This window comes from Streptosporangium pseudovulgare, assembly GCF_014648055.1.
Lineage (GTDB): Bacteria > Actinomycetota > Actinomycetes > Streptosporangiales > Streptosporangiaceae > Streptosporangium > Streptosporangium pseudovulgare.
Genome location: NZ_BMQJ01000018.1, coordinates 57,672 through 169,370, shown reverse-complemented (window position 1 = coordinate 169,370; position 111,699 = coordinate 57,672). Strand labels below are relative to the sequence as shown.

Sequence of the window (111,699 nt, the reverse complement as noted above, 5' to 3'; positions counted from 1 at the left end):
CGGCTTGGTACCGCTGCTCGACCACGCTCAACTCCGCCAGCACTCGGCGAAGTGTCACACAGGTCCTGAGCACGATCTGTCACGCAGATCATGAGACCCGACACACGCGTTGGCCAACGTGCGGATGAGAACTTTCTCTCCGGTTTCAAGGCGGCCCACCCCTGGCGGGCCGCTGGTGTTCGCGGGCCGGGCTGCGGCTCTCCGGCCGGTCCCGGCCCGCGACGCTCAGACCCCCGACCGGCGTTGCCGAAAGAGTAGACCGTGTTTCCGGAAGCGGAGACGCTACCGACTTCCGGGAACGCAGGTGATTCCGACGTGAAATCCCAGTTCTGCGTTTCCGAGAACAGGACCTCACTGCTCTACATGGCGGCTGAGGTCACGTTCGGGAGAAGAACGCCGGGAGGTCCACCCAGCCGCAGATCATCTTGTCCGTTCACAGCCTCCACGGTCGCGCCGATTCTCCTGTGGCGATCGCAGCGTGCGTCAGGAGACCGGCTTGATCACCCGGTCCAGGCTCCGGCCCGAGACCGCCACCGCCAGTGTCGTTAGCGCGAGGACACCTGCGCCGCCCGCCAGCGAGAGCCCGGCCGTCGAGTGCTGGATGACCAGGCCCGCCAGCATGGCGCCGAAGGAGACGCCGAGGTTGGCGGCCGTGGTCACCCAGGCGTTGGCCTCCAGGCGGGCTGTCTCCGGTGCCAGCTCGTCTGCGGCCAGCCAGGCCACGACCAGCGCGGGAGCGCTGGCCAGGCCCAAGGCGGCCAGCACCACACCGAGCGCGGGCAGGGAGGGCACAAAGGAGGCGACCGTGACGCTGGTGGTCAGCACGGTCAAGAGCAGGGCCAAGATGACCGAGGTGCGGCGGCCGTGTTTGACCCGTCCCCACACCAGCCCGCCGATCGCGCTGCCCACCGCCATGGCCGCCAGCAGGTAACCTGCGGCGGCGGGCTGGCCCGCGACCTCGGCCTTGGCGGCCACGGCCACCTCGACCGGTCCGCAGCCCAGACCGACGGCGAACTCAACCGCGACCAGGACGCGGAAGCCACGCCCACGCAGCGGTCCGGCCCAGTGTGAATCTCGCTTGACGGTAACGGGTTTGGGGACCGCCGACGAGGTGACCAGGGTCCCGGTGCCCACGACCATCAACCCTGCGCAGAGGACCAGGGCGGTGTCGGGCGTGGACCACAGCACGATCACGCCTACCAGTAGTGGCCCGGCGGCGAAGAGGACCTCTTCGACCACCGCGTCGAGGCTGTAGGCGCGCTGCCGGTCGGCCGGGTCCGGCAGCAGCTGCGCCCAGACCGCGCGCATGGTGGAACCGAGTGGCGGAGCCGTGAGTCCCGCAACGGCCGCGGCGGGCACGTGCAGCCCGTCGAAATAGCAGGTCAGCAGGAGCGCCGCAGCGTAGCCCGCGGCGAGCAGCGGCAGCATGCGCCTGGCTCCCAGGCGGTCGATGAGACGGGCCTTGACCGGCGCGGCGACGCTCGCCACGCCGAACACCCCGAGGGCCAGGCCCGCTACGGCGAAGGAGCCAGTGGCCTGTTCGGTGGCGAGCAGCAGGGCAAGGCCGATGGTGGAAAAGGACAGGCGGCCGACACCGGCCGCGACGAAAGCGTGCAGAACGGCACGATTGTTGAACATGGAAGCTCCACAAAAAGCCCGACCGGCGGCCGGTCGGGAGATGGGTCAGGACACCGAGAGCGGTGGCACCGACTAATCCGGGAGCTTGCACATAGGAGAAACATAACTGTCCGCACGACGTGGCAGTGAGGGGGTCGGCCCACATATGCCCAAAACCCACATTGGGATGGTCTTGGAGCGGGTAGAGGGAGGTGTTCGCGATGGTTGAGGTCGGGTGTTGCCACGGATGACGCCCTATTATCTGGGGCGTCGTTGATCGCGACCTGCGGCGACGGTTCCAGGCCACTACGCGAAGCGGCCCTGTTATCTGTGGCAAGGGGGAAGCGGTGGCCACCGTCGCGCAGCTGCCCGCCGGGAAAGCGCTCACCGTCCGCGGCGCCGCGGACGCCTTCCTCGACGCGCTCGGCAACCCGAACACGGTGCGGAACTACGCGATCGGGGTCGGCAAGACCGCCGAACGGGTCGGCGCGCGCCGACCGCTCGGGCAGGTCGCGGACGACGAGATCAGCGAGGCCCTCGAAGCACTGTGGGGCTCGATGGCGGTGAACACCTGGAACGCCCGCCGGGCGGCGGTGCCGTCCTGGCTCGCCTGGTGCGCCGAGCGCGGCTTCGACGGCCCGGAGGTGCCGACCTGGGCCAAGCGCTTGACCCCGCCAGACTCCGAGACGCCGGCGCGCCCGAAGATGGCGATCGACCGACTGATCGCCCGCCGCGATGTGCACCTGCGGGGGAAGTGCTTCTACCGGATGCTGTACGAGACCGTGGCGCGGGCGGAGGAGACCCTGCCGCTTGAACATCGAGGACCTGGACTTCACTGGCCGCCACGCGCCGGTGAGGGCCGAAGGCGCGCAGTCCAAGGCCCGCCGCCGCGGCCAGGCCCGCGCCCTGCTGAACGAGCACACCGCGCTGCACGGGGCGGGCACAGGCTGGGATCTGCACGAGTTCCGGCACTCCGGTCTGACCCACCTCGGGGAGCAGGGGGCGAGCCTGCTGATGTCGATGGCCGAGTCGCGGCACAAGAAGGCGGAGAACGTCCGCCGCTACTTCAAGCCGTCGCCGGACGCCGTCGCCGAACTCACCAGTCTGCCCGCACCCGGCGACACACGCCGAGGCGGCGGCACGTGACCGAGCCGGCCGACCTGTCGATCCTGATCATCCCGACCGACCCGAAACCACCGAGCCCTGGAGTTGACATGGCTGACATGATCGTGCCCGACCCCGCCACGCGGGACATTCTCGCGATCTTCGAAAACGTGCGATACCGGTTGTTCGAGCGCCTGAAGGATCTGACCGACGCCGAGTACCACTGGGAGCCGGTCAGCGACTGCATCAGCATCCGCCCCGGCGACGACGGCGTCTTCCGCGTCGCCACGCTATTTCCGGAATCGGCTCCGGAGGAACCGGACCCCGTCACGACGATCGCCTGGCGCATCTGGCACATCGGCAACCTCTGTCTGCGCGGCTACGTGATCTACTGCTTCGAGGACGTTCCCGAGTTCGGCGACCGCCACGAGTGGCCGGGCACCGCCAAAGAGGGCATCCAGGCGCTCGCCGAGGACTGGGAGCACTTCATCTCCCGTATCGCAGCCCTCGGCGACAAGCGCCTGTTGGCGCCGATAGGCATGGGCCCCGGCGGTTGGGCCGACGAGACGTATCTGAAGCTCGCGCTGCACGCTCTGAAGGAGGTCGCGCATCACGGCGGCGAGATCGGCCTGCTGCGCGACCTGTACCTGCGCGAAGACGTCTGATCTCGGCGGTGGGCGACCTTGTCCGGCGGCTGTGTGCCGCCGGACAACGGCCGGGGCCGGCGGCCATTTCCTTCCTCCCGGTCCACTCATCGGCCGTGTCTGGGTCACGCAGGGGCCTCATACCGCCGGGCGGATCGGGCAGCCGGAAGGAGTAGCGGCCCGGCACGTTGACATGGTGGCGCACGAACGGCGAGAGTCGCCATGCTCACCACCAGGTCTGACGCGATCGCGTGTACCTGGTGACACGAGTCTTGGCGGCGCCCCGAGTACCGCGCGGGTTTACCTTTCGGTCACGGCTACCGCTGTCGTTGCAGCCGAAGATCAATCGGGTGCCGAATGGTCCTCTGCTTCCTTGCCGCCTACTTTCTGATCATCAAGTGGGTGAGGGGAACGAGGTCGTGATGCTGGTGGTGTTCGGCGGCAGAAGCAGGGGCCGATTAAGGCGCGCGTTCGCACCTTGCGTGGCGCTCACCGCCGTGCTGACCTGCCTGGTCGCCGGCTCGCTTGAGACGGCGGCGGCCTCGGTCACCGAGCCGCCCGCGGGTCTGGCCGTGAGCCCGCCCGCCGACGCCGCGGCGTCCGAGGGCGACGCCGCGGCGCTGGCGCGCTCGTCGCGGCGGCCCGTGGAGGTGCTGTCGCAGCGGGGCGAGCATCGCACGGTCAGGGTTCTGCCCAACGGGCGGTTCGAGGTGACCGAGCACCTGCGGCCGGTGCGCACCCGCCGGGACGGCCAGTGGGCAGACATCGACACCACGCTGCGGCGTGACGGATCCGGCGTCGTCCCGGTCGCAACGGCGGTCGGGCTGCGTCTGTCCGGCGGCGGCCAGGAGCCGCTGGTACGGATGTCGCGGGCAGGCCGCGAGCTGTCGTTGTCGTGGCCGGAAGCGCTGCCCGAGCCCGTTCTGGAGGGCGACAGCGCCGTCTACCGGGACATCCTCGGCGGTGGTGTCGACCTGCGCGTACGAGCGCTTGCGGACGGCTTCTCGCACACCCTCGTGATCAAGACACCCGCCGCGGCTCGGAACCCGCGGCTGGCTCGGCTGGCGTTCACCCTGAACACCACGCGACTGTCGGTGGCCCAGGATTCCGCCGGGGTGTTGCAGGCCACGGACAGCGGCACCGGCGAGGCCCTGTTCGAAGCGCCCTCCCCGATCATGTGGGACTCCTCGTTGCCGGCCGACGGCACGGGGCCCCACACGGCGGCCGCGCGTGAGCCTGACCTGAGCAAAGGGCCCGGCGAGGGCTCGCGCACCGCGAAGGTGCCGGTCGGCCTCGGAGCCCGGCAACTCGCGCTGACCCCCGATCAGCAGCTGCTGACCTCGCCCGACACCATCTTCCCCGTCTACATCGACCCGGTCTGGCAGACCAGCGCGGCCTACTACTGGGGTATGGTCTCCTCCGGCTATCCGGACGAGAACTACCCCAAGTTCAACGGCAACGCCACCGAAGGCATGGGCCGCTGTGAGGTCGCCAAGGACGGCCGCTGCGTGAAGAACCAGACCAAGCGGCTCTTCTACCGGATGAAACTGCCCTCCATCAAGGGCAAGTACATCGAGTCGGCCGAGTTCGTGGCCTATGAGACCGCGGCCTACGACTGCGACAACGGCACCTCGGTGCAGTTGTGGCGGGCCAGTGCGCTGACCTCGGCGGCGACGTGGAACAACACCAAGGACGCCTGGCTGGAACATCTCACCTCGCGTGATGTGGCCTACTGCTCACGCGCGCCGGTCGAGTTCGGCGGGGCCAAGCTCCGCTCCCATGTGCAAAGCGCGGTGGACAAGGGATACTCGACCATCACGTTCGGGCTGAAGGCCTACAGCGAGAGCTCGATGGCGTGGTGGAAGCGGTTCGCCGACGACGCCTACCTGCGCATCCAGTACAACCGGCCGCCGTACCAGCCCAACACCGGGTCGATGTTCGCCAGCCCCGGTACCAAGTGCGTGCCTGGGAACGAGGCCCAATGGGTGAACGATCTGTCCACCCTGTACGCCTATCTGGGGGACCCGGACACCGAGGATGCCAAGAAGGTGCAGGGCCAGTTCACGCTGCACTGGGCCAACAAGGCCGACGGCTCGGACTGGGGTGCCAAATGGACCTCGGCACTGACGCCCGCGCTGACCTCGGGCAGCCGGCACCAGATCAAACTTCCCTCCACCATTCCCCAGAAGAAGATCATCGGATGGGGTGTACGGGCCTGGGACGGCGCCCAGTGGGGTCCGTGGAGTTACGATGGCGCGCAGACCGGCTGCTACTTCTACTACGACCCGTCGGTACCGGCCGCGCCCGTCGTGTCCTCGTCCGAATACCCCGGCGATCAGAGCTGGCACGGTGGCGTCGGCGACGAGGGCACCTTCACCGTCAGCGACCCGGCCAAGGCCGCGGCCCGCTATGAGCTGAAGCTGAACGGCGCCGCCCTCACCACCGTCGCCACGACCGGCGGCGCCGCGCGCCAGATCGCCTTGGCGCCGAGCCGTTCCGGCCCCAACCTGCTGACGGTCCAGGCGTTCACCCAGGCCGACCAGAACAGCGCCCCGACCACCTACGAGTTCTGGGCCCGTGCGGGCGCGGACGCGACGGCCCGGTTCACGCTGGATGAGAGCTCCGGCGCGACGACCGTGACGGCCCAGACCCCGGGCATGGCGGCTTACGTGCGGGGCGGGGCCGCTCTGGGCGAGCCGGGACAGGCGGGCACAGCGCTCACCCTCGACGGGACCAGCGGATACGCCCAGACGAACCTGCCGGTGCTACGCACGCGGGAAAGCTTCACCGTCTCCGCGTGGGTCAAACCGAAAGCTCTTGGGACGTTCAACGCGCTGGCCCAGGACGGAGCGCACCAGAGCGGATTCCAGCTCGGCATCAACCCGTCCGGGCAACCGGAGTTCAAGATGCCCAGCACGGACACCGCGGGGGACGGTGGCGGCGTCTGGCGTTCCGCCAGAGGGAGCAGCCCTCTCCCGCTGGGAGCGTGGACCCACCTCACCGGCGTCTACGACCAGCCCACCGGTCAGCTGCGCCTCTACGTGGGCGGGCAGCTCGCGGGCACGGTGAGCGGGGTGAGCGCGTGGCAGGCCTCGGGCGCCCTGCAGATCGGCCGCAGCAAGTACAACGACGCCCAGGTCAACCGGTGGCCCGGCGGCATCGACGAGGTCAGGCTGCACCAGCGGGCGCTGTCGGACCAGGAGGTCCCGCAACTCACATCGGGCGGGAACCCGTCCGGCCTCGTGGCGTACTGGCCGATGGATGAGGAGGCCGGACTCGGCCGGATCTACAGCATTCCCGCCGCGGCCGTCCAGGCCGCGCTGAAGGGCGGTGCCGCCCTCGGGCAGGACGGACAGGACGGTACGGCGCTGCGGCTGGACGGTGCCACCGGGTACGCGGCCACGGCCGGTCCTGTCGTGGACACCGCCAAGAGCTTCGCGGTGTCGGCATGGGTGCGCCTGGAGACGAGCCAGCTCGACAAGCACTACTCGGTCGTGTCGCAGGACGGTTCGCGCAAGAGCGGCTTCTACCTCAAGTATGAGGGCGGCATCAAGAAATGGGTGTTCGCCAAGTCCAAGACCGACACCGACGAGAGCGGCTGGTACCAGGCGGTTTCCAAGGCGACGCCGTCCGCCGGTTCCTGGACGCATCTGGTCGGCGTCTACGACGCGGTGACCAGGAAACTGCGCATCTACGTCAACGGTGAGCAGGGCACCGACAGCGGACCGCTCGACGCGGTCTGGCACGCCGGCGGCGGGCTGCAGATCGGCCGCAGCAAGTGGCTGGGCGCCTACGTGGACCAATGGCCCGGTCTGATCGACGACGTGCGGATCTACGACCGGTCCGTGGGCGCGGTCGAGGCCGAGGAACTCGTCACCCAGCACCCCGTGGTGAAGGGACGCTGGAAGCTCAACACCGACGGAAGGGGTGAACCCGCCGGCTCCCAGAGCCTCACGCTCAAGGGCGGTGCGCTCATCGACCCCGCCGCGGGTTTCCGGTACGTCTCCAGCGCCGGGCTGCTGCTCAACGGCACCACCGCCTACGCCGAGACGGCCGCCCCGCCGGTGCAGGCCGACGACAGCTTCACGGTGGCCGGCTGGGTGCGCAACATGGGCCGTCCGCAGACGGCCAGGACGGTGTTCGCCCAGGCCGGGGTGAACGCCAACGCCTTCGCTCTGCGTTATGTGCCGGATCCGGCCGACCCCGACACCGGCGGCTGGCAGCTGCAGATGCGCAACGCCGACACCACCCTCGCCGGCGACCTGCGCCAGACCGGGCACTCGGCGTTCACCGAGTGGGACTGGGACCACGTCGCGATCGTCTACGACGCGCTGCGCGACCGGATGAGCCTGTACGTCAACGGCCAGCTTGAGGAGACCTCCCTCGGTGTCTCCCAGGAGGACCAGGTGTTCGGGTTCAACGCCGCCAACGGCGGGCTGCAGGTCGGCCGCAGCAGGTTCGGCGGCGAGTTCTGGCCTGACGCCATCGACGATGTGTGGGCCTACCAAGGCGCGCTCACCCAGGAGCAGGTCCAGATGCTGGCCATCGGCGGTGAGCTGGACACCGCTGCCGGTCCCTGACGTCCCGTCGGCCGCCCGGCTCCCTGTGCGGGGGCCGGGCTGAATCCCCCTGTCGGCTGCCCCGGCCCGTGGAGATCGTGATGAAGGTAAGCCTGAAGCGTGCGGTACTGCGCGGGTCCGTGCTGAGCACGGCGGTGGTGTGCTTGACCGGGGTCCTGCCCGGCGTTCCGGCGTTGGCCGACCCGTTGCCTGTCAACGAACGCCCCGAATCGGCTCGCACTGAACGTCCCGTTCAGGGGAGAGGCCTGACGGCTCTTCCTCGCGCGGCCGATCCGGCGGCCCGGCCGGCATCGCCGCCCAAGGCCGCCTGGCCCGCGGCGGGCAGCGCCGAGGTGGATGTGCCGGGCACGGGCGAGCCGGTGCGGGCGGGCCGGCTGCCCGTGTGGGTCCTGCCGGCGCGCGACCTTCCGGCGCAGGCCCGGCGCGCGGCGCAACGCCCCGCGGGCAGGGTGCGCGTATCGGTGCTCGACCGGGCCGCCGCCGCCGGGGCGGGCCTGGACGGGCTCGTGCTCACCGTGGCCGCCACAGACACCACAGACACCACAGACACCACAGACACCACAGGCGCCGCGGACGCCGCCGGGGCGGGCCGCGTCGGTGTGCGCCTCGACTACTCCTCCTTCGCCCAGGCCTATGGCGGCGCGTACGGCAGCAGGCTGCGCCTGGTACGGCTGCCGGCCTGCGTGCTGACGACCCCGCGTCTTCCGGGTTGCCGCGTGGCTGAACCGCTGCCCGCCGCGAACGACGGGGCGGCCGCCACCTTGACGGCCGAGGTCGAGGCGGGGTCCGGGGCGGTGCTGATGGCCGCCGCCGGCGAGGCGGGGTCGCAGGGCGATTACAAGGCCAGTTCGCTGTCGCCGTCGGCCACCTGGGAGGCCGGCGGCAACGCCGGGGAGTTCACCTGGACCTATCCGATGCGGGTGCCGCCGGTGCCGGGGGACCTGAAGCCGGAGGTCGCGCTGACGTACTCCTCGGGCAGCGTGGACGGCAGGACCGGCAACACCAACGGCCAGCCGTCCTGGGCGGGTCAGGGTTTCGAGCTGTCGCCCGGCTTCATCGAACGCCGCTACACCTCCTGTGAGGACGACGGCGCCCCCAAGGACTCCTGGGGCAACCACCCGGGCGACCAGTGCTGGGGATACGACAACGCCACCGTCTCCTGGAACGGCAGGGCCGGTGAGCTGGTCAAGGCCACGGACGGGACCTGGCGGCTGAAGAACGACGACGGCACCAGGTTCGAGAAGCTCACCGGCGCGGTCAACGGCGACGACGACGGCGAGTACTGGCGGGTCACCGGCACCGACGGCGTGCAGTACTTCTTCGGCCGCAACCGGCTGCCGGGCTGGGCCGACGGCAGACCCGAGACCGCCTCGGCCTGGACCGTCCCGGTGTTCGGCGACGACGACGGCGAGCCCTGCCACAAGTCCTCCGGATTCGCCGCCTCCTGGTGTCAGCAGGCCTACCGCTGGAATCTGGACCACGTCGTCGACCGTGACGGCAACGCCATCACCTACGCCTACGCCAAGGAGACCAACCACTACGGCCGCAACCTCAAGGCCGGCGACGAAACCCCCTACGTCCGTGGCGGCTACCTCAAGTCCATCTCCTACGGGCTGCGCTCGGACGCCCTGTTCGCCACCGCGCCGGCCCGGGTGGTCTTCGGCACCGCCGAACGCTGCCTGCCCGATGAGTCGTTCGACTGCGCCGCCTCGAAGATCGGCGACAATCCGCAGCGCTGGTGGGACGTGCCGTGGGATCTGAACTGCGCCTCCGGCCAGGAGTGCAAGGACGGTCACGGCGCGGTGGCGCCCACATTCTGGTCGCGTAAGCGGCTGACGAAAGTCACCACCCAGGTCATCAAGGGTGACGGATCGGGTTACCGCGACGTGGAGTCCTGGTCGATGGACCACACCTGGGGGCTGGCGGACGTCGAGCGGGACCTGCTGCTGGCCTCGATCCAGCACACCGGGCATGCCGCCTCCGAGGGCGAGAAGCCGGTGACCCTGCCGAAGGTGACCTTCACGCACGTGCAACTGCCCAACCGGCTGGACAAGTCCGGCGATGACATCCTGGCCTACATCCGCTACCGGCTCGGCGCCATCTACGACGAGTCCGGTGGGCAGATCGACATCAAGTACAGCGACCCGGACTGCACGCTCGGCGCGCTGCCGACGCCGGAGACCAACACCAGGCGGTGCTTCCCGGTGATCTGGCAGCCGCCGGGCCGGGAGGACCCGATCACCGACTGGTTCCACAAGTACGTCGTCACGAGCGTGACCCAGGTCGACCGTACCGGCCTGGCCCCCAACATGGTCACCAAGTACGAGTACCTGGGCGGCGCCGCCTGGCATTTCGACGACGACGACGGGCTCACCAAGGAGAAGCACAAGACCTGGTCGCAGTGGCGCGGCTACGGCCAGGTGCGAACCCTGACCGGCGACCACAGCACCCCCGCCACCCAGAGCGACGTCTTCTACCTGCGCGGCATGGACGGCGACCGGCTCAACAAGTCGGGCGGCGAGAAGTCGGTGACGGTGTCCGACGGGGAAGGCGGCACGCATGCCGACCACGACGCGCTGGCCGGATTCGAGCTGCGCAAGGTCGACTACACCGGGCCCGGCGGCCAGGTCCACGCCAGGACCGTCAAGACCCCGTGGCGGGCGCAGACCGCCTCGCGGACCCGTTCCTGGGGCACGGTGACGGCCAACGTGGTCAACACCGACATCACCCGCACCTGGACCGCCAAGGACGGCGGCGGCTGGACCGAGACCAGGACCGACGCCGACTACGCCCCGTCCGGCCCGGGTGTCGGCCGCGGCACCACGGTCAACGACCTCGGCGACGTCACCACCGCCGACGACGACAAGTGCACCCGCACCAGCTACGCCGACAACATCACCGCGCACATGGTGACCTTCCCCATCCGGGTGGAAACCGTCGCGGTGGCCTGCACCGCCACCCCTGACCGGTCCCGCCAGGTCATCTCCGACGTGCGCACCTACTACGACAACGGCGCCTACGGCGCCGCCCCGAGCCGGGGCAACGTGACCAAGACCGACGCGCTGGCCGCCCACGACGGCACCACGGCCACCTACCTCACCGACAAGCAGACCACCTACGACTCCTACGGCCGCCCCACCGCGGTCAAGGACGCGCTCGGCCAGACCTCGACCACCGTCTACACCGACACGCGCGGGCTGACGACCAAGGTCGCCAAGACACCGCCGACGGTGCCCGGCCTCGAAGCCACCCCGCTGACGACGACCGAGGAACTCGACCCGGCCTGGGGCGAACCCACCGCCAAAACCGACGAAGCGAACCGGCTCCGCACCGACCTGGCCTACGACGGGCTGGGCCGGCTCAGCAAGGTCTGGCAGCCCAACCGTTCCAAAGCCTCCGGCCAGCAGCCCAACTTCGCCTTCGGCTACCGGGTGGAAGAGCGGAAGATCGTCGCGATCACCACGACCGAGCTGACCGCCACCGGCGACGAGCGCGTCTCGGAGATCGAACTGCTGGACGGCTGGCTGCGCTCCCGGCAGACCCAGGTGCCCGGCCCCGGCGGCCGCCTGATCACCGACACCTTCTACGACGAACGCGGCCAGGTGGTCAAGAGCTACGCCCCGTACCCGGCGGCCGGAGCTCCGCAACCGGAGCTGTTCGGCGTCCTGACACCCGGAAACGTCGAAGCGCAGACACGTACCCAGTACGACGGACTGGGCCGCAAGACCGCCGAGATCCTCATGGTGGGCAACGGCTCCCAGCCCGAGCAGGAGAAGTGGCGTACGGTCACCGGCTACGGCGGCGGCAACCGCGTCTCGGTCACCCCGCCCGCGGGCGGCATCCCCACCACCGAGATCACCAACGCCCGCGGTCAGGTCATCGAACGCCGCCAGTACCGCGGCTCCACCCCCACCGGCGACTACGACGCCACCCGCTACACCTATACGCCCGCCGGGGAACAGGCGAGCGTGACGGGCCCGGCCGGCGCCGTCTGGACCACCACCTACGACCAGCGCGGCCGCAAGATCAGGACGACCGACCCGGACAAGGGGCAGAGCAGCTTCACCTACGACGATCTCGACCGGGAGACCTCGGCCACCGACGCCCGCGGCAAGAAGATCTTCACCACCTATGACGCGCTCGGCCGCAAGACCGCCACCCGCGAGGGCTCGGCGACGGGTCCCCTGTTGACCTCCTACACCTACGACACCGCACCCTTCGGCAAGGGAAAGCTCGCCACCTCGACCACGCACACGGCCGGCGGCGACTACAGCACCCAGATCCGCCACTACGACCAGCTCGGCCGTGCCGACACCACCGCGATCAGCGTTCCCGCCGCCGAAGGCCCCCTCGCCGGCACCTACGTCTTCACCACCTCCTACGGCCTGGACGAGACGGTCACCGGCCAGAGCCTGCCCGCCGCCGGGGGCCTGCCCGCCGAGTCGGTGGTGCGCGGCTACGACTCCTACCTGCGCCCCACCCGTCTGACCAGCAATCTCGGCACCTACGTGGCCGCCACCGACTACTCTCCCACCGGCAAGCCGTTGCTGTACGAGCTGGGCGTCACCGGCAAACGCGTCTGGCAGACCTTCACCTACGAGTGGGGGACCCAGCGTCTGGCGACCGCCCGCCTGCTGCGTGAGAACCAGACCGGCGCCGACCGCGACGCCACCTATCGTTACAACGACGCCGGAGTGATCACCGCGATCTCCGACACCTCGCGAGGCGGCACCGACAACCAGTGCTTCCGCTACGACCATCTGCAGCGCCTCACCGGGGCCTGGACCGAAGGCGACGCCTCCTGCGAAGGCGCCCCCACCGCCGCCGTCGTCGGCGGGCCGGCCCCCTACTGGCAGTCGTTCGGCTATGACACGGCCAGCAACCGCACCTCCGAGGTCCGGCACGGCAGCGGCGGCGCGGCCGACACCGTCCGCACCTACACCTACGCCCCGTCCGGGCAGGGCCACCACCTCGACCGCGTCACCCAGACCGGCGGCGACGGCGCCCGGACCGACACCTACACCTACGACGCAGGCGGCAACACCCTCACCCGTGCCGTCGGCGGCGCCGTCCAGACCCTCGGCTGGGGTGCCGCGGGCGAGCTGACCCAGATCACCGAGAACGGCAAGACAACCAGCTTCGTCTACGACACCGAAGGCAACCGGCTGCTGCGCAAGGACCCGGGCGGCACCACGCTCTACCTGCCGAACACCGAGTTACGGCTGAACGCCGGAGCGAGTGCCCCGGTCGCCACCCGCTACTACAGCCACGGCGACGAGACCGTCGCCATGCGCACCACGGCCGGCGTCACCTTCCTGACACTCGACCACCAGGACACCGCCCAGGTCGCCGTGAACGCCGCCACCCAGCAGACGACCGTGCGCCGCTTCACCCCGTTCGGCGGACGGCGCGGCTCAGCCGTGGCCTGGCCGGGCGAAAGGGGCTTCGTCGGCGGCACCCAGGACCCGACCGGCCTCACCCAGCTCGGCGCACGCCTCTACGACCCCGACACCGGCCGGTTCATCTCCGTGGATCCGATCTTCAACGACGACCACCCGCAGAGCTGGAACGGCTACGTCTACGCCAACAACACGCCGGTCACCCAGAGTGACCCCTCCGGCCTCGACGGCCCGCTGCGCGGCAACACCGAGTGCTACTACTCCGGCAGGAACTGCGGCGGCGGAGGCTCCTCGCTGTGCCGGGCGCTGCCGCTGCTGTGCCAGATCCTCAACCCGCCACGGCCGAAGATCCCCAGGAAGGTGCGCAACAGCCTCGGCCCCATCGGCTGCGGCATCCTGTACTCCTGCTCCTCCGGCGGGGGAGGGGGAGGCGGCGGATACCGTCCCGCGCCGCGGGCCAGGATGGTGCCCCTGCTGCGCCCGGTCCAGCCGTACGAGACCCCGCCCGGCTACGGCCAGACCGCCGTCAGCAACCTCGATCCCCGGGCGTTCACCAATCTCGGACTGGGAAGCCTGGGCACCACCTTCCTCAGCACGATGCTGGACGGCGGGAAGACCATCCCCCTGATGAACTACGGTGACGAGTTACTGGAGCTGCAGCGGGGCAGGTTCGCCGCCGAACTGCAGGCCATCAAGAACGGCGGGAACCACCGCTACTGGTCCGCTTACTACCGCAGCGCCATGCTGAAGTCGATGACGCGGGCCCAGACCAAATCCCTGCGCCTGGCGAAGTTCGCCAAGGGCGCCAACTACGTGGGCGTGGCGCTGGCGGGCTGGGACAACTATCAGGCGCAGAGGACTGAGGACAAGGGCCGTACCGACCTGTCGGGATCCATGAAGACCGCGCGGGCCGTCGTCCGGGGTGTCGCCACGGCGGGAGGCGCGCTCGCCGGCGGGGCGGTGGGCGGCGCGCTGTGCGGGCCCGCGTGCGCCGGGGTCGGCGGTTACCTCGGGGCGGCGGCGGGCAGCACGGCCGGAGCCTGGGCCGCGCGGTCGCTGCCGAAGATCAGGAAATGGTTCGGCTGACAGGACGCGGCGCGGCACGGGGCCGGTGCATTCGTGCCCGGCCCCGTCGCGAGGAGCGTCATTCCGCCATGGACGGCCTCCCTGCAGTCCGGGGAGGTTTCGGTCGGATTTCGCTGAGTGGTCGAGGGCGGCCGGGCGAGCATGCTCTTCCTGGTGGCCTACGGCGGTCCCGGTCGTGCCGCGGCCATGGAAGTGGCCGCCTGCAGCCGGGCCTCGGCGGCCCAGTGGGGTGCGTTCCACCGGTCGGCGATGGTGGCGGCCTGGGTGAAGTGGGCGGCGGCCTCGGTGCGGCCCAGGAGGAGGGCCAGCTCGCCGAGGGTGTGGGCGACCGGGCGCAGCGCCACCGCCAGGCTCTCGGCGCCCGCCGGGGGGTCGTTGCGGTGCGGAAGCAGCGTCGCGTAGATCTCCTCGGCGGCGTCGCGGTCGTTCAGGGCGACGATGGCCATCGCGCGCAGCGTTGTGAGGAAGATGAAGAAGAAGTCGGGGCGGATCGGACCGGGTGACGCGCGGACCTCGCGGGCTTCGGCGTCCAGGCCGTTGGCGTGGAGGGCGAGCGCGAGCAGGTCGGAGGTCATGGCGCCGAGCACGGCGTGGAGGGCGCGCACGTCGTCCAGGTGCGCACCGAGCGTGCCGTCGTTCAGCCGGATCGTGGCCAGGGTGAGTTGGAGGAAGCCCGTGGCGTGCACCGATCCGGCGCGCCGCATGCCCTCGGCGGCCTCGGTGTAGAGCCGTTCGGCGTCGGCGAATCGGCCTTCGACGAGCGCCAGGGTCGCCAGCGTGGTCTCGGCGACGGCGATCGCCTCGCGCATTCGGTAGGTGCGCGCGAGGTCCAGGGCCTCGGTGGTCGCCTGGTGCACGGTCACCGGGTCGTTGGCGGCGGCGGCGACGGCGGCGTGGTTGATCAGCCCGGTGACGCGGTAGACGGGCAGGTCGTGCTCGGTGCCGATCGCCACGAGTTCTCGGCAGAGCTCGGCGTCGCCGTGGACTCGGGCCAGGCTCTGGAGTGCCGCGGCCCGCAGCCGGGGTCCGGTGGCGAGGTCGAGCGCCTCCCGTGCCGCCTCCAGAACGGTCGGGTCGTCCTCGCCGGCCAGTTCGTCCACGTACGCCGTCAGGAGCCGGGACCGTACCGAAGGGGCCAGGTCGGTGCGCTTGAGCAGGCGGCTCAGGCGGTCGACGATGGGCCGGTCCACCGTGCCGTACATACGAGCCTGCCAGGGGGTCGGCTCCGTCCAGGCGGTGAATGCGGCGATCATCAGGTCGTCGCGGCCCAGGGACTCGGCGTACTCCACGGCTTCACGGCGGGTCTCGCGGGCGGCTTCGACGGCTCCGGCCCGGATCTGCGCCCGCAGCAGCCTGCCGAGCAGTTCGACGCGTTCGTCCGGTCCGGTCGAGTTGGCGACCGCGTCGGTGAGGAGGGCGGCCGCGACGTCGTGGGCGTAGCGGGCCTCGGCGAGCTCGGCGGCCTGGACGCAGTAGCCGACGGCCTTGGGGGAGCCGGCGCGCGCGTAGTGGTGGGCCAGCGCCGGGATGTCGCCGGTGGCTTCGAGAGCGGCGGCGATCCGGGCGTGCATGCGGGCTGCGCGGAGGCGGCTGAGGTCGGCGATGAGGGTGTCGCGGACGAGGGCGTGGACGAAGCGGACGCGTCCGGGGGCGGGCTCGTTCAGCAGCCCGGCGATGACGCCCGCGTCCAGTGCGTTCAGCACGCCGTCCTCGTCGGTGTCGGCGGCCTTCACGAGGACGTCCACCGGGCTTTCCCGGCCTGCGACCGCGGCCAGCCGGAGGATGGCCACGCCTGCCTCGGGCAGCCGTGCGAGGCGGCGGCGCAGGACGTCCCGTACGCCTTCGGGGACCTCGGAGAGGGCGACCAGCGCGCCTTCGCCGTTCAGCAGCCGGGCGCTTTCGCGGACATAGAACGGGTTGCCGCCGGTGCGCTCGGCGATCCCGGCGATGGTCTCCTCGTCGGCCTCGCATTCGGTCCGTACGAGCTGCGCGACGGCCGCGTCGTCCAGCCCCGGCAGCGCCAGGCGGAGGGGCGTGGCGCGCGCCAGGGTGGCCAGCGTTTCGGTGAGGTGCCCGCTTTCGTCCGGGCGGTACGCGGCGACGACCAGAACCGGGGCCCGCATGCCGAGGCCACCGCCGAGCAGTTCCAGCGTGGCGGTGTCCGCCCAGTGCAGGTCGTCCAGCATGACGGCGACCGGGCGTTGCGCGGCGATGGCCGCGAGCCATTTCCACACGGCCTGGCGCAGGCGGAACCGTCCGGCGGTGGCGTCGGCGGTCACCGGCGCGGTGTCGGTGAGCAGCGGCGCAAGGTCGTCGGCGAACTCGCCCGGGGAGGTGGCCGCGGCGACGGCTCTCAGCGCCTCGGTCCAGGCCCACGCGGGCGGCGCGCTGTCGACCTCGGGGCAGTGGCCGGCGGCGACCAGCCATCCGTCATGTTCGAGCCGCCTGCCCAGGTGTTCCAGCAGCGTCGACTTGCCGAGCCCGGCCTCGCCGGTGACAAGGGCGATGCGGGCGCCGTCGGTGGCGGCTTCGGAGGCGGCCGTGACCAGTGCCGACAGTTCCGCCTGGCGTCCGACGAACGGCGCCTCGGTGATCGGAGCCGGCCGCGTCGGCGGTGCGGCCGGCGGCAGCGGTGCGGCCGGCGGGGGCGGTGGCGGGGGCACGGACGCGTGGAGGATGTCCGTGCGCTGGGTGAGGATCGCCTCCTCCAACGCCGTCAGGTCCGGGCCGGGATCGAGTCCGAGTTCCTCGGCGAGGATGCCGCGGGCGCGGCGGAGCGTCGCCAGCGCGTCGGCTTGGCGGCCGCTGCTCCACAGTGCCAGGGCGTGCAGCCGCCAGCCCTCCTCGCGCAGCGGCTCGTCGCGGGTGAGCCGCTCGGCCTCGGGGATCACCGCGGCGGGGTCGCCGATGCGCAGACCCGCCGCGGCGTGCAGTTCGGTGGCGGTCAGGCGCAGCTCGTTCAGCCGGGCGGTCTCGGCGGCGGCCCACGGCTCGTCGGCGGCCTCGGCGAACGCCGGTCCCTGCCACAGCCGCAGCGCCTCGGCGAGCCGGGACCGGGCGGCGCGGGGGTCGGGGACCGCCCGGGCCTGGTCGAGCAGGTCCTCGAACCGCCACGCGTCCACCGCATCCGGCGGCAGCCGCAGCGCATAACCGGGTGGCGCGCTCACCAGCAGCCGGGCCGGCGTGCGCGGCGGGCGTCCGGGCTCCAGCAACCGGCGCAGGTTGGACACGTACGCCTGCAGGGACATCAGCGCCCGCGCGGGCGGCTCCCCGCGCCACAGATCCTCGATCATCCGGTCGACCGGCACGACCTGCCCGCGCGCCGCCACCAGCAACGCCAGCACGCCCCGCTGGCGCGGCCCGCCCAGGGGAACGGGCTCGCCGCCGACCTCGGCCACGAACGAGCCCAGCACCCGGATGAAAACCATGATCCGCACATCGTACGTGGACGTTCCAAATCAGCTCCAAATGCCCTCCAAATGCCCTCCAAACACCCAGGAGCAGCCTGAACACATCACCACCGATGAAGGGCAGGAACAGATGAGCGTCGACACCCAGGACATGGAGATCATCCACCGCGTCCTCCGCCGGGAGTCCCGGCTGCTGGTGGAGCTCGTCACGGCCGTCGCCCCGGGTGACACCGCTCGCGCCAAGGTGATCGCCGGCCACTTCCGCGTCTACCGGCTGGGCCTGCACAACCATCACGAGGGCGAGGACGAGCTGCTGTGGCCGCCGCTGCTGTCCCGGGTGGACCTGGAGGCCGACATCGTGCTGCGCATGCAGGCCCAGCACGAGCGCGTCGCGGCCACCCTGAGCAGGCTGGACGCCGCGGTCCCGGCCTGGGAGGCCACCGCGGGCGCCGACGAACGCGACACCCTCGTGGCCGCCCTCTGCGAGCACCGCGCGGTCCTGCTGGAACACCTCGACGACGAGGAGGCCACCCTCCTCCCGCTCGCCGCCGAGCACATCACCGAGCAGGAGTGGGCCTCCCTGGGCGACCACCTGGTGGCCAACACGCCCAAGCTCACCCTGCTCACCCTCTTCGGCGCCGTCCTGGAGGACGCGAACCCGGCCGAGCGCGCCATCGTCCTCAGCGGCCTTCCCGCCCCGGTCCGCGTCATCTGGCACGTCATCGGCCGCCCCCGCTACGCCCGCCACATCCGCCGTGTCCGCGGCTGAACCCTGCCCGTCCGTACATACAAGGAGAACGACCATGTCGCTGAAGAAGCTCAACACCGTCCTGGCCGCCGTCGTCGTCCTGTTCACCCTCTACCTCGGGTTGTCCTTCGTCCTGCCCCTCGGGACCACCTTCCCGGGGCTGGCGAACTGGCCCTCTGACGGCAGCGGCTTCTCCATCGTGAAGGGCAGCCGCGAGATCGCGATGGGCCTGGCCATGGGCATCCTGCTGGTGACAGGCCACCGCCGCCCGTTGGGCTGGGTCCTGCTGATGACGGCCGTCGCCCCGTTCGGCGACATGGTCAACGTCCTGGCCCACCACGGATCCACGGCCGCCGCGCTCGGCATCCACGGCCTGACCGCGGCGCTGATCGCGGTCACGGGGTTGCTGATCCTCCGCGAGACTAGCACCACCCCGGCGACCGCCGCGCAGCCCGCCTGACGTCCGCATTCTCTGACAACTCGAAAAGGGAGACGACTATGACGATCAATGATCTGCGCGGTGTCCTGAAGGGGCGCGTGCTCCTGCCCGGTGACGACGGCTTCGAACAGGCGGCCACCGCGTGGAATCTGACCGTCAGGCAGCCGGTGGCGGCCGTGGCGGAGGCCGCGGATGCCGATGACGTGGCGGCGCTCGTGCGTTACGCGCGGCGGGCGGGTATGACGGTGACCGCGCAGCCGAGCGGGCACGGCGCCTCCGGTGATGTGGAAGGCCTGATCCTGTTGCGTACCGGCCGGTTGAACGAGGTGGAGGTACGCGCACAGGAGCGCGTGGTCCGGGTGGGCGCGGGTGTGAAGTGGGGGCAGGTGCTGGCGGCGGCCGGTCCGCTGGGTCTGACCGGCCTGGCCGGCAGCGCGCCGGGGGTCAGCGTGACCGGCTACACCCTGGGCGGCGGGGTCGGCTGGTTCAGCCGCGAGTACGGCTTGGCCTCCGGCAGCGTGCGGGCCATCGACATCGTGGACGCCGACGGCGAGCCGGGCCGGGTGACCGCCGAGTCCGACCCCGACCTGTTCTGGGCGCTGCGCGGCGGCGGCGGGGACTTCGCGATGGTGACCGCCCTCGAACTCGACCTGTATCCCGCGCCGGTCCTGTACGGCGGGCGGGTGATCTGGCCGGAGCACCGGACCAGGGAGGTGTTCGACGCGTTCCTGGAGATCACCGCCGAGGCGCCGCGGGAACTCAGCGTGTGGATCAACCGGTTCCAGCCGCCCGGCGCGCCGCCGATGGTGACGCTGGACCTGGTGTACCGGGGTGAGGCGGCGCGGGGCGAGGACCTGCTGGCGCGCGTCGACAAGATCGGGAGCGCAGTCTCCGACAGTCGCGGCGTCGTCCCGGTCGCCGATCTGGGCGGCATTACCGCGGAGCCCACCGATCCGGCGCCGTCCATCGCCCGTGGCGAGCTGCTCACCGGCCTGGACGCGGACGCGGTGGAGCTGCTGCTGGCCACGCCGGTCGAACCGCTCATCAACCTGCAGATCCGGCATCTGGGTGGTGCGCTCGCCGAGCCGGGTGGCGGGGCCGGTGCGAGCGGCGCGGTGGCTGAGCCGTACCTGCTCGGGCTGCTGGGGCTCGGGCTGCCGCACGCGGCCGACGCTACGCGCGCCAAGCAGGCCGAGGTCGTCGCCGACCTGGGGGCCTACGTCAGCGGGCGCAAGCCGTACACCCTGCTGTCCCCCGGAGAGACGGCGGCCGACGCCTTCTCCGACGGAACGCTCGCGCGGCTGCGAGAGATCAAGCGGGCCCGTGACCCGCACAACGTGTTCCGCGCGAACTACCCGGTGCTCGGATAGATCGGTTCCCAGCAGGTCACGGCCCCTCCGCCCGCCACGGCGGCGGGGCCGCACCACACCCGCGTGACAGATGTCGCCGCGAGCACTGTGAAGGGCGCATCCGCACAGGAAGGACTCGCACAATGAGGGATTTCCGGTGCACCGCCGACCACACCATCCGCGTGACCCGGTCCGATGCCGGGGCTCCATCCGCTCTTGGCGGCGGTGCCGCGGCAACTCCTCCCGCACCCGATCCGGCCGGCGTTCGGCGTGCGCCACCTCGGCCGCCAGCCGCCGCGTCAGCTTCTCGGGGCAGGAGCCGAAGGCTGACGCCGCGCGGCGCGAGCTGTCGATATGTCTGTGACCCTTCAGCGGGCGTGTCGGGTGCGGCGTTCGGCGGCGATGGCCATGCGCTGGTCGATCCTGTCGGCGGGGGAGCGGGTGAGGGTGTCGGGGTGGGCGTAGACCTGGGTGGTGTCGGGGCTGGCGTGGCCGAGCAGGGCCTGGACCACCGACAGGTCCTCGCCGGCGTCGAGCAGGGCGGTGGCCACGCTGTGGCGGATGCCGTGGATGGACAGCTGCCGGGCGTCGGGCACGCCGACGGCGGCGGCGAGGCGCTGGATGAGCTCGCGGATGTAGGTGCGCTGCAGCGGGCGGCCGGTGCGCGAGACGAACAGGGGGCCGGGGGCGGTGCCGCGTTCGGCGAGGTAGCCGTCGATCAGCTCACCCATGTACGAGCTGACCTTGACGGGGTGGATGCCGCCGCCCTTGACCGGTAGCTGCAGCACCCGGAACCGGCCCTGGTGGGTGAGCTGGTGCAGTTGCACGCCCAGCAGGGAGCTGACGCGGCAGGCGGTGCCGCGCAGCACCGCCATGATCGCCTGGGTGCGCGGGGATTCGCCGGCGACGGTTTCGGCGACCATCTCGTCGAGTTCGGGGCCGGTGATGTAGCGGGTGGGTGCCAGCAGCCGGCGTTTGGGCCGGTCCATGCCGTCGAAGGGGTTGGTCGTGGCGGCATTCGCGCGGCGCAGGTAGACGTACCAGGAGGAGGCGGCGCTGATGCGGGCGAGCCGGGTGTTGGCCGACAGGCCGGCGCCGCGCATGGCCGCGGCGTACAGGTCGGCCTCGAAGAACGGCGCGTCGCCCAGGTGCAGGCCGCGGGCCTGGACCCACCACAGCCACCAGGAGATGTCCCGCAGGTAGTTGCGCTGGGTGGCGGGTGAGGAGCGCCGGTCCGACAGCAGCCAGCCCGCCGTGGCGGCCAGTGCCTCCTCGGGGGCCTGGACCGCGCGCAGCAGCGTGGCCAGCTCCGCGGGAGTGCGGGCGGGCGGGGAGCTGCCCTTGGGCGGCAGCGCGATCGGGGCGGCGTTGTGTTCGTGCAGCCACACCAGCTCGGCTCCCTCCTCCTCCTCCTCCTCGGAGGGGGAGTCCAGCAGCAGGGCGCCGGAGGCCATCAGCGGCGCCAGCGCGCTCGACGCGGCCGAGGATCGCACCGGCGGTGAGACGGCATCCTTACCGCCGGCCTCCGCGTCGGCGCGGTCGGGTTCGGGGTCCGCAAGGCTCATACGGATGATTCTCTCGGATGGGGGCCGTTGAGTCAGTGGAGTGGCGGGCGGCGTATGTGCCGGGCGGCGAGTACGGCGAGGCCGGTCACCACCGGCACGGTGCGCGCCGCGTGCCCCGCCCCGGTGGAGACGGCAGCAGCGCACCGGCCTGCGCCCGGGGCGGCCGCGGGGGACGAGCGGCAGGCGAAGCCGTCCGGTTGACCACGGATACCTCACTTTCTTCACGGGACACAGGTCGCGGCCTACCGGGCGCGGCCGGCGGGCGAAACCTGAGGACACAGTGGAGCGGGAGAACCGGCAGGTCCAGTCGCAGAGTATGCCCGTCGGCATCATCTCCTCCCTTCGAGGAGGAGATGATGCCGACGGCTGACCGCCGAGCACGCCGACCTGGTCACGGGCCTCGTCGATGGCGCGGGTCTACATGGTCGTCCCGCCTGAGACGTCGAGCCGGTGTCCGGTGACGTAGCGGCTGTCGTCGGAGGCCAGGAAGGCGACGGTGTCGGCCACATCCTGCGGCGTGCCGAGCCGGCCGAGGGGCGTCTGTGACGACAGCCAGGCCAGGGCCTCGCCGACCAGGCGTCCTTGGTGCATGTCGGTGTCGATGACGCCGGGGGCCACGAGGTTGACTGTGATGCCGCGCTGCCCGAGCTGCTTGGCCAGGGCGACGGTCATGACGTCGAGTGCGGCCTTGGACATGGCGTAATCGATCGCCCTGGGCATGGCCGCCCCGCGGGTCAGCATGGTGCCCACGGTGATGATCCGCCCGCCGTCGCGCAGTCGTGGCAGGGCTTGCTGGGTGATGAGGAACGGGGCGGTGGTGTTGACCGCGAACAGGCGCTCAAGGCCCTCCCGGGTGACGCCGTCGATCTCGCTCTGGCCGCCGAGGATGCCCGCGTTGTTGACCAGGATGTCCAGCCCGGCGGCGTGCGCGTCGAAGGCCGCCCACAGGGCTTCGGCGTCGCCGGGCGCGCCCAGTTCGGCCTGGACGGCGAAGGCCCGCCCGCCGGACGCTTCGATGGCGGCGACGGTGTCCTTGGCGGCGGCGTGGTTGCCGCCGTAGTGCACGGCGACGCGGGCGCCTTCGCGGGCCAGCCGGGTGGCGATGGCGCGGCCGATGCCCCGGCTGGCGCCGGTCACCAGCGCGGTCTTGCCGGTCAATGTCGTCATGATCATGCCTTTCTGTTTTATGCGGTGTAGGGGGTGGTGGTCTTGGCGTCGCGCAGGATGCGCGCCCACCAGGTCACCTGGTCCAGCAGGGTCTTGGCGGCCGCGGCCGGGCCGGTCGGGTCCTTCGGTTGTCCGTTGCCGTCGAAGCACTCCCAGGCGCCGTGGAAGCTGACGGTGTCGCGGGTGGTGACGGCGTGCAGTTCGGCGAAGACGGCGCGCAGGTGCTCCACCGCGCGCAGGCCTCCGGAGATGCCGCCGTAGGAGACGAACGCCACCGGTTTGGCGTGGAACTGCTGGTTGTGCCAGTCGATGGCGTTCTTCAGCGCGGCCGGGTAGCTGTGGTTGTACTCGGGGGTGACCACCACGAACGCGTCGGCGGCCGTCAGCCGCGGGGTCAGCCCGCCCAGGGCCTTCAGCACCGGCGCGGGCGCGGACATCGACGGGGCCGCCCCGCCGATCGGCACCTGGGCCAGGTCGATCACGTCGACGTCGAGGTCCGGGCGGGACGCGGCCTGGCCGGCGAACCAGCCGGCCACGGTCGGGCCGAAGCGGCCTTCGCGGACGCTGCCGACGATGACGGCCAGCCTCAGCGGGTCAGTGGTCATGGTGTTCTCCGTTCGTGATGGCGGCCTGTCGCAGGGCCGCCGGCGATGTGGTCCCGGTCTGGGATCCGGTGAGCGGGGGCAGGTTCTCGATGAGGAAGACCGGCACGCCGGTGATGCCGAGTCGGCGCACGCGGTCGAGCCGGGCGCGCACTCCGGTGGACGGCACGTGGCCGGTGGTGACACCGGCCTCAGCGGCCAGCCGGGCGAGCGTGGCGGGGTCGCCGATGTGCAGCCCGTCGGTGAAATGGGCGCGGAACAGGTGTTCGGCCATGAGCTCGGCCTTGCCCTGTCGCGCGGCGTCGGCGATCAGGCGGTGGGCGTCGAAGGTGCCGGTGGCGATCGCCTTGCCGTACTCCAGCCGCAGGCCCTCACACGGCCGCGGTGGCGGGCTCGGCCGATGGGGCGCCATCACGCAGGGGGACCTCGCGGATGAACCAGGCCAGCGCGAAGGCGAGGGCGCCCAGCGCGGCGGCGCCGAGGGCCATGACGTGGATGCCGTCGGAGACGGCGAGGCGAACCGCCTCCCGGGCCGCGGGCGTGAGCCGCAGGAGCGCCTCGGGCGTCAAGGTGATCCGGCCGGCGCCCGCCGCGCCGAGGCGGTCGATGAGGGTGTCCTGCAGCCGGGCGGTGTACAGGGCGCCCAGGGCGGCCACGCCCAGCGAGGCGCCCATGGTGTGCCAGAGGGTGACCGAGCCGCTGGCCGACCCCATGTCGCGCGGCGCGGCGCTGTTGATGGTGATGATCGTGGTGGACTGCATCAGCAGGCCCACCCCGAGGCCGCCGATCAGCGTCAGGGCGGAGGCGAGCGCCAGATCGACGCCGGGGCGCAGGAGGAGCAGCGCGAGCATGCCGGCCGTCACGGTGGCGCCACCGAGGATCGGGTAGATCCGGTAGCGACCGGTGCGGCTGATCAGCCTGCCGGTGCCGATCAGCACGGCGACCATGCCGAGCATGGCAGGCAGGATCAGCAGGCCGCTGGTGATCGGTGAGGCGCCGTGGACGAGTTGCATGTACTGGGGAAGGAAGGTGGCGGCCACCACCATGCCGACGCCGCCGAGGAAGCGGATGACCTGGGCGAGGGTGAAGTTGCGGTCGGCGAACAGGTGCAGCGGGACGATCGGCTCGGCCGCGCGCCGTTCCACGACCAGCAGGACGCCCACCGCCGCCAGCCCGATCAGGACCAAGGCCAGGATCGCAGTCGAACTCCAGGCGTACCGGGTGCCGCCCCAACCGGCGACCAGGCTCAGCGCGACCAGTACCACCGTCAGCAGCAGCGCCCCGAGATAGTCGATCCGGGCCCTGATCCGGCGCCGCTCCAGCCGCACGGCAGCACCGATGAGCAGCAGGGCGACCGCACCGATCGGCAGGTTGACGAAGAACGCCCACCGCCAGCCCACATCGGCGAACAGGCCACCGAGCAGCGGCCCGGCGATGAACGCGATCGGCATCATCACCCCGAACAGCCCCATGATCCGGCCGCTGTGCCGGGGTGGCACCAGCTCGCCGATCAGCGCCAGAGCACCGGTCATCAGCCCGCCCGCGCCCAGCCCCTGCACCATCCGGAAGCCGACGAGCTGGATCATGTCCTGCGCCATCCCCGACAGTCCGGAGCCCAGCAGGAAGATCACGATCGCGGCCATGTAGACCGCCTTGCGGCCGTACAGGTCGCCGAGTTTCCCCCAGATCGGCGTCGAGGCGGCCATGCAGATCAGATAGGCCGTCGCCACCCAGGAGAAGTACTCCAGTCCGCCGAGCTCTTTCACGATCGCCGGCAACGCGGGCCCGAGCATCATGCCGTCCAACGGGGCTGTGATCATGCCGAGCATCACGCCGATCACGCCCGCACGAAGAGATCGATCCACACGTCCTCCATTTCGCGTACCTCGTACGTGAAATGGACCATAACCATTCAGGTACCATGTACGCAAATGGAGAGGGAGGGGTGTCCATGGCCGACGAGGGCGCGACCAGCATCTGGATGCAGCCGGAGGGGCACGAGCGCTCCGGACCGGGACGGCGCCCCGGCTACAGTCGCGAGCAGATCACCCGGACGGCCGTCCGGATCGCCGACGCCGAAGGGGTGGAGGCCGCGACCATGCGGCGGATCGCAGGCGAGTTGGGTACCGGCGCCATGTCGCTCTACCGCTACGTTCCCCGGCGCGACGACCTGTTCGACCTCATGATCGACTTGGCGATGAGCGGGATCGAGCTTCCCGACGGCCCGTCCGGTGACTGGCGCGGCGACCTGACGCTGCTGGGCCGGCGGATCCGCGCCGTCGGCCTGCGCCATCCCTGGCTGATCGCGCTGCTCACCAGCCGGCCCACGCTGGGCCCCAGCCTGCTGCGCGTGCACGAGTTCGCACTCGGCGCCTTCAGCGGGACCGGGCTCGACATCGACGACATCACCGGCTTCGTCGGCATGCTGAACGACTACGTGCACAGCGCGATCCGCCGCGAGATCGGCTGGCTGGAGGAGGCCCGCCGCACCGGCCTGGACCCCGAGCGCTGGAAGCGGGACTACATGGGACCGTACGTCCGCCAGGTCGTCGAATCCGGCGCCTTCCCCCTGTTCAACCGATCGGTTCTCGACTCCCGCACCGCCCACCTCGCCCCCGAGGAACGCTTCCGGCATGGACTCGATCGCATCCTCGACGCCATCGCCGCGCTCATCCCATCGCTCTGTTCTCCTTGATCGGGAAGATGGAACGCGGTGGACCAGAACGCCCAGGACCGCGGGACGGGCGCCCGCGCAGGGTCATCGTCGATGCGAACGTCGCGTGAGCTCGTCCCCGGTCAGGATGCGGGCCGGGACAGCGCATAGCCGAGCATCGGCCACACCTCGCCCTTCGCCTCCTGCGTCCTGTCGCACTGCGGATCCCGGCGAAACCCTGTGCGCGATGCCACCCGTTGTGAGGCGACGTTGTCGCGATGAGCTCGAAGCCACAGCTCGCTCAGGCCCACGTTCTGGAAGGTCCAGGCGCTGAACAGGGCCACGGCCCGGGTCGCCGCCCCGCGTCCGCGCGCCTCGGCGGCCACCCAGTAGGAGATCTCCCCGGTCTGACCGTCATGCCGCAGCGCGATGTTGCCCAGCCGCTGCCCGGTGACCGAGTCGCAGATGAGGAAGCCCTCCTCGTCGCCGGACTCCCGCAACCGGACGATCGCTGCCAGCACCTGCGCGGAATCCAGCGTCGGCGAGTCCGTCGTGAACCGCTGGATCAGCGGGTCGCGCGTGCTCTCGGCATACCAGCCGGCATCCTCATCGGCCCACTCGCGAAGCCGGACCACCCCGTCATCCAGTCCATGATCACCCATAGCCGAACCCTGCCAGACCGACTCCCTCTGCGTCCGGCGATGAGCGCTGCGTGTCTGCTCCCGCCGGCCGTACTCGGCGAGAACGGCCGGATCCACCCCCAGCCGGTCGGGCGGCCCGGTCGGCCAAGGACATCTCGCCCTCGGCGGCGGCCCGGTGGCGTTCAGCCCGGACGGCAAGACCTGGCCACCGGTGAGGACATGTCAGTGCGATTGCGGCGACCGCGAAGTGATTTCGATCAACTGCCTCTACCGGCTGGTCCTGCGCCAAAGGGTGACAACCGTCTTCATGGGTCCGCTTCCGATGTGGAAAGCACATGTGTCCCCAGCCGCTTTATTCAGTAGACAGCGTCATCTCCGGTCGGTATCTTCTCCGGGTTCCGCCCGTGCCTGTCCGAAGCCGGAACCCGCGCAGCCTTCGCCTCCGAAATCGGCGCCTGAGGCCGGGTGGCCGCGCCCCGCATCTAAGGAAGACGCTTCGTGACAGACATCGTCCCGCTGCGCAAGAACGTGCGTTTTCAGCTGTTGTGGATCGGCAGCGCGGTCTCCGAGCTGGGGTCGGAGCTCACCAGGCTCGCCATGCCGCTGCTGGTGCTGGCGCTCACCGGCTCGCCCGGGTTGGCGGGCACCGTCGCCGGCGCCCGCACCGTCGCTTTCCTCGCGGTCCAGATACCGGCCGGCGTCTGGGTGGACCGGTGGGACCGCCGCCGCACGCTCATCACGGCCCAGGGCTTCCAGGCGATCGCCTCCGCACTGCTGACGGCGCTCATCATCACCGGCCATGTGCAGGTCTGGCAGTTCATCACACTGGCAGTGCTGGACGGGCTGTGCGTCGCGTTCATCGGTCCCGTCCAGGAGACGGCGATCCGCGGCATCGTCCCCTCGGGCCAACTGCACAGTGCCTATGCGCAGGAGGAGGCCCGTACCCACGCGGCCGGGCTGATCGGCCCTCCGCTCGGCGGCCTGCTGTACGGCCTGGGGCGGGCGGTGCCCTTCGTCGTCGACACCATCACCTTCCTTGCCGCCACGCTCTTCTACGCTCTTGCCAAGGTGCCGCGCCGCCCGGCGGGCGAGCCGCAACCCTCCGCCCGAGATGACGGCGAGGAGCAGCGGCCGATCCGGCGTAGCATGCGCCGGGAAGCGGCTGAGGCCGTCGCCTGGCTGTGGCGCCGGCATGGCCTGCGGGAGGTCACCGCAGCGGTGATGATCCTCAACCTGCTGGGCGGAGCGTTCCTCATCCCGCTCATTGTGCTCGTCGGCGAACGCGGCGGTGATGCGCGCGTCACCGGCACGGTCCTGGCAGGCCTCGGAATCGGTGGACTGACCGGTGCGCTGCTGTCGGGCCGCATCAGCAGGCTCCTGCCTCCCGGCAGACTACTGCTGGCCGTCGTGACGGTCTTCGGTGCCGCGCTGGCGGCCACGGCACTGCCCTGGGGAGCGTGGTGGCCGATGATCCCGTTGGTGTTCATCACCTTGTCGACGCCCTCACTGAACGTGGTGATGAACGTGGTGGTCGCACGAATGGTGCCGGAAGCGATGCTCGGCCGGATGGGCGCGGTCCTGAGCATGGGCGCGATGGCGCTCAAGCCCCTCGGGCCCGTCCTCGGCGGGGCACTGGCTGCGACTCTGGGTGGCGCGGCGGCGCTCATCGTGCTGGGCGGACTGCTCGGTCTGACCGCCGCTGTAGCCGCGCTCAGCCCACAGTTGCGCCACTTCACCGGAGAAGCCTCCGCGGCCGGGGACGACACTTCAACCGATGACAAGGCCCCGCGCGCCCCCGCCTAAGGCGTGTCCGACAATTCGGCGCGGCGGCCTGGGCGGCGAGTCGGACTCGGCTACTGACCTGCTCCACGGTTCCCGCTCTTTCGGCGCCCCGGGCGTTCGAGGGTACGCCGGGGCAGGCCCTCCGCCCGGGTCCGTGCGATGAGCCTTGAAGCAGAGCGTTGCCGCAGGCCACGGAGCCGGTTATCCAGCCGAGACGGTGACGTCTCCGGAACCCGCGGTCAGCGACATCTTGTGCGGTGAGGAACTGTCTTTCCTGACCGAGATGTTCGCGTCACCGGATGTCGTCCTGGTGTTCACGTCATAGGCCTCATCGGGGACGGTGAGCACGACGTTGCCCGAGCCGACCGACAGTTCGACGCCGTCCGGTGCGGCCGTGTACTTCAGGGTGACGTCGCCGGACCCCGCTTCGGCGAGGAGCTTCTTTCCGCCCAGGCCGTCGCCCTCGATGTCGCCGGAGCCGACCTTGAGGTCCAGAGGGCCGGTGAGTGACCTGAGTGTCAGATCACCTGAGCCGGCATCCAGGTCGACCTGGACCCCCTTGGGGATCTCCACCTTGTACTCGACCCCGCAGGTGCCCCACGACTTCTGGCAGTCGTAGTAGACGGACAGCATGTCGCCCTCCACCTTGTGCCTGGCCTGCGGCTTGTCGTTGCTCCAGTAGAGCCTCTCGGCCACGCTGACGTACGTCGTGTCCGACTCGGTGACGGTCACGTTCCCGCTGCCGCTTCTGAGGTGAAGCTGCTGTACCTTCTCCTTGACCTGGTACGTGTTGGTTTCCTCATTCTTCGGTTTGCCGATGGCGTCCAGGCCGCACCCGGTCAGGAGCATCGCGGAGGCCAGCAGGCCGCCCGCGATCGCGGTGATCTTCATGTCGTCGATCCTGTCCGACATTCCCCCCGACCCGCATCAGGGATTCCCCCGACGGTTCCCGGGGAGAACCCCCATCCCGTGATCCGGCAGCGGGGCATGCCCTCGGCGCCGGCGACCCTGTCCGTTCGCGGTCAAGGGAGCCATTTCAGGGAATGGGCGAGACACCGGTACTCCGGAAGGTGCGCCGTATCAGTGGTGCCGAGTGCCGGACTCATCCTTGAACGCCCGGACCGGGACCCAGAGGCGCGCACCGCAGCAGTCACCCCCTGTGGCCTGCGGCAACGCTCTACCCGGCCCTGTTCTCGTATGACTACCGCCAGGTGGCGTGCAGCGCTGGGTAACTACTCGGTGTTGTGGTCGCGCTGCTGGAGGGCGGCGGGGTCGGCGGTATCGCCTACCACTACATCTCCGACACCTACGTCGCGCTCTTCTCCCGGTTCATCCCGTGCGGGGTGTGGGAGGCGGTGTGGCGGAGCCAGAGCAGCAGGGAAGCGATGGTGACACCCGCGAGGTAGCGGCCGGCGAGCTTGTCGTAGCAGGTGGTGACGGCTCGCCGCTGCTTGAGCTTGGCGAAACACCGTTCCACCACGTTGCGCCCCTTGCAGGCGCGATGCGGCTGGTCCGCCGGTCGGTGCAGCCCCATGAATCCGGTTGCGGCGGGACTGATGCGCCTGGTGAGGTGCCTGCATGGACGGTGCTACCGAGCAGGTACAACGCGCGAGGATCGGAGAAGACGGTGCGATCACGCGGCAACCGGCTCCCTGGCACAGGCTGGCGGTGCTCGGGGCCCTGATGCTGGCCGCTCTCACCTTCAACACCGCAGAGAACCTGCCGGTCGGCCTCCTGGAGCTCATCTCCGAAGACCTCCGGGTGTCCCTGTCGGCGGTCGGTCTGCTGGTCACCGGTTACGGCGTGACGGTGGCCATCGCGTCTGTGCCGCTTGCCCACGTCGTGCGGGCCGTGCCCCGGCGCTATGTGCTCACGGGACTGCTGGCCGCGCTCGTGGTGTCCAGTCTCGTTGCGGCGCTGGCCGTCTCCTACTGGCTGCTCCTCGTGGCGCGGCTGCTGACCGCGCTCGCCCAGGCGCTGTTCTGGGCCGTGATGGGACCGGTCGCGGTGGGTCTGTTCGCGTCCGAGGTGCGGGGGCGGGTGGTCGGGGCGCTGTCCGTCGCCGGTTCGCTCGCTCTCGTGCTGGGTGTTCCTGCCGGGACCTGGCTGGGCCAGCGGAGTGACTGGCAGGTACCCATCGCCACGCTGGCGGCTCTGGGGCTCGTCTCTCTGGTGACGATCGCCGTCCTGCTGCCGACTTCGCGCCCGGAAGAAGAGCCCGCCGCGTACGCGAGCAGTCCCGACGTGCGGCGGTTCGCGACGGTGCTGGCGGCCGGGGCCTTGTCCGCCACCGGGGCGTTCACGGGATACACCTACATCGTGACGTTCCTGGGCGACGTGAGCGGGTTTTCCCCGAGCGCGGTCAGCGTCCTGTTCGTGGTCTTCGGTGTCGCGTGTCTGGCCGGGGTAAGCATCACCGGAGTGTTTCTGGACCGCTTTCCGCAGTCCGCGTTGACCGTCGCCGTGGCCACGCAGGCGGTGGGCATGCTCGGCCTGTATGCGTTCGGCGCTCATCAGGTGGCGGCGGCGGTGTTCCTGATGCTGGTGGGCGGTGCACTCGGGCCGGTGTTCATGACCACGCAGAACGCGATGCTGCACTGCGCGCCGGGCCGTACGGACATCGCCCTCGCAGCGAACTCCGGCGCCTACAACGCCGGCATCGCGGCGGGTGCCGCGCTTGGCGGACTGGTCCTGCCGCTCGCCGATGTACGGGGCACCTTCCTCGCCGGCGGGCTGCTGACCGTCGGGTCCTGCGCGGTCCTGCTCGGCGGCCGGCTGCTACGTGAGCGCCGTCGTCCAGAACGCTCAACACGTCGATGAGGGACGCCGACGGGCGGGAATCAGGGTGGGATGGCTGCCGGTCGGCGTCGCACGAGTGCTGCGTAGGCGATGGATCGGCCGATCCCGAGGGTGCGGGCGGCCTCGGTGACCGAGGTGCCGGCGTCGGCCAGGCGGCGTAGTGCGGCCGGCTCGGCCGGGCCGACGGCGGGCGACGAAACGCGGCGTCACGAAGCCCTCTCGATGATGTGAGACCATCGCCGAGCTCGGGATGGTGAGTCCGGGGATCGGCCTGCCCGGTATGGTCGCCGCCATGGAGATCATCAAGGGCGCGGGGGAGTGGGCGCAGCCTGCTGCCGGAGCCGCCAATGACTGGGTCGAGCAGCTCAGGGTGCCGGATCTGTCGGTGGGGACGTACTGCATCCCGGCAGGCGGGGCCGACACCCAGAGCCCGCACACCGAGGACGAGATCTACGTGGTGACCGCAGGCCGGGCCCGCATCGTGACGCCGGGCGGTGAGGCGGAGGTCGGTCCCGGAGCGGTCGTCTTCGTCCCGGCGGGCGAGGAACACCGCTTCGTGGACGTCACCGAGGATCTGGCGTTGCTGGTCGTGTTCGGCCCGGCCTACGGCTCGCGTACGGACTCACGGCCCTGACGCGCATGCCGGAAGCCTGCGGGGTCTCCCACGACACCTCGGCATGGACGCAGGAGTGGTACGTGCGGGAGGAGACCCCGCGGGCGGCCGGCCCGGGCCTGGTCGACCACCACCGCGGCAGCGCCCCGACCCGGTCGCGACAACGATGCGCGGCCGTCGTCGGGCGGCCGGCCGTGTCCGTCGCGGCCGCGCGGCGATGAGGGCGCGGAGCGGATCGGGCGCACCCTGTGGCAGGCTCCCGGCTCGGCCGTCTAGGCGTTCTTCTCAAGCCAGGCGACGATGCTGCGCACGTATCCCTCGACGTTCGTCAGCGGGCGGCCGTCGAAGACTCCGACGAGATGCCCGACGCCGAACGGGGCGTCGTAGATGCGGGCGCGCCGGCAGGTCTCGGGGTCCACCGCCTTCTTGATGGTGTCCCAGCCGTGCCAGGCCATCAGGGCCGCGTCGATGGCGGGGTCGAACAGATGCGCCTGGTCCCAGTCCAGGACGCCGATCAGCTGGCCGTTGCGGCTCCAGTGCACGTTGGCGCCGCACAGATCGCCGTGAACCAGTGCGTCCGGTACGGCTTCCAGGTCCCGCGCCGCTTCCAGACGCGTGCGGCACTCGTCCCGCCATCTGTCCGGCAGACGCGGAATGACCTCCTCGGCCAGGAGTTCGGCCCAGCCCTTTTCTCCCGGGGCGTTGAGCAGCCGCCTCAGGCGCGGAGTGACGGTGACCTCTCGCACGGCGCGCAGCAGTTTCCCGATCTGGCCGGGGTCGCCCTGTCCCTCAGGCTGTGCCTCACCGTCGATCCAGGAGACGGCGACCGCCGTACGCTCGCCGAACCGCGTCACGGGCGTGAGCGGCTCCGGCACCGCGAAGGGCAGCCCGGCCTGGGAGATCTCCCGCTGCGCCTCCATGCGGCGCGGCATCTCCTGCGCCGACGACGGACGCTTGCTCACCCGTACGGCTGCCGTTCCTGGGAGGAGGACGACGTGGTGAAGATTGCCCTCCGTGATCCGGGCGTCGTCCAGGGAGCGGCCGGGGAGAAGGGCGTCGGCGATCTCCAGTAGTTCGCCGGTGGTCGGGGCGGCGGGCGTGGGGCTGTCGGTCATATCTTCTCTGGAATCCATGTCGTTGCGATGCTCGTGGTCTCCCGGCGCCGTCCGCCGGGGCCGCCTGGGGAAGGGGAAGGCTGGGTTCCGTCCGGCGGATCATGTGACCGTCTTGCTTTTGCCTTGAGGTCGTTGTTCCGGTCGTGGGGCGGGGCGATCTGACACATGACGGGTGGGCGCGACCTGCGTCGCGTCCGCCGAAGTCCGGGCACCGGGGTGGTCGTTGGAGCGACCACCGCGGGGTGGTCGACGGGATTCTATTCCGGATCCGTACGGGCCACCTCGGCAGCGCCGCTCCGGCGAAGGGCCCGGACGCTCCCGGGGTGGTCCGATCTGCGGGATCCACCTTTCCGGGGAGGGCCGTGCGGCATGACGAACGCGCTCACGTCTTCCATGACACCGTCACCGTGGCCTCGATCCGCCTCCGGCCCAAGCTATGATCAGCCCGTTTCCAGAGCGTCCGCCCGCCGCGTCAGGTCCGCTGCGATGCCGTCCCAGTCCGGTCCGTGCGACCACAGGCTCGCGGCGGCCTCCCGCATCAGCGCCGGCTCGTCCGGTCGCTGCAAGAGCACCAGCCGATAGGACAGGTTGCGGACCCAGACCGGCAGATGGCCGTCGGCCACGTGCGGGCAGAGCTCACGCAGCATGGCCAGGATCGAATCCGCGTCGGCGAAGGTCAGCTCCTCGAGGAAGTAGCGCTCCTGATGGTCGAGGCCGCACTCCGGCGTAGGTCGGTACTCGTCTCCGTAGAGACACCGGGCGTGCTCCGTCAGGGTGCTGTGCATGTTCTGGAGCGTACGACGCCTTGACCGGCCGGGCAGAACCCAGCCGGGTCGTGTCCTCACGCGTTCTTCCGCGGCCCCTTTGGTGCCCGCCGCGCCGCCCTCGATAGCGGTGAGCGCTCCGGGAAGGCGTGGAATGCCTCGATCACGAGCGCGGCGAAGCGCCGGGAAGCCATGACCCGAACGGCCGCCTGGTGGTCGTCGGTGCGGTCGGAGGCCACCCGCCGCCGGCCAGGCAGGTCAGGGCCGCCGGCGCCGCGGGGAAAGGCGGGAGGATCCGCTTCACGGAGACCCGTGGTCTCCGCCGGCCACGGGTCGATCACCGGCCGAGAATACGGTGACGGCCGGCTGAAGGGCCGTCGATCAGCGGGCCCCGGCGCTGACCGTGCCGTTCACCGCGATGCCAGGTCGACGGCGTGTTCGACGTGGATGCGGGTGGAGTCGAACACGGGAACGGCGCTGTCCTGGGGGCCGATGAGAAGGGTGATCTCGGTACAGCCCAGGATGACCCCCTGGGCGCCGCGTTCGGCCAGATCGGTGATGATCCGCCGGTAGGCCTCACGGGAGGAGTCCTCGACGCGGCCCTGGGTGAGTTCCCGGTAGATGACGTCGTGCACGAGCGTGCGGCCGGGCTCGTCGGGCACCAGGATCTCCAGCCCGTGCCCGAGCATCCGGGATCGGTAGAAGTCCATTTCCATGGTGAAGCGGGTGCCCAGCAGCCCTACGGTCGTGAGGCCGGCGCGGGTGATCCGTTCCGCCGTCGCGTCGACGATGTGGACGAAGGGAACACCGATCGCCGCCTCGACGGCCTCGGCGACCCGGTGCATGGTGTTGGTGCACAGCAGGACCATCTCCGCCCCGGCCTGCTCGAGGGTCTTGGCCGCCTGGGCGAGCCGCCGCCCGGCGGCCTCCCAGTCTCCCGCGCGCTGCATGGCCTCGATCTCGGCGAAGTCCAGGGTCAGCAGCAGGCTCCGGGCGCAGTGATGGCCGCCCAGCCGCCTGCGGGTCTCCTCGTTGAGCAGCCGGTAATACTCGGCGGAGGATTCCCAGCTCATGCCGCCGATAAGGCCGATGGTCCGTGTCATGGACCCATGGTGGCCCATGGGCGAAGCTCATAGGTAGGCCTGTGTTTCTTGGATGACCCCCAAGCGATACTTATGGCATGGATGCCCACCGCCTGCTCATCTTCCGGCAGATCGCGCATTCCGGTTCGATCGCGGGGGCGGCCCGCTCCCTCGGGTGGACGCAGCCGGCGGTCAGCCAGCATCTGCGCCATCTGGAGCGCCAGGTCGGGATGGCGCTCGTGCTGCGCCGCCCGCGCGGGATCCGGCTCACCGAAGCGGGCACGGTCCTGCTACGCCACGCCGACGCCATCGCCACACGGCTGCATGCCGCCGATGACGACCTCGACGCGCTGGCCCAGCTGCGGGAGGGCACCGTCCGGCTCGCCGCGTTCCCCTCGGCCAGCGCCGCGCTCGTTCCCGCCGCCATGAGCCTGCTGGCCCGGCGCCATCCCGGCATGGACGTACGGCTTCGCGAGGCGGAGCCCCCCGAGGCGCTGGACCTCCTCGCCACCGGTGAGGTGGATCTGGCCCTGACGTTCACTCACGCGGGGGAGCACCCGGCCGACCACCCCGGGCTGGTGCGGGCCGTGCTGGGGGAGGACCCGGTCCGGCTGGTTCTGCCGCGCTCCCACCCCCACGCGCACGCCGCACCGCCCGACCAGCCGGTCAACCTGCGGCTGCTGTCGGAGGAGAGGTGGATCGGGGGATGTGAACGGTGCACCGCGAACCTGCTTCAGACCTGCCAGGACGCGGGCTTCGTCCCGGACATCCGCCACAGCACCGACGACTATGTGGTCACCCAGGCGCTGATCGCCCGCGGTCTGGGGATCGGGCTGCTCCCGCAGCTTGCCCTCGACGCCTTCCGGGATCCCGGTGTCACCGTTCGCGTGGCCGCGCAGCTTCGTCCCCGGACCGTGCACCTGATCCATCCTCGCGAGGCGGACCACATCCCCGCGGTCCGCAGCGCCGTACGCGCCCTCCACGACACCGTCTCTCCCCGCCACTTCGACGACGGCGGAAAAGTACTCATTCGGTGAGCACTTTGTCTGGAAGCATCGTTCTCACAAGCCACCGAACGGAAGGCAGAAGAACGTGCTCCGCGGACTCACCACCATCAGCTTCTACGCCCATGACGTCGCCGCCGCCCGTGACTGGTACGCCGAGCTCCTCGGCGTGCGGGCCTACTTCCAGCGGCCCGAGCAGGGCGACCCGGCCTACGTGGAGTTCCGCGTCGGCGACTACCAGCACGAGCTCGGCATCATCGACGCGCGGTTCGCTCCGGACGGCTGGAGCACCGAGGACGGCGGAGCGATCGTCTACTGGGCCGTCGACGACCTGGAGGCGACCTGGGCGCGGCTGCTGGAGATGGGGGCCACCCCGTTCGAGAAGCCGACCGAGCGCGGCCCCGGGTTCGTCACCGCCTCGGTGCGCGACCCGTTCGGCAACATCCTCGGCGTCATGGTCAACCACCACTACATGGACGTCCTCGCGGGCCGGAAGGGCTGACCACGATGACCGACAACGCCCTGCTCCTGGACGACGCCGCCGCCTGGAGGGCATGGCTCACCGAGCACCACGAGACCGCCCGCGACGTCTGGCTGTTGATCGCCAAGAAGAACGGCGCCGCGAAGACCGTCACCCTCGACGAGGCCCTGGACGAGGCGCTGTGCCACGGCTGGATCGACAGCCACCGCAGGGCGTTCGACGGCGACTACTACCTGCAGCGTTACTCGCCGCGCACCCGCCGGAGCCCCTGGTCCAGCACCAACGTCGCGAAGGCCGAGGCGCTGACGGCCGCCGGCCGGATGCGCCCGGCAGGCCGCGCCGCGATCGAGACCGCCAAAACCTCGGGCCGCTGGCCCGCCCGGCACGCGCTTCGCGGACCGGCTGAGCCGGCGGCTCGCCGCGCCGCGGGCCTGGCGGGAGCCGGTGCGGTCGGAGCCGGGTCTGCCGATCCGCGAAGCCGATGCAGGAGCTCCGGCTGAGCCCGACCGCACGGTTCCGGCTCCGGTAAATACGTTGCGGAGTCCGAAACAGGCGGGGCATGCTGGATCGATCGAGCGGCGCAGAGCGCTGCCTGAACTAAGGAGGGCTGACGAATGGCCATCACCGCGCTGCGGCACGTCCGTATCAGTCCCACCTCTTTGTTCAGGAGCACACCCGTTGTCTTCCGAGTACGAACTCTCTGACACCTACTCCGACCTCGACTCCCGCCGGTCCGAATTCACCGGTGACGAGTCCCGACCAGATCCGGCGGCAGCCTTCGTCTTCGAGTTCCATTCGGTCGACGAGGAGCTGGGCCCGAATCAGCGGTGGTCCACCTGGCTGGAGGTCGAGCGCGGCTCTCGCGGCCCGGAACCACGCCCCTCGTGGGTCGTGACGGAACAGGCTGCGATCGACACCGAGCTCGGCGTCCTCAAAACCGGCAAGGAAGCCGACGTCTTCCTGCTCGAACGGGCCGTCGAAGCCATCGGCGGCAATCCGGCGAAGTCCTCGCTGCTGGCCGCGAAACGGTACCGCACCGAGGAGCACCGGTCCTTCCACCGCAGTACGTCGTACGTCGAAGGCCGCCGTACCCGCAACAGCCGCGACAGCCGGGCGATGGCGAAGAAGACCTCGCACGGCCGCAGTGTCGCGGCCGGTCAGTGGGCGTACGCCGAATGGGACGCCCTCAACCGGTTGTGGAAAGCCGGCGTCCCGGTGCCGTATCCCGTGCAGGTGGACGGCACCGAGCTGCTGATGGAGTTCATCGACGACGGCGAGGGCGGCGCCGCGCCCCGGCTCGCCCAGGTCCGGCCGTCGAAGGAACTGCTCGGTGTGTACTTCGAGCAGCTCCGCAACGGCATGCGTGAACTGGCCCGCGCGGGGCTCGCGCACGGCGACCTTTCGCCGTACAACGTCCTCGCGCAGGCCGAGCGGATCGTGATGATCGACCTGCCCCAGGTCGTCGACGTCGTCGGCAATCCGAAGGGCATGGACTTCCTGATGCGCGACTGCCACAACATGGCCACGTGGTTCACGAACCGCGGGCTTGAGATCGACGAACAGGAGTTGTTCGCCGACCTGCTCACCATGGTGTTCTGACCGCCTTCCGCACGACGACGCGCTCGGACACCGACAGGTCCATCCGGAACCCACAGCGGTGCGGTGAAGTGGGTGACGACCGGTCCTCCATGCCGTCCCGGTACGCCCGGTGGATGGTGCCGCGCTTGCCGTGGCACCATCCACCGGGCATCGACGCGTGCCAGAACCGCTGGTCGCCCAGGTCGCGGAAGCGCGGGGAGAAGGTGCAGCCCAGGACCTTGAACAGGCCGAACACCATGCCGGCGTAGGAGGCGTTGCCGGCGGCCACCATCTCCGGCTTCACGGGGATCGAGCGGCAAGGAACGGTCGGTGACGTTGACGAGGCGTCGGGGCGCGGCCCACCGGCCGCTGCCGTCGGTGGAGGTCTTCGGGCGAACGCCGGGTCCCGTCAGTGGAACAGCTTGAGACCGACGACCCCGGCGAGCACGAGGAGCAGGGACAGCAGGCGCATCACGTTCGCCGGCTCGCCGAGGTAGAGCATCCCGAAGATCGCCGTACCTGCGGCGCCGATGCCCACCCAGATCGCGTAGCCGGTGCCGACCGGAATGGTGCGCAGTGCGTAGCCCAGGCCGATCATGCTGAGGACCAGGGCGACGGCGAAGATCGACGAGGGAAGCAGACGGGTGAAACCGGCGGACTTGCTGAGCGCCACGGCCCACACCGATTCCAGCAGACCGGAGACGATCAGAACCAACCACGACATGATGACCGAGCCCTTCGACACGGTCGTCTTTGCAGGCCGGGTACGACACGCCCTCGTCCGGTATGCCGCTGGTGCGACATCAGCCTTCAGCCTACCCGGCACCGCCGGCCACGGCACCGCGAGTCGTCCTCGCCGTGCAGGCCGAGGCCGGAGGCGCCGATGGGCCCGGTTCCAGGTCGGAAGGGCTCCTCGTCGACCAGGTCATATATCGGCATCAGGGGCACGGGGGTTTCCCGTCGCACCGAGGGGCGGACTCGACGGGGCAAGGGCCAACGCCCGTGAAGCTCTGAGCGCGATGCTGGTCCGTCCTGTCTCATGGCACTACGGAAGGGGGTCCTACGTCAGGGGATCGTCTTCGGGGTCGCGGCCGTGACCTGGGATGAGGAATCTCACGTGGCGAAGCGCGCCGGTGAGGAGTGAGCACATGCCTATCGGACAGGGCGCGCTCCTCCTGGGATCTTGCTCGGTCGCGAGTTCGGCGATTCGGGCAGTAGCCGCCTGCGGTCAGTCGAAGAGCGCCCCGAGTAGCGCGCCCTGGCCGGACTGGAGGACATGGGCGGCTTCGAGTGGGATCCAGAAGCACTCGAAGTCGGTGGGCTCCCGTTCGCCGTCGTGGAGTTCCCGGCCGGCCCATCGCTCCGGGGTGGGCTCGGTGAGCTCCAGGTGGAAGACGTGGCGGTGCTGGATCTCGAATCGGTAGGGACTGATGTCGTAGGTGACCTCACCCAGCTTCCGGACGATCCTGAACCGGGTGAACCCCGTCTCCTCCCGTGCCTCGCGAAGGGCGGCGTGCTCCGGTGTCTCCTCCGGCCGGATGCTTCCGGCGGGGACTTGGATTCCGACCTCTTCGTAGCTGAAGCCGGTGTGCCGGAAGACCAGCAACCGTCCGTCACGAACGACATAGCACAGCACTTTGCCCTTAACGATCTTTTTCGTCATGGGTTCTTTTCCCTTCACTCGACAGCGGCGGGTCTCGGACCGGACACGGTGATGTGGCTCAGCGTCCGCCGGGACGACGGATTGCTCAGCAGGGAGTGGGAGCTCGGCTGCTTCGACGACGACATCCCCGACGACGCCTTCGGCGCTGGTAGTTCAGCCGGAGCTCGGTCGGTGTGCGGACCTCGTAGGTGCTCACCTCCTGGATTCCGCCGTCCAGCGGCCGGGGCGGTCCGCTCATCGCGGCCGGGTCCACCGCCACCCGCCGGAACGGCTCCGGCACGCCCCCCACGGTGAAGTCTCACGTCGGCACCCGCACGCCCCCCCCGGCTGCTGGGCACCGTGGCCTCGCCCCGCGCCACCGCGATCACGCGCAGCGGCCTGCAGCCTTCGGCCGGGCACTTCTCGTCGGCGAAGGACTTGGGCTTGCTGAGCCCGGCGTAGGCGGCGGCGGCCGTCAGGACCGGCACGCTCAGCGTGCCCCCGCCGGCCCAGCGCAGCTCGGCCGGGGCGGGCGCCTCGGCCGGGAGTTCGGTCTCCAGCTTCCAGGCGCTGTTGACCGCGCTCCGTCCGACCCGGCGGGGCGTGTGCTCCCAGTCGGGTTCCAGGGTCAGGTTCCGCAGCGGGACGAACCCCGCCTTCCAGGGCCCGCGCTCCGCCGAATCCCGCCAGTGTCCGGCGACCTCACGGGCGCGGTCGGTGAACTCCTCGGCGGTGACCGGTGTCCGGGCGGAACCACAGGCCGTCGCGAGCAGGAGAAGCATCGCGGCCGCACGCATCCTCATGATCGGTAGACGTGCCGGCGGGTGGCACGGTTCGCTCGGCCAGGGCCCCGAACACGACCGCGTTCGGGCTCGGCCCGATCCCGGTGAAGACGACGACGTTCGCGGCGAGCGAGGTCAGGAGCGCGGGAAGCGCGCCTGTCCTCTCGACGATGCGCGCACTGATCAGGCCGCCGAGCAGGCTGCCGATCGGTGGCCCCGCGAACTGCAGGCCGATCGTGGTGATCGCCTGCTAATGGCCGTTCGCCTTGTGCAGCAGCGGTTTCGCGACGATGTCGGGCAGCGCCGCCTGCGCCGCGTTGGCGAAAACGACCGTACACGCCCCCAGTCCGAAGGCCGTGGCAGCGAGCGCCGGGATGCCGATCTCGACGGCCACGAGTCCGGTGCGTGAACCCATCCAGGACCTGCGGGCAACAACGGGCCAGAAATCTTCCCGGCCCCGAGAGGCTCACGATGATCTTACGCAATGCGCTCATGGTCGCCTTGCTGGTGGGAGCGGCCGCTGCCACCCCCATGCCCCCATCCGCCGCGCCCGCCGGCACCGGTACCGGCACATCGAACAGTGTGACGCTGATCACCGGCGACCGGGTGATGGTCGCCGGCAACGGTTTCCGCGTCGTTCCCGGCCCCGGCCGGCAGGTGGACTTCACCAGCCAGATGCGCCAAGGGCATCTGTACGTGATTCTGTCCGACGCCCGGACGTTGGTGGCCGGAGGCATGCTCGACCGGCGGTTGTTCGATGTCACCCAGCTGCTGGCCTGGCGCTATGACGATGCCCGCAGATCCGACATCCCCCTGATCGCCCAGTCGGCGCAGGTGCCCACGGCCGCCCTCCAGGCCCGGCGGCTGGCCGGCGCCGGCATGACCACGCTGCGCGTGCCGAAGGAGAGCGCGGGCCGGACGTGGAAGGACCTGACCAGCGGCGCCCGCGCGCTGAGCGCGGGGAACACGAAACTCTGGCTGGACGGCCGCCGCTTCTTCGACCTGGACCAGAGCGTCAAGCAGATCGGAGCGAACACGGCTTGGGAGCGCGGCCTGACCGGCGAGGGCGTCACCGTGGCCGTACTCGACTCAGGTTACGACCCCGACCACCCGGACCTGAAGGAGCGGTGGCCTACGAACACAACTTCAGCGAAGACCCTGACATCCGCGACATCCTCGGCCATGGCACCCACGTCGCCTCGACCGTCGCCGGAGCCGGGGATAAATACCGGGGCGTGGCGCCCGACGCCAAGCTGGCCATTGGCAAGGTCGGCGGTGACGACGGCATCGCCGACTCCGCCGTCCTGGCGGGCATGGAATGGGCCGCCCTCAAGGTCAAGGCCAAGATCGTCAACATGAGTATCGGCGGGCCCGACACGCTGGAACTCGACCCCCTGGAAGGGGCGCGGACATCGTCGCCGCGGCACCCGGCGGCGCCTACCAGACGCTCAGCGGTACCTCGATGGCGGCGCCGCATGTGGCGGGAGCCGCCGCGATCCTGGCCCAGAAGCACCCCGAATGGAGCGGTCGGCAGCTCAAGGCGGCGCTCGTCGGCAGTGCCGCGCCCTCGGCCGGTGCGACGCCGTACCAGCAGGGCAGTGGCCGGGTGGACGTGGCCCGCGCCGTCGACCAGCGGATCGTGGCCCTGCCGGGCGATCTGTGGGCGGCCTTCCCCTGGAACGGCCAGGGCGAGCGGGTGGCCACCAGGACCCTCACCTACGCCAACACCGCGGACACCCCGGCCACCGTCGACGTGACCACCGAAGGGGAGACGCTGAAGCTGTCCACCCAGCGGCTGGAGGTGCCGTGGAATGTCTACGCGGAGTTCAGCGAGCGGGCGTACGGCAAGACCGTCGCGCACACCGCGGTGCGCATCGCCGATCGCGACCAGCAGGTGGTCGTGGACGCACGCAAGGGAAATCCGGTACGGGTCACGCTGGACGATCCGAGCGCGGCCCCCGGACGCGGCCACGAGCTGAGCCTGTCACACGGCGCCTGGGGCATCGCGAGCTTGTCGGGCGAGGACCCCAACACCAGGCTCTTCGTCGTCCCCGCACGCCAGGAGGGCCTGCGCTACCTGCTGCGGACCATCTGGTCCAGCAAGGACGCCGTGCCGAGCCCATACCTGTACGACCTGGCCGACCACCGCACCGGCGGTCTGCCTGAAGATCCCACCTACACCGCCAGGCAGAAGGACCTCGCCACGGTGAGCTCGACCTTCCGCGCGTCCGCCACGGCGGCCACCGGCCTGCCCCTCAGCGGGCCGCGCTTCCGCGACGACTGGCCGGTGTTCCTGGTCTCGCCGCCCCAGGACATGGACCTGCCCGGCACGCTCACCTACTACCGCACACCCGGCCTGACGTGGGACAGCATGCTCGAACTCGGCACACACACGCTCGCCGACGGCGGCCAGGCCATGAAGTCCGGACAGCGTACCCGGCAAACCTGGAACGCCGCGGTGACCGGTCCCGCGACCGCCGGGATCCGCGGCAGCCGTACCCGGGACACGCTGGCCTTCTCCACCGTCGGGCTGTTCACCGACCCCGCCCCTGGCAGGGTCGGAGCGGACACGGCGGCATCCGGCACCGCCACCCTCAGCCGGAACGGGAACGTGCTCGCCGAGGCATCCCTCACCGGCTGCGCGCTCAACCAGTGGGAAAGCCGCCGCTTCCAAGCCGCGCTGCCGGCGGAGTCGAGCGTCTACACGTTGCGGGAGTCCATGCGCAGGCAGGCGCCCTACTCCGCGCTGTCCACGGCGGTGGAAAGCGTGTGGACCTTCCGGTCGGCGCGTACAGAAACGGAGCGGCCGCTACCGCTGATGGCGGTGCGCTACGCGCCCAGCGGACTCGACGACCTCAACCGCGCCAGGCCCGGCTCACTGACCGAACTGCCCATCAGGGTCGAGGGCGCTCCCTCCACGCTCAAGCTGGAGCTCTTCTCCGACGACGGCACGAGCTGGCGTACCGTCCCGGCCCGGCGCACCGCCACGGGATGGACCGCCACGATACCGAACCCGCGCACGCCCGGATTCGCCTCGCTGAGGGCTACTGTCAACGGCACGTCCGGCACCACCCTGACCCAGACGATCATCCGGGCCTACGCCATCGGCCCGGGCTGATCTCGCAGGCCCGGCTCGTCCGCTGAACATACTGGGCCGAAAACGACCCTGGCGGGGGCGGACCGGATCTTTCTCCGGATCATTTTCGACGTGGAGAAGCAGCAGATCGGTAGGGACCGCGCGTTCATAGACATGGACCGTGAAATCCTGCGGCCGGCGGAGCCGGCACCGAAGGTGTCCGCTCCGCCGGCCGCATCCCCTGATGCTGACCTGGTCGCCTTCCATCGCCGGTATCGGCTCGGTCTTGTGTGGTTCGCTGTGCCGCTCGTCGGCGACCAAGGGACGGCCGAAGACGTGGTGCAGGACGTGTTCCCCCGGCTTCGGGGCGGCGTTTCCGACATCAGAACGGCCGGTCACGATAAGACGAGCCCGCCGGGCTCCTTGACGTGACCGGCCGTAGCGGCGATTACAGGAAATTACTTGGGGCTGGTTGCGCGAACCCGCGCGGGGGCCCCAGACCACGGTCCGCTGTCCCGCGCGGGGCGTCAGGGCATTGCGGACCGGTCGCCCGTGAGCGATCCGGCCGAGCCGCCGCACCACCTCGCCGTCCCCGTGCCGCAATGCGATCCCGCCGAGCACCCGGTCACCCTCGACGATCCACCGGTACGTGCACGCCACCCCACCGGCATCCGCCTGATCCGGCTCGCCGGCCAGCCGCGCCATCCAGGCCGCGAACCCGGCCGGTGAGCCGACCTCGTCGGCCGGCAGCAGCCCGAAACCGTCCTCATGGAGGCCGGGACCCCACTCGGCACGCGCCTCGAGCCAGGCGGTGTGGAGCCGGGTGGTGGGCGCGATCAGCTCGGGCGCACGACGACGTTACCGAGCCAGGTCGTGCAGTGACACGGCCGAGGGCAGACCGTCGATCTTCGGCTGACCGTTCGGAAGCAGCCGAACGAAGTGCCGTCAAAGGTGAACAACGCTCGGGCGCGCGTCGGCGCGGCCGTAGGCGAGGATGCGCCGCAGCGCGTTCCGGAACTGCTCGATCGCTTCGCCGTCCGCCTCAATGATCGCTTCGATCTCGGGGTCGGGCAGGCCCAGCGCGTCCAGGTCGTGCGGGTCGAGGACGATGCGCAGCATGTTGCCGTGCAGGGTGAGTTCACTGACGGCGCCGTAGGCGGTCCCCTGGTTCGCGGTGACCACGCAGTGGGTGTCCCAGCCCAGGGCGATGTCCTGCTCGTCGGGTTCGCACGTACTGCACTGGAAGTCGAACATCAGGCCGCCGCCGTCCTCGGCCTCGGCGATGCCGGCCGACAAGCACTCGTATTCGGGCTCTTCGGTGACTGCGACTGCTCGGGCGATGAACCTGATCGTCATATCGCGGGAGAGTAGTGGCAGACCGATCCAGCACATGAAGCAGGTGGCTGCAGGGCGCAGTGGCGGAGCCAGCGGAGCCTCCAGCCCTTCTCGCGGGGGTCGAGAGCACGGGTGGCCTGCTGGAAGAAGTCTTCGGCGCGCCGATACGGCAGCCGTTCGCGTCCGGTCACCGGCGACACGGCGACACGGCGACACGGCGACGCCGGCGCGGCTGCCCGAAGCGTGAGCCGCGATCGCGTCGGCGGGCAACCCCACGCGACTCCCGTCACCCGTTGCCGGTCCGGAGAACCGGGTCGGGCAGGGAGACGTCCAGCCGGCTGCGTCATACGCTGCAAGACGACGGCTTCGCGGCGCCGGCCTCTGCGGGGACCGGGACGGCCGTGTCACGCTGTCAGCCGTGGTGGCCGCGTTCCTCGGCGAGGCGGTGCGGCACCCTCGCCAGCCGCAGGAAGGTCACCAGCCCGACACCGCCGACGAGGTTGCCCAGGATGGCCCAGCCCAACGCCGCCAACCAGTCCAGGTAGCCGAACGGAGCCCGGCCGGTGATCAGGGCGGTGAACATCAGGATCGAGTCCAGCACACTGTGGAACAGCTGACCGCCGGCCAGCAGGGCGCCGAACAACACGGCCGGCACCAACCGGACTCCGAGGCTGTCGGTGGCGTGCTGCATCCGGGTCATCAACGTGATCACCATGCCGGCCAGCACCGCGAGAGAGAACGAATGCAGGTTCATCCCCAGATGCGCGAAGTGGGTGCCGGCCTCCACAGCGGTCGGATGCAGCCGGGGAAAGGCCTGCACGATCAACCAGGCGATTCCCCACCCACCGGCCAGGTTGGCCACCAGCGATACCGCCCACAACCTGGCCAGTCCACCCACGGATCCATGCCGGGCCGCGACCGCGGCCACCGGCACCAGGAAGTTTTCGGTGAACAACTCGCTACGGGCCATCACCAGCGCGACGAAACCGATGCCGAACGCCAGTCCGGCCAGGATCGTGGACCCGCTCGCCTCCTTGACCAGCAGGTACGCCAACACCCCGGTGCCGACATCGATCCCACCGAGCAGGCCGGTCACCACCAACGTCGACCACGGCCGCGCCAACCGCCCCGAACCCTCACTGACCAGACGGTCGAAGGCATCCTCAAGATCGGGCTCCGGCTCCACCGGAGGCTGCGTCAGCCCGTCACCATGACGGTAACCGGACTCCGAAGACTCACTCACTGAGACGTCATGCCCCTCGCGGCAGCCGCTACTCCTCGCGCACTCCCTGCGGTGGCCGCCACGCTCTGCGCGGCATTCTCGGCCGCGATGTGGTGGCTACCGGTGTGTTCTTGCACCGCCCGCCAGCCCACCGTCTCGGCCGCGGCAGATCGAACCCGAGGACGCGAGATCATCCGCCTGGTTCCGCCGGCGCCGGAAGGCTGATGGCCTCTCAAAGGCGGCGACACCGTAACCATGCACGGGGGAAGACCCGTGGGCGGAACCGCGACGATCATTGAGATCGAATGGCCCAGAACGTGACCTCGATGCGGCCCCGAATCGGTTCCGCCGCGCCGCTCTCCAGGCCACCTCGCCGCCCCGTCAACGACAGGTGAACCCCTGGTCCGGCACCGGGGGCCTTGGCCGACGAACAGGGCATCGGACACCATGACCAGATGATCGCCTTGCGGCGGACTTGCCCGGGACCCGGTTGAGGAATTCCTTCGAGCGGTCCCGCCGCTGACCTGGAACCGGCCGGAGCCGTTGCACGAAGCAGCGGCCCAGATGTCCTGCCACCTCGCCCGGCCCGCACAACCAGGGCCGGCTCATCACCCGGGGATTTCAGCCACCACCAAGAACAACAAGGCCGAGGCCAGGAATGGCTGAGAGCTGAGGTCGTCGATCCATCCTTCGGCGTCCGGCGTGAGATAACCGGCATCGACGGCCCGGGTGACGTTGCGGCGCAGCCCGAAGACGTGATCGGCGGTCGTGAAGTCGCGGAAGACCGGCGCGGCTGTCGCCACGGACCGCACCACGAGTCCTGCCTCCCCGCACACCCGCGCCAGGCTGCGGCCGATGGTCGCGTTACGGATGATCTCTGCGACCAGGAACCGAACCAGCGCGCGGCTCATGGCCGGCTGAGGGGAATCGATCAGCAGCCCCTCCCAGTCGGGTTCGGCCATGACGACCCGCCCTCCAGGGCGGGCCACCCGGCGAAACTCCGCCAGCACCTGCGCCGGATCCGCCACGTGCTGGAGCACACGGTCGGTGCGAGCTCGATCGACGCTCCCATCGTCCAACGGCAGCGCATGGACGTCTCCGGAACGGATCTCGACCAAGGGGTGTTCTGCCAGGCGGGCACGAGCCTCGGCGATCATCACGGGATCCCGGTCCACCCCGATGACCTGGCCGGCCGGTGCGACAGCGGCCGCCATCGCCGCCAAGTCGGTCCCCGGCCCGCACCCGATATCGAGCACGGCCTGCCCGGGGTGAAGATCCAGCAGTTCCAGCACCTGCTGCTTGTAGTCCCGGCCCGCTGTGCTTGCGGCGACGTGGTCGAGGTAGGCGATCGGATCCGGACGAGACCGGGAGTCGTTATTGATCACGCGCACAGCCAACCAGGCGCGGATGCAGTTCCCGAGGAAGAGATGTCGAGATCTCGTGCACCGTGCCCCCGTTCCTCCCGGTCCAAGGGCTTTCTGCCTTGTGATCATTGCCGCTCACTCGCCACTTCTTCTTCCGCGCGGGTATCGCTCTACCCCGACCTCGGCGGCCGAACTGACGACGGGAACCGGCCCGCCCGGTGGCGAGAGGTCGGCCGGCTCTCGGTCGGCATGGCGATGGGCCCCATCCCGGCGCGGCCACAGGCTACTCGGGGGCGCCGGGCGCCGGTCCGGAGCTGAGATCATGCCGCTGTGACCGAGCTCGTGGAACATGTCGACGATCAGGACCATGTGCTGGGCGTTGTCAGCCGGGACGATGCGATCCGTCATGGCCGGCTACACCGCATCGCCACCACTGTCTGCCGCGATGAGCTGGGAAGATTCCTGGTGTACCGACGGGCTGACGGACTGTCCAGATACCCCGGCCATTACGAGGTGACCTTCGGCGGGGCAGTCGACGTCGGGGAGTCCTACCAGGCAGCGGCCTCACGTGAGATCACAGAGGAATTAGGCGTCGAGGTACCGGTGCATGAAGTGGTCAGGTTCCTGTGCCACGGCGAGATCGGCTCGTACTGGCTCGGGGTGCACGAAGCGGTCATCACCGGCGACGTCTCGCCCGATCCCCATGCGGTGAGCTGGGTGGGCTGGCTGACGAGCGCCGAGTTGAGCGAGGCCGTGAGGCGGCACCGGTTCATTCCAGACGGGCAGGAGGCACTCCGCCGATACCGGTTCCGTAAGTCCGACATCGCAGAGCGTTGTCAACGCTCATGATCACACGGATTCGTCGTCAGGTACGGTTCCAGCCGGACGAGCCGTGTCCGTGAATCTTGTTACCAGGGCGTTCGGCCGGTGAGAAGATCGGGGGTGCTCCGAACAGCAAACGCAGTACTCGCAAGATTGCCAGAACCGCTGCACGCGCTTGCGCTGAAGCACCGTGAACCGCTGAAGTTCGCGGTGGTGGGTGGAGTAGCGTTCTTGGTGGACAACGCGGTGTTCTATGGGCTGAAGCTGACCGTTCTGGAACCGAAGCCGGTGACCGCGAAGATCATCGCGGTGCTCGTGGCGACGATCGTGTCCTACGTGTTGAACCGCGAATGGTCGTTCCGGGCCAGGGGCGGCCGCGAGCGCCGTCACGAGGCGGCGCTGTTCTTCCTGGTCAGTGGCGTCGGTCTGGTGCTCAGCTCCGCGCCGCTATGGATCTCCCGGTATGTGTTCCGTCTGGAGACCCCGGATGTGAGCCCGGTGACCCAGGAGATCGCCGACTTCATGAGCGCGCAGATCATCGGCACGCTGATCGCCATGGTCTTCCGCTTCCGGGCGCTCCGGAAGTGGGTCTTCCCCGAGGAGAAGGCCCGGTCCGGCGGCCTGCGACTGGCTCCCACTCCCGATTCCACGGACGAGGCGGCTTGATGACAGCGAACCCAGAAGCCGTTTCGGCGCCTGGACTGCCTCATGCCGCTGCCGCGCTCCACGAGCCCGGCCCCGCGATGATCGCCGAGGCGGCAAGTATGTGGCGGTGCCAACCGGTGTACGGCTCGGTGTCGTACAGCTCGTCGGCACACCCGGACACCACTGCCCTCGCACGGCAGGCGTGCAGTGCCTCGGCCAGCGCACGGTGTGCGTCGGGGCCGCCCATCTCGTGGCGGGGTCCGCTCCTGCGTGCTGCCGAGGTGCGGCGGATCCACCTACAGCAGGCTGCCCCGGAAGCGACCGTAGGCGGCGATGACCTCCAACGCGTCCCGGCGCTCCAGCGACACCGGGGCCAGGCGGTCGGCGAAGGCGTTGGACGGTTCGCGGTCATGACGAGGTCGGTGCTGTCCCGCGGGATGTCAGAGCCGCCTGCACGATGCGGATCGCCTCGCCCGCGTCGATGCCGACGCTGGCCACTACGGCCGCGTAGTCGGCGGCGGCCCTGTGCACCCGCTGCCGGCCCTCCTCGCCGGCGGCCGACACGTATGAGCCCGCCCGCCCGCGTGTCTCGATCAACCCCGCCTCCTCCAGTTCCCGGTAGGCCCGGCCGACCGTGTTGACGGCCAGGCCGAGGTCGGCCGCGAGGTGGCGGATGGTCGGCAGCCGGGCGCCCACGGCCAGCGTGCGGTCCTGGATCTGCCGGGCGAGCTGGGCCCGTAGCTGCTCGAATGGCGGCACCGGCGAGGCCGCGTCGATGACGATCACTGGTTGCTCATCGCCTGCCGGGCCACCGTCGCGCTCGACGGCGTCCTGGTTTGGAGCGCGATGAAGGCGGCCAGGCCCAGGATCAGGTAGGCGACCGAAGCGGCGCTCCACCAGCCGGGCGCGGTGCCGAAGAGCAGCACCATGGGCAGTGACCACTGCACGTTCGGCGTGGCGAGGACGCGGGCGTCTTCGACGCGCATGATGACGTCGGCGGTCAGCGACTCCTCGTCCTCCGCCACGACCGGGTGCCTGAGCAGATGGCGTAGCTGCAGGGCGAAAATGGCGGTCGCGCCGAGCAGGCCGATCAGCAGGACGACGGCCAGCCGCCGCACGGTGGGGCCGGGAACGGCCAGGGCGCTCCCGGCCAGCACCATCGCACCGGCGAAGGTGGCGACCGTGAAGACGGCGTACGGCCGGCCGAGCACGGCCCGCCAGCCGGGCTGGATCAGATGGGCGGCCCTGCGGGGCAGGGTCGCGCCCACCCGCTGGTCGACGCGTCGCACCCACCGGTCGAGCAGCAACTGCGCCAGCAGCAGGCCGGCTACGACGACGGCCAGGGCCAGCAGCTGCAGCGGGCGCTGCGGCTGGGTGCCGCCGAAGGTGACGCTGGCAAGCGCGCTTGCGATGATCAGCACCCCCAGGATGACGTGAGCGGCGAGGCGGGCCTGTCTCCGGACCGCCAGCCGGCTGGCCAGCAGCTGGGTGGGGCGAGCTCCGGCCAGGTCGTGCCGGGCCAGCCACTCACCCGCCAGTCGCAGGTCGGCCGCACGCGCCGGCGGACCGGCGTCCGGTGATGGTTCACGAGTCATGACGCCTCCTTTGTCGCAAGCTTTGTATCAACATGGTGCGTCATACCTTGCGACAAAGTCAACGCGCCGCCGCCACGTGTTCAGGCCCCACCCAGGCACGCGCGACCGGCCCCCAGGTGATTTCTGTGATCATGATCGCGGACTGTGTTTTCGAGGACCGTCCGCCCCGAGCTCGACAAGGCCGTCGCCTGGCCTGTGAGCTCCGCTCCGCGGGGTCGCGGTCACGCTCGTGGTGCACGAGCACAAGCGGCTCGGCCGCGGCCTCGACGTAACCCCCTGACGCAATCAATCCCTCGACCATCTCATCAGACAGGGTCACCCGGCAGCTCACGGTGCTCGGTCATGCCGCCCTCATCAAGGACGCGGGCCAGGCGGCGGATCCCGGTCTGCGGCCGGTCCACCGTTTTGGTCCGGCGCTCGGGAAAGCCTGTCGTCGGAGCCGGGGCGTTCTTCGCCGGCGCGGCGGTAGCGGTCTTGTCACCGTCGGCCGTGGCGTCCGGCGTCCTGCGGGGGCGTCGGCCTCGTCTGAGGTGAACGTGGCGGCCCGCGGCGGGCACGACGCGCCGGTCGGCGCCGCGTCCGTCAGGAAGTGTGTCGGGCGCGGCGTTCGGCGGCTGCGGCCTGATGACTTCGATCCCGACCTACTCCACATTGACTTCACCACCCTGGCCGAGGCGGCGTAGCGGGTCCCAGCCCCCTGCTGATTCGGGTGCGCAGGGAGTGCAGGGCTTGCCTGAGTTCGGCCGGTTCGATGTCTGCGATGTCGGCGTCGAAGGTGAGGAGCAGTCCGGCCAGTCCTGGCCACGACCATGCGCCGAGTGTGAGTCGGCACGTGGCTTCGGTGGCGTACTCGACTGTCGATCCGCCGGGGGCGAACCGGGCGACGGTGGAGGCGGGCAGGGCGAGGATGGCTGAGCCGCGGCATGGCCATTCGGCGGCGGCGTCTCCGCGGTCATGTGCGGTCATGACGAAGGCGACGGGATCGCGGTGCGGGATGTCACGTCGGTCGAAGGGGGTGTGCGTGGGCATGCGTGGTTTGACGTGGTCCATGCGCATCGCGCGCCATCGGTCCGCATCCGGGTCGAAGGCGACCAGGTACCAGCGTGCGGCCCAGACCACGAGGTCGTGCGGCTCCAGCGTGAGCGTGACGGGTTCGCCGTCACCGGTGTAGTCCACGCGAACGAGGTGCTGCCGGTTGATCGCGCTGCCAACGGCGCGGACGATCTCGGCGTCGATCGGTGGCGCGGGGAACTCCCAGTAGTTGCGGGCTGAGGAGACGGTGAACGCTTCGGCGTGCAGGCGGCTGCGTGCGGGCATCGCCTGGTACAGCGTGGCGAGAGCACGGGCCGCGTTCTCGCGGATGCCGGAGAGGACCGCCGGCACCGTCTGGAGCGCGACAGCGGTGGCGACGGCCTGGTCCTCATCGAACACGACCGGCGGCAAGCGGGTGGCACGACCGAGCCGATATCCTCCGCCTGCTCCGCGGACGGCCTCGATCTCGTATCCCAGGTCCCGGAGCGTATCGATATCGCGACGCACGGTTCTCACCGACGCTCCGAGCCGGGTGGCGAGTTCCTCGGCGGTCAGGGTCGCACCGATCCCGAAGATCGACAGCAGCTTGAGCGTCCGCGCTGAAGTAGCGGCCATGGTTCTCCGATTCTCTCACCGATAGCGGTCACTCGATGGCAACTATGCCGACGATGGTGGCCGACATGACCGATTCACCGAGCCCCCGAGAGGGCACCCGCACCACTGAGGCCTCTCCGACACTCATCGCCGACGCCGGCGCGACCGCGGCGCTGCTGGTGGTGCTCTTCGGTTCCTTCATGGACCTTCTCGACGCGACGATCGTCACCGTCGCGGCCCCGGCGATAGCCCAAGACCTGAGTGCCGGCGACGCTCAGATCCAGTGGACGATCGCCGCCTACACCCTCGCCCTGGGCGCGGGCCTGATCACCGGTGGACGGCTCGGTGATCGGTACGGCCGCAAGCGGCTGTTCATGATCGGGCTGGCCGGGTTCATGGCCACCTCGGCGCTGTGCGCGCTGGCCGTCGATCCGGGGATGCTCATCGGCATGCGGGCCGGGCAAGGACTGACCGCCGGGATCATGGTCCCGCAGGTGTTCGGGATCATCCGGGCATCATTCGCTCCGAGCGAGCGTGCCAAGGCGTTCGGTGCCTACGGAGCGGTCCAGGGCCTCGCCTCGGTCGCCGGCCCGCTGCTGGGCGGGCTGCTCGTCGACATCGACCTGTTCGGCCTGGGCTGGCGCACGATCTTCTGGATCAACGTGCCCGTCTCGATCCTGGCACTCATCCTCGGCGCGAAGGTCCTGCCGGAGTCCCGCTCCGCTTCGACCGCGCGACTGGACCTCCCCGGCGCGCTCCTCGCGGCCACGGGCATCCTTCTCCTGCTGCTGCCGATCATCCAGATCGAGACATGGGGATGGACCTGGGCCGGTTACGCCCTCCTCGCAGCCGGAATCATCGTTCTCGCGATCTTCCTCGCCCACGAGCGCCGCCTCACCGGACGCGGAGACGAACCTGTTTTCGACCCGGCTCTGCTGAGAATCCGCGCCTTCACGGTCGGCCTGAGCGCTTCGGTGCTCTTCTTCGGCGGCATCGGGTCGTACTTTCTCACCCTCTCGGTCTACCTCCAGAACGGAACCGGCCGAACCGCATGGGAGACCGGCCTGGTGATCCTCCCGTACGCGCTCGGCTCGATCATCACCTCCGGCCTCGGCGTCGCTCTCGCCGCCAAGGCGGGCAGAACGCTCCTGATCGCCGGCTCGCTCACCATCGCGGCATCTCAGCTCATCCTGTGGTCCATCGTCAAGGACGGCAACGATCCCGGATACCGGCTCCTCGCCCTCGCACTCTTCATCGGTGGCCTCGGGCTCGGTCTCGCCGCACCCGTCCTCGTCAACGTCGTCCTCGCAGGCGTTCCCGGACGCAACGCAGGTGCCGCAGGCGGGGTGCTCTCCACCGTCAACCAGATCGGCGGCGCCGTCGGCATCGCCGTTCTCGGCACGATCTTCTTCACCTCCGTCACCGGTTCAGCCGCCGGGGCACCGGTGCTGCCCGACTACGGTCACGCGCTCAGCATCGTCCTGATCGCTTCCGCCGCGCTCTACCTGATCACGGCACTCGTGATGCTCGCCCTCCCGAAAGCCGCAGTCGAGCACGCCGAATAGAGAACCCATGCCGCGCGCGGCTGACCGGTCGGCGAGCCCGTCCGCAGAATCCTCCTTGATGTACGTGATAAGGGACTGCTAACCCGTACATGGACGATCATGAGACGGCAGCGAGCAGGGCATCGGCCCGCCGGACCGCCGCGCGACTCCGGCACGTCATCCGGTACATCGCCGCGCCCGGTCTCGCACCGGCGCGGCGGCGCGGCGTGGCTCGACGCGGCCGAACCGGCCGGCGATCCTGGCCATCGGCTCGTTGAAGACGACCGCCCAGCCGTCAGGGTCTGCGCTATGGCTCGCGGCCACCGCCTGATGCTCCGTCTTCACAAACCCGAATGATCACGCGGTGGCCGTTGCCCTGTGGCCCCAGCGCTTAAAGATCGCGAAGTGTCACCGGAGTGCCGGCAGGCAGCCGGCGGGTTCTGTCACTGCGTGACGCTGTACCGGCTGGCGATGGCGTAGATGTAGGGCACTTCACAGTAGGCGTACGACGTCCTGCCGGGGACGGTTGCCCAGTTTCCCCAGAACCACTTCGTGCTTCCACCGCTGGTCCGGCACTGGACGCCGGCGGCGACGTACCCGACCCCGCTTGTGCACCAAGCCTGGGATGAGGCGGATGCGGTATAGAGCTTGTTGACGCAGCCTGACGGCAGAGGGTCGGCCCAGGCCGTACCCGGCGTCAGGGCCGGCAAGCAGAGCATCGCAGCACCGGCGAGGGCTAGGGACAGCTTTCGCAGTTTCATGCCGTCAAGGTAGAAGGGCTCTGTTTGGTTCACGTTGGTTCCCTGTTGGAACCGGGACGCCGCAGATGGCGGAGCACATCAGCCGCGTCCACGCCGGCAACTACGGCGTCTACGGGGTTCGTAAGGTCTGGCGGCGACTGCACGGTGAAGGCATCGAGGTGGCGTGCTGCGTCGTCGCCCGGCTGATGCGTGAGCTCGGCCTGGACGGCGCCCGCCGCGGTAAGACGATCCGTACCACGGTGCGCGACGACGGCCATGAACGTGCCGCCGACCAACCGGGCGGGTCAGCGCCTGCGCTGCGCCATGATCCCGCGCGGTTCGCCGACCGGAGATCAGCGAGGAGCACAGGCCCTTGCGGAGCATCAACGCCCGGCATCCAACGAAGACCCAGCGGCGACCCAACGGCCGGTCCCTAGTGTGCTTCACGATCAACGACCCGAGGGAGATCATCGTGAACGATCGCAAGACCCGCCGCCTGTGGATGTCGGCGTTCGGCATGGCCGCGGCTCTGACGAGTTTCACACTCATGACCCCGGCTCAGGCCCAGGCCACCACGCAGGCCACCACCATGATGGTCTTTTCCTGCAAGTACGACGCAAACGTGAGGACGACCCCATTCACCAACCAGGACAACATTGCGTACGTCTGCAAGAAGGGCACGACCATCTACCCGGAATGCTTTCTCCATGTCGGTTCCACGGTCAACGGCAGCAATCTGTGGTATTATCTTTCCAACCGGCATGACGGCACGTATTACTGGATCCACTCCAGCCAGGTCCAGACGTCGGGCAGCGGCGGTCTCGGCTTCTGCTGAGGCTGCGTGGACGTCGAGGGCCGTTTGGGCCCACTCTGACCCGGTGATCACGCTCCGGGTCTACGCTCACGTGATCAGCGAGCAGATGGCGAGCGCAGCCGACGTCTTCGCCGCCTCGATCAGGAATTCCGCCTGAGGCTCTGCCGCACCGACCAACACGGCTCCAGGGGGCCAAGACACGCGCGGGCCTCTCAAGCAGAGGCGTCATCGGATCCATTCGACCGCGACGTCAACGCACGGACGGGATCGGAGCCTGCCGGCGGCAGCCACCTCACCTTCCAAGCCTCCTCGACGAGGAGCCTGGACCACACCTGCTGCTCGCATAATGGTCGGCCTCTTCAGGACGGGATATGGATTGCCTGCTCGGGGAACCTCATAATCGGCTGAGTGGATTTCGGGGTTCTCGGGGCGGTAACGGTCGACGGCACGACAATTCCGGCCGGCAAGCAGCTGTCCTTGCTGGCGGTGCTGGCGTGCCACGCCAACCGGCCGGTGTCGGGCGACGCCTTGGCGCAGGCGGCATGGCCGTCCGCGGCACCTTCGCCGAGCACCTTCCGCTGGCATCTGCATCGATTACGCGCCATGGTCGGAGACAGGCTGGTGCGCCGCGGCGGCGGCTACATGCTGATCGTCGCCGATGACGAGCTGGACGCGCTCCAGTTCACACAGTTGATCCAGCGCGCCGCCGCCGAGCCGGCCGAGCGCGCCTTGCCCTTGCTGGATCAGGCATTGGCCCTGTGGCGGGGCGCGCCGTACGGCGGGGTGCACGATCTGGAGGAGATCAAAGTCGAGGCCGCCGTACTGCAGGAGGCACGGCTGGGGGCGATCGAGGCACGTGCGAAGGCTCTGATGCTGTTGGGGCGCTTCGCCGAATGCGCCGGTGACATGGCCACCGCGGTGGCCGAACAACCGCTGCGTGAATCGTTCATCGAGCTGTGGTTGCGTGCCCTGGCCGCGGCCGGTCGCCCCGCTGAAGCACTCCGGCTGTACGGGCAGACCCGCGCCAAGCTGGTGGAGGAACTCGGCGTCGAGCCGAGCGGCCCGCTGCGCCGCCTCCATGAGGAGCTGCTCCGCCACGATCCGGCCCCCCGCCTGCTGCCGCCCGACGTGCATGCCTTCACCGGCCGTACCAAGGAACTGGCCGTGCTGGATCGGCTCCTGCACGGCCCGGCGAACGTGGCCGTCATCAGCGGAGTCGGCGGCGTCGGCAAATCCGGGTTGGCGCTGCACTGGGCCCATCGTTCCAGCGGCCATTTCCCCGACGGGCAGCTCTATGCCGATCTCGGCCGGTACCCCGCAACCGATGTGTTGCCCCGCTTTCTGGCCGCGCTCGGCGTCATCCTCATCCCTGAGGACCACACCGCCCGCATCGTGCTGTACCGCCAGGTCCTGGCGGAGCGGCGGATGCTCATCATCGTCGACAACGCGCCCGGGTCCGTGCACGTGGAGCCGCTCCTTCCAGGAGCATCAGGCTGCGTGACGGTGGTCACCGGGCGCAGCAGATTCGAGAAGCTGGTCGCCGACTGCGGGGCGTTGCCGATCCGGCTTGATGTGCTGCCTCCCGCCGACGCCACGCTGCTGGTGAGCCGGATCGCCCGCATCGAGCCGGGCCATGCGGCCCCGCTGGTCGAGCTGTGCGCCAGGCTGCCGCTCGCCCTTCGCGTGGCCGGCGCCCGGCTGGTGACCCGGCCCGGCTGGACCCCGGAGATTTTGGCCGCGAGACTCACCGAGGAACGGCGGCTGGATGAGCTGCGCGTGGGTGAACTGGACGTGCGCGCCGGCCTGGAGGCCGGCTATCAGGACCTGCCCGACGTTGAGCGGGCCCTGTTCGAGCGGCTTGGTCTGGTGCCGGTGCCCACCTTCACCGCCTGGATGGCCGCCGCCCTGCTGGCGGTGCCTGTCAGCGCAGGCGGGGACCTGCTGGAACGGTTGGCCGAACGGCAACTCCTCCAACCTGAGGGCCTCGACGTCGCCGGACAGGAGCGATATCGCTTTCATGATCTGATCCGGCTGCTGGCCCGCGAGCGTGCCGGGAGCGGGCCGGTGCAGGACAGCGTTCGTGATCGCTTCCTGTCGTGCCTGCTGGCGCTCGCCAAAGACGCCTGTGAGCGTGAATACGGGGGCGGGTTCCGCCTTTTGGACAGCGGCGCCCCGCATTGGCGGCCGCGGGGTCGGGTGCTGCCCGATGAGCCGATGGCGTGGATGGCGGCCGAGCGCGAGACCCTGATCGCCGGCATTCGTCACGCCGCCGAACGCGGATACGCCGCCATGTGCTGGGACCTCGCGCTGGCCGGGGTTCGGCTGTTCGAGATCCACGGACAGTTCGTGGACTGGGAGCAGACCTCGCAGCTGGCTCTACGGGTGTGCCGCGACCACGACGAGATGCAAGGTGTGGGGGCGATGCTCGCCTCGTTGTGCGCGGTCGAGGCGTTTCAGTATCGGCACGAAAAGGTCCTCGCCCTGGCCGAGGAAGCGCTGCCGTTGCTGGGCGAGAGCTCCGTCAAGGCGCTGACGCTGGCCAACCTCAGCGCCGCGGAGCTGGCGCTGGGGGGCGCAGAAGCCGCCCTGGCGCACCTCACCCAGGCCGTGTCGATGGCCGCCGGGGTGGGTGACGCCCTCAGCGAGGCCGTCCTGCTCGCGCGCTTGGCCCCCCTCGATGGGGGCGACCCACGCCCGATGCTGGACAAGGCCATGAAGCTTGCGGCAGGCAACCCGCGCATGTCCTTGCTGATCTCGCTGTCCGACCTTCACACTGCGGTGAGAGCCGGTCGCCACGCTGACGCGGAGACGCTGTCGACACGGCTCCTCGATGACGCTCGCCGCTATGGCGACCGGGTGCTGGAACGAGTGGCACTGTGCCTGCGCGCCGACAGTCTCACCGCTCTGCGGCGCCCGGCCGAAGCGGATGCCTGCCTGCGCCGTGCTCACGAGTTGGCCGTGATCCAGAACGTGCCGATGGAGGCCCGGCGGATATCCGCCGTCCTTGAGGCCCAGCGCCCGCTCCCGGCCGAGGGCCTGTCCGCGCACGAGCCCCGGGTGGGAGCCTCACCTGACAGCAGTCGACTTCCGGGACCTGACGGAGACCTGACGCGAAGCTGACCGCACCAGCTCACGGAGCCGGGTGGCCGCCCTGCAGACAGGCCACCGTTCCGGCTTCCAGGGCGCTCAGGCACGCGATGACCCGCCGGGCCGGCACCTCAGGCAGCATCCTGGCGGACGGGTGAAACGCCTGCGGAGGGTCGGTGAGACCGGCCCCGGAGGCTTCCGGGGAGGCGCGGCCCGATGAAACAGGAACTCCTGCGGGTGACCGTGGGAATCTCCTCCCTTCAGGGGGAGAGGATGTCAACCGGACGGTGGTGGATCCGCCGGGGCTGACTCTGGCCGAGGGCGGGGTGACCGTGATCTCGCTGGGGGACAGGGAGGGGGAGGGGCCGGAAGGACTGGCAGGGCTGGGAGCAGCGGAAGGAGGAGGGGTGGGCAACGGGCAGGTCGGCTCGCCGGCCTGGGGAGCGACGCGGATGGCGGTCCACGCGGCCTTGGTCGCGTTCACCTCGGCGCAGCCGTAGAGGTTTTTGGCGGCCAGTACGGTGGCCAGGCGTGCCCTGGCGTACGACCAGCCAAGGGCCTTGCGCTGGAGCCCCTGGTAGAAGATCCGGGCGGCTTTCTGGATGCCGATGCCGGTCAGTGAGGACGGGCCCGCGCAGACCGGGCTGGCGGGTTCGCCCGGCGGGTTGGTGCCCTCGGCGAGCAGGTAGAACCAGTGATCCTGCGGTCCGCTGTCGGGGAGCGTGCCCTGGGGCAGAGGGTAACAGCTCCGATGATTCGTCAGTGAGGGGTCGTACATGTGCATCATCGGTCCCCCGCCGTCCACGTTCACCTCCTCGCCGATCAGGTAGTCCGGCTCGTCCAGGGCCAGGGGGTGGCCGACGTAGTGCTCGGTCAGGGTGCCGAAGATCTCGTTGGCCGACCGGTTGAGGGACTGCGCCTCCAGACCGTCGCCGCCGTAGGAACCGGTTTTCTCGTAGACGATGCCGCCGTACACGAAGCCGACCACGTCGAGGGAGGTGAGCTGCTTGGTGTGGGCGCTGTTGTAACCGAAGGCGGTGCGGACGCCGTTCCAGTAGGCCTCGACCTGGTTCAGGCCGACGGACGCCGGATAGGCGTGGCCGGCTCCGTCGACGCCGTTGCGTCCCAGCCAGTCGCGCAGCATGTCCCAGTGCTTCTGCGCGGCGAACATGACGTCGACGCAGGCGGTCTCCAGGCCGAGGGCCGTTCCGTCGCCCCAGGTGTCGGTCGGCTTGGTGAAGACGGGGCCGTTGAAACGGCCGCAGTTCAGGCCGGGGCGGGTGGGGTCGCTCAGGGAGTACAGGCCCCCGGAGTACGTGGTCTGGATGGTCACCGGGTTGCCGTTGAAGTGACTGTTGCCTGAGCCGAGAAGCGCCTGGCCGGGGGAGAGGTTCCCGTCCGTACCCGCACCGTGTGCCGTGGCGAGCCGGGACACCGTGCCCGTGGTCTGCGCGCCGCTCGCCGGCGCCGTCCCGCCCATGGCGACGACCGTCATGAGAGCGAACGCTCCCAGCGTGGTGTTGGGGTTCATACGCGATGACTCCTCATCCGCAAGCGCAAGGAGCGGTGGCCGGCCAGGGCTGCCCCAATGGTGACATCGACATGAGGGGCGGAGAACCCTGCATATCCTCATATTTCGGGCGTATGGCCTCTTGAGAGGGCCGGCCGGAACGCGCCAGAAACGGACCGCGGAGGTTCCCATGCCATGCCTGGCCTGCGGTGATGTTGGAGCCCCATGACGCAGCTGTCGGTTCGCTCACGGTGTTGATCACGAGCGACGACAACGTCGAATCGGGTAAGCAACGCTGTCACACGCCCCGAACGGGTTGATCTCGTTGATGCCGGCACGTCGCCGAATGCCAGGCCGCATGGGATGGGGCGGCGCACCTCGGGGGACCGGCTGTGGCCTGTCACAGGTCCTCATCCAGGGCCACTGGCGGGCGGAGCATCTTTCGTGAAGGGAGTTCGCCGCGATCAGGGTCTGCATCAGGCGGGGCCGAGCTGGGGGTGAGAGACGGCACGGAGCCGGTTACTTCACGGAAGGGCCGTTTCCTGAAGTGAAACGGTGGGCGGTGCGTTTCGTGGAAAGGCGGTCATGTGCTCCGCTGGACCACGGATCGGCCCGATGCCGATGCCCGAGGCATCGTTTGTGGAACCGCCCGCCCCATCGTGCTCACCGGACCGCATCACCCACCACGCCTCAAGTGGGTTGGCTGTTCGGTTCTCGTGCTCCGTTGAGGGCCTTGCGGAGCAGGGTGGCCAGCTGGTCCTGTTCGCAGGCACTCAGATTGGCGACGGCGGACCGGGCGAACTCGAAGGACTCCTCGAAGGCGGCGTAGAGGATGGTTCCGTTGGGGGTCCGGACGATCTGCCGGGAGCGGCGGTCGTCGGGGTGGGGGCGACGGCGGACGAGATCGCGCGCCTCGAGCCTGCTGATGATCTGAGTGATGTTGGACGCGTCGCAACCGAGTTCGTCGGCCAGTTCTCCCATCCCGATCTGCCGGGTCAGCCGCCCCAGCACGCAGGCCTGCGCCACGCTCAGCCCGTGCTCCAGGGCCGCGGTTTCATAGGCGCGGTCGTAGGCGTCAACGAAGTCGAACATCGCCCGTTCGGCATCGGTCGACGCGGTGACGGGCCCAGTCGGTACGGCCATGGGGCCACTCTACAAGAACTTGATGCACTCAAGTATGTACGCCAGGCTAGATGCTTGAGTGCATCAAGTATCTATGGAAGGGATGTCCCGACGACAGTCACCGGCAAGGGGCGGGCCCGGGAGTGGCACCTGACACGACGGCCGCCGGCGAAGGCGTCAGCCGACGACTTCGCGCTGGTCGAGGCCCGGATTCCCGAATTGCAGCCCGGTCAGGTCCTGGTTCGCAACACACAGCGGGTTCCTGGGTGTGCTCGGGCGAGATCCGCCACCGCCAGACGGTGCTGGACGACATCGAGCGGGTACCCGAAGCCCTGCTGGGCCTGCTGCACAGCGCAGCGCCCACGATCGGCAAGGCCATCGTCCGGCTCCGGGAGCACGCATGACCCGAACGGTGCCGGTGACCGGAGCACGAGGCAAGACAGGACGCGAGGCGACTGCCCGGGTGCCCTCCGGCCACGAAGGACTCCCATGGCCGAGTTGAGCCTGCACGCCGCCGCACCAAACCCCACCCCGCGGAAAGGACCACGATGATCTCGATCCGGCGTGCCACCCCCGAGGACGCCTCCACCGTGCACGGCCTCATCAGCGAACTGGCCAAGCACCAAGACCGGGCATGGGCCGTCACCGTCACCGTCGCCGACCTGCAGCGGCTGCTGGCCCGCCCGGAGGTCACCTACCTGCTCGCCGAACGGGACACCCAGGCGATCGGCTACGTCTCCTGGCTGGAGCGAATCAGCTTCTGGTCCGGCGAAAACTACCTCCATCTGGACGACCTGTACGTGACCGGCACCGAACGCGGCCGTGGCGCGGGAGAACAGCTGATGCGCGCGGCAGCCGAAGCCGCCGGCGGCAAGGTGATCCGCTGGGAGGTCGCCGAGACCAACGAGGCGGCGCAGCGGTTCTACACACGCATCGGCGCCACGCTCATCAGCAAGAAGATCGGTCGCTGGCAGCCGAGGTAACCCCCCCCACGACGCTGTCCGCGTCGGTTCCCGCCGCCCTACCTGTCCGGGGCGGGAGGCGGGAACACCGATGCTCGCCGCGCCCGGGCCGGCCGGGCCGCTGCCCAACCTGGCCGTCGCCGGTCCAGGCCACTACCGCCTCCGCGTCCACGCCCGCACGCTGCCGTGGGACGAGAACGACCCCGACGCGCCGCTGGAGGAGCACCTGCTCGTTGTCTATCCCGGCCGCTCGACGGACAAGGTCGTCCACCGCCCGCCCGGCTGACCCCGCCGAGCGCGCGCGTTCAGCTCGGTCACCGGCGGCCGGCCCTACGGCACCCCATGCCGGTACGAGCACGCCTGCTCATCCGAACTGATCTCGACCTCTCTGTTCAAGCTTGTCCCCGTGGCATCGTCACGCAGCGGGTTGGAAGGAGACGATGGTCTTATCGTTTCGGGCGTGTCGGGTATCGGTCATGGACTGCGGGGATGCGCCTGGTCGACACCGTGGTCGGCATGGACGACAGCGAGATTGATGGTGGGCAGGTATGCCGCAACCTGGTCGGGTGTCCATCCGGGGGAGCCGAATGCCGTTTCGTGGGTGACAATCCGGTAGATCAGAGCGCGGATCAGCATCTGGCCCCAGGCCGGCAGGTGCGACCAACGGGCGGCCAACGCGGGTGAAGCGCCGTACCAGCACAATGCATCGACCACCGCGACCGCTGCCGCCCATGATGCGGGGCGCCAGTAAACGGACCAATCGATGATCGCTGGTGGCGAGCCGTCCGCGAACAGCACGTTGCCGGGTAGATCCCCATGAACCACTTGCGAGGCGAGATCGACCGGGCGGCGAGCGCGCACCAGCGGCTCCAGCAGGTCCAGGGCCGGCGGGCATGCCTGGACGGGCAGTTCCTCCCATGCGACACGGTCACCGATGGACCACGGGTCGTCGCGGAGGTCCAGGAATTCAGGACGGGGCAGGCTCGCGATGGCCGTGTGAAAGGCGATGCCGGCGCGCAGCACGTCATCCTGACGCCCGACATCCGGGACGCCCTCGATGAGCCGAGATGCTTCCCAGCCGTCGATCACCCATGCCCCGTCCACGGCCCGAACGGGGCGGGCGATTCTGAAGTCGGCCGAGTCGGGCAGGGCGGCAAGCACCTCCGATCGCCAGAGCGTCTCCGCCAAGAACTCCACGGGCTTGAGGACCACCTGGTCAGCTCGCCAGGTGCCACCCTTGCCGCCTGGCAGTACCACTGGATCAGCGCGGATGCCGAACGCTGCGAGTACCGCTTCCGGGGGACGCGAAACCGAAGGTGTCACGGTCAAGATCGTAGGTTCTTCGGATGACGGGTCCGTGGCGCAATGGCGGCGAGCATCCCCCAGGCCACCACTCGATTGGTGCGCGAACACCAAACGCTCGCGACCGCGGCCGGCACCTGCGGGGTGAACTGCCGCGGGAAGGTGTCAGCAGCGCGTCCACCGCGGCCGGGTGATCGGGCTCCCCGGGGGATTCTTCCGGCAGGCGGATCGCGCCGAGGGCCGGACCGAGCACGAGGTGGGGGCGGGACTGCTCCTCGGAGAGTGCCCCCAGCGCCTGCCGGGCGGCCTCCACGGAGAGCCCTCACACCCCGATCAGGGTCCGGATCAGCCGCAGCCGGCGCAGGTGCTGCTCGTCGTAGCCGGCCTGAGCGGCCGAAATGCGGCGGCCGGCGGGCAGCGGCTCCTCCCGGATGCAGTACTTGGCCGTGGGCGCGGACACCTCGCTCTTCCGGCTGGGATCGGACATTCGCATCGGTCCTGTCTCCTTCCGTCCATTCGACAGCTCCACCGTCTATGGTGGATAGTGTCACTATCGATAGTTTTCCTATCCATTATGCCCGCGGACGGTTCCCGCAGGCAGGCCCCTCCCAGGAAGAGCACGGTCATGCCCACACTGCCCTGGACCACCCCGAACGAGCCGCAGCCCGGCGTCACCACCGCGCTGGTGATGGCCTCGCGCCTGGAGGTGCGCTCACTCAAGGACGTGCCGCGGTTCCTCTTCCAGTCGCTCGCGGCCTGGAAGCAGGTACGCGGCGCGCAGGGCGCGCTCGGCGCCTCACTGATCGCCGACCCGCTGCGCCGCACCTTCTGGACCCTGTCCGCCTGGGAGAGCCGGGAGCGGCTCTACGCCTACGCCAAGGCCGAACCGCACCACACGATCGTGAAGGGCCTGCGCTCCATCATGCGCCGGTCGGTCTTCACCTTCTGGGAAGTCCCCGTCGATCAGCTGCCGATCACGTGGGCGGACGCCAAGCGTCGCATCGCCGAGCAGCAGGCCGCCGAGGCCCGTTCCTGAACGCCGTCACCATCGCCGTCGCCGGCGCCCGCCCGCCCGCCCGAAGCCGACGATCGCACGGTGCCCGGCCACGATCTCCTTTCCGGTCAATCGGCCCGCCGGCGTGAACGCCGACGAGATGCTCTCTTCGATCGACTCACCGTTTTCGTCCAGCTGGAACCTCAAAGTGAAGCTGGAAAAGGCTCAGTGTGTCGAGGTAGCCCAGAGCGACGCCTGCCCCACCGTTCCCGTCCGCGACAGCAAGAACCCCACCGGCCCTGTCGTGACCATTGGCGCGGACGCCTGTGAACAGCCTTCGCCGGCCCCCCGGGGTGGAGGTGCGTCGAACCTGGTCACGGGGCCTCGAAATTGGTCACGGTGAGCGTCTTGTCCCACCGAGCGGCGGCCAGGTCGTCGTGGCGGATCATAAATTTCGTGTAGTACTCCGTGTAGATCCGTCCTTCATTGGCGAGCGGTATCCATTCGCTCGCCAGCCGGAGCGCGTCCTCGTCCAGATAGGAAAACCATTCTCCCTTCGCGAGGGTCTTCGCCGTGATGCTGCCGATCGTCTCCTCGTCATCGGCGTACCCGCCGATGACGAGGTAGGCGCCGGACGGCCAGAGGCCGTAGGCCAGGGACCGAAGTTCGTCCAGGTGCGGCAGTTCACGCTCCATGTACCGGGCCAGCCGCTGCTGGAAGGGTGACATGTCGTCCCACTCGAGATCCTCCCAGAACTCGTGCCAGTCCTCGCCCTCGTCGCCCTCCTCGAGCCAAAGGGGCAGATCGGCTCTGAGCTCGGCGCAGACGTCGATCCGCTCGCCGACACACGCGGAGTCGGGGGGTTCCGCGACCGCGGTTTCGGTGCCGTCCGGTACATACACGACTCGCGAGTACTGCCCCGGATCGGTCGGCGATTCGTCGAAGTCCATCTCTTGGTGAACGAAGAAGAGCAGCGTCCCGTCCGCCGGCAGGTCGAAGCCGTCGACCCTCGGCAGCGCCCCACAATCGACGGAAAGGAGCAACGGCAACGGAATGTCCCCGGCGGACGGCCACTTCATGCCCACCGGCAGCCGGGGCGACCCACCGATGTGCCCAACCGGAGAACCATCGCCACCCCCGGACAATCCGATCGCCAAACGAAGGTGCTGGCTGAACCTGCTGATCTCGTCGTCCGGGATGCCCAACTCAAGCGCTGCCCGACGAAACTCTCCCTGATGATCCATGCCCGAGAAGATAAACCCTTCCCAACCCGGCTGTAGAGCTGCTCCTTGCCGTCTCGAAGCCGTCCAGCCGCACCCTGAACCACCTCGCCGACCTCATCCGAGCGCACCGCAACCAGCATCGATCTCGGTGGCGGCGTCTCGACCCGGGCCGGCAGGCGCTGCTCGCCCTGCCCCACCTGCGCAACGGTGACACCTCCACCCGGCTCGCCGCCGGATCCGACGTCGGTGTCGCTACCGCCTGGCGGTGTGTACAAGAAGCGATCGTGCTGCTCGCAGCGGTCACCGGGGACCTGACCATCGCGATGCCGCGCATCCAACGCCTGGCGTACGCGATCCTGGACGGCACGCTGATCCCGATCGACCGCGTGGCAGACCAGCGGCCGTACTACTCCGGCAAGCACAAGCGGCATGGCGTGAACGTGCAGGTCATCGCCGACGCCACCGGCCGGCTCGTGTGGGCCTCACCGGCACCGCCGGGCTCAACGCATGACCTCACCGCCGCCCGAATCCACGACATCATCGATGAGCTGACCAGCGCAGACGTGATGACCTTCGCCGACAAGGGCGACCAAGGCGCCCGTGGCAGCGTGCGCACGCCGTTCAAGCGGCGCCGCTTCCGGCCGGAGCCGTCAGGCCGGCAGAAAGCGGTCAACCGCGCTGACGCGAGAATTCGCGCTCGTGGCGAATGAGCCATCGCCACCCTCAAGGCCTGAAAGATCCTGGCCAAGCTGCGCTGCTGTCCGCGCCGAGCGACCGCGATCGTGCAGGCCATCCTCGTCCTGCACCACGTCGAAGCCAACCGCTACGCAGGATGAAAACGGCTCATCGTTTCCTGTGCCGTTGCCACCGGGACCCGGTCAGGTAGGACTCCACCCGCAGGGACGTACGGGTGAAGGGCCTGCCGGGTCGAGTGCCGACGCTTGCATCGTGGATCGATGTACCCCCCATCGAGCCCTATGACCACCGGGCTGGTTGACGGCATGACGGGGATGGGTATGTGATGCGCTGTGCAACGGCTGGCGCTCTTCGACCTGGACAACACGCTGATCGACCGCCTGGGGGCGTTCCGGCGCTGGGCGGCGGAATTCGCATCGGACCGAGCGCTTAGCGAGCACGACCTGGCCTGGATGATTGAGCTGGACAACGACGGCGCGCTGCCGATGGATCAGTTCTTCCAAGCCGTTCGGGACAGGTTCGGGTTGAGCGAACCCGCTGACGTCTTGTGGGCCCGTTATCGAGGTCGGCTGCCGTTCCTGGTGGAGTGCCGTCCCGAAGTCCTCGCCGGCCTGGCTGCTCTGCGTGATGCCGGATGGATCGTCGGCATCGTGACGAACGGGATGAAGGACAACCAGACCGGGAAGATCGTCCGGTCTGGTCTGGCCGACGTCGTGACCGCGTGGGCGATCTCGGGGGCCGAGGGCTTCAAGAAGCCGGATCCTCGTCTGTTCGGCGTCGTGGCCCGAAGGTGCGGGGCGAACCTCGACGACGGCGGATGGATGACCGGAGACAGCCCGGAGGCTGACATAGCCGGAGGTCGGGCCGTCGGGCTCAGCACGATATGGATCGACCGCGGCTTGAACACCATCCCTTCTACCGCGCCTGATCGCGTGGTCACAGACGTGGTCACGGGGATCGAGTTCCTCATCGAGGACGAACCGGCCCCCGATTCCCGCCTCGCCGGAGATGTGTGATCACGGTCATGACTCGCCTTGCCGATAGCTCACAGCTCTCCAGACGCCATGTCCTGCCGGGTCGGCGGAGCACCGGGGGCCACGTGGCCGGGGAGCTCCGGGCTCAGCGGCGCAGGGCGGTCTCCTGCTGGATCCAGGACAGTTTGTCGGGGTTGCGCACGGCGTACAGGCCGGTGATGAGGCCGTCGTCGAGGCGCACCGCGATGACGGTGTCGATCTTGCCGTCGAGGCGGAGGATCAGCGCCGGGTAGCCGTTGATCTGTGCCGGCTGCAGCGTCGCCGCGATGATCGTGCTCAGCCGTCCGGTGGCCAGCACGTGGGCCACCCGGTCGGCGCCCACGATCGGCTCCAGCGCGGCCTGGACGACCCCGCCGCCGTCGCCCAGCAGGACGACGTCGGGAGCGAGCTTGTCGAGCAGGCCCTGCAGGTCGCCGCTTTCGACCGCCTGCCGGAACGCCTTGAGCGCATCGTGGGTCTCGGTCGGCGAGACGGCTCCGCGCGGGCGGCGGGCGGCGACGTGCGCACGGGCCCGGTGGGCGATCTGGCGGACCGCGGCCTGCGTCTTGCCGACGGCTTCGGTGATCTCGTCGTAGCCGAGGTCGAACACCTCGCGCAGCACGAACACCGCCCGCTCGGTCGGGGCGAGGGTCTCCAGCACCAGCAGCATCGCCATCGAGACGCTGTCGGCCAACTCCACGTCCTCCGCCACGTCCGGCGCGGTCAGCAGCGGTTCGGGCAGCCAGGGGCCGATGTAGAACTCCTTGCGGCGGCGCAGCGTACGCATCCGGCCGAGCGCCTGACGCGTGGTCACCCGGACCAGGTAGGCGCGCCGATCGCGCACCTGCTCCAGATCGACGTCCGCCCACCGCAGCCACGTCTCCTGCAGGACGTCCTCGGCGTCGGCGGCCGAGCCGAGCATCTCGTAGGCGACGGTGAACAACAGGTTGCGGTGCGCCACGAACGCCTCGGTGGCCGGATCCACGCGGCCGTGGCCGGCGGGCGGCTCGGGTGCGTCCATGGCCGGCTCGCTGTGTTCGCTCATCGTGGGCGTTCCGCCTTTCGCGGTTGATCGTGTCACACGCAGAAAGATGCCGGTCCCCACCCGTCTGTGACAGCCATGGTGTGTGGCATGCATCACATCGCCTGGCTGTCACAGGGATCGGGTCATCGGCATCTCCATGGTCGTCCGATGCCGCGCCGATGATCCACGCCGACGGTCGCGCGGCCCGCTCCCACAGTGAGGACGACGTCATGGAAGCTCGTATGGACCTGTTCAGCAGCCCGGTCGCCGCCAAGGCCCTCAAGCACATCGCTTCGGCGAGCATGGCCCTGATCAAGGAATCGACGCTGCCGGCGGTGACCCGGGACCTGGTGCTGCTGCGCGCCAGCCAGATCAACGGGTGCGGCTACTGCACCGACGCGCACGCCAAGGACCTGGCGCACGTCGGGCAGAGCGCCACCCGCATCAACCTGGTCGCGGCCTGGCGGGAGTCGACGGTGTTCACCGACGCCGAGCGCGCCGCACTGGAGCTGGCCGAGCAGGGCACCCGCATCGCCGACGGCGCCGGCGGCGTCACCGACCAAGCCTGGGCCGACGCCGCCGAGCACTACGACCACGATCAGCTCGCCGCCTTGGTGGCGTTCATCGCCCTCATCAACGCCACCAACCGCTTCGCCGTCATCAACCGGCAGCGCGGCGGCGACCACCAGCCCGCTTCGGCCGCATAACCCCCCATCCCGGTACCGCTCACCGACCGAGCCGAGCGCCCGGCATCCGGCGGCCCGCCCGGTGGCCTCCATCCCGCTGCCGGGGCCGGCGCGCCTCTGATCACAGGGCCGTGCGACGGATTCCTTGGTCCGTGGAGTCCACGAGCCGACAGAGCCCGCGCCCCGAGTCAGGGGCGCGGGCTCCGGCGCGTCGCCGCATTCCGCGCTTACACGGGCCCCATGTGAGGGCCGCCGGTGGTCTTCTCCCGCGCGCACGTGAGTGCCGCGGATAAGGCGCACACCCCCGGCCGCCGGCGCCTCCAGTCCGGCGGCGGCGGCCAGGCGTGTGAGGATGGGCAGGCCAGAGTCCGGCAGCCGTCGACCGGCGTCATGGCCCGCGGGGATCGCCCGCGGGCCTCCCTGCCCCGAAGCTCAGCCGGGCGGGATCGGGCCGGTCGAGGCCCGCTTGATCAGCCGGCCGCGCAGCACCAGTCGCTGGGCCTCCTGGATCTTCGGAGCATCGCCGGACGCGGTGTTCTCGGCTCGTGACCGGTTGTTCGGGGCGGAGCGGCGCTCCTCGATGCGCTGCAGCAGCCTGTGGGCGGCGGCGGAGCCGAGTTCGTAGCGGGGCTGGCGCACCACGGTCAGCTGGGGCCTGACCAGCGTCGTCCAGTCCTGGTCGTCGAAGCCGATCACGGACAGGTCGTCGGGGCAGCGGCGGCCGCTGCGCTGGATCGCGGCGACGGCGCCGGAGGTCAGGACGTTGTCGGTGCAGAAGATGGCCGTCACCTCGGGCCGCCGCCGCAGCAGGCCCAGCACGGCCCGCTCCGCGGCGGCCCGGTTGTAGGGGGAGTGCACGACGAGGTCCTCGTCGGCGTCGATGCCGGCGCGGCGCAGGGCGGCGAGGTAGCCCACCAGGCGCGCGGCGCTGGGGCGCTCGGCGTCGCCGCCGGCGAGGGTGACCGAGCGCAGCCGGGGGAAGTCGTGGGCCGCCTCGCTGATGACCGCGATGTGCCGATGGCCGAGCTCGATCAGGTGGTTGACTGCGCTGCGCGCGCACGACGTGTTGTTGATGATCACCTGGTCCACCTCGGGCAGCGTCGCCAGCGGCCGGTCCAGCAGGACGATGGGGAGCCCGTCGTCCACCAGGGGGCGCAGGTGGCCGACGCTGCCGGAGCCCTGGGGCGCGATGATCACGCCGTCCACGCGCTTCTCCCACATCATGCGCAGGGCCCGCTGCTCGGTCTGGGGGTCGGCGTCGGTGTTGGCCAGCAGCATCTCATAGCCGGCCGCCCGGACCTCGTCGGCGATGGCGCGGACCGCGCTGGCGAAGAAGGAGTTGCCCACGTCGGTGACGATGACGCCGATGGTCTCCGTCGACCCCTGGATGAGGCTGCGAGCCAGGCCGTTGGCGCGGTAACCCAGGCGCTGGGCGGCCTCCTCCACTTTGCGCCGTGAGGTCTCGCTGACCTTTCCGTAGCCGCCGAGGACACGGCCGGCCGTGGCGGTGGACACCCCGGCGACGCCGGCCACCTCGACGATGCTCGGCTGTCCTCCGCGCCGGTCTGTGGGTCGCACGTCCGGTGCCCTTTCTGCTGTGGGGCGGTCTGGCGGCATGTCCGAAATCTGAAGAAATATCCCATCCGAAGACCGTTGACGTAAGTCTATCGGCAGTGAGAAGGTTCTCAGCAATCAGTGAGAAGGTTCTCACTGTGTCGCGGCCCAGCTCCGCATGATCAATTTCAGGAGAGAAAAAGACCCATGTCCTCGCCCGTCGCCATCGAGCCCATCCCCTTGGCATCCGATCTGACATCCACGCTGGAGCACACGGTCGCCCAGGCCGGAAAGGCCAGGGGGCTGGCCGCCGAACTGGCCGCCGCCCGCCGCCTGCGCACGGTGTACTTCGTGGGCTGCGGCGGCTCGTACTACTCGACCTTCCCGGCGCAGGACCTGCTCGAGTCCACGGCCGGTGCGCCCGCCTCGCAGCGGATGACCGCCGGCGAGATGGTTCACCGGCCACTGTCCGGGCTGGACGAGACGGCGCTGGTGGTCGCGTCCTCGCACTCCGGCGGCACCCCCGAGACGCTGCAGGCCGCGCGGCTGGCCAAGAAGGCCGGCGCCACCGTGGCCGGCATCGCGCGCGGCGGCGAATCCCCGCTTGCCGAGGTCGCCGACGTGCTGTTCGACTACCCGAGCGATGTGACGGTCACCGAGCCCAAGGCCATCCACTTCACCCAGATCGCCCTGGCCGTGCTGGACGCGCACGGCGCGCTGCCCGACGCGGACGCGGCCTGGCGCGCGATCGCCGCCGTCCCGCAGGCGCTCACCGCGGCCAAGCAGGAGGTGGCCGCCCTCGGAGCCAAGGTCGGCGCCCAGTGGCGCGATGCGGACCTGGTGTACGTGCTCGGCGCCGGCCCCAACTTCGGCGCCGCCAACGCGCTGGCCGCCTGCTATCTGCAGGAGATGAACTGGCTGCACGCCTCGGCCGTGCACGCCGGCGACTTCTTCCACGGTCCCTTCGAGATCATCGGTCAGCACCCCGTCCTGATCCTGAACGGCGAGGACGCCACCCGCCCGATGGGGGAGCGCGCCGTCGCCTTCGCCGAGCGCTACTACTCCACCTTCTCGGTCCTGGACTCCCGTGACTTCACCCTGCCCGGCGTGCCCGAGGCGCAGCGCGGCCTGATCAGCCCGCTCGCCGTCGCGAGCACGTCGCGGCGGCTGCTCGACTTCTGCGCCGCCGAGCGCGGCCACAACACCGCGCAGCGCCGCTACATGTACCGGGTGGAGTACTGATGCGTCTGGTGGGGCTCGGCGACAACGTCGCCGACCGCTACGCCGACCTCGCGACGATGTTCCCCGGCGGCAACGCCGTCAACGTCGCCGTGTACGCCCGGCGGGCCGGCGCGGAGACCGCCTACTGGGGCGTGACCGGCGACGACGCGGCCGGCGCGCTGGTACGCGGGGCGCTGGCCGCCGAGGGCGTGGACGTCTCCCGGGTCCGGACCGAGCCGGGCCCCAACGCGTGGAGCGAGGTGCGCCTGAAGGACGGCGACCGATTCTTCGCCGGCTCCGACGACGGCGTCTCGCCGTTCACCCTGGACGCCGCCGGCCTCGACGCCCTGGCGGGCTACGACCTCGCGCACACCGCGTACAGCGGCTCCCTGATCGGGCAGGTGCCGCAGATCGCCGCCCGCATCCGCCTCTCCTTCGACTTCTCCCACCGCTGGCGCGAGCCGTGGGCGGCCGGCCTGGTCCCGCACCTGTTCCTGGCCGCGTACTCCGCCTCGCAGCTGGGGGAGCAGGAGGCGGAGTCCCTCGTACGGGAGGCGACCGCGGGCGGAGCACGCTGGGCGCTGGCCACCAGGGGCGGCGACGGAGCCCTCCTGAGCGACGGCCGTCGCCTGTGGCGGCAGCCCGCGGTCCCCTGCCGCGTCGTGGACACGCTCGGCGCCGGCGACGCCTTCCTTGGAACGCTCCTTCCAGGGCTTCTGCGACGGGAGGGCGATCCCGAGCAGGCGCTGCGCGCGGCCGCCGAGGCCGCCGCCCTGGCCTGCGAGGCATACGGCGGCTTCGGGCACGGAGCACCGATCCCGGCAGGGAGCCACCAGTACATATCGTTTGACCAGCGGAAACTCCGGAAGTGCTCGCGACAGGTAGGAACGCAATGACTCTGCGCATCGGTGTCGACACCGGCGGTACCTTCACCGACATCGTCGTCTACGACGAGGCGACCGGCGCCGTCCACGTGCGGAAGGTCTCAAGCACCCCGGCCGACCCGGGGCTGGCCATCGTCGAAGGCGTCGAAAGCGCCCTGGAGCAGATCGGCGGCCGGGGCATGGGCGAGGTGTCGTACTTCGCGCACGGCACCACGGTCGGCACGAACGCCCTGCTCACCCACAGGGGCGCGCGCACCGGCGTGATCACCACGCGGGGCTTTCGCGACCTGCTGGAGCTGGGGCGCGGCCGCCGGCCGGATCTCTACGATCTCCAGGCGGACAAGGCCGTCCCCTTCGCCGCGCGGGACCTGCGGCTGGAGGTGACCGAGCGGGTCCGCCACGACGGGCGCGTCGAGATCGCGCTGGACGAGCAGGAGGTGCGGGCCGCGGCGAAGACGCTGCGCGAGCACGAGGTGGAGGCGGTCGCGGTCTGCTTCCTGTACAGCTTCCTGCGTCCCGAGCACGAGCAGCGGGCGGGGGAGATCCTCGCGGAGGAACTGCCCGGGGCGCACATCTCGCTGTCCAGCCGGGTGCTGCCCGAGTTCCGCGAGTTCGAGCGGCTCTCCACGGTCGTGACCAACGCCTACGTCGGACCGGTCGTCGCCCGCTACCTGGAGCGGCTGCGCGGCCGGCTGGCCGAGCGAGGGCTGACGGCCGTGCCGCACGTCACCCAGTCCAACGGCGGCATCCTGCCCTTCCAGGCGGCCGAGGCGATGCCGGTGCGTGTCGTGCTGTCCGGGCCGAGCACCGGTGTGGTGGGCGCCGCAGGCATCTGCGCCGGCGCGGGCCACCCCGACATCATCACCTTCGACATGGGCGGCACCTCCTCCGACATCTCCCTCGTCCAGAACGGCGTGCCGAAGGTCACCACCGGGATGGAGCTCGACGGACGGCCCATCCGCACCCCGATGCTCGACATCCACACCGTGGGCGCCGGCGGCGGCTCGCTGGCCCACGTCGACGCGGGCGGCCACCTCAAGGTGGGACCGGCCAGCGCGGGCGCCGACCCCGGCCCCGCCTGCTACGGCAAGGGCAGCGAGGCGACGGTGACCGACGCCAACGTCGTCCTGCACACCCTCAACCCCGCCCACCTGCTCGACGGGCGGATGGCCATCGACGAGCAGGCCGCGCGCGCCGCCGTCGGCCGCGTCGCCGAACGGGTCGGGCTCGGCGTGGAGGAGGCCGCCGAGGGCATCCTGCGCGTCGTCACCGCCAACATGGCGCGGGCCATCCGGGTCATCTCCGTGCAGCGGGGATACGACCCGCGTGACTACACCTTGGTCCCGTTCGGCGGCGCGGGACCGCTGCACGCCTCCCGGCTGGCCCGCGAGCTGGGCATGCGCACCGTGCTGGTGCCGCCCACCCCGGGCGCCCAGTCGGCGCTGGGACTGCTGATGACCGACGTGCGCGCGGACTTCTCGCGCACCCGCATCCAGCCGTTCCGGGAGGACTCCGCGCGGCGGCTCGGCGCCCTGTACGAGGAACTGGACGGCGAGGCGCGGGACTGGTTCGAGCAGGAGGGCGTCGAGGCGGCCGAGCGGAGCGTGCTGCGCACCGCGGAGCTGCGCTACGCCGGGCAGAACTACGAGATCCCCGTACCCGTCCCCGACGGCCCGATCACCGAGGAGACGGTGCTGGCCGTCCTGACCGCCTTCGCCGCCGAACACCGCAGACTGTACGGCTACGACGCCCCCGGCGACCCCGTCGAGGCCGTCACCTTGCGCCTGCAGGCCACCGGGTCCGTGCCGCGGGCCGAGCTGCCGCGCGAAGAGGCGGCCGGCCCCGACGCCGCCGCCTCCCTCATCGGCACCCGCGCCATGCACGTGCCCGAACTCGGCGGCTACGTCGAGGTGCCGGTGCACCGGCGGGAGGCCATGCGGCCGGGCAACCGCCTCGAGGGCCCGGCCGTGATCGAGCAGATGGACACCACCACCGTGCTGCTCCCGGGCGACCGGCTCACCGTGGACGCCCACTCCAACCTCGTCATCGCCATCGGAGGAGCGCAATGACCACCATCGATCCCGTCCTCGTGGAGGTGATGGGCTCGGCCCTGTCGTCCATCGTGGAGGAGATGGGCGAGACGCTCGTCCGCGCCGCCTACTCCAGCAACATCAAGGAGCGCCGGGACTGCACGGCGGGCCTGTTCGACGCCGCCGGCCACATGGTGGCCCAGGCCGAGCAGGCCTCGCCCATCCACCTCGGCTCGCTCATCGGCGTGGTCGCCGCGGTGCTGGAGCGCTTCCCGGCCGAGGACATCCGCCCGGGGGACACGTTCCTGAGCAACGACCCGTACTCGGGAGGCGGCTCGCACCTGCCCGACATGGTGCTGGTCACGCCCATCCACGTCGACGGCCGACTCACCGCCTGGGCCGCCAACCTGGCGCACCACGCCGACTTCGGCGACCGGGGGCACGCCCACATCTACCAGGAAGGGGTGCGCATCCCGCCGGTGCGGCTGGCCCGCGACGGGGAGATCGTCGAGGACGTCTTCGCCCTGGTGCTCACCAACTGCCAGGTGCCGTCCGAGCGCCGCGCCGACTTCCGCGCCCAGCTCGCCGCGAACCGGCTCGCGGTCACCCGCTACGGCGAGCTGGCCGCGCGTTACGGCCGCGCCACCATGATCGAGACAGCGGCGGCGCTGCTCGACTACACCGAGCGGCGCACCCGCGCGGTGATCGCCGAGGTGCCCGACGGCACCTACGACTTCACCGACCGCTTCGACTGCCCGGAGCTGGATGAGGAGCTGGAGCTGCGGGTACGGGTCACCGTCGCCGGCGACGAGCTGCACTTCGACTTCGCCGGCAACCCCGGCCAGGTCCGCGCCTCGGTCAACATGGTGTGGACGGCCCTGTACGCGACCGTCTACTACGCCGTGAAGACGCTGGTGGACCCGGACATCCCCTCCAACGCCGGGCTGCACCGTCCCATCCGCATCGACGCCCCGTCCGGTTCGATCGTCAACTGCGTGGAACCGGCGGCCGTCAACGGGCGCACCGAGACCTGCCAGCGCGTGGTGGACCTCATCCACGGCGCCCTGGCGCCCGCCGTGCCGGACCGCGTCACCGCCGCGGCCAACGGCGCCAACACCGGCGTGCACTTCTCCGGCCACGACACGCGCACCGGCCGCTACTTCGTCTATCTGGAGACGATCGGCGGCGGCTCCGGGGCGCGGGCCGCCAAGGACGGCCTCGACGGGGTCCAGGTGCACGTCACCAACACCTCCAACCTGCCGGTCGAGGCGCTGGAGAGCGAATATCCGCTGCTGGTGGAGGCGTACGAACTGGTCGCCGACTCCGGCGGCGCCGGCCGCACCCGCGGCGGCATGGGCATCCGGCGCACGGTCCGCGTCGAGGAACAGGACGTGCAGTTCTGGCTGGACACCAGCCGGCAGCGCTCCCGGCCGTGGGGACTGTTCGGCGGCGGGCCCGGCGCCTCGGCCCGGGTCGAGCTGAGCGAGGGCGCCCGCCCGCTGTCCCACGGCCACACGATCCTCCAGCCCGGCGACCGGGTCAGCATCATCACCGCCGGCGCCGGCGGCTACGGCGACCCCGCCGGACGCGACCCGTCCGACGTCGAACGCGACCTGCGCGAAGGCGTCATCTCCGCGGAGCGGGCCGCCCACGACTACCCCGATCAAACACCCCCCGCCCGGTGAGCCCATCCATGAGCCCGCCCGGCAGCAGGAAAGAAAGGAAGCGCCGGTGACCAACCCCAGCGCCGCGTCTCCGACGGACAACACCACCTGGCGGCGAGTCCTCTGGGCGGCCATGCTCGGCAACGTCGTCGAGTGGTACGACAACGCCCTCTACGGCATTCTCGCCGTCGTCATGTCGCGCACGTTCTTCCCCGACGGGGACGCCACGGTCGCGCTCATCTCGACCTACCTCGGCCTGATCCTCTCCTACGCCATCCGCCCCGTCGGCGGCACCCTCATGGGCCGCGTCGCCGACTTCAAGGGGCACAAGTACGTCCTGACCCTGACCATCATGCTGATGTCCGTCGGCACCGTCGGGATCGGCCTGCTGCCGTCCTACGCGGCCATCGGGGTCGTCGCACCCGTGCTGCTGGCCCTGTGCCGGCTCATCCAGGGGCTGGGCGCCAGCGCCGAGTACACGATCGCGACGAACTTCCTGCTGGAGCACGGCCCCCAGCGCAAGCGGAACCTGCTGTCCGGGGTGAGCGTGGGATCCACCTCGCTCGGCCCGCTGCTGGCCTCCGGGCTGGCGTACACCCTGATCGTCACCCTGCCCGCCAGCAGCTTCGACTCCTGGGGCTGGCGCGCGCTGTTCCTGCTGGCGGCGCCGCTGTCGTTGGTCACCGTCTACATCCGGCGGCGCACCACCGAGGCGCCCGCGTTCCAGCAGGTGCTGGAGGAGGCCAAGCGGCACCAGGTCAAGCAGACCCCGTTCAAAGAGGCCGTCAGCAAGCACTGGCGCGACATGCTGCGCTCCATCGGGCTCGGCGCCGGTCAGCGGGTCGGCTCGTTCATGATCCAGAGCTACTTCGTCACCGCCCTCGTGCAGAACGGCTTCGGTGAGGACAAGGCGCTGCTCGCCGCGATCCTCACCTACCTCGTCGGCCCGCCCGCCGCGATCTGGGGAGGCCGGATCGCCGACCGGCATGGCGGCAAGAAGTTGCTGGTCACCGGGTACGCGGTGTTCGTCGTGGCCACCGTTCCGACCTTCCTGGCGATCGAGTCCGGCTCCCTGCTGTTCGCGATCATCGGGGTCGTGAGCTTCACCATCATCAACAACGTGATCGGCGGGCCGCTGACGACGGCGTACGTGATGAGCTTCCCGCCCCACGTGCGCGGCACCGCCGCCGGCCTGAACTACAACCTGGGCACGACGCTGCTCGGCAGCACCTCCCCGCTGCTGGCGGCCTGGCTGGTGGGCCTGACGGGGACGGAGGTCTCCTTCGGCTTCTACATGACGGCCATCTGCCTGGTCTCCGCGCTGGTGGCGGCGTTCGCCCTGCCGAAGGCCATCGACGAGGCCCGGGTGAGCGGCGGGCGGACGCCCGCCGCCGTCGGAGCCACCTCCGGAGCCACCTCATGAAAGGATCCCCCACCGTGATGCTCTCAGCGGATCCGGTGCCTCCCGCCGTGCACGGCCCGAAAGAGCCCGTCAGCGGCTCCGGCGGCATGGTGGTCACCTCCCATCCACTGGCCACCCGGGCCGCCCGCGACGTCCTGCGCGAAGGCGGCAACGCCGCCGACGCCGCCCTGGCCGCCGCCGCGACGCAGCTCATCGTCGAACCCCACATGACCTCCCTCACCGGCGGTCTGAGCCTGCTGCACCGCAGCGCCTCGACCGGCGAGACGACGTACGTCAACGGCAACGTGGCCGCCCCGCTCGCCCCGCTGCCCGACTTCACCGGCGCGGACCTCACCCGGGGGCGCGGGGTGCCCGTCCCCGGGTGGTGGCCCGCCTTCGAGGAGGCCCGGCGCCGCTTCGGAACGCGGGACAGGGCCCGGCTGCTGGCACCCGCCATCGCCGCCGCCGACGACGGTTTCGAGGTCAACCCCTTCCTGTACGGCATCGCCTACGGAGCCCAGGCCGCCCTCGGCGCGTCGGAGCAGATGCGCGAGGTGTTCTTCGAACGCGGTCACCTCGCGGTCCCCGGCCAGACGATCCGCCAGCCGCGCGCTGCCCGTACCCTGCGGCGGCTGCGGGACGAGGGCATGGACTACTACCTGGGCGACTTCGCGCGGGCCTTCGCCGCGGCCGCCCGGTCGGACGGCGGTGTCCTGTCCGAGGAGGACCTACGCGTCTACCGGGCCCGGGTGCAGGAGCCGGTGCGCGGCAGCTACCGGGGCGCCGAGATCGTCGCCTCCCCGCCGCCTGACGACGGCGGCGTGCAACTCATCTCGGCGCTCAACATGCTGGAGACGGTGGACCTGCGCGCGATGGGCCCGGCCACCGAGTCGCCGCAGACGTTGCGGCTGCTCATGCAGGCCCACAACACCGCCTACTACGCGCCCCCGCTCCGCCGCGACCTCGTGGAGGACCGTGAGCGGCTGGAGGTGCTGCTGTCCAAGGAGTACGCCAGGACCCGCATGGCCCTGCTGGTGCCGGCGCCCCCGCCGGGCGCGCCGGCACCGTCGCCCGGAACCATCCACATCTCCGTGGTGGACGGTGCGGGCGACGTCGTCTCGCTCACCCACTCCCACATGTGCTCGGGCTTCGTGAACGGCTTGTTCTGCGAGGGGTTCCAGCTCTCCGGCGGAGGATCGTTCTTCCAGCGCGTCATGCCGGGGCCGGGCGAGCGGGCCTCCATCTACCTGGCCCCGAACATCGTGCTGCGGAACGGCGTCCCGGTGATCGTCTCCGGCTCGCCGTCGGTGTCGCTGGTCGCCAACGTCCTGCAGAACCTCGTCAACCTGCTCGACTTCGGGATGAGCATCGAGGAGAGCGTACGGGCGCCCCGCTTCGGGGCCCGGCCCCACACTCCCGAGCGCGGCTGGGAGCCGGGCAACATCCTGGAGGCCGGCTTCGACGCAGCCCTGCTGCGCGAGGTACGGGAGTGGGCCGGCCGGGAGCGGCTGTGGACGCGAGTGATCAATCCGTGGAGCCCGCTCACGGGCAACTTCGAGGCCATCGTCCTGGACCCGGCCTCGGGCGTCGCCCGCTCCTGCGCCGACCCCCGCCGGGTGGGCGCGGCGGAGGCGGCCTGACTCACGGCGCATGCCGCAGCGACACGGCAGGTGACCGGACCCCGGTGCGGGCGGGCGGCGCCGGGGTCCCAGCCGCTGACGCGTACGGGCGCGGGTCACGCGCTCCGATCCTCCCCGGTGAACAGCCTGTCCAGATGCAGATCGATCGCGGTGAGCGCGTCCCGGGGCCTGATCACGCCCAGTTCGATCAGGGGAGTGAGGCCGGTGAGGGCAAGGAGCAGGTCGGTCTCGGTCGCCGGGTCGCGGTCAGGGGCGATGTGCCCGTCGGCGACCGCACGGCGGACCAACTGCTCGATGAGGGCCCGTCCTTGGACGAGGCCACGGCGCGCCTGCTCGTGGACGGTCTCGTCGTGCAGCGCCTCCAGGACGTAGGCGGCGCTCATCCGGCTGGTCGCGCGGGCGTCGGCATGCAGGGGGAGCATTTCCGCGAGCGTCAGCCGCAGCACGTCACGGGGGTGCGGACGGTCACCGAGCTTCTTGAGGCCCTGCTCGACGCGCAGCGAGGTCTGCTCGGACGCGAAGTCCATGGCGAAGGAGAGCATGGCGGCCCGGGAGGCGAAATAGTGCTGCAGCTGCCCGAGGGAGATGCCCGCCTCCTGCGCCACCACGCGCATCGTCAGATGCGCGACGCCGCGCTGCTCCACCACCCGCCACAGCGCGCGGGCGATCGCCTCGCGGCGTCCGCGGTGATCCACCTGTTTCGGCATCGCCGATCTCTCCCTCGTACCCCGGAGGCTTTCCCATACAGTTGACATAATACAGTTGACTTATAAACCGGGGGTTCACTCGAGGAAGGAAGCGTCATGCCCGAACAGCCAAGGGTGCGGACCACGGAAGGTTGGGTGCAGGGGCGCCGGCGGCAGGGGCACGCGGTGTTCCGCGGCATCCCCTATGCCCAGCCCCCGGTGGGAGCGCTCCGCTTCGCCGCGCCCGCCCCGCCGCACCGCTGGGAGGGGACGAGGCAGGCGGCGGAGTTCGGCCCCGTGGTGCCGCTGTCCCTGCCGGTCGACGCGGGTCCGCCGCAGGGCACGGACTGGCTGACGCTCAACGTCGGCACTCCGGATCCGGGCGCGGCCAGACTGCCGGTGCTGGTGTGGATCCCTGTAGGCGGCTACATCTCGGCGGCGTCGAGCGACCCGATGTACGACCCGGCGGCGCTGGCCGAGGCGGGACTCGTCGTGGTGACCATCAACTGCCGCGTGGGCGTGGAGGGTTTTGCGTTCCTCGACGACGCGCCGCCCAACCGCGGATTCCTCGACCAGATCGCGGTGCTGGAGTGGGTGCAGCGGAACATCGCCGCCTTCGGAGGCGACCCCGGCCAGGTCACCGTGGCCGGACAGTCCGCCGGGGCGGGGTCGGTCGCCGCCCTCCTCACGATGAAGCCGGCGCGCGGCCTGTTCCGGCGGGCCATCGCCCACTCGGTGCCGGGGCTGCACAGCACCCCCGCGCTGGCACGGCAGGTCACCGCCGCGCTCGCGGACCGGCTCGGCGCGGCGGCCCCCACCGCTGCGGCCTTGCGCGACATCGACCCCTGGCACCTGGCCGCAGAGCTCACCTCCTTCAACGCCGGCCTTCATGCACACCGGGAGAGCTGGGGAGGCCTCACGGAGACCGGAACCGCCCTGTGCCCCGTCGTCGACGGCGAGGTGCTCCCCGAAACGCCTTGGACCGCGCTGACCGGCGCGCGCGCGAACGGGACCGAGCTGCTCGTCGGCCACACCCGGGACGAGTTCCGGCTGTTCAGCGTCATGAGCGGACGGCAGGGCACCTTCACCGAGCAGGACGCCCGTACAGCCTTGGAACTGCTCGCTCCCCAGCCGCATGGCGCGCAGGCGTACCGTGCCGCGTTTCCGCAGGCCGGCCCGGAGGAGCTGGTGGAGACGGTGTACTCCGACGCCCTCTTCCGCATGCCGTCACAGAAGCTGGCCGAGGCGAACGCCGCAGCCGGCGGCACCTCGTACCTGTTCGAACTGTGCTGGACCGCCCCGGTCCTCGGCGGCGCCCTGGGCGCCTGCCACAGCCTCGACGTCCCCCTGGCGTTCGGCACGCTGGACAGCCCCGTCGGCGCGCAGCTCATCGGCGGCGAGCCCACCCCCGAGGCCATCGCGCTCGCCCACGAGCTCAGGGAGGCATGGATCCGCTTCGTCACCACCGGCGACGCGGGATGGGCCGGCCACCGGCCCGACCAGCGGCTCACCCGCGTCCTGGACGCCGAATCGGAGACCCTGCCCTACCCCGAACAGGCCTCCCACCGGATCTGGGAAGGCCATTCCCCCGCCCCTTTCGATCTCCCGTAGGACGGCCGGCCGCGCCCGGTGCCGGGGCGGAGGCCGGCGGCAGCAGGCGCGTGGCGCCCGAGGCGAGGGCGCGCCGGTCGGCCAGGAACACCGGCCCGGCGGCGCGGCCCGTTCAGGCGCCGGACCAGAGGGCGGTGAGCAGCGCGTTCAGCCGCTCCGGTGCCTCGACGTGCGGGTAGTGGGCGCTGCCTGGCACCTGCTCGTGCCGGGCGCCGATCCGCTCGGCCGTGACCCGTGCGCAGGCCATGAGAGGAACGCCGCCGCGCTCCCGGTACGGGCCGGGGGCGCCCTCCCAGGTGCCCGAGACGACCAGCTTGGGGAAGGCCGCCGCCCGCAGCGCCGGCAGCGGGAGCCCCGCCTCCCAGCAGACGCGTTCGCGCAGCGCCGTGGCGGCCGCGCGCAACCGCCTATCGCCCATCTCCGGCTCCGGCGTGCCGGCCGAACCGGCGGCGGCCCGCAGCCACTCCTCGGGCGTCAGGTCGGGAAGGCCGGCGTAGGCGGCGCGGTTGGCGCGCAGCGCCTCGGCCACGGCGGGGTGGTCGGCGGCCGCCTGGTAGCAGCCCGGCTCGACCAAGGTGAGCGAGCGCACCGCCTCCGGCCTGCGCGCCGCCGCGATCATGGCTCCGACGGCGCCGTAGGAGTGGCCGACCAGGTGCGCGCCCGCGCCGAGGAGTTCGGCGACGTCGTCGGCGTCGGCCAGGTAGTCGCCGGGGAACCTGTCCCCGGCGTCCGGGCTGCCGCCGCAGCCCCGGCGGTCCATCAGGAGCAGCCGGAACCGGCCGGCCAGCGGGCGTTGCGCCGCGAACCCGTACACCGGGTCGTCGCCCCAGCTCGTGGAGCCGTGCACGAAGACCGCCGGCGGCCCGGACTCAGGACCGAGCGCGGTCACGTGCACGTCGCCCGGCAGCGGGCCGTTCGCGCGGAACACCGGGGTGGGGGCGGACATCCGACTCCTCCTTCTCCTTCTTGAACAGCGTTTAATGCTCTTGAACGTTGTATAAGGGAATTGGAGGCGACGTCAAGGCGGGTAGGGTGATCGCGTGCCGTCGTCAGAGTCCTCCGGCGGGTCCGTGTGGCTGCGTCCCGAGCGGCCGCCGCGCGACCGCCGGCTCACCCGCGAGCGGATCGTCGACGTGGCGGTCGCCGTCCTCGACGCCGAGGGTCACCGCGGCCTGTCGATGCGCCGCGTCGCCACCGAGCTGGGGGTGACCGCCGGGTCGCTGTACTGGTACGTCCACACCAAGGACGACCTGCTGGAGCTGGCCCTCGACCGCGTGCTGGCCGAGGTGCGCGCCGGCCCCGGCACGTCCGACTGGCGGGACGGCCTGGCGGCGCTGGCCCACAGCAACCGCGCCATGCTGCTGCGCCACCGGTGGGCCCTGTCCGAGCTGACCGTCAGGCCCAACCTCGGCCCGAACGCGCTCGCCCTGGCCGAGACCGGGCTGCGCCTGCTGGAGCGCGCCGGGTTCGCCGGCTCCGACCTCGACGCCGCCATGGCCGCCGTCAACGACCACGTGGTCGGCGCGGTCATCGCGGAGGTCGCCTGGCGCGACACGCTGGCCCGCATGAGCGGGACCGGGTCCGGCTGGGACGAGCGGGCGGCCGAGTACCTGCGCCAGGTCACCGAACGCCACCCGACGCTGGCCGGCCGGATGGCCGCCACGGGCGAGGTCGATGTCGAACGCGAGAGCGAGCGGCGCTTCGCGTTCGGCCTCGGCTGCCTCCTGGACGGCCTCGCCACCCGGTGCGCGACCCCGTCCCCGTCATAGCCCCGAGCGACGCGCGGGGGCGGGCGCGCTCCCGCCGCGGACCGCAGCCCCCGGCGCCGGCGCCGGTGTCGGGGTCGGCGTTGGTCGGCTAGCTGAGCAGACCCCGTCGGTAGCCCTCACCGACGGCGGCGGCGCGGTCGCGGACGCCGAGTTTGTCGTAGATGTGCAGCAGATGCGTCTTGATGCTGGCTTCGCTGATGAAGAGCTTGGCGGCCGCCTGGCGGTTGGAGGCGCCGTCGGCGACGAGGGCGAGGACTTGGAGTTCGCGGTCGGTGAGGGCAGCCTTGACCGGTTTGCGTACCTGGCCCATCAGGCGTCCGGCGACAGAGGGGGACAGGACCGGCTCGCCGGCGGCTGCGGCGCGGACGGCGCGCAGGAGTTCGTCGGTGGGGGCGTCTTTGAGGAGGTAGCCGGTGGCGCCAGCTTCGATGGCGGGCAGGACGTCGGAGTCGGCGTCGAAGGTGGTCAGGACGAGGGTCTTGATGTGGGGGTGGGAGTGGCGCAGGGCGGCGATGGCGGTGACACCGTCCATTTCGGGCATGCGCAGGTCCATGAGGACGATGTCGACCTCGAGTGCGGCGGCACGCTCTATGCCTTCGCGGCCGTTGGCGGCTTCGCCGGCGACGTGGATGCCGGGTTCGGCTTCGAAGGCGGCACGCAGGCCGTCACGGACGATGGGGTGGTCGTCGACGATGAGGAGGCGGATCACCGGGGGTTTCCTTGGAGCGCGGGGACGGTGGCGCTGACGGCGGTGCCCTCGCCGGGCGTGCTCTCGATTTCGAGGGAGCCGCCGACGCCGCGTAGGCGTTGCCGCATGCTGCTGAGGCCGAATCCTCTGCCGTCGGGGTCGTGGATGCCGGTGCCGTCGTCGCGGATGTCGAGCAGGACGACGGCGCCGGTGTAGGAGAGGGTCAGGCCGGCGCGAGTGGCGCCCGCGTGCTTGGCGACGTTGGTGAGGGCCTCCTGGGCGACGCGGAAGAGGGTGACCTCGATGGCGGGGCTGAGCGGGATGCGGTCGCCCGTGACCTCGACGTGCAAGTCGACGCCGGTGGACTGCGCCCAGTCGCGCGCCAAGGTGGTCATCGCCTCGGGCAGGTGGGCGTCGTCGAGTTGGTGGGGGTGGAGGGCGGCGACGGAACGGCGGGCCTCGGTGAGGCTTTCGCGGGCCAGGTCGAGGGCGAGCGCGACGTGGGTGTCGGAGTCCTCGACGCGCTGGGCGGCGCGTAGCTGGGTGATGATGCCGGTCAGGCCCTGGGCGAGGGTGTCGTGGATCTCGCGGGCCATGCGCTGGCGTTCGTCGAGGATGCCCGCCTCGTGGGCCTGGGTGAGGAGTTGGGCGTGCAGGTCGGCGTTCTCCTCCAGGGCGGTCTGCAGGTCGCTGACCGCCTTCCGGTATATGCGCTGACGCTCCTCGATCTTGATTCCGGCGATGGAGCCGCCGCCGATGGCGACGGTCTGCACGGCGATGATCGCCAGATAGAAGGCAATGAGCTGGATGGTGGCCTGCGACCAGTCGAGCGTCGAGCCGTACAGGACGACGGAGGTGGCGGCGACGGCGGCGAAGGTCCACTTGGAGGGGGCGAAGTGGGCGGCCAGGAAGAAGCCGGATATGCAGTAGATGACGAAGATGGGGTCGTGGAAGGCCAGCAATGCCGCGGTGGCCAGGACACCGAGGAAGTGCGCGGTGACCGCCACCCGCCGCCCACGTACGGCGGCGGGCAGGAGGGTGCGGACGCCGAGGATCCAGACCAGGGCCAGGGCGGTGAGCGCGAGGGTGCGCGGGATCCCGCCCGGGGGCTGCTCGGGGGAGGCCAGGCTGATGACCAGGGAGGTGGCGAGGGTGAGGTAGGGGACGATCTCGACGACGCGCTCGAAGCGCCGTTCCCAGGCGGAAGGAGGGAAGGGATCGTTCATCCGGGGCTTACCCTCCCTTTTCACCTGTTAGTCGATGCGGACGAGCTTAGACGCATCGGGATGAGGACGGCGTAGCCGTACATCAGCAGCCCGATCGCGATCATGAAGATGATGGTCGGCCACTGCCAGATCGGCGGGAGGTACAGGGCCAGGAACCAGACGCGCTCCTCGACACCCAGGATCTTCATGACCAGGGGGGCCAGGCCCTGCGGGAACAGGGGGAGCCAGGCGATGAGGTAGCTGATCGTGACGCCGATGCGGTGGTGGGTGGGGAGATCGGCGGTGGTGGGCCTGGCGGGTTCGGGGGGCGGGCCGTACTTCATGAGGTTGAGCAGTTCGATCCCGTGGCTCTCCAGCCTGCGGTAGGCGATCTTGCCCAGGCCCCAGGCGCTGAGGACGCCGGTCAGCACGCCGGTGACGACGCCGGCCCAGGGGTTGAGGAGGATGACGCCGGCCGCGGGCAGGGCGGTGGCGGGGACCGCGAGGAACACGAGCCAGGCGAGGCTGGTCTCGGCGGTCTCGTCGGCGCCGGTGCTGAGCGGGTTGCCGCCGCGCTTGTGCGGGTCGGTGCCGGGGACGAGCGAGGTGACGGCGAGCAGGACGATGACCCCGGCGCCGCCACCGAGCAGGGCGGGCAGCAGTCCCAGGACCCACGGCCAGGCCCAGGACAGGCCGCTGATGAGGGTGCCTGCCAGGGAGAGGACGAGCGCGGCCGGGCCGACGATGACCAACCAGGCCAGCTGGCGGCCGCGGACGTCGGCGCGTTCGGCTCCGGGGGTCATGAGGGTGAGCCACAGGGCGGTGCCGTCGGAGCCGTACAGGTTGGCCGAGTTGGCGGCTCCCATCACGATCGCGATGAGACCCGCGAAGGGAACCATGACCCAGGCGTCGACGGTCACGAGCAGGAGGGGCGTGACGACGGCGTAGGACAGGGCGGTGGCCAGGAGCTGGATGCGGACCAGGTCACGCCACCAGGTGCGCAGTTCCTTCGCAGCCGCGATCCGGGCGCCGGCCGCCACGGGAAGCGGGCGCGGGGTGCCCCGGCGGGGCGGCACTCCGCCCCGCGCGGCCGAGACGACGCGGCGTGCGAGCAGGCCGGACCAAGCGGCCAGGAGGAGGGCGATCACGGCGGCATTGGCCGCGAGGATGGCCAGGGCGAGGAGCCAGGGGGCCTCGATGGCGGCCACGCCCCATCCCGACGGCAGGACGCGGACGAAGAGCTGCGACCACGCGGCGGTATCGGCGCCGCCCAGCGCCGCTACCGGGGCCCAGCCGTTGCTGCACAGGGCGACGGCGGTTCCGGTCACCACGCCGACCGCCGCCGCGGTGACGCGGGATCTGACGAACAGGCCGATCAGGGCCACGATCACACGGGAGATCATCACCATCGTGATGAGCGTGATGACCGCCGCTGCGAGGCCGATGAGCACACCTGCCGGGCCGAAGCGCCAGCCGTACACCGGCAGTGACATCAGGGCGACGAGGGTGACCACCGGTGCGGGGCCGGCGAAGGCTCCGGCGAGCAGTGCCGCCGCGATCCGGCCTGGCGTGGCCGGGAGCATGGAGAAGTACTCGGGGCGCAGGGCTTCACCGCCACCCCCGATGAAGATGGGGCCGAAGATCCAGCCGGACAGCCAGACCGCCAGCGTGACCGGCAGGTGGGCGGGCCACAGGACAGCGACGGCGATCGTCGCGAAGGCCAGGACCAGCCCGAGCGAGACGCCGGTGTAGAGGTTGGAGGCGTTGTCGCCGCGCAGGGAGTTGCGCATGAGCGCCAGCCGCATGCGGATCATGTGCTGTGCCGATGCGGCCGGGCCGGGGGTCAGGGGGTGAGCCATGCCAGCCCCTCCGTCCCTCCGGTGCGGGCGCCTACGAGGTCGACGAAGGCCTCCTCCAGGGTTCCGGCGCCGCGTACGTCGGCCAGCGGCCCGGCGGCTACGACGCGGCCGTCGGAGATGACGCCCACGTGGTCGCAGAGCTGCTCGACGAAGGACATGACGTGGCTGGAGATGATCACGGAGCCGCCGTTGCCCGCGAACCTGCGCAGGATGGTCCTGATCGTGGCTGCGGAGACGGGGTCGACGGCCTCGAAGGGCTCGTCCAGGACGAGCAGGCGAGGTGCGTGCAGGAGGGCGACGGCCAGGCCGATCTTCTTGCGCATGCCGGTGGAGTATTCGATGACCAGGGTCCGCTCGGCGACGTCGAGTTCGAGGACCTGGAGGAGTTCGTCGGTGCGCTCGGCGACGACGGCGGGCGGCAGGCCGCGCAGCAGGCCGAGGTAGGTGAGGACTTCGCGGCCGGTGAGTCGTTCCGGCATGGCATTGCCGTCGGGCAGCACGCCGATCAGTCCCTTGGCCTGGACGGTGTCACGCCAGACGTCGACGCCGAAGATCTCGGCGCTGCCGGAGTCGGGGCGGAGGAGGCCGACGGCCATGGCCAGGGTGGTGGTCTTGCCGGCTCCGTTGGGGCCGACCAGGCCGTAGAAGGATCCGGCGGGGACGGTGAGGTGGATGTCGTCGACGGCCAGGTGGTCGCCGAAGGCTTTGCGGAGTCCGGTGGTGCGGAGGGCGGGTTCCCGGTGTGTCGGCATGCCTTGAGAATCGCGCGGGGGAGGGGGTGACGGATCGTCCGTACGGGGAGCGGGGTGGTGGATTACGGCATCAACCGATCGGTTGATGCGCGCAAGGAGCGGCTCTGGCCAGACCGGTCACAACCGAGCGGCCTGCCGCGTCCAGCGCAACGCCGCCGGCAGCGTGCAAGCGCACCGGCGGCCGGCAGGCCGCAGAACCCGAGGGATGCGTCCCGTGCCTGCCGGCCGGGCAGGTACGAGAGGCGCAAGCCCAGGGCTTCAGCCCTGGGACGTTGACGATGGGAGGGTGCCCACCCGCTTGACCGTGCGGATCACGGGCGCGGTCTCCAGCTCGCGCACGCCGTGGAGCGGCGCCACGCGCTCGGTGAGGTAGCGGTAGAGGTCGCGCGTGTCGCGGCAGGTCACACCGGCCATGAGGTTGGTGGGGCCGGTGGTGGCCGCCACCACGTCGGCCTCGGGGTGGGCGGCCATGGCTTCGCCGACCGAGGCCAGGGCCGACGGCTCGACCTTCATCCACAACCAGGCCTCGGCGTGGTAGCCCAGGGCCTGCGAGGAGATTTCGACGTCGAACCTGAGCGCGTCGCCGGATCGCAGTTCGGCGAGGCGGCGTCGCACGGTCGTATGCGACCATCCGCTGGCCGCCGCCAACTCGCCGTACCCGGCCCGCCCGTCCTGGGCCAGCACGCGCGCCATGGCGCGGTCCTGCGCGCTCAGCGAGATCTCCTTCTCGTACGGCAGAGCGGGCCGGATCCGCTCGGCCTGCTCGTCGGTGAGTACCGCGACCCGGCTGCGCCATCCGGCGAACATGTGCAGGGTCGCGTGCGCGGACATGGCCACGATGCGCGGGGTCCGCGGCAGTTTCTTCAGCAGCAGGGCGTCGCCGTCCTGGTCGCCGCCCTCCTGGACGCCGCAGGCGATCTCGGTGCCGCCGGACAGCAGGCGGACCCAGACGGTGTCGTCGCGCCGGGCGAGGGCCTCGGCCACCTGGTTTGCCGCGTCGGGCGTGCACACCAGGCGCACCGACCAGGATGTGCGGCCGAAGCGCTGGCCGTTGAGCCAGCCGGCCACCCGCAGGACGCCGTGCGCGCGCAGCTTCCGGTAGCGGCGGGCGACGGTGTGCTCGGAGACGTCGAGTGCGTCGGCGATCGTACGGAAGGAGGCGCGGCCGTCGATCTGGAGCGCGTGCACGAGAGCGTAGTCCACCGCGTCCAACGCGCTACTTTTCGCCATGCTTCATTATTTCACGCTATTTATCGCCACGAAGTGGCACATGAGGTGCGTGGTCACGGGGGCGACGGGATTCTTGACGCATGAGCACTTACCTGGTTTTCGGCGCGACCGGCAACGTGGGCAGAAGGGTGGCCGAGCGGCTGGCCTGGAGTGGCGCCGCCGTACGAGCCACGAGCCGTGACCCTGAGGCCGCGAAGCTGCCCCAAGGCGTCGAGGTGATCACTCCGGATCTGGAGACGCCCGGCGCCCTCGACGACATCGAGGGCGCGTTCCTCATGTGGCCCTTCCACTCGGCTGAACCCGCCCGTCCCATCGTCGACGCGCTCAAGCGCCGCGTCCGCCACGTCGTCTTCATGACCGGTGGCGGCGCACTGCCCGGAGTCGCGCCCGAGGAGCAGCCCAACCCGGTCGCTCGCTGGCAGGAGCTGACGCTGGAGCAGGAGCGCGCCCGGCTGCCGACCGATCCCGACTTCCCCGGCGGCTTCATCGACGAACTGCTCGACGGCTACACCAAGATGGCCGCCGCTCCGCGCCCGGAGGTCACCTCCGCGGTGCCCAACATCACGGGGGCACCCGCCACAACGCTGTCGGCATGGGCCGCCGAGCACGCCGCCGAGTTCGGCGGCGACCGGTGATGAAGGTGATCGTCATCGGGGCCGGCCTCGGCGGGCTGGCCCTGGCCGGCGGACTGCGCAGGGCCGGGATCGACGCGGCCGTCTATGAGCGCGACCAGTCGCCGCTCATCCGCCGCCAGGGCTACCGCCTGCATCTCAGCGACGTGGGCATCGACGCGCTGACCAGCGTGATGACCCCGGAACGGCGAGCGGCCTTCCTCGCCACCGCCCACACACCCTCGCCCCGCTTCGTCCGCTTCGATCCCACGCTCAAGGAGTCCGAGGTTCTCGAACACGGCGGACTCCACCTGTCGATCGACAGGCAGACGCTCCGCGACGCCCTGCTGGCCGACGTGGCGGAGACGATCACGTACGGCATGCGACTGACCGGCTTCCAGGACGCGGCCGACCACGTGACGGCGCGCTTCGACGACGGCACCACCGTCACAGGCGACGTCCTGGTCGGCGCCGACGGCATCAACTCCGCGGTCCGCCGCCGGTACCTGCCGCACGCCCGCATCGTCGGCACCGGGCTCGTCCAGCTCTACGGCAAGATCCCAGCCGAGCTGGCCGAGGGCATGGACAACGTGTTCACCGCGATCACCGGTCCAGGCCATCGCATGGTGGGCGTCGCGCTCACCCGCGACTACGCCACCTGCTCCTTCGGCGCCCGCGCCGAAGACCTTCCGCCCGACGTCCTCCTGATGACGGAGGAACAGCTCAGGTCCCTCGTCATGGACATGACGGACGGCTGGCACCCCCTCATCCGGCGGATGATCTCCCAGTGGTACGAGGTCTTCCCGCTGGAGCTGCGCACCAGCGTCCCGATCCCACCCTGGCAGACCACCCACGTCACGCTGCTCGGCGACGCCGCCCATGCCATGAGCCCGGCGGCCGGTGCCGGGGCCAACCTCGCCCTGCGCGACGCGGCGGCGCTCACCGCGGCACTCGCCCACGGCGGCCCGCTCATCCCGGCGCTGTGCTCCTACGAGCAGGAAATGATCGATTCCGGGTTCGCCGCGGTCCGCATCTCCGCCGCCGACGGCGCCCGTGTTCTCGGCCAAGACCCCCTGCCCTCCGGTCCGCCGGTGCGGCCGGCGTAGGCGTCAAAGTCAGCCACCGGCCGCGCCGGGCCGTCCGCGTCGCCGCGTGCGCCGCCCGCTCGTCATTCATGGCCACGCTGTGGCCATCGCACTCGAAGCCGAAACGAGGAGACCATGGCCTACCTTCAGATCACCCTGGACGTCGACGCGGCTGACCGTGCCGCCGCGGCGGGCGTCTACCAGCGCTACAAGCAGCCGTTCCTGGACACGGTCGCGGGCGCCAGGAGCAAGGAACTGCTGGTACGCGAGGAGGACGTGCAGGTTCTGCACGGCTTCGCCACCGTCGCGGACGCGCGGGCGTACCTGTCCACCGAGCTGTTCACCCAGGACGTCGTCACCGCTCTGCAGCCCTACCTGAACGCGGCTCCGGACGTGCGCATCTACGAGACCGCCTGACGCTTCCGCCGTCAACGGTGGTGATGTCCGATCACGCGGCCGCCGTCACCCCTCACCGGGCACGCAGCCTGACCAGGAACCATGTACGCCGGCGACGTGCTCATCGGACACACCGGCCGCGGCCGCCTCGCGCAGACAAGGACTCTCGTGCCTGAGCCCGAACACCTCATCAGCACCGCCCCCGTCCCTCTCACCCCGGACAGGCCGGCCATCGACGCCGTCCAGCGGCGCACGATGATCGTGCTGGTCTTCGCGCAGATCGTCGGCACCGTGGGGGTGGGTGTCGCACCCTCGATCGGGATCCTGCTGGCCGGAGCGGTCACCGACAACGAAGCCTGGGCGGGCCTGGCCCGTACCGCGAGCACGCTCGGCGCGGCGCTGCTCGGCCTGCCGCTGGGCACGCTGGCCGCACGCCGTGGACGCCGCGTCGCCCTCGCCGGCGGCTGGTGGACGGCCGCCGCCGGCGGCGCGGTGCTGGTCGCCGCGGCGCAGTGGGGCCTGATCGTGCCGCTGTTCGCCGGCCTGCTGCTGATCGGCGTCGGCCTGGCGGTGAGCCTGCAGTCGCGGTTCGCCGCCACCGACCTCGCGCGGCCGCACCACAGGGCCCGCTCGCTGGCCCTGGTGGTCTGGGTGGGCACCCTCGGCTCCGTGCTCGGCCCGAACCTCGGCGTGCCCGGCGAGATCATCGGCGCCGCCACCGGCCTGACCGTGTACGCCGGCGCCTTCCTCATCGCCGCAGTCTGCCTGGCCATCGCCGGGCTGATCGTGTGGGTGTGGCTGCGTCCCGACCCCCTGCTGTTCCTCGGGCAGACCGCGCCGGCATCACCCGGGGCTCCTGCCGGCAAACAGCCGAGCCGTATCCGGCAGGTGCTCGCCGAACTGGGCGTCAACCAGCGGGCCCGGGTGGCGGTGATCGCGATTCTCACCGCCCAGGTGGTGATGGTCGCGGTCATGACCATGACTCCGGTCCACCTCACCCACCACGGCGGCTCGATCACCATCGTCGGCATCACGATCAGCCTGCACATCGTCGGCATGTACGCCCCGGCCCCGCTCGTCGGCCTGATCGCCGACCGCTACGGTCACCGGCCGGCGATCAGCGCCGGGCTCGGCGTCCTCGCCGTCTCGCTCGTGATCGGCGCCGTGAAACCCGACGGCATCGGCTGGATCATCACGTCACTGATCCTGCTGGGCATCGGCTGGTCCTTCGTCAACGTCGCCGGGTCCGCGCTGTTCGGCGCCGTCGTCTCCGCCGAGACCCGCGCCTCGTCCCAAGGCGGGGTCGACGCGCTGTCGAACCTGTTCGGCCCGGCGCGGGGCGTCCTGCCCGCCCGCCGTACCCCTGCCCCGAGACCGGCGTCCTCGTGACCGCCCGCACGACGATCGGATGTGACCGCAATGTATGAGGTCCCGCACCTGCTGGCGGAGTACGACCGCGCCCGTGCCTACACCGACGAGCTCTGGCGCGACCTGACGGCCGAGGAACTGCACTGGCGCCCGGAGCGGAACTTCAGCCCCATCGGCGAGGTCCGTAACCGCGACCTCGGCCATGCCCTGCCCGACGCCCCGACCTCCGATCGGCTCACCACCGTCGACGGATACCTGGTCGTCTGCGGTTGGAACGTATGATCACACCTACGCGCCGGTCATGAGCGTCTGGCCCCGAGCGGCTTCGTGAGCAGCGCCGATCCAGCCAGGCCGCGAGCCGCACCGCGTCCCCGGCGCTCACGCCCGACGCCGCCGGTCGAGCCGTCGGCTCGTCCGGTGTTCCCGCCCCACTACGGACCTTTTGAAAGCACACCTATGCCTCACATGCGAGACGTGACCGACCCGACCATCCGGCAGGAGGTGCTGGACGCCGGCGAGCCCATGCCGGTGGACATCGAGGTGGCATGGCCGGCCCCATCCCGGGCCACGGCCCGGATCCCGCAACGGACAGCCGCCGGGCACACCGCAGAGGCCGGCCTCGTGGAGGTCCTCACGTGAGCGAGCGCACCACGTCGACCTCCGGTACGGCGAAGCCCCGGACCGGCACCGAGCAGAGCCGCTCACGCACCGCGCGGCTGATCACCGTGGCGATCGGGATACTCGTCATCGCCGTGGTCGGGATCCTGGCACAGACGTCGCAGCGAACCGTGTCCCCGCCGCACACCGGCGCCGCGGCACCGGCCGCCACCCCCACCACGACAACAGGTAAGAGCCCACTGGCGCAACTGGTACGGCGCGACCCCGGCGACCCCGCCGCCATCGGCCCGGTGGACGCACCCGTCGTGCTCATCGAATACGCCGACTTCACCTGCAAATACTGCGCCGCCTTCGCCGAGCAGGCCCTGCCCGCCCTCCTGTCGCAGTACGTCGAGCAGGGCAAACTCCGCATCGAATGGCGCGACGCACCCGTGCTCAGCCAGCACTCGGTCGACACCGCGATCGCCGCCCGCGCGGCCGCCCGCCAGAACCTGTTCTGGCAGTACTACGAGGCCCTGTATGCGCGCACCTTCGCCGGCGGCTCCGACTGGAGCCGCAAGGAGCTCATCGACATCGCCGCCTCCATCGACAAGCTGGACGTGCCCGCGTTCACCAAGGCCCTCGACGACCCCGCCGTCGCGCAGTTCGTGCAGAAGGAGGCGCAGACCTCCGCCGCGCTCGGTGTGAGCGGCACCCCCACGTTCGTGCTCGGGGAGGAAATCGTCAACGGCGCGCAACCGATCGAGGTGTTCCGCCGGCTCATCGACGCCCAGCTGGCCGAGGCCGGGAAGGGCTGAGATGGACATCGGCTACCTCGGCGCGTTCCTCGGCGGCCTGCTGAGCCTGCTGTCACCGTGCTCGGCCATGCTGTTGCCGGCGTTCTTCGCCTACGCCTTCTCCCGGCCCGCGCTCCTGGTGGCCCGCACCGGCGTGTTCTACCTCGGGCTCGTCACCACGCTCGTGCCGCTCGGCGTGTTCGCCGCGACCGCGGGTGCGTTCCTGTCCCAGCAACGCACCACCCTGCTCACCGTCGTCGCCATCGTGGTGATCGTCTTCGGCCTCGTCCAGGTGCTCGGCGTGCCTCTGCCCGCGTTCGGCCGCACGGGGCGGCGCGAGCCCGGCACCGCGTGGACGGTGTTCCTGCTCGGCACCGCCTACGGCGTCGCCGGCGTGTGCACCGGCCCCATCCTCGGATCCGTGCTCATGATCGCGGCAGCCGGCGCCAACCCCGTCTACGGGGCCGTCCTGCTGGCCATCTACGCCGCCGGGATGGCGCTGCCGCTGCTGCTGCTCGCCCTGGCCTGGAAACGCTGGTCCGGCCGCCTGCGGACCTGGCTCCGGCATCGCATGTTCCACCTGGGCCGCTGGACGAACAGCTGGCACGCCATCATCTCCGGGACGCTGTCACTCGTACTCGGCACGCTCCTGCTCATCACCGCACGCGATCCCGAAGCGACCGGGCTGCTGCCCATCGGCACCCAATACGCCCTCGAAACCGGCATCGCCCGGCTCGGCGCCGACATCTCCAACGTCGCCGTCGTCACCGCCGCCGCCGTGCTCATCGCGCTCACCGGCGCTTTCCGGCTGCTACGCCGCCACCGCTCCCAGCGCCGCGACCGGCGCCCCGCCGCGGATTCACCCGCCACCCCGCCGCAGCGCACCGGGCAGCCATAGCGCCGCATCATCCTCGGCAGACGCCTCACCTGTGCACGACCCCGAGCGGTGGGCCGTCCGGAGAGCGAGCGCACCGCCTTCACGGCTGAGCCGCCTCCCGGAAGCCGGGCTTCCGGAAGGCGGGCTCCTGACGGACGCCTCAGGTGAGGCGGCCGGTCCAGTCGGCGGCCGCGGCGCGGTGGACGGCGGCCGGCGGGGTGTCGAAGTACGGGGAGATCCCCGTGTCGTCGCGGCCGTCGCCGTCGGTGTCGAGACCCCGGCCGTGACGCCGTCAAGGTGGCCGAGGCCGTGCTCGTCCTCGTAGCCCTGCAGCCAGGGGGAGCCGGGTGAGCCCTCGCCGGTGAATGGGGACTCGACGCCGACCAGCTGGTCGGCGGACGGGCTGGACAGGTTCGTCGTGGACACCTGCCCGGTGGAGTGTTCGAGGCTCTGGCCGGTGTAGGGCCGGGTCCCGTCGGGGTGGGGGCCGGCGGGGTGGCCGAAGACGTCGATCACAGGGGTCGTCGTCTCGTCGATCCTCTTGTTGAAGGCCAGGCCCTGCCCGCCGACGATGTCCCCCAGCCGGCCGTTGGTGGTGAGCGTGCCGTCGCCGGACGGGACGACGCCGACGTAGACGCTGACGTAGACGACGTCGCGGTCGGGGTCGCGGTACTGCGGGAAGTCGTAGTGGGTGAACGCCTGCTTGCCGGCGTAATGCCGTACGGGTGAGTGCCGTCGGTGGCGGGGCCGGGGATGAAGATCCAGTCGGCGGCCCTACGTGACCGGCGGCAGGGGAGGTCCGTCGACGGCGCCCGGCGCGGGCAGCCGGGCGGTGGAGTCCGCGTACTTGAGGAGGAGACGGGCGAACTCGAGCCGTTCGGCGTCGGGCCAGTCACGGGTGATGTATTCGAATGCCTGCCGCTGCTGGCGGCGGAAACGATCGAGGAGGGCGGCGCCTTCCTCGGTGAGGTGGAGCACGGTACGGCGCCCGTCCTGCTGCGAGGCCGCACGGACCAGGTAACCGTGGGAGATGCAGTCGCTCACCATGCGGCTGGCCACCGACGGGTCCACCAGGAGGTGGGCGGCAAGCCCGCCGACCGTCATCTCCGTGCCCGTCGCCCTCGCCTCGTCGACGAGGTTGAGGACCAGGTTGCGCTTGAGGTTCTTGGGGCTCGCCGGGGGATCGACCGGGGCCTGCCTTGTGCGCGGCCTCAGCCGGGCGAAGGCCGTGCCGACGGCGTCGAGAAGGGCCTGCCCCTCCGGCATGGAGGCGGGGTCCGCGTTGGTCACCCCCGCAGCCTATCGCATGTATCTGCAGACTGCAGATACATGCATAAATGCACAGGATTGCTGGTTGCATTAACATGCTGATCGCGGCGGGGGAACTCGGCACCAGCCAAGCGATGTGCCTGCCCGGAGAAGAGAGAGTCATGATCACAGCCATCATCAACGGCCGTGTGTTCGACGGTGAGCACGTGCGGGAGGACACCACCGTCGTGCTGGACGGCACGCGGATCGCCGCGGTCGGAGGTGAGCCGCCCGCCGGGGCGGACGTCGTCGACGCCCGGGGCAAGACGCTGCTGCCCGGCCTGTTCGACGCCCACGTCCACACCTCCGACGAGGCTCTCGCGCTGGCGCTGCGGTTCGGGATCACCACCGAACTGGAGATGCAGGGCATGAACACCAAGACCGGCCGCGCGCACATCACGGAGAACGACTCCCTCGCCGATGTCCGCTCCGCGGGGTTCGGCATCACTCCTCCGGGAGGCCACCCCAGCGAACTCATGCCCGAAGATTTCACCCCGGAAGGCCACGGCGAACCGGACGACCGAAGTGGTAGGTCCGGCCCGCATGAGATGCCCCTGATGCCGTTCTCCACCACGCCGGAAGAAGCGGTCGCTTTCATCCCCCGGCTCGTCGCGGCGGGCTCGGACTACATCAAGTTCATGGTCGATGACGGCACCGTCGAAGGCCACCCCGGTCTGCCCATGCTCGACCAGGCAACCCTGACCGCCGGCGTCGCCGAGGCCCACCGGCACGGGATGCTCACCATCGCCCACACCCTGACCATCGACGCGACACGGATGGCGATCGAGGCCGGCATCGACGGCTTCGCCCACCTGTTCATGGACCGGCCGCACACCGACGAGATCATCGACCTCATCGCCGCCTCCGGCGCGTTCGTCGTCCCCTGCGTCGTCCTGAACGCCTCCATGATGGGCATCACCGGCTCATCCCTCACCGAGGACCCACGCGTCGGCTCACGCCTGAACGAGGCATGGACGAACACCCTGAACAGCAGCTACAACCGCTACCCGCAGGGCGAACTGGACGACGTCCTGGCCTCGGTCAAGGCCCTGCACGACGCCGGCGTCGACCTGCTGGCGGGCACCGACGCGGCGCCCCTGCCTCTGCCGTTCCTGGGCGGCGTGGTCCACGGCGCCAGCGTCCACCAGGAGCTCCAGTACCTCGTCCGGGCCGGCCTGACCCCGATCCAGGCCCTCCGCGCGGCGACCCTCACCCCGGCACGCCGCTTCGGCCTGGAGGACCGTGGCCGCATCGCTGAGGGCCTTCGGGCCGACCTGCTGCTCGTGGACGGCGACCCCACCACCACGATCGGCGACACCCTCAACCTGCGTGACGTGTGGCGCCGCGGCACCCGCACCGTACTCTCGGCCTCGTAGAGACCGGCTCCCAGCGAACGACCGCTGCCCGTCACATCCTTCGTGGCGGGCAGCCGCCGTGTGGCCACCCGGCCTGACGCCGTACGGGAACAGGCACGATGGCTCAACCTTCCACCATGCCCGCAGCAATCCCGTGACGTGCCGCGCGCTCCCCGGGAGCGGACCGCGACCGCCGAGAACCGGCTGACGAAGGCGGTGGCCTGCTCAACCGATGAGCCCGCCGGCCCGGGAGGGTCTGTCCAAGCGTGGTTCTACCGGCCCGCCCGGGAGAGCAGGCGATCATGGCCTGGACGTTCTGACGCTCGGAAGGGCGCGGGGGAGTGGGTTGTCGGGTGGTCGGTTTCGTGGCGCCCGATCCGAGGCCGAGGCGGGATCACTGGAAGTACGGCCTGCGTCGGGTCGATTCCGTTACCGGAAGATGCGGATGTTCTCACGGACCCAGTCCTGGAGGGTCAGCGGCGGCTCGCCGGTGAGCCTTTCGACGGTGTCGAAGATCTTCCAGTCCCAGGCGGTCGATTGGCGCTTGAGCTCCAGCAGCGCCTCCAGACGAGGTCCCGACCAGCCGAGGCGGTCGAATTCCGCCTGGGTTTCGGCTGGACTGCGTTCGATGAGCTTGATCGGCCGGCCGAGGATCCGGCCGATGATGTCGGCCTGGTCCCGGGGCGAGAGGGCTCGGCCGCCGGTGAGGGTGTAGGCCTGGCCGTCGTGGCCGGGCGTGGTGAGGACGTGCGCGGCGACGGCGGCGATGTCGCGGGGGTGGATCATCGCGGAGACGGGGTCGCCTTCGGTGACGTACATGGTGTGCTCGGCGGCGATGGTCGGGGCGTAGCCGTACAGGTAGGCCATGAAGGTGCCGGGGCGCAGCATCGTCCACGGCAGGCCGGAGTCCATGATGACCTGTTCGCCGAGCCGATGGCCGGTGCTGATGGGGTCGGTGGCGTCGAAGGTGACGCCACTGGTGGACAGCTTGACCAGATGGGAGACCCCGGCCCTGGCCGCCGCGGCGGCCAGGTTGCGTTCCTGGACGGGACCGTCGGGGCCGTAGCCGGGCGGCAGGACGAAGACCTTGTCGACGCCGTCGAGGGCGGCGTCGAGGCTGTCGGGCCGGTCGAAGTCGCCGGTGGCGACCTCGACGCCGGCGGGGAACGCGGCCTTGGCGGGATTGCGGGTCATGGCCCGGACGGGGATGTTCCGGTTGGCGAGCAGGGCGAGGAGTTCGGAGCCGACAGTGCCGGTGGCACCGGTGATGAGGAGCATGAGAGGTCCTTTCTCGGGGTTCAGGAACGGGAGAGCTTGGTGTCGGGGAGGAACAGAGGCAGGGCCGGCCCGATCAGCGCGATCGGGATGATGGCGAGGAAGACCAGGTGCAGCGCGTCGGCGTAGGCGGCCGGGCCGGGCCGGAAGCTCGCTGGTCACGAGGGCGGCGAAGAAGGAGGTGCCCAGCGCGGTGCCCATCTGCCGGGCCATGGTGGCGGTGCCCTGGACGGCGCCGATGTCGTCACGGCCGGCGGCGTTGCGGGCGGCCAGGCTCAGGGCCTGGGAGTTGAGTCCGCCGGCGATGCCGTACAGCAGCAGGAACATGGTCGCGAGCACCGGGCCGGCGTCGACGACCGCGCACAGCAGCCCGGTCAGCGCGAACAGGACCATGCTCGCGATGGGATGCCGGCGGTAGGAGCCGGCGCGGGCGATCAGCTTGGTGGAGGCGTAGGAGGTGAGCACGACGCCGAGCATCATCGCGGTGAGCAGGTAGCCGGAGGTCTGGATGCTGAGGGACAGGACGGCCTGCAGCCAGAGCACCAGGTAGTTGACGATGCCCAGGCCGAGGAACCCGGCGATGAAGCCGACCGCCACGACGATGGAGAACGTGCGGTCGCGGAACAGGCGCAAGGGGATGACCGGGTCTGCCGCGCGGCGCTGGGCGAGCACGAACAGCACCGGCGACAGCACGCAGGCGGCGGCCAGGCCGAGGGTGACCGGGGAGGTCCAGGCATGAGCGGTGCCGGCCCAGGTGGTGAGCAGGTTCACCGCGACGATCGCGGCGGCCAGGAGGATGACGCCGAGGTAGTCGATTCGGGCATGTTCGCGCTGGGCGGGCAGGTGCAGCCGGATCGAGATGACGGCCACGACGAGTGCGCCAAGGGGCAGGTTGACCAGGAAGATCGAGCGCCAGCCGGCCATGTCGGTGAGCAGGCCGCCGATGGTCGGGCCGGTCAGGGACGCGGCGCCGAAGGTCAGAGAGAACCAGCCGTAGTAGCGGGCGCCCTGCTGAGGAGCGAACATCTCGCCGAGGACGGACAGGACAGAGATGAACAGGCCACCGCTGCCGATGCCCTGGACGACGCGGAAAGCGATCAGCTGCGTCATGGTCTGGGCCAGGCCGCAGGCAGCCGAGCCGGCCAGGAAGACCAGGATCGAGATGAGGAAGATGCGCTTGCGGCCGTACAGGTCACCGAGCTTGCCGTAGACGGGAACGGCGGCGCTGCCGGCGATGAGGTAACCGGTGGTGACCCAGGCGAACCGGTCCAAGCCGCCGAGGTCGGCGACGATGCGGGGCAGCGCGGTGGCGACGATCTGCGAGTCGAGCAGGGACAGGAAGACCGCTGCCATCAAGAGGACCACGACTGTGGTGGCACCGGCCGACGCGGTCACGGCGGGTACGGAAGAACGGGAGGTCACGAAGATCCTTGCGATCAGGGAGGCAGGCTCCAGCGGAGCCTGCGAACGAACAGGAGAAGAACATCGGCCCCGAACGGGCGATGGAGATGGGATCGGTCAGGTGCGAACCTGACGCGAACCGGCCTACTCGGCCCTCTCAACCCTGATCCACCCGGTTGCGGGATCATCGATCAAGGTTCTTCATGGTGTTCGTTTGTTCTCGAGGCTCCCGATGGATCGCTAGGACACAGACGGTCGGGGAGGTGATCAACCGGACGCCGGTGACGTTAACACTCCATGCCGGGGGAGCGCCACTCCGGGTCGGCCAGTGAATGTCCGCCGCTGCTCAGCCCGGTCGTGACCTCTGTCACAGCGAGTCCGGCACGTTTCCACCAGACGAGTGACTCCGAGAGAAGATCGCCAACACGCCTCATGAGACGGCCGGCGGCCTCGAATCCCTCTCATGACTCGTTCTCACTCAAGCCCCCCGGCCATGTGGTTCTGGGAAACGTTTGCGAGAGGATCGGACATGGCCGACGCTCCGGGCCGGTTTCCTGGTGCGCGCGCATTGGTTCCCGAGCGCGTGGAGGGGTGATCGATCAGCGATGCGCCGTTGCGATGAGGCGTCGCAGCGCCGCGTGGGCGGGTGGGCCCCACGTGGCCTTGCCGCCTGGCCGGCCATGGACACCGGCATCGCCGACGTGGAGGCCGACGAGGGCGCGGATCACGGCCCATCCGCGGGCGCGGCGCAGGGTCGCGGCGTCCGGGGCCGGCTGGTAGGCCGCGTAGAAGCGGTCGGCGGCGCCGTCCGGCAGCAGGTTCCAGGCGGCGGCGAGGTCGACGGCCGGATCGCCGGCGAACAGGGCACCGAAGTCGATCACGCCGCAGAGGGTGCCGTCCGCGGTGAGGACGTTGGCCGGATGCAGGTCGCCGTGGAGCCATAGCGCCGGCCCGGCCCAGTTCGGGGCGGCGGCGGCGTCTTCCCAGACGGCGCGGACGGCGTCCGGGTCGGGGATCAGGCCCAGCTCGGCTGCCGAGGCGAGCTGCTGGGCGACCCACTTGGAGGAGCCGGCCAGCGGCCCTCCGCGGCCCTGGCCGTCGGTGTCCACCTCTTCGGGGGCGGGTTGGTGCAGAGCGGTCAGGAAGGCGGCCAGGGTGTCGGCCGCCTCCGCGCCGCGCGTGACGGGGGCGCGGTCGGCGGGCTCGCCCGGCACCCAGGTGGTGACGATCCAGGGTCGCGGGAACAGAGCGGAGGGCTCACCGAGGCGCTGCGGGACGGGAACCGGCAGCGGAAGGCGCGGAGCGAGGACGGGCAGCCAGGCGTGCTCCTTGCGCAGCAGCTCGTCCGCAGAATCCCCCACCCAGGGCAACCGGACGGCGAGGTCGTCACCGAGCCGCCAGAGCTGGTTGGCCCAGCCCAGCGCGCCGAGCCTCACCGGGTGGTCGGCCAGGTCGGGGTGCTGGTCCCGCAGCAGATCCCGCACCAACTCCGCAGTGATCTCGATCTCGGTGTGCGTCATGCGGATCAACAGTAGCCGGACTCGTGCAGCCCGCCCGTTTTCTCCCCGGTTCAAGGCTCACCCAGGATGACCTCACGCCCCTGACGTGACCTATTTGCCTGACAACTCCAGATGATCCGGCAGGCAGGTTCAGGCCACCTGCCTTACCTGCCTGCCGGTCCGGACGGACCCCGGATAACGGGTCCGCTCCTCGCCGCTCGGCGACTCCACGCTCGCCGGTCTCCCTGGGCTTCGGCGATCTCACCAGCGGCGATCCCGCCACCGACCTTGCCGCCGGGCGGCCGGTGTTCGACGAGAACGCACGCGGCACCTTCCGATCACGCGTGGACGCCGATTGGGCGGTTGACGGCAGGGGAAACGCCCGGGCCCTTGACGCCTTCCGGCTTTGAGGGCATCACTGCCTAAGACGGCGACTCATCTGGTGAGTCGGTGGTGGCGAATGAGGGTTGCGACGTGGTCGGCCCGGCGTTCATATCGTCGATATGAACGCTCCAGTCAATGAAGGAAGAGCCGTACCCACCGACAAACGGCTCACAGGTGGAACCGGGTGGTCTCTTCGAGGCCGGCGCGGCCGGTCAGTACGGCGCTGCCCGGCGCGTCGGGGTTCCGGTAACCGAAGGAGACGCCGAAGAGCAGCTTGCGGTCACTCACCTCGAGTTGCTCACGCACGGTGCCGGCGTAGAAGCTCAGCAGCCCTTGGGGGCAGCTCGCGATGCCGTAGGCCGCGAGGGCGAGCAGCAGGGTCTGGCCGTACATGCCCAGGTCGGCCGCCATCCGGACCTCCCCGTTCGATGGCAGGAAGAGCAGGGCGACGTGCGGAGCGCCGTAGAAGCGGAGGCTGTCGGTCTGGTAGGCGTCACGGGCGGCCTGGTCGTCGCGTTCGATGCCGAGGGCCCTGTACATCGTCGTGCCGAAGGCCCGGCGGCGAGCCGCGTGGACGCCGGTGTAGAGATCGGCGCTGTAGGGGAAATCGGTGGAGAGCGCCGCGGGCGTGGGCCGCCAGCAGCGCCTCACTGAGCGCGTCGCGGGCGGCACCGCTCACGACCTCGATGCTCCACGGCTGGGTGTTCGTGTTCGACGGTGCCGCACCGGCCAGCGAGAACACGGCACGCAACACGTCGTCGGGCACGGGCTCGGGGCGGAACGCGCGGACCGAGCGCCGGTCCCGGATCAACCGCTCGGCGTATTCGGGCAGCAGAACATCAGTGGACATCGCTCTCCTTCTGGTCGTGCGTCAGGGGTGTGTCCGGTCCGGTCGGCGCGGACGGTTTCTCGTCGGCCGGCAGGAACGTGTCGAGGAGCCTGTCGACGGCGGTCACCAGGCCGGTGGCCGAGCGGCCGGGATCGAAGATCTGACTGGTGATGTGGGCGCCGTCGACCAGCATCTGGATGAGGTAGGCGACCTGCCCCGTTCCCGCAGGTATGCCACTGCCAGTTCGTCCTTCGATCCGAAGGCCCGGTAGATGCTCGGCTTGCCCACCCCGGCCCAGCGGGTGACGGTCGGGGCGTCGGCGCGACGGCAACGCAGGAGCTCTTGTCGGACGGTCGACATGCCCGTATCGGCGTCGCCGTCGACGGTGCCGTCCGGACGCGAAGAACCCCGTGAAGGTCGACTCCACGGGGCTTCGTCCATCCGGTCGCCTTCCCTGGCGGGCCTACCCCAGGTCGCCCGCGGTCTTCACGACGACGCCGTACAGGTCGCCGATCGTCGCCAGCGCGGCGTCGTGCAGCTGCTGCGCCGGCACCGCCGACACGACGGTCTCCAGCGGCCGGGTGGCGCAGGCGTCCGCGACCACGGTGGGCTTCTTCCCGTGCAGGAAGGTGCCCTCGGCGGTGAAGGTCACGCACATGTTGGTCATGAAGCCGGCCACCACGACATCGTCATTGCCCGCCTCGTCGACCAGCTGCCCGAGTTCGGTGCCCACGTACGCGTTCGGCGCGGTCTTCACCACGACCGCCTCGCCGCCCACCGGCGCGACCTTCGGATGGATCTGCCCGATCTCGGCCTTGACGTCGTACGGGGTGCCCTCGCCGCCGTCGTTGACGATGTGGATGACCGTCGCCCCGGCCTCGCGGGCGCGGGCCAGCAGGTCCGCCGCTGCGTCGAGCGCCTGCTCCCAGCCCTCGAGCTCCATCACGCCCTCGGTGTAGGTGTTCTGGTAGTCGACCATCACCAGCGTCGCGTCCTTCAGCGATGCCGGGGTGTCGTCGAAGCCGTTGAGCTGGCGCAGGGTGGTGCGTGCCATGGGATGTCCTCTCGTCGCGTGTCGTGCCCACTGGTCCATGGGCACTTCCAACGCTATGGAGCCCGCGTCATGTCGGCAATGTCGCGTAACCTGCAAATACCGACATCGCTGAACGGGGGCCCGGCATGACCACGATCGAACGCCTGGTGGCGGTCGTCGTCTTCGACCAGGTCGACCTGCTCGACGTGACCGGGCCGCCCGAGGTGTTCTCGCTGCTGCAGCGGGAGATGGACGAGCCCACGGGGTACCGCGTCCTGCTCGTCGCCAGGACCATGGATCCGGTCATCACCTCGGCCGGCGTGCGGATCCTGCCCGACGCGACCTTCGACGACCTGGAGGGCCGTTCGATCGACACGGTGATCGTGCCCGGAGCGGTCACCGTCGACGGGGACCGCCGCGTCACCGCGCTGGTCGAGCCGGACATCGTCGAGCACGTCGCCAGGCTCGCCGAGCGCACCAGGAGGATGACCTCGGTGTGCGTCGGGGCCCACATCCTCGCCGCCGCGGGCCTGCTCGACGGCAAGCGCGCGACGACACACTGGTCCACCGCCGCGCAGCTGGCCGCCGAGCACCCTCGGATCACCGTGGACGCCGAACCGATCTTCATCCGCGACGGCGACGTGTGGACCGGGGCCGGCATCAGCTCCTGCCTCGACCTGGCGCTGGCGCTGGTGGCCGACGACTTCGGCGAGCTGCTCGCGCAGAGGGTCGCCCGCCAGCTGGTGGTCTATCTCAAGCGGCCGGGCGGCCAGAGCCAGTTCAGCGTCCCGCTGGAGCCGATCTCCACGACCCGGCGGGTTGACGAGCTGCGGCACCACATCGCCGGGCACCTCGCCGACCCGCTCACCGTGACCGACCTTGCCGAGTTCCTGCACATCGGCGACCGACAGCTCACCCGGATCTTCAAGAACGAGCTGGGTATGACGCCGGCGGCCTACGTGGAGTCCGCCCGCCTGGAGGCGGCCCGCAACCGGCTGGAGACCGGAGACGACACGATGGGTCGGATCGCGACCAGCTGCGGCTTCGGCACCGTCGACACGATGAACCGCGCGTTCCGGCGCGCCCTCGGCGTCACGCCGGGCGAATACAGGAAGCGGTTCAGGATCGGGTGAGAGGCGACGCCGCCCGGCCACCATGACGGTGGCGGGAGGATCGGTTCCGAGGGCGGAGGCGCGTACCGGGCTTTGTGCCGGACGCGCTGGCCTCCCGGCCCTGTTCCAGGCGCATGCAGTAGTCGGAGCTCACTCCGGTGAGCGTGGCGACCTCCTCACGGCGCAGACCGGGCACCCTGCGACGACCGGAAGTAGGAATTCCCACGTCTTCGGGGCTCAGCCGGGCACGCCGTGCGCGGAGGGAACTTCCCAGCGCGTTTTCGGCGGCGGGGTCCTTGTCTGCGTCCATATGTCGAGGCTAGGGCTCCGCACTGCCTTGTCGTGGGGGCGAAGGGGGGCGCTTCACCCAGGAACAGCACATCCTGGACAACCGCCACCTGGTGCATCTGACGATGGCAGCGGTTGCAGGGGTCCCGGTGGCGATCGGCTGGACACTGCGCGGCCAGCATTGATCCAGATTCGCGGCGATCAGGGCGGGGATGTCTCCGCTGGAGGGCTCTAGCTGTTCGGTGCCAGGGGTGAGGTTGTCCGGATGGTCGATCAAGCGCGGGGTACGGACCGGCCGCCACCGCACCGGGATCGGCACCGGGTCATCCAGCGACCGCCGCACGGCTTCGTCGTCCCACTGCCGGTGCACCAGCCCGGCCGGCACGTCCAGGGCCTGATCCATCTGCTCCGAGATCACCGCCCCGGGAAGTGAGGAATCGACCGCCCTGCGCCACCACCCCCACAGCGGCACCAGCAGAGGGGGATGGCCGGCACGACGCAGGCCAGCTGAGCCCGGTTCGCCGCAGTCTCCAGCCCATTCTCGTCGCGCAGTGTCCAGCCGATCGCCACCGGCACCACGGCCAATGCCGTCAGGGACGCCCACCGCGTGCCGTCAGGGGCGCCCACTACGCCACCGCGTGCCGTCGGGGACGCCCACTACGCCACCGCGTGCCGTCGGGGACCGCCACGCCTCGCCATGTCCCCATCATGACGATCACCCCTTGTCCGGACGCGCCTCGCAAGCAACTTGTGACAAACCCATCCACCGGCATCTCCGTAAAACCTGCGGGCTGGGCAGCGGGGCCGCCAAGGAACTGGGCGGTGCCCCCTGAGTGGTCAAACCCCACAAATCCGGATTAATGCTGGCCGCACAACACCGGCGGTCCGCCGTTCGCTCGCCAGCGACCATCTCGGCGCGCCACCTTTTCGGCGAAGATGATCATAAGGACGCTTTCCGCTGTTGTCGCTCACGAGAGTTGGCAGTCGCTCACGCTTGTTGTCATGAGGTTGGCGACTGATCATCGACCTTGTCATATTGATCATGCTTTAAGATGATCAACGGCGTGACGCTGCCGCCCGCCCCAAGGCTCGACATTCACCAAGCGCTGAGTGAACTGCCCGTTCCTCTGACCTACGAGGGTCCTTGTCCCGGCGGGCAGGTGGGTGCCGCCTACGTACGCTGGCCAGACGGCCATCGATCCGTTCTGACCCGCGGGCCCGATGTGAGTCACCTGCTGTCAGTAGCCCGGGCCGCGGGCGTCAGGACTAGCGGGCGGCGGGCTTGACCAGGCCGCAGTCGTAGGACAGCACGACCAGCCGGGCGCGGCTGCTCAGGCCGAGCTTGGTCATCAGCCGGTTGAGATGGGTCTTGATGGTGCCCTCGCTCACCGACAGCCGTTCGGCGATCTCCTTATTGGACAGCGCGTGCCCGACCAGGCGTAGCACCTCGGTCTCGCGGGCGGTCAGGCTGCCGAGGGAGGGGGCTGAGGTGGGCGGGCTGACGAACGCCTCGATGAGGCGCTTGGTGATGCCCGGCGTCAGCAGCACGTCACCGGCGGCGACGGTGTGGACGGCGGCGATGATGCGTTCGGGCGGGGTGTCCTTGAGCAGGAAACCGCCGGCTCCGAGCCGCAGCGCCTTGTAGACGTACTCGTCGAGGTCGAAGGTGGTCAGGACGAGCACCTTGGGCGGGTTCTTGCCGGTGGCCAGGATGTGTTCCATGGCGGTCAGGCCGTCCATGCGCGGCATCCTGATGTCCATGAGGATCACGTCCGGCTTGAGCGTGGCCGTCATGCGCATGGCTTCCTCGCCGTCGGCGGCCTCGCCCACCACCTCCAGCCCTGAGGCGCGCAGCAGCGCCGCCAGGCCGGCCCGGATGAGCACCTGATCGTCGACCACCAGGACCTTCGTCATCACCTGCCTGCTCAGATCGGCGCGTCCAGGTCGGACGGCGGAAGCGGGAACATCACCAGAACCTCGAAACCGCCCTGAGCGAGCGGATGCGCGATGATCGTTCCCTGGTAGAGCCTGACACGTTCAGTCATGCCGATCAACCCGTCCCCGCCGCAACCGGGACCGGCGGACGAGGCGGCGGGCGCGCCGGGGTTCCCGCCGTCATCGGTGATGTGCAGGGTCAGGGCATCCCGCGTGTACGTCAGCCGGATGCGCACCTGGGCCGGACCCGCGTGCTTGAGCACGTTGGTCAGCGACTCCTGCACGATGCGGTACGCGCACAGGTCCAGGCCGGGGGGCACCGTCCTGGGCCGGCCCTCCACGTCCACCTGGATCGTCTGCCCGGCTGTGCGCATGCGCTCCACCAGGATGTCCAGCTGGCCCAGCCCCGGCATCGCCGGGTGGCCGCCCTCGTCGTCCTCGTGGGCCTCGATACGCAGGATCGACAACAGGCGCCGCATCTCGGTCAGCGCCTCGTGGCTGGTGTCGGCGATGACGCCCAGGGCGGCGTGCGCGGTGGCAGGGTCGGACAGCGCCACGTAGCGGCCCAGCCCGGCCTGTATGGAGATGACCGACATGTGGTGGGCGACCACGTCGTGCAGTTCCCTGGCGATGCGGACGCGTTCATGAGTGACCGCCCGCTGCGCGGTGACCTCCTGTTCCTCGGCCAGCCGCACGGCCAGGGCGGCCAGTTGCCTGCCGCGTTCCCCCAGCAGCCGCACCACGCTTCCGGTGATGACCGCCCAGGCCGCCACGATCAGCGCCTGGCCGAGCGCCGACCACAGCGCGGCGCCCGGCTGCAGGTTCGAGGCGTGCGTCCACTCCGTCACCACCAGCACTGTTCCGGCCGCGGTGGCCTGCCAGGCGCAGCGTACGGCCACCGAGTACAGCGCCAGCAGCGGGCCGATGCCGTTGAGCCCCGGATGGTAGCCCAGCGCGTGGTAGACCAGCGACGCGCTCACCGAGACGACCAGCAGGGTGAACGGCTCCCGCCTGCGCATCGCCAGCGGCGCGTTCACCAGCGCGGTCAGCGTCAGCGACAACACGTCGGTCGGCCGGCCCCTGCCCGGCTCGAACACCTCCCACCCCCACGTCCCGGCGACCAGCGCCAGCGCGAGCACGCCGTCGGCCGCGGGTGAGTCCAGCAACCGCGCCCAGCGGTCGATCCACGGCCGGCCGAGCGTGACGCGGGAGCCGGACATCACGTCACGCTCACCCGCGGCGTGCGGCTGGGCAGCGGTCATGGTCCGGCTCCCGGTAGGAAGGGGAATTTCGGCTCGATGATGCTCGGCTGCGGCAGCCGTGGCAACAGGCCGGTGCCGAAGGGGACCTGCTTGTAGCCGATGTAGGCGGTCGGATCGACGTATCCGCGGTTGACGTGGTTGAAGAACGCGCTCGGTGAGTTCGTGGTCACCTCGTACATGCGCATGGTCCTGAGCGCCACGAAGTCCGGCATGTCCCGGCCACCGACCGCGGCGAAGTGCTGCCGGATGTCCGGGTGCCGGGCCGCGGCCCGCTCGACCGCTTTTCCGATGTTCACCCGTCCGAGGGAGCCCTTCTTCGGCTTGAGCGCGGCGTCCATCTCCGGCCGGCTCAGGTACCTGCGCATGTCGCCGGGGTTCTTGACGAAGCGGTCGCGTAGGCCGACGGCCACGTCGGCGTAACCGTCCTTGTTGAAATCGCCGCTCACCGATGTCGTGCCGAACTTGGCTCCGGCGGTGATGGTCGAAGGAGTCACCGTCCGGTGCGCGTAGAGGTCGGCGGCGGTGCAGGGGGTCGCGGCGTACGCGCCGGCGGGCGCGGGGCCCGTCACGGTTCCAAACGCAAACATCATGAGAACGCATAACCAGCCGAACCGGCGAGGACGAGCCACGGAGCCGCCTTTGCCTAGCAGGACAGGATCTCGTTGAAAATAACGAGATGAGCTGCTTTGGGCGTCTCCCGCCAGATGGAAAAGTGATCCATCGATCGGTGTAGCCGGCGTCGGCCTTGTCAACCAACGCGGTACTTCGGCGACGCGTACTGCGGCTATTCATCGCCTGCGCAAAGCACCTCGCTCAGCCGTCGGCGGACAGGAAGGCGTGGCAGGCCTTCAGCTCCGGGCGCAGGGCGTTCCTGCCGGACTTCTTGCTGGCGAAGACCTTGCGGCATCCGGCGGCGGTCAGGGCGTCGATCTGCCGGTTCAGGCTCTGTCCGCGGGGGAGACGCGGGCGTAACCCTCCCGGGCACCCCCCTTCTGCCGTGGTGCTGGCCGGAGAACATTGAGACTCGGATGCCGCCCGAGGGCGTGCCCGCCTACAGCGGCAAGCTGCTACTCCCGGAGCTGGACGAGCCGCTGGAGGTGCGGTTCTGGATCACCTCCCCGCAGGTGGCGGTGGACGCGGTCGCGGCGACCCGTCATGGCACCGAGGAGTGCGGCCGCTCCGGCCATGACGTGCTCAAGGGCGTTGCAGGCTTCGACCGGTCAGGGTGGCGTGGCGTGCAGGCCCTGGTCACGACGGATGCCTGGACCGAGGACGGCTACCCGGGCGCGGGGGCGACGATCGTGGCGGCGCGTGGCGGGCTGCCGGCGGAGGTGACGTGGGCCTGGCCGTTCGAGGTGGACGGCGAGCCTGACCCGTATGTACTGCTCCAGGGCACCGCGTCGGCCACGTCCGTACCGGCAGCCGTTGGACGGGAGGGATCAGGACGTTCGCCGTGCAGCACCTCGATGACTCGATCGCTCATGTCGCCGTGGGCATGCGCCATGGCACCACCATGGTCTACCTCCGTTGGCAGGGACCGGCCGGAAGCGATCCGGCCGCCGCCCTTCGCACCGGCCACGCCGCCATCATGCGCACATCAGCGTGCCCGCACGGCTGGCCCGGCACGGCCGCGGACACCTCACCCTGCACCTGCCCGCGCACTGGCGCTGGCAGCAGGTCTGGCTGAACGCCTTCGAGGCCGTCCACGACCCGCCACCGGCCCGAGCGGCCTGACCCGTCCCATATCCGCGCCACCGCCTCGAACCCGACGACCACGACGGTCACCGGCCATTGTGGCCCACCCACTGCCCCAGCCCGCAGCACCCGGACAAGCCGCGACCCGAGCACGGCAGGCCTCCCACATCCGAAAACAGGACCTCTACCTGCAGAGACGGTGCTCGTGGAGGAATTGAGCCAAAGAACGATCACAACAATTCACACCGTGGATCCAGGCTCAGATGGAAGCGTTGTCATCTGCGCCGGTCCTCGCGATCCCCTCCTCACGTTCAGCGCGCAGGTCCTCGCTCACCTGCGCGTGCGCGGTGATGGCGTGGGCTTCGGCCTGGAGGGCGGTGTCGCGTTCAGCTTCGGCCGCGCCGACGGCCTTCTCGTGCTGGGCGGTCTGTTTCCAGGCGGAGTTGGCCTCGGCGACCTTGGCGGCGGCCGCGGTCTTGGCCTGGCGGGCGGCCTGTTCGGCGGTCTTCTTGTCCGCAGTGGCAGTCTGCTCGCGGCGTTCGGCCAGCTGGGCCCGTAGGTCGGCCTCGGCCTGGGCCGCAAGTCGCTCGCGGTGGTAGCGGCGCTTGTGGCCGTCGCTGCAGTCCTTGGCGTCGGAGCGCTTCTCGGCTGGGATGGCGCCGCCGCAGCAGGGGTGCCGGTAAGAATGCTGTCATAGGCCCCAAACGGGGTTAATCACGGCTGGTGCGAGGCAGGGCAAAGTCCGCTGGGCGGCCCTTCAACCCGGTCGTCGGGTTGGCAAGGATCAGGCCGCGCTTTTTCGCGAAACCGAACAGCGATCGCACCGCGCTGGTCGCGGTGTGGCGTCGTGAGCCGTTGAGCGGTCCAAGCACTGCGTGGATGTCGGAGCGGGTGACCTCGCGCAGATGGTCGTAACCCGCCGCCCAATCGTCGAGAAACGGCCGGACGCATCCGAAATAGACATAGATGCTGGACGATGAACGACGGTCCGCCCGGGTGTCGCCGTTGAGCAAGACCAGCAGCCACTGCCGGACGGGATCGATGAAGCCTGGTGTGAGGTTGCATATGACGCGTTCGATCCAGGATCGGATCTCCGGAACGGAGCCGTCGTGGAGCAGGTCCAGATCGGTGAGCACTTCGATGAGCCTCGAGAGCGTGATCACGAAGTAGCGTCACGGGCCAGCGGCGTCAGGTCGTAGGAGAGCGAGGCGAACCGTGGGCGTCCGACCAGGGCCAGGTAGAGCAGGTCATGAGCGGCGGGTGCGCCAGCGGCGGCCTCCAGGGACGCTTCCCTGACGCTGCGCACTGGGCGGCAGAACAGGCCCTGTACGGCCGCAGCCGTACAGGCG

General features: G+C 70.4%; 103 protein-coding genes, 5 pseudogenes and 1 riboswitch (1 of these 109 cut by a window edge). Of the genes and pseudogenes, 56 read left to right on the top strand and 52 right to left on the bottom strand.

The features are described from left to right. Positions 1-483 precede the first annotated feature (483 nt). Positions 484-1,638 (bottom strand): MFS transporter, encoded by a 1,155-nt coding sequence (locus tag IEZ10_RS30465; protein WP_189249961.1) that lies wholly within the window; start codon positions 1,636-1,638, stop codon positions 484-486. Between the two features lie 789 nt (positions 1,639-2,427). On the opposite strand from IEZ10_RS30465, the gene IEZ10_RS39390 reads away from it, so the two are divergent. From IEZ10_RS39390 to IEZ10_RS30445, 4 genes are all read left to right on the top strand, one after another. Beyond that, the gene (locus IEZ10_RS39390; RefSeq protein WP_229811802.1) at positions 2,428-2,763 is read left to right on the top strand and encodes a site-specific integrase; all 336 of its coding nucleotides are present in this window, start codon (positions 2,428-2,430) and stop codon (positions 2,761-2,763) included. Then, positions 2,760-3,386, top strand: a complete 627-nt coding sequence (locus IEZ10_RS30455; protein WP_229811801.1) for a DinB family protein — start codon at positions 2,760-2,762, stop codon at positions 3,384-3,386. Before IEZ10_RS39390 ends, IEZ10_RS30455 begins: the two co-directional genes overlap by 4 nt. A 377-nt stretch (positions 3,387-3,763) precedes the next feature. Further along, positions 3,764-7,945, top strand: a complete 4,182-nt coding sequence (locus IEZ10_RS30450; RefSeq protein ID WP_189249960.1) for a LamG-like jellyroll fold domain-containing protein — start codon at positions 3,764-3,766, stop codon at positions 7,943-7,945. Between the two features lie 338 nt (positions 7,946-8,283). After that, entirely contained in the window at positions 8,284-14,430 is a 6,147-nt protein-coding gene (locus IEZ10_RS30445) for an RHS repeat domain-containing protein (protein ID WP_189249959.1), read from the top strand. A gap of 158 nt (positions 14,431-14,588) precedes the next feature. Here the strand turns inward: IEZ10_RS30445 and IEZ10_RS30440 are convergent, their stop codons facing one another. Continuing rightward, on the bottom strand, positions 14,589-17,858 hold the full coding sequence (locus IEZ10_RS30440; RefSeq protein WP_189249958.1) for an ATP-binding protein: 3,270 nt from the start codon (positions 17,856-17,858) through the stop codon (positions 14,589-14,591). 112 nt (positions 17,859-17,970) lie between these two features. Between IEZ10_RS30440 and IEZ10_RS30435 the strand changes: the two genes are divergently transcribed. The 3 genes from IEZ10_RS30435 to IEZ10_RS30425 are packed head-to-tail and all read left to right on the top strand — an operon-like array spanning position 17,971 to position 20,397. Then, the gene (locus IEZ10_RS30435) at positions 17,971-18,609 is read left to right on the top strand and encodes a hemerythrin domain-containing protein (protein ID WP_189249957.1); all 639 of its coding nucleotides are present in this window, start codon (positions 17,971-17,973) and stop codon (positions 18,607-18,609) included. A gap of 34 nt (positions 18,610-18,643) precedes the next feature. Next, complete coding sequence (locus tag IEZ10_RS30430; RefSeq protein ID WP_189249956.1) at positions 18,644-19,048, top strand: DUF4267 domain-containing protein; 405 nt, start codon at positions 18,644-18,646, stop codon at positions 19,046-19,048. Positions 19,049-19,086: 38 nt separating this feature from the next. After that, on the top strand, positions 19,087-20,397 hold the full coding sequence (locus IEZ10_RS30425) for an FAD-binding oxidoreductase (RefSeq protein ID WP_189249955.1): 1,311 nt from the start codon (positions 19,087-19,089) through the stop codon (positions 20,395-20,397). A 347-nt stretch (positions 20,398-20,744) separates the two neighbouring features. Here the strand turns inward: IEZ10_RS30425 and IEZ10_RS30420 are convergent, their stop codons facing one another. The 5 genes from IEZ10_RS30420 to IEZ10_RS30400 form a co-directional block, all read right to left on the bottom strand. Next, positions 20,745-21,941, bottom strand: coding sequence for a tyrosine-type recombinase/integrase (locus IEZ10_RS30420; RefSeq protein WP_189249954.1), 1,197 nt, complete (start codon positions 21,939-21,941; stop codon positions 20,745-20,747). Between the two features lie 417 nt (positions 21,942-22,358). Further along, complete coding sequence (locus IEZ10_RS30415) at positions 22,359-23,108, bottom strand: SDR family oxidoreductase (protein WP_189249953.1); 750 nt, start codon at positions 23,106-23,108, stop codon at positions 22,359-22,361. 17 nt (positions 23,109-23,125) lie between these two features. Continuing rightward, the gene (locus IEZ10_RS30410; protein ID WP_189249952.1) at positions 23,126-23,713 is read right to left on the bottom strand and encodes an NADPH-dependent FMN reductase; all 588 of its coding nucleotides are present in this window, start codon (positions 23,711-23,713) and stop codon (positions 23,126-23,128) included. Then, a complete protein-coding gene (locus IEZ10_RS30405; RefSeq protein WP_189249973.1) occupies positions 23,703-24,122 on the bottom strand; it encodes a DsbA family oxidoreductase in 420 nt (139 codons plus the stop codon). The genes IEZ10_RS30410 and IEZ10_RS30405 overlap by 11 nt, the downstream gene beginning before the upstream one ends. Then, on the bottom strand, positions 24,082-25,575 hold the full coding sequence (locus IEZ10_RS30400; protein WP_229811800.1) for an MDR family MFS transporter: 1,494 nt from the start codon (positions 25,573-25,575) through the stop codon (positions 24,082-24,084). The genes IEZ10_RS30405 and IEZ10_RS30400 overlap by 41 nt, the downstream gene beginning before the upstream one ends. Before the next feature lie 86 nt (positions 25,576-25,661). On the opposite strand from IEZ10_RS30400, the gene IEZ10_RS30395 reads away from it, so the two are divergent. Continuing rightward, positions 25,662-26,405, top strand: a complete 744-nt coding sequence (locus tag IEZ10_RS30395; RefSeq protein WP_189249951.1) for a TetR/AcrR family transcriptional regulator — start codon at positions 25,662-25,664, stop codon at positions 26,403-26,405. A gap of 101 nt (positions 26,406-26,506) precedes the next feature. Here the strand turns inward: IEZ10_RS30395 and IEZ10_RS30390 are convergent, their stop codons facing one another. Next, on the bottom strand, positions 26,507-27,025 hold the full coding sequence (locus IEZ10_RS30390; protein WP_189249950.1) for a GNAT family N-acetyltransferase: 519 nt from the start codon (positions 27,023-27,025) through the stop codon (positions 26,507-26,509). 477 nt (positions 27,026-27,502) lie between these two features. Here IEZ10_RS30390 and IEZ10_RS30385 point away from each other — a divergent pair, with 477 nt between their 5' ends. After that, entirely contained in the window at positions 27,503-28,807 is a 1,305-nt protein-coding gene (locus IEZ10_RS30385) for an MFS transporter (protein WP_229811799.1), read from the top strand. Positions 28,808-28,987: 180 nt separating this feature from the next. Here the strand turns inward: IEZ10_RS30385 and IEZ10_RS30380 are convergent, their stop codons facing one another. Beyond that, entirely contained in the window at positions 28,988-29,677 is a 690-nt protein-coding gene (locus IEZ10_RS30380; protein ID WP_189249949.1) for a DUF4097 family beta strand repeat-containing protein, read from the bottom strand. 415 nt (positions 29,678-30,092) lie between these two features. Then, complete coding sequence (locus IEZ10_RS30375; protein ID WP_189249948.1) at positions 30,093-30,320, bottom strand: transposase; 228 nt, start codon at positions 30,318-30,320, stop codon at positions 30,093-30,095. Between the two features lie 44 nt (positions 30,321-30,364). On the opposite strand from IEZ10_RS30375, the gene IEZ10_RS30370 reads away from it, so the two are divergent. Then, entirely contained in the window at positions 30,365-31,606 is a 1,242-nt protein-coding gene (locus IEZ10_RS30370) for an MFS transporter (RefSeq protein ID WP_229811798.1), read from the top strand. Positions 31,607-31,877: 271 nt separating this feature from the next. Further along, positions 31,878-32,219: a cupin domain-containing protein gene (locus IEZ10_RS30365; RefSeq protein WP_189249947.1), complete on the top strand. Its 342-nt coding sequence runs from the start codon at positions 31,878-31,880 to the stop codon at positions 32,217-32,219. 251 nt (positions 32,220-32,470) lie between these two features. Here the strand turns inward: IEZ10_RS30365 and IEZ10_RS30360 are convergent, their stop codons facing one another. Next, complete coding sequence (locus tag IEZ10_RS30360; RefSeq protein ID WP_189249946.1) at positions 32,471-33,313, bottom strand: phosphotransferase; 843 nt, start codon at positions 33,311-33,313, stop codon at positions 32,471-32,473. A 143-nt stretch (positions 33,314-33,456) separates the two neighbouring features. On the opposite strand from IEZ10_RS30360, the pseudogene IEZ10_RS39385 reads away from it, so the two are divergent. Further along, positions 33,457-33,591, top strand: a pseudogene (locus tag IEZ10_RS39385) (IS5/IS1182 family transposase); the annotation flags it as partial. Between the two features lie 162 nt (positions 33,592-33,753). Here IEZ10_RS39385 and IEZ10_RS30355 read toward each other — a convergent pair. Together IEZ10_RS30355 and IEZ10_RS30350 are read right to left on the bottom strand one after the other, a co-directional pair. Continuing rightward, a complete protein-coding gene (locus tag IEZ10_RS30355; protein ID WP_189249945.1) occupies positions 33,754-34,098 on the bottom strand; it encodes a hypothetical protein in 345 nt (114 codons plus the stop codon). 389 nt (positions 34,099-34,487) lie between these two features. Further along, positions 34,488-35,180 carry an aspartate/glutamate racemase family protein gene (locus IEZ10_RS30350; RefSeq protein WP_189249944.1) on the bottom strand — a complete coding sequence of 231 codons (693 nt, stop codon included), beginning with the start codon at positions 35,178-35,180 and terminating at the stop codon, positions 34,488-34,490. 77 nt (positions 35,181-35,257) lie between these two features. Between IEZ10_RS30350 and IEZ10_RS30345 the strand changes: the two genes are divergently transcribed. The 4 genes from IEZ10_RS30345 (at position 35,258) to IEZ10_RS30330 (ending at position 38,243) form a co-directional block, all read left to right on the top strand. Beyond that, positions 35,258-36,196 carry a LysR family transcriptional regulator gene (locus IEZ10_RS30345; protein WP_189249943.1) on the top strand — a complete coding sequence of 313 codons (939 nt, stop codon included), beginning with the start codon at positions 35,258-35,260 and terminating at the stop codon, positions 36,194-36,196. Between the two features lie 55 nt (positions 36,197-36,251). Then, the gene (locus tag IEZ10_RS30340) at positions 36,252-36,665 is read left to right on the top strand and encodes a VOC family protein (protein WP_189249942.1); all 414 of its coding nucleotides are present in this window, start codon (positions 36,252-36,254) and stop codon (positions 36,663-36,665) included. A gap of 5 nt (positions 36,666-36,670) precedes the next feature. Next, complete coding sequence (locus tag IEZ10_RS30335; RefSeq protein WP_229811797.1) at positions 36,671-37,144, top strand: YdeI/OmpD-associated family protein; 474 nt, start codon at positions 36,671-36,673, stop codon at positions 37,142-37,144. 178 nt (positions 37,145-37,322) lie between these two features. Beyond that, positions 37,323-38,243 (top strand): serine protein kinase RIO, encoded by a 921-nt coding sequence (locus IEZ10_RS30330; protein ID WP_189249941.1) that lies wholly within the window; start codon positions 37,323-37,325, stop codon positions 38,241-38,243. Here IEZ10_RS30330 and IEZ10_RS30325 read toward each other — a convergent pair. The 4 genes from IEZ10_RS30325 to IEZ10_RS30310 form a co-directional block, all read right to left on the bottom strand. Next, positions 38,227-38,526, bottom strand: coding sequence for a Tn3 family transposase (locus tag IEZ10_RS30325; protein WP_189249940.1), 300 nt, complete (start codon positions 38,524-38,526; stop codon positions 38,227-38,229). The two genes, IEZ10_RS30330 and IEZ10_RS30325, sit on opposite strands and share 17 nt — an antisense overlap. Positions 38,527-38,631: 105 nt before the next feature. After that, positions 38,632-38,946, bottom strand: a complete 315-nt coding sequence (locus IEZ10_RS30320; protein ID WP_189249939.1) for a DMT family transporter — start codon at positions 38,944-38,946, stop codon at positions 38,632-38,634. Positions 38,947-38,963: 17 nt separating this feature from the next. After that, a riboswitch (guanidine-III (ykkC-III) riboswitch) is annotated at positions 38,964-39,030 on the bottom strand. A gap of 420 nt (positions 39,031-39,450) precedes the next feature. Further along, on the bottom strand, positions 39,451-39,885 hold the full coding sequence (locus IEZ10_RS30315; RefSeq protein WP_189249938.1) for an NUDIX hydrolase: 435 nt from the start codon (positions 39,883-39,885) through the stop codon (positions 39,451-39,453). 14 nt (positions 39,886-39,899) lie between these two features. Then, positions 39,900-40,667, bottom strand: a complete 768-nt coding sequence (locus IEZ10_RS30310) for a hypothetical protein (RefSeq protein ID WP_189249937.1) — start codon at positions 40,665-40,667, stop codon at positions 39,900-39,902. 11 nt (positions 40,668-40,678) lie between these two features. Between IEZ10_RS30310 and IEZ10_RS30305 the strand changes: the two genes are divergently transcribed. Next, the gene (locus tag IEZ10_RS30305; protein ID WP_189249936.1) at positions 40,679-40,900 is read left to right on the top strand and encodes a hypothetical protein; all 222 of its coding nucleotides are present in this window, start codon (positions 40,679-40,681) and stop codon (positions 40,898-40,900) included. On the opposite strand, the gene IEZ10_RS30300 is transcribed toward IEZ10_RS30305, so the two are convergent. Next, the gene (locus IEZ10_RS30300) at positions 40,897-41,061 is read right to left on the bottom strand and encodes a hypothetical protein (protein WP_229811796.1); all 165 of its coding nucleotides are present in this window, start codon (positions 41,059-41,061) and stop codon (positions 40,897-40,899) included. The two genes, IEZ10_RS30305 and IEZ10_RS30300, sit on opposite strands and share 4 nt — an antisense overlap. Before the next feature lie 505 nt (positions 41,062-41,566). On the opposite strand from IEZ10_RS30300, the pseudogene IEZ10_RS40470 reads away from it, so the two are divergent. The 4 genes and pseudogenes from IEZ10_RS40470 to IEZ10_RS30280 form a co-directional block, all read left to right on the top strand. Beyond that, positions 41,567-41,962: pseudogene (locus IEZ10_RS40470) on the top strand (S8 family serine peptidase); the annotation flags it as partial. A gap of 2 nt (positions 41,963-41,964) precedes the next feature. Continuing rightward, on the top strand, positions 41,965-43,764 hold the full coding sequence (locus IEZ10_RS30290) for a S8 family serine peptidase (protein ID WP_189249934.1): 1,800 nt from the start codon (positions 41,965-41,967) through the stop codon (positions 43,762-43,764). Positions 43,765-43,854: 90 nt separating this feature from the next. Then, positions 43,855-44,154 carry a hypothetical protein gene (locus tag IEZ10_RS30285; protein WP_189249933.1) on the top strand — a complete coding sequence of 100 codons (300 nt, stop codon included), beginning with the start codon at positions 43,855-43,857 and terminating at the stop codon, positions 44,152-44,154. A 120-nt stretch (positions 44,155-44,274) separates the two neighbouring features. Continuing rightward, positions 44,275-44,451, top strand: a complete 177-nt coding sequence (locus IEZ10_RS30280; RefSeq protein ID WP_189249932.1) for a hypothetical protein — start codon at positions 44,275-44,277, stop codon at positions 44,449-44,451. Between the two features lie 216 nt (positions 44,452-44,667). On the opposite strand, the gene IEZ10_RS30275 is transcribed toward IEZ10_RS30280, so the two are convergent. The 4 genes from IEZ10_RS30275 to IEZ10_RS30260 form a co-directional block, all read right to left on the bottom strand. Continuing rightward, positions 44,668-45,078, bottom strand: a complete 411-nt coding sequence (locus tag IEZ10_RS30275) for an Imm10 family immunity protein (RefSeq protein ID WP_189249931.1) — start codon at positions 45,076-45,078, stop codon at positions 44,668-44,670. Next, positions 45,075-45,248: a hypothetical protein gene (locus tag IEZ10_RS30270; RefSeq protein WP_189249930.1), complete on the bottom strand. Its 174-nt coding sequence runs from the start codon at positions 45,246-45,248 to the stop codon at positions 45,075-45,077. The genes IEZ10_RS30275 and IEZ10_RS30270 overlap by 4 nt, the downstream gene beginning before the upstream one ends. Positions 45,249-45,469: 221 nt before the next feature. Next, a complete protein-coding gene (locus IEZ10_RS30265) occupies positions 45,470-46,300 on the bottom strand; it encodes a formate/nitrite transporter family protein (RefSeq protein ID WP_229811793.1) in 831 nt (276 codons plus the stop codon). 587 nt (positions 46,301-46,887) lie between these two features. After that, the gene (locus IEZ10_RS30260) at positions 46,888-47,664 is read right to left on the bottom strand and encodes a methyltransferase domain-containing protein (RefSeq protein ID WP_229811792.1); all 777 of its coding nucleotides are present in this window, start codon (positions 47,662-47,664) and stop codon (positions 46,888-46,890) included. A 309-nt stretch (positions 47,665-47,973) separates the two neighbouring features. Between IEZ10_RS30260 and IEZ10_RS30255 the strand changes: the two genes are divergently transcribed. Beyond that, complete coding sequence (locus IEZ10_RS30255) at positions 47,974-48,492, top strand: NUDIX hydrolase (protein ID WP_189249928.1); 519 nt, start codon at positions 47,974-47,976, stop codon at positions 48,490-48,492. A gap of 126 nt (positions 48,493-48,618) precedes the next feature. Further along, a complete protein-coding gene (locus IEZ10_RS30250) occupies positions 48,619-49,131 on the top strand; it encodes a GtrA family protein (protein ID WP_229811791.1) in 513 nt (170 codons plus the stop codon). A gap of 387 nt (positions 49,132-49,518) precedes the next feature. On the opposite strand, the gene IEZ10_RS30245 is transcribed toward IEZ10_RS30250, so the two are convergent. From IEZ10_RS30245 to IEZ10_RS30235, 3 genes are all read right to left on the bottom strand, one after another. After that, a complete protein-coding gene (locus IEZ10_RS30245) occupies positions 49,519-49,896 on the bottom strand; it encodes a GntR family transcriptional regulator (RefSeq protein ID WP_189249926.1) in 378 nt (125 codons plus the stop codon). Next, positions 49,893-50,705 carry a hypothetical protein gene (locus IEZ10_RS30240; protein ID WP_189249925.1) on the bottom strand — a complete coding sequence of 271 codons (813 nt, stop codon included), beginning with the start codon at positions 50,703-50,705 and terminating at the stop codon, positions 49,893-49,895. The genes IEZ10_RS30245 and IEZ10_RS30240 overlap by 4 nt, the downstream gene beginning before the upstream one ends. Positions 50,706-51,362: 657 nt before the next feature. Beyond that, on the bottom strand, positions 51,363-52,352 hold the full coding sequence (locus tag IEZ10_RS30235) for a helix-turn-helix transcriptional regulator (protein WP_189249924.1): 990 nt from the start codon (positions 52,350-52,352) through the stop codon (positions 51,363-51,365). A 65-nt stretch (positions 52,353-52,417) separates the two neighbouring features. On the opposite strand from IEZ10_RS30235, the gene IEZ10_RS30230 reads away from it, so the two are divergent. From IEZ10_RS30230 to IEZ10_RS30215, 4 genes and pseudogenes are all read left to right on the top strand, one after another. After that, positions 52,418-53,896: an MFS transporter gene (locus IEZ10_RS30230; RefSeq protein WP_189249923.1), complete on the top strand. Its 1,479-nt coding sequence runs from the start codon at positions 52,418-52,420 to the stop codon at positions 53,894-53,896. A gap of 817 nt (positions 53,897-54,713) precedes the next feature. Continuing rightward, positions 54,714-54,884 (top strand): annotated as a pseudogene (locus tag IEZ10_RS39375) (IS3 family transposase); the annotation flags it as partial. A 203-nt stretch (positions 54,885-55,087) separates the two neighbouring features. Further along, entirely contained in the window at positions 55,088-55,450 is a 363-nt protein-coding gene (locus IEZ10_RS30220; RefSeq protein ID WP_189249921.1) for a hypothetical protein, read from the top strand. A 387-nt stretch (positions 55,451-55,837) separates the two neighbouring features. After that, on the top strand, positions 55,838-58,549 hold the full coding sequence (locus IEZ10_RS30215) for an AfsR/SARP family transcriptional regulator (protein ID WP_189249920.1): 2,712 nt from the start codon (positions 55,838-55,840) through the stop codon (positions 58,547-58,549). 10 nt (positions 58,550-58,559) lie between these two features. Here IEZ10_RS30215 and IEZ10_RS30210 read toward each other — a convergent pair whose 3' ends face one another. Then, positions 58,560-60,047 carry a M4 family metallopeptidase gene (locus IEZ10_RS30210; RefSeq protein ID WP_189249919.1) on the bottom strand — a complete coding sequence of 496 codons (1,488 nt, stop codon included), beginning with the start codon at positions 60,045-60,047 and terminating at the stop codon, positions 58,560-58,562. A 669-nt stretch (positions 60,048-60,716) separates the two neighbouring features. After that, the gene (locus IEZ10_RS30205; RefSeq protein ID WP_189249918.1) at positions 60,717-61,169 is read right to left on the bottom strand and encodes a MarR family winged helix-turn-helix transcriptional regulator; all 453 of its coding nucleotides are present in this window, start codon (positions 61,167-61,169) and stop codon (positions 60,717-60,719) included. Between the two features lie 245 nt (positions 61,170-61,414). Between IEZ10_RS30205 and IEZ10_RS30200 the strand changes: the two genes are divergently transcribed. The 3 genes from IEZ10_RS30200 (at position 61,415) to IEZ10_RS30190 (ending at position 62,396) form a co-directional block, all read left to right on the top strand. Continuing rightward, the gene (locus IEZ10_RS30200; protein ID WP_189249917.1) at positions 61,415-61,552 is read left to right on the top strand and encodes a hypothetical protein; all 138 of its coding nucleotides are present in this window, start codon (positions 61,415-61,417) and stop codon (positions 61,550-61,552) included. A 144-nt stretch (positions 61,553-61,696) separates the two neighbouring features. Beyond that, positions 61,697-62,131 (top strand): GNAT family N-acetyltransferase, encoded by a 435-nt coding sequence (locus IEZ10_RS30195; RefSeq protein ID WP_189249916.1) that lies wholly within the window; start codon positions 61,697-61,699, stop codon positions 62,129-62,131. A gap of 70 nt (positions 62,132-62,201) precedes the next feature. Beyond that, positions 62,202-62,396, top strand: coding sequence for a hypothetical protein (locus IEZ10_RS30190; RefSeq protein WP_189249915.1), 195 nt, complete (start codon positions 62,202-62,204; stop codon positions 62,394-62,396). Positions 62,397-62,584: 188 nt separating this feature from the next. Here the strand turns inward: IEZ10_RS30190 and IEZ10_RS30185 are convergent, their stop codons facing one another. Both IEZ10_RS30185 and IEZ10_RS39370 read right to left on the bottom strand, forming a co-directional pair. Further along, a complete protein-coding gene (locus IEZ10_RS30185; RefSeq protein ID WP_189249914.1) occupies positions 62,585-63,433 on the bottom strand; it encodes a TIGR02569 family protein in 849 nt (282 codons plus the stop codon). 301 nt (positions 63,434-63,734) lie between these two features. Continuing rightward, positions 63,735-63,905 (bottom strand): MerR family transcriptional regulator, encoded by a 171-nt coding sequence (locus IEZ10_RS39370; RefSeq protein WP_229811790.1) that lies wholly within the window; start codon positions 63,903-63,905, stop codon positions 63,735-63,737. A gap of 132 nt (positions 63,906-64,037) precedes the next feature. Here IEZ10_RS39370 and IEZ10_RS30175 point away from each other — a divergent pair, with 132 nt between their 5' ends. Both IEZ10_RS30175 and IEZ10_RS40465 read left to right on the top strand, forming a co-directional pair. After that, positions 64,038-64,448 carry a DUF3291 domain-containing protein gene (locus IEZ10_RS30175; protein WP_189249913.1) on the top strand — a complete coding sequence of 137 codons (411 nt, stop codon included), beginning with the start codon at positions 64,038-64,040 and terminating at the stop codon, positions 64,446-64,448. Positions 64,449-64,566: 118 nt separating this feature from the next. Further along, the gene (locus tag IEZ10_RS40465) at positions 64,567-64,809 is read left to right on the top strand and encodes a DUF397 domain-containing protein (RefSeq protein WP_189249968.1); all 243 of its coding nucleotides are present in this window, start codon (positions 64,567-64,569) and stop codon (positions 64,807-64,809) included. Here the strand turns inward: IEZ10_RS40465 and IEZ10_RS30165 are convergent. Continuing rightward, positions 64,781-65,650 carry a DUF1963 domain-containing protein gene (locus tag IEZ10_RS30165; RefSeq protein ID WP_189249912.1) on the bottom strand — a complete coding sequence of 290 codons (870 nt, stop codon included), beginning with the start codon at positions 65,648-65,650 and terminating at the stop codon, positions 64,781-64,783. The genes IEZ10_RS40465 and IEZ10_RS30165 overlap by 29 nt on opposite strands. 38 nt (positions 65,651-65,688) lie before the next feature. Between IEZ10_RS30165 and IEZ10_RS30160 the strand changes: the two are divergent. Both IEZ10_RS30160 and IEZ10_RS30155 read left to right on the top strand, forming a co-directional pair. Further along, positions 65,689-66,465, top strand: a pseudogene (locus tag IEZ10_RS30160) (transposase family protein). A 192-nt stretch (positions 66,466-66,657) separates the two neighbouring features. Further along, on the top strand, positions 66,658-67,341 hold the full coding sequence (locus IEZ10_RS30155) for an HAD family hydrolase (protein WP_189249911.1): 684 nt from the start codon (positions 66,658-66,660) through the stop codon (positions 67,339-67,341). A gap of 103 nt (positions 67,342-67,444) precedes the next feature. Here the strand turns inward: IEZ10_RS30155 and IEZ10_RS30150 are convergent, their stop codons facing one another. Then, positions 67,445-68,383 carry an RNA polymerase sigma-70 factor gene (locus IEZ10_RS30150; RefSeq protein ID WP_189249910.1) on the bottom strand — a complete coding sequence of 313 codons (939 nt, stop codon included), beginning with the start codon at positions 68,381-68,383 and terminating at the stop codon, positions 67,445-67,447. Positions 68,384-68,592: 209 nt separating this feature from the next. Here IEZ10_RS30150 and IEZ10_RS30145 point away from each other — a divergent pair, with 209 nt between their 5' ends. Further along, complete coding sequence (locus IEZ10_RS30145) at positions 68,593-69,069, top strand: carboxymuconolactone decarboxylase family protein (protein WP_189249909.1); 477 nt, start codon at positions 68,593-68,595, stop codon at positions 69,067-69,069. 411 nt (positions 69,070-69,480) lie between these two features. Here the strand turns inward: IEZ10_RS30145 and IEZ10_RS30140 are convergent, their stop codons facing one another. Next, a complete protein-coding gene (locus IEZ10_RS30140; protein ID WP_229811789.1) occupies positions 69,481-70,626 on the bottom strand; it encodes a LacI family DNA-binding transcriptional regulator in 1,146 nt (381 codons plus the stop codon). Between the two features lie 183 nt (positions 70,627-70,809). Here IEZ10_RS30140 and IEZ10_RS30135 point away from each other — a divergent pair, with 183 nt between their 5' ends. From IEZ10_RS30135 to IEZ10_RS30110, 6 genes are read left to right on the top strand one after another with little or no spacing between them, the layout of a single operon-like run. Beyond that, entirely contained in the window at positions 70,810-71,844 is a 1,035-nt protein-coding gene (locus tag IEZ10_RS30135; RefSeq protein ID WP_189249907.1) for an SIS domain-containing protein, read from the top strand. Beyond that, complete coding sequence (locus IEZ10_RS30130; RefSeq protein WP_189249906.1) at positions 71,844-72,719, top strand: PfkB family carbohydrate kinase; 876 nt, start codon at positions 71,844-71,846, stop codon at positions 72,717-72,719. The genes IEZ10_RS30135 and IEZ10_RS30130 overlap by 1 nt, the downstream gene beginning before the upstream one ends. Continuing rightward, positions 72,716-74,776 (top strand): hydantoinase/oxoprolinase family protein, encoded by a 2,061-nt coding sequence (locus IEZ10_RS30125; protein WP_189249905.1) that lies wholly within the window; start codon positions 72,716-72,718, stop codon positions 74,774-74,776. The genes IEZ10_RS30130 and IEZ10_RS30125 overlap by 4 nt, the downstream gene beginning before the upstream one ends. Then, the gene (locus tag IEZ10_RS30120; RefSeq protein WP_189249904.1) at positions 74,773-76,422 is read left to right on the top strand and encodes a hydantoinase B/oxoprolinase family protein; all 1,650 of its coding nucleotides are present in this window, start codon (positions 74,773-74,775) and stop codon (positions 76,420-76,422) included. Before IEZ10_RS30125 ends, IEZ10_RS30120 begins: the two co-directional genes overlap by 4 nt. Before the next feature lie 46 nt (positions 76,423-76,468). After that, on the top strand, positions 76,469-77,824 hold the full coding sequence (locus IEZ10_RS30115) for an MFS transporter (RefSeq protein WP_229811788.1): 1,356 nt from the start codon (positions 76,469-76,471) through the stop codon (positions 77,822-77,824). Positions 77,825-77,841: 17 nt separating this feature from the next. Then, positions 77,842-79,443, top strand: coding sequence for a gamma-glutamyltransferase (locus tag IEZ10_RS30110; RefSeq protein WP_189249966.1), 1,602 nt, complete (start codon positions 77,842-77,844; stop codon positions 79,441-79,443). Positions 79,444-79,538: 95 nt separating this feature from the next. Here IEZ10_RS30110 and IEZ10_RS30105 read toward each other — a convergent pair whose 3' ends face one another. Beyond that, positions 79,539-80,150, bottom strand: a complete 612-nt coding sequence (locus IEZ10_RS30105; RefSeq protein ID WP_189249903.1) for a TetR/AcrR family transcriptional regulator — start codon at positions 80,148-80,150, stop codon at positions 79,539-79,541. Positions 80,151-80,246: 96 nt separating this feature from the next. Between IEZ10_RS30105 and IEZ10_RS30100 the strand changes: the two genes are divergently transcribed. Continuing rightward, the gene (locus IEZ10_RS30100; RefSeq protein ID WP_189249902.1) at positions 80,247-81,740 is read left to right on the top strand and encodes a carboxylesterase/lipase family protein; all 1,494 of its coding nucleotides are present in this window, start codon (positions 80,247-80,249) and stop codon (positions 81,738-81,740) included. Between the two features lie 112 nt (positions 81,741-81,852). Here IEZ10_RS30100 and IEZ10_RS30095 read toward each other — a convergent pair whose 3' ends face one another. Further along, entirely contained in the window at positions 81,853-82,686 is an 834-nt protein-coding gene (locus IEZ10_RS30095; RefSeq protein WP_189249901.1) for an alpha/beta fold hydrolase, read from the bottom strand. A 94-nt stretch (positions 82,687-82,780) separates the two neighbouring features. On the opposite strand from IEZ10_RS30095, the gene IEZ10_RS30090 reads away from it, so the two are divergent. Further along, positions 82,781-83,509, top strand: a complete 729-nt coding sequence (locus tag IEZ10_RS30090) for a TetR/AcrR family transcriptional regulator (RefSeq protein ID WP_189249900.1) — start codon at positions 82,781-82,783, stop codon at positions 83,507-83,509. A gap of 88 nt (positions 83,510-83,597) precedes the next feature. Here IEZ10_RS30090 and IEZ10_RS30085 read toward each other — a convergent pair whose 3' ends face one another. From IEZ10_RS30085 to IEZ10_RS30065, 5 genes are all read right to left on the bottom strand, one after another. Then, entirely contained in the window at positions 83,598-84,218 is a 621-nt protein-coding gene (locus IEZ10_RS30085; RefSeq protein WP_189249899.1) for a response regulator, read from the bottom strand. Then, a complete protein-coding gene (locus tag IEZ10_RS30080; RefSeq protein ID WP_189249898.1) occupies positions 84,215-85,423 on the bottom strand; it encodes a sensor histidine kinase in 1,209 nt (402 codons plus the stop codon). Before IEZ10_RS30080 ends, IEZ10_RS30085 begins: the two co-directional genes overlap by 4 nt. Before the next feature lie 20 nt (positions 85,424-85,443). Further along, positions 85,444-87,261: a hypothetical protein gene (locus tag IEZ10_RS30075; protein ID WP_189249897.1), complete on the bottom strand. Its 1,818-nt coding sequence runs from the start codon at positions 87,259-87,261 to the stop codon at positions 85,444-85,446. Then, complete coding sequence (locus IEZ10_RS30070; protein ID WP_189249896.1) at positions 87,246-88,013, bottom strand: ABC transporter ATP-binding protein; 768 nt, start codon at positions 88,011-88,013, stop codon at positions 87,246-87,248. Before IEZ10_RS30070 ends, IEZ10_RS30075 begins: the two co-directional genes overlap by 16 nt. A gap of 258 nt (positions 88,014-88,271) precedes the next feature. Then, a complete protein-coding gene (locus IEZ10_RS30065; protein WP_189249895.1) occupies positions 88,272-89,243 on the bottom strand; it encodes an Lrp/AsnC family transcriptional regulator in 972 nt (323 codons plus the stop codon). An 80-nt stretch (positions 89,244-89,323) separates the two neighbouring features. On the opposite strand from IEZ10_RS30065, the gene IEZ10_RS30060 reads away from it, so the two are divergent. The 9 genes from IEZ10_RS30060 to IEZ10_RS30020 all read left to right on the top strand — a co-directional run bounded on the left by IEZ10_RS30060 (position 89,324) and on the right by IEZ10_RS30020 (position 95,703). Further along, positions 89,324-89,878, top strand: a complete 555-nt coding sequence (locus IEZ10_RS30060; protein WP_189249894.1) for an SDR family oxidoreductase — start codon at positions 89,324-89,326, stop codon at positions 89,876-89,878. Continuing rightward, positions 89,878-90,960, top strand: coding sequence for an FAD-dependent oxidoreductase (locus IEZ10_RS30055; protein WP_229811787.1), 1,083 nt, complete (start codon positions 89,878-89,880; stop codon positions 90,958-90,960). Before IEZ10_RS30060 ends, IEZ10_RS30055 begins: the two co-directional genes overlap by 1 nt. Before the next feature lie 114 nt (positions 90,961-91,074). Then, on the top strand, positions 91,075-91,356 hold the full coding sequence (locus IEZ10_RS30050; RefSeq protein WP_189249893.1) for a hypothetical protein: 282 nt from the start codon (positions 91,075-91,077) through the stop codon (positions 91,354-91,356). A gap of 147 nt (positions 91,357-91,503) precedes the next feature. Next, complete coding sequence (locus IEZ10_RS30045; protein ID WP_229811786.1) at positions 91,504-92,724, top strand: MFS transporter; 1,221 nt, start codon at positions 91,504-91,506, stop codon at positions 92,722-92,724. A gap of 21 nt (positions 92,725-92,745) precedes the next feature. Then, complete coding sequence (locus IEZ10_RS30040; protein WP_229811785.1) at positions 92,746-92,985, top strand: DinB family protein; 240 nt, start codon at positions 92,746-92,748, stop codon at positions 92,983-92,985. Positions 92,986-93,177: 192 nt separating this feature from the next. Further along, positions 93,178-93,342 carry a hypothetical protein gene (locus IEZ10_RS30035; protein ID WP_189249891.1) on the top strand — a complete coding sequence of 55 codons (165 nt, stop codon included), beginning with the start codon at positions 93,178-93,180 and terminating at the stop codon, positions 93,340-93,342. Further along, the gene (locus tag IEZ10_RS30030; RefSeq protein WP_189249890.1) at positions 93,339-94,118 is read left to right on the top strand and encodes a DsbA family protein; all 780 of its coding nucleotides are present in this window, start codon (positions 93,339-93,341) and stop codon (positions 94,116-94,118) included. The genes IEZ10_RS30035 and IEZ10_RS30030 overlap by 4 nt, the downstream gene beginning before the upstream one ends. A gap of 1 nt (position 94,119) precedes the next feature. Further along, on the top strand, positions 94,120-94,995 hold the full coding sequence (locus tag IEZ10_RS30025) for a cytochrome c biogenesis CcdA family protein (RefSeq protein WP_189249889.1): 876 nt from the start codon (positions 94,120-94,122) through the stop codon (positions 94,993-94,995). Between the two features lie 474 nt (positions 94,996-95,469). Beyond that, on the top strand, positions 95,470-95,703 hold the full coding sequence (locus tag IEZ10_RS30020; RefSeq protein WP_189249888.1) for a hypothetical protein: 234 nt from the start codon (positions 95,470-95,472) through the stop codon (positions 95,701-95,703). A gap of 45 nt (positions 95,704-95,748) precedes the next feature. Here the strand turns inward: IEZ10_RS30020 and IEZ10_RS30015 are convergent, their stop codons facing one another. Further along, entirely contained in the window at positions 95,749-96,264 is a 516-nt protein-coding gene (locus tag IEZ10_RS30015) for a MarR family winged helix-turn-helix transcriptional regulator (RefSeq protein WP_189249887.1), read from the bottom strand. Positions 96,265-96,404: 140 nt separating this feature from the next. Between IEZ10_RS30015 and IEZ10_RS30010 the strand changes: the two genes are divergently transcribed. Then, a complete protein-coding gene (locus tag IEZ10_RS30010) occupies positions 96,405-97,658 on the top strand; it encodes an amidohydrolase family protein (RefSeq protein WP_189249886.1) in 1,254 nt (417 codons plus the stop codon). Between the two features lie 408 nt (positions 97,659-98,066). Here IEZ10_RS30010 and IEZ10_RS30005 read toward each other — a convergent pair whose 3' ends face one another. The 7 genes and pseudogenes from IEZ10_RS30005 to IEZ10_RS29980 all read right to left on the bottom strand — a co-directional run bounded on the left by IEZ10_RS30005 (position 98,067) and on the right by IEZ10_RS29980 (position 104,079). Then, positions 98,067-100,307 carry an MFS transporter gene (locus IEZ10_RS30005; RefSeq protein WP_268246392.1) on the bottom strand — a complete coding sequence of 747 codons (2,241 nt, stop codon included), beginning with the start codon at positions 100,305-100,307 and terminating at the stop codon, positions 98,067-98,069. Positions 100,308-100,912: 605 nt separating this feature from the next. Then, positions 100,913-101,833, bottom strand: a complete 921-nt coding sequence (locus IEZ10_RS30000; RefSeq protein ID WP_189249884.1) for an aminoglycoside phosphotransferase family protein — start codon at positions 101,831-101,833, stop codon at positions 100,913-100,915. Between the two features lie 531 nt (positions 101,834-102,364). Beyond that, complete coding sequence (locus IEZ10_RS29995) at positions 102,365-102,847, bottom strand: nitroreductase family protein (protein ID WP_229811784.1); 483 nt, start codon at positions 102,845-102,847, stop codon at positions 102,365-102,367. Between the two features lie 40 nt (positions 102,848-102,887). Further along, positions 102,888-103,046 (bottom strand): annotated as a pseudogene (locus IEZ10_RS39365) (nitroreductase family protein); the annotation flags it as partial. Further along, the gene (locus IEZ10_RS29990) at positions 103,036-103,218 is read right to left on the bottom strand and encodes a hypothetical protein (RefSeq protein ID WP_189249975.1); all 183 of its coding nucleotides are present in this window, start codon (positions 103,216-103,218) and stop codon (positions 103,036-103,038) included. The gene IEZ10_RS29990 and the pseudogene IEZ10_RS39365, both read right to left, overlap by 11 nt. After that, on the bottom strand, positions 103,149-103,385 hold the full coding sequence (locus tag IEZ10_RS40460; protein ID WP_373287433.1) for a TetR family transcriptional regulator: 237 nt from the start codon (positions 103,383-103,385) through the stop codon (positions 103,149-103,151). The genes IEZ10_RS29990 and IEZ10_RS40460 overlap by 70 nt, the downstream gene beginning before the upstream one ends. A gap of 103 nt (positions 103,386-103,488) precedes the next feature. Further along, positions 103,489-104,079, bottom strand: coding sequence for an isochorismatase family protein (locus tag IEZ10_RS29980; RefSeq protein ID WP_189249882.1), 591 nt, complete (start codon positions 104,077-104,079; stop codon positions 103,489-103,491). Positions 104,080-104,204: 125 nt separating this feature from the next. Between IEZ10_RS29980 and IEZ10_RS29975 the strand changes: the two genes are divergently transcribed. Then, positions 104,205-105,191, top strand: coding sequence for a GlxA family transcriptional regulator (locus IEZ10_RS29975; RefSeq protein ID WP_189249881.1), 987 nt, complete (start codon positions 104,205-104,207; stop codon positions 105,189-105,191). 1,533 nt (positions 105,192-106,724) lie between these two features. On the opposite strand, the gene IEZ10_RS29965 is transcribed toward IEZ10_RS29975, so the two are convergent. The 3 genes from IEZ10_RS29965 to IEZ10_RS29955 are packed head-to-tail and all read right to left on the bottom strand — an operon-like array spanning position 106,725 to position 109,224. Further along, positions 106,725-107,372, bottom strand: coding sequence for a response regulator (locus IEZ10_RS29965; protein WP_189249880.1), 648 nt, complete (start codon positions 107,370-107,372; stop codon positions 106,725-106,727). An 11-nt stretch (positions 107,373-107,383) separates the two neighbouring features. Next, positions 107,384-108,655, bottom strand: a complete 1,272-nt coding sequence (locus IEZ10_RS29960) for a sensor histidine kinase (RefSeq protein ID WP_189249879.1) — start codon at positions 108,653-108,655, stop codon at positions 107,384-107,386. After that, entirely contained in the window at positions 108,652-109,224 is a 573-nt protein-coding gene (locus tag IEZ10_RS29955; protein ID WP_189249878.1) for an FG-GAP repeat protein, read from the bottom strand. Before IEZ10_RS29955 ends, IEZ10_RS29960 begins: the two co-directional genes overlap by 4 nt. A gap of 1,033 nt (positions 109,225-110,257) precedes the next feature. Between IEZ10_RS29955 and IEZ10_RS40115 the strand changes: the two genes are divergently transcribed. After that, positions 110,258-110,389: a hypothetical protein gene (locus IEZ10_RS40115; RefSeq protein ID WP_268246390.1), complete on the top strand. Its 132-nt coding sequence runs from the start codon at positions 110,258-110,260 to the stop codon at positions 110,387-110,389. Positions 110,390-110,597: 208 nt separating this feature from the next. After that, positions 110,598-110,909 carry a hypothetical protein gene (locus tag IEZ10_RS29945; RefSeq protein WP_229811783.1) on the top strand — a complete coding sequence of 104 codons (312 nt, stop codon included), beginning with the start codon at positions 110,598-110,600 and terminating at the stop codon, positions 110,907-110,909. 151 nt (positions 110,910-111,060) lie between these two features. Here IEZ10_RS29945 and IEZ10_RS29940 read toward each other — a convergent pair whose 3' ends face one another. Together IEZ10_RS29940 and IEZ10_RS29935 are read right to left on the bottom strand one after the other, a co-directional pair. After that, complete coding sequence (locus IEZ10_RS29940; RefSeq protein ID WP_189249876.1) at positions 111,061-111,486, bottom strand: site-specific integrase; 426 nt, start codon at positions 111,484-111,486, stop codon at positions 111,061-111,063. 23 nt (positions 111,487-111,509) lie between these two features. After that, positions 111,510-111,699 carry the end of a hypothetical protein gene (locus tag IEZ10_RS29935; protein ID WP_189249875.1) on the bottom strand. 1,031 nt of this gene lie beyond the right edge of the window, so the window shows 190 of its 1,221 coding nt (coding positions 1,032-1,221); the start codon falls outside the window, past its right edge; it ends in the stop codon at positions 111,510-111,512.

Excerpts from the sequence above, each read along its gene's own strand:
- IEZ10_RS30465 (WP_189249961.1), bottom strand. The coding sequence starts at position 1,638 with ATGTTCAACAATCGTGCCGTTCTGCACGCTTTCGTCGCGGCCGGTGTC.
- IEZ10_RS30440 (WP_189249958.1), bottom strand. The coding sequence starts at position 17,858 with ATGGTTTTCATCCGGGTGCTGGGCTCGTTCGTGGCCGAGGTCGGCGGC.
- IEZ10_RS30435 (WP_189249957.1), top strand. The coding sequence starts at position 17,971 with ATGAGCGTCGACACCCAGGACATGGAGATCATCCACCGCGTCCTCCGC.
- IEZ10_RS30430 (WP_189249956.1), top strand. The coding sequence starts at position 18,644 with ATGTCGCTGAAGAAGCTCAACACCGTCCTGGCCGCCGTCGTCGTCCTG.
- IEZ10_RS30425 (WP_189249955.1), top strand. The coding sequence starts at position 19,087 with ATGACGATCAATGATCTGCGCGGTGTCCTGAAGGGGCGCGTGCTCCTG.
- IEZ10_RS30420 (WP_189249954.1), bottom strand. The coding sequence starts at position 21,941 with ATGAGCCTTGCGGACCCCGAACCCGACCGCGCCGACGCGGAGGCCGGC.
- IEZ10_RS30415 (WP_189249953.1), bottom strand. The coding sequence starts at position 23,108 with ATGACGACATTGACCGGCAAGACCGCGCTGGTGACCGGCGCCAGCCGG.
- IEZ10_RS30410 (WP_189249952.1), bottom strand. The coding sequence starts at position 23,713 with ATGACCACTGACCCGCTGAGGCTGGCCGTCATCGTCGGCAGCGTCCGC.
- IEZ10_RS30405 (WP_189249973.1), bottom strand. The coding sequence starts at position 24,122 with ATGGCGCCCCATCGGCCGAGCCCGCCACCGCGGCCGTGTGAGGGCCTG.
- IEZ10_RS30395 (WP_189249951.1), top strand. The coding sequence starts at position 25,662 with ATGGCCGACGAGGGCGCGACCAGCATCTGGATGCAGCCGGAGGGGCAC.
- IEZ10_RS30390 (WP_189249950.1), bottom strand. The coding sequence starts at position 27,025 with ATGGGTGATCATGGACTGGATGACGGGGTGGTCCGGCTTCGCGAGTGG.
- IEZ10_RS30380 (WP_189249949.1), bottom strand. The coding sequence starts at position 29,677 with ATGAAGATCACCGCGATCGCGGGCGGCCTGCTGGCCTCCGCGATGCTC.
- IEZ10_RS30375 (WP_189249948.1), bottom strand. The coding sequence starts at position 30,320 with ATGGGGCTGCACCGACCGGCGGACCAGCCGCATCGCGCCTGCAAGGGG.
- IEZ10_RS30370 (WP_229811798.1), top strand. The coding sequence starts at position 30,365 with ATGGACGGTGCTACCGAGCAGGTACAACGCGCGAGGATCGGAGAAGAC.
- IEZ10_RS30365 (WP_189249947.1), top strand. The coding sequence starts at position 31,878 with ATGGAGATCATCAAGGGCGCGGGGGAGTGGGCGCAGCCTGCTGCCGGA.
- IEZ10_RS30360 (WP_189249946.1), bottom strand. The coding sequence starts at position 33,313 with ATGACCGACAGCCCCACGCCCGCCGCCCCGACCACCGGCGAACTACTG.
- IEZ10_RS30355 (WP_189249945.1), bottom strand. The coding sequence starts at position 34,098 with ATGCACAGCACCCTGACGGAGCACGCCCGGTGTCTCTACGGAGACGAG.
- IEZ10_RS30350 (WP_189249944.1), bottom strand. The coding sequence starts at position 35,180 with ATGACACGGACCATCGGCCTTATCGGCGGCATGAGCTGGGAATCCTCC.
- IEZ10_RS30345 (WP_189249943.1), top strand. The coding sequence starts at position 35,258 with ATGGATGCCCACCGCCTGCTCATCTTCCGGCAGATCGCGCATTCCGGT.
- IEZ10_RS30335 (WP_229811797.1), top strand. The coding sequence starts at position 36,671 with ATGACCGACAACGCCCTGCTCCTGGACGACGCCGCCGCCTGGAGGGCA.
- IEZ10_RS30320 (WP_189249939.1), bottom strand. The coding sequence starts at position 38,946 with ATGTCGTGGTTGGTTCTGATCGTCTCCGGTCTGCTGGAATCGGTGTGG.
- IEZ10_RS30315 (WP_189249938.1), bottom strand. The coding sequence starts at position 39,885 with ATGACGAAAAAGATCGTTAAGGGCAAAGTGCTGTGCTATGTCGTTCGT.
- IEZ10_RS30310 (WP_189249937.1), bottom strand. The coding sequence starts at position 40,667 with ATGAGGATGCGTGCGGCCGCGATGCTTCTCCTGCTCGCGACGGCCTGT.
- IEZ10_RS30300 (WP_229811796.1), bottom strand. The coding sequence starts at position 41,061 with ATGGGTTCACGCACCGGACTCGTGGCCGTCGAGATCGGCATCCCGGCG.
- IEZ10_RS30290 (WP_189249934.1), top strand. The coding sequence starts at position 41,965 with ATGGGCCGCCCTCAAGGTCAAGGCCAAGATCGTCAACATGAGTATCGG.
- IEZ10_RS30275 (WP_189249931.1), bottom strand. The coding sequence starts at position 45,078 with ATGACGATCAGGTTCATCGCCCGAGCAGTCGCAGTCACCGAAGAGCCC.
- IEZ10_RS30240 (WP_189249925.1), bottom strand. The coding sequence starts at position 50,705 with ATGACTCGTGAACCATCACCGGACGCCGGTCCGCCGGCGCGTGCGGCC.
- IEZ10_RS30235 (WP_189249924.1), bottom strand. The coding sequence starts at position 52,352 with ATGGCCGCTACTTCAGCGCGGACGCTCAAGCTGCTGTCGATCTTCGGG.
- IEZ10_RS30230 (WP_189249923.1), top strand. The coding sequence starts at position 52,418 with ATGACCGATTCACCGAGCCCCCGAGAGGGCACCCGCACCACTGAGGCC.
- IEZ10_RS30210 (WP_189249919.1), bottom strand. The coding sequence starts at position 60,047 with ATGAACCCCAACACCACGCTGGGAGCGTTCGCTCTCATGACGGTCGTC.
- IEZ10_RS30205 (WP_189249918.1), bottom strand. The coding sequence starts at position 61,169 with ATGGCCGTACCGACTGGGCCCGTCACCGCGTCGACCGATGCCGAACGG.
- IEZ10_RS30195 (WP_189249916.1), top strand. The coding sequence starts at position 61,697 with ATGATCTCGATCCGGCGTGCCACCCCCGAGGACGCCTCCACCGTGCAC.
- IEZ10_RS30190 (WP_189249915.1), top strand. The coding sequence starts at position 62,202 with ATGCTCGCCGCGCCCGGGCCGGCCGGGCCGCTGCCCAACCTGGCCGTC.
- IEZ10_RS39370 (WP_229811790.1), bottom strand. The coding sequence starts at position 63,905 with ATGCGAATGTCCGATCCCAGCCGGAAGAGCGAGGTGTCCGCGCCCACG.
- IEZ10_RS30175 (WP_189249913.1), top strand. The coding sequence starts at position 64,038 with ATGCCCACACTGCCCTGGACCACCCCGAACGAGCCGCAGCCCGGCGTC.
- IEZ10_RS40465 (WP_189249968.1), top strand. The coding sequence starts at position 64,567 with ATGCTCTCTTCGATCGACTCACCGTTTTCGTCCAGCTGGAACCTCAAA.
- IEZ10_RS30165 (WP_189249912.1), bottom strand. The coding sequence starts at position 65,650 with ATGGATCATCAGGGAGAGTTTCGTCGGGCAGCGCTTGAGTTGGGCATC.
- IEZ10_RS30150 (WP_189249910.1), bottom strand. The coding sequence starts at position 68,383 with ATGAGCGAACACAGCGAGCCGGCCATGGACGCACCCGAGCCGCCCGCC.
- IEZ10_RS30145 (WP_189249909.1), top strand. The coding sequence starts at position 68,593 with ATGGAAGCTCGTATGGACCTGTTCAGCAGCCCGGTCGCCGCCAAGGCC.
- IEZ10_RS30135 (WP_189249907.1), top strand. The coding sequence starts at position 70,810 with ATGTCCTCGCCCGTCGCCATCGAGCCCATCCCCTTGGCATCCGATCTG.
- IEZ10_RS30130 (WP_189249906.1), top strand. The coding sequence starts at position 71,844 with ATGCGTCTGGTGGGGCTCGGCGACAACGTCGCCGACCGCTACGCCGAC.
- IEZ10_RS30125 (WP_189249905.1), top strand. The coding sequence starts at position 72,716 with ATGACTCTGCGCATCGGTGTCGACACCGGCGGTACCTTCACCGACATC.
- IEZ10_RS30120 (WP_189249904.1), top strand. The coding sequence starts at position 74,773 with ATGACCACCATCGATCCCGTCCTCGTGGAGGTGATGGGCTCGGCCCTG.
- IEZ10_RS30110 (WP_189249966.1), top strand. The coding sequence starts at position 77,842 with ATGCTCTCAGCGGATCCGGTGCCTCCCGCCGTGCACGGCCCGAAAGAG.
- IEZ10_RS30105 (WP_189249903.1), bottom strand. The coding sequence starts at position 80,150 with ATGCCGAAACAGGTGGATCACCGCGGACGCCGCGAGGCGATCGCCCGC.
- IEZ10_RS30100 (WP_189249902.1), top strand. The coding sequence starts at position 80,247 with ATGCCCGAACAGCCAAGGGTGCGGACCACGGAAGGTTGGGTGCAGGGG.
- IEZ10_RS30095 (WP_189249901.1), bottom strand. The coding sequence starts at position 82,686 with ATGTCCGCCCCCACCCCGGTGTTCCGCGCGAACGGCCCGCTGCCGGGC.
- IEZ10_RS30080 (WP_189249898.1), bottom strand. The coding sequence starts at position 85,423 with ATGAACGATCCCTTCCCTCCTTCCGCCTGGGAACGGCGCTTCGAGCGC.
- IEZ10_RS30075 (WP_189249897.1), bottom strand. The coding sequence starts at position 87,261 with ATGGCTCACCCCCTGACCCCCGGCCCGGCCGCATCGGCACAGCACATG.
- IEZ10_RS30070 (WP_189249896.1), bottom strand. The coding sequence starts at position 88,013 with ATGCCGACACACCGGGAACCCGCCCTCCGCACCACCGGACTCCGCAAA.
- IEZ10_RS30065 (WP_189249895.1), bottom strand. The coding sequence starts at position 89,243 with ATGGCGAAAAGTAGCGCGTTGGACGCGGTGGACTACGCTCTCGTGCAC.
- IEZ10_RS30060 (WP_189249894.1), top strand. The coding sequence starts at position 89,324 with ATGAGCACTTACCTGGTTTTCGGCGCGACCGGCAACGTGGGCAGAAGG.
- IEZ10_RS30055 (WP_229811787.1), top strand. The coding sequence starts at position 89,878 with ATGAAGGTGATCGTCATCGGGGCCGGCCTCGGCGGGCTGGCCCTGGCC.
- IEZ10_RS30050 (WP_189249893.1), top strand. The coding sequence starts at position 91,075 with ATGGCCTACCTTCAGATCACCCTGGACGTCGACGCGGCTGACCGTGCC.
- IEZ10_RS30025 (WP_189249889.1), top strand. The coding sequence starts at position 94,120 with ATGGACATCGGCTACCTCGGCGCGTTCCTCGGCGGCCTGCTGAGCCTG.
- IEZ10_RS30010 (WP_189249886.1), top strand. The coding sequence starts at position 96,405 with ATGATCACAGCCATCATCAACGGCCGTGTGTTCGACGGTGAGCACGTG.
- IEZ10_RS30000 (WP_189249884.1), bottom strand. The coding sequence starts at position 101,833 with ATGACGCACACCGAGATCGAGATCACTGCGGAGTTGGTGCGGGATCTG.
- IEZ10_RS29990 (WP_189249975.1), bottom strand. The coding sequence starts at position 103,218 with ATGCTGGTCGACGGCGCCCACATCACCAGTCAGATCTTCGATCCCGGC.
- IEZ10_RS40460 (WP_373287433.1), bottom strand. The coding sequence starts at position 103,385 with ATGTCGACCGTCCGACAAGAGCTCCTGCGTTGCCGTCGCGCCGACGCC.
- IEZ10_RS29980 (WP_189249882.1), bottom strand. The coding sequence starts at position 104,079 with ATGGCACGCACCACCCTGCGCCAGCTCAACGGCTTCGACGACACCCCG.
- IEZ10_RS29975 (WP_189249881.1), top strand. The coding sequence starts at position 104,205 with ATGACCACGATCGAACGCCTGGTGGCGGTCGTCGTCTTCGACCAGGTC.
- IEZ10_RS29965 (WP_189249880.1), bottom strand. The coding sequence starts at position 107,372 with ATGACGAAGGTCCTGGTGGTCGACGATCAGGTGCTCATCCGGGCCGGC.
- IEZ10_RS29960 (WP_189249879.1), bottom strand. The coding sequence starts at position 108,655 with ATGACCGCTGCCCAGCCGCACGCCGCGGGTGAGCGTGACGTGATGTCC.